Here is a 113,921-nt window from a genome sequence, read left to right as displayed (position 1 = left end):
AAGCCCGACTCCTTGTAGCCGCCGAACGGCGACGTCGGGTCGAACTTGTTGAACGTGTTGGACCAGATCACACCCGCACGGAGCTTGTTCGCGACCGCCAGGATGCGCGAGCCCTTCTCCGTCCAGATGCCCGCCGACAGGCCGTACGGGGTGTTGTTGGCCTTGGCCACGGCCTCGTCCGGGGTGCGGAAGGTGAGGACCGACAGCACCGGGCCGAAGATCTCGTCGCGGGCGATGGTGTGCGCCTGGGTGACGTTCGTGAAGAGCGTCGGGGCGAACCAGTACCCGGAGGAGGGGAGTTCACAGGCCGGGGACCAGCGCTCGGCGCCCTCCGCCTCGCCCTGGTCGGCGAGGGCGGTGATACGGGCCAGCTGCTCGGCGGAGTTGATCGCGCCGATGTCCGTGTTCTTGTCCAGGGGGTCGCCCAGGCGGAGGGTGGCGAGCCTGCGCTTCAGGGAGTCGAGCAGCTCGTCGTGGATCGATTCCTGGACCAGGAGGCGGGAGCCCGCGCAGCAGACCTGACCCTGGTTGAAGAAGATGCCGTTGACGATGCCCTCGACGGCCTGGTCGATCGGGGCGTCGTCGAAGACGATGTTGGCGCCCTTGCCGCCCAGTTCCAGGGTGAGCTTCTTGCGGGTGCCCGCGACCGTGCGCGCGATCTGCTTGCCGACCGCCGTGGAGCCGGTGAAGGCGACCTTGTTCACGTCCGGGTGCGCGGTCAGGGCCGCACCGGCGCGGCCGTCGCCGGTGATGATGTTGACGACGCCCTTGGGGAGACCGGCCTGGCGGCAGATGTCCGCGAAGAACAGGGCCGAGAGGGGGGTCGTCTCGGCGGGCTTCAGGACCACCGTGTTGCCGGTCGCGAGGGCCGGGGCGATCTTCCACGCCAGCATCAGGAGGGGGAAGTTCCAGGGGATGACCTGGCCCGCGACACCCAGGGGGCGGGGGTTGGCGCCGTAGCCGGCGTGGTCGAGCTTGTCGGCCCAGCCCGCGTAGTAGAAGAAGTGCGCCGCCACCAGGGGCAGGTCGGCGTCGCGGGTCTCCTTGATGGGCTTGCCGTTGTCCAGGGTCTCCAGGACGGCCAGCTCGCGGCTGCGTTCCTGGATGATGCGGGCGATGCGGAAGAGGTACTTCGCGCGCTCCGCGCCGGGCAGTGCCGACCACTTCTCGAAGGCCTTGCGGGCGGCCCTCACGGCGCGGTCGACGTCCGCCTCGCCGGCCTCGGCGACCTCGGAGAGGACCTCCTCGGTGGCGGGGGAGACCGTCTTGAAGACCTTGCCGTCGGCCGCCTCGGTGAACTCGCCGTCGATGAACAGGCCGTAGGAGGGGGCGATGTCGACGACCGCGCGGGACTCGGGTGCCGGCGCGTACTCGAACGCGGGTGCGGATGAGGATGAGGATGAGGATGAGGGGGTGGGTGCGGGTGCCATGTCGATCAGTCCACCGTCACGTAGTCGGGGCCGGAGTAACGGCCTGTGGCCAGCTTCTGGCGCTGCATCAGCAGGTCGTTGAGGAGCGAGGAGGCGCCGAAGCGGAACCAGTGGTTGTCCAGCCAGTCCTCGCCCGCCGTCTCGTTGACCAGGACCAGGAACTTGATCGCGTCCTTCGCGGTGCGGATGCCGCCGGCCGGCTTCACACCGACCTGGACACCGGTCTGCGCGCGGAAGTCGCGGACCGCCTCCAGCATGAGGAGCGTGTTGGCGGGCGTCGCGTTGACGGCGACCTTGCCGGTGGACGTCTTGATGAAGTCCGCCCCGGCCAGCATGCCGAGCCAGCTCGCGCGCCGGATGTTGTCGTACGTCGACAGCTCGCCGGTCTCGAAGATGACCTTCAGGCGGGCCGACGTGCCGCACGCCTCGCGCACGGCGGTGATCTCGTCGTACACCTTCATGTAGTGCCCGGCGAGGAAGGCCCCGCGGTCGATGACCATGTCGACCTCGTCCGCGCCCGCCGTCACGGCCTCGCGCACGTCGGCCAGCTTGACGGCCAGCGAGGCGCGGCCGGCCGGGAAGGCGGTGGCCACCGAGGCGACCTTCACGCCGGAACCGGCGACGGCCTCCTTCGCGGTGGGCACCATGTCGGGGTACACGCAGACGGCGGCGGTGGCGGGGGCCGTGCGGTCGGTCGGGTCGGGACGGACCGCCTTCGCGCCGAGCGCCCGGACCTTGCCCGGGGTGTCCGCGCCTTCCAGCGTCGTCAGGTCGACCATCGAGATGGCCAGGTCGAGGGCGTACGCCTTCGCGGTGGTCTTGATGGAACGGGTGCCGAGGGAGGCGGCGCGCGCCTCCAGGCCGACCGTGTCGACGCCGGGCAACCCGTGGAGGAAGCGGCGCAGCGTGCTGTCGGACGCGGTGACGTCGGCGAGTCCGTGTGCGGGGCCGTTCACGGGGCCCTGTGCGGCGGGTGCAGTGGTGGGCATGGTCACCAGGTGAGCATATCTACGCGCGTAGCGGTCTGTACAGCCCCGAGGGCGGGTTCGGTGGAACGGCACCGCATGTGAGCGTCCGCCGGGCTGTCGTGCACAATCGGCTGCATGACGACCCCGGAGCCGCAGTCACCCTCGCCGCAGCCGTCGGCACCCGTGTCCAAGGACCGGGTCTACCGCTCGCCCGCAGGCATCGCCGGAGGCGTGCTGGTGCTCGCCCTCGCGCTGTGGCTCGGCATCGACGCCCTGGTCGCGGGGGAGGGGAACACCCGCTGGAAGGCGCTCGCGGTGCTGGTCTTCCTCGTGCCGCTCGTCGCCGCCTACACCGTGCGGCCCGCCGTCTTCGCCAACGACGACCGGCTGCGGGTGCGCAACCCGTTCCGCGTGATCGTGCTCCCGTGGGGGGAGGTCGGGTCCTTCCGGTCCGCCTACTCCAACGAGGTCTTCGCCGAGGGCGGCGGCAAGTACCAGCTGTGGTCCATTCCCGTCTCGCTGCGCGGGCGCAAGAAGGCCGCGCGGCGGGAGGACCGGCGGGCGGCCGGGGGCGCCGGGGGCGCCGGGGGTGCCGGTGGCGGTCGCGGGCGCGGCATGCTCGGCGGCATGGGGCAGCTGCAGCTCGGTGCGCGGACCGACGGGTCGGGGGCCACGGCCGTCGAGGCGGACGGGCCGGTGCGGGCGCAGGGCGACAAGATCATGGACGAGCTGCGCGAGCTGTGGGAGGCGCGGAAGGACGCCGCGAGCTCCAAGGGCGAGGTGACGGTGCGGTGGGCCTACGAGATCGTCGTGCCGGTGGTGGTCGGGGCGGTCGCGCTGGCGGTGCTGCTCGGGGTGGGGTGACGGTTGCTCCGGCGGGTCGGGGGGTGTCCTGCGGCCGGTCCGGGTGGGAGTCCTCCGACGGGTCGGGTGAGTGTCCTGCGACGAGTCGGGTGGGAGTCCTCCGACGGGCGGGTGAGTGTCCTGCGATGGGTCGGGTGGGAGTTCTGCGGCGGGTCGGGTGAGTGTCCTCCGACGGGCGGGTGGGGCTCCTCCCGCGGGTCGGGTGGGGCTCCTCCGGCGGGTGGGTGAGTGTCCGGCGGTGAGTGTCGTCCGGGGGCCCCTGCGGGCCCCCGGTTTCGTCAGATGCCGGCTGCTGTCGACAGGTCGCGCTTGAGTGCGGTCAGCAGGTCCGTCGCCTTCGACCGGGCCGTCGGGAGGTCGGCGTGCGTGGCGACCGGGACGACCACCTCCAGGTAGCACTTCAGCTTGGGCTCCGTGCCGCTCGGGCGGACGATCACCCGGGCGCCGTCGAGCGTGTAGCGCAGGCCGTCCGTGGGCGGCAGCGTGTCCGTGCCCCGGGTGAGATCCTCGGCCTTGGCGACGGGGAGGCCCGCGAGGGTCGTCGGGGGCTGGTCGCGCAGGCGGTGCATCGCGGCGGCGATCAGGGACAGGTCATCCACGCGGACCGAGAGCTGGTCGGTGGCGTGCAGGCCGTGGTCCACGGCGATGTCGTCGAGGAGGTCCAGGAGGGTGCGGTCCCGGGTCTTGAGGGTCGAGGCCAGTTCCGTGATCAGGAGGGCCGCGGTGATGCCGTCCTTGTCGCGGACGCCCTCCGGGTCGACGCAGTAGCCCAGGGCCTCCTCGTAGCCGTACCTGATGTTCTCCACGCGGGCGATCCACTTGAAGCCGGTCAGCGTCTCGACGTGGGGGACGTTCGCCTTCGCGGCGATGCGGGCGAGGAGGGAGGACGACACGATCGACTCCGCGAACGTGCCGGTCGCTCCGCGGGTGACCAGGTGGGCGGCGAGGAGGGCGCCCACCTCGTCGCCCCGCAGCATGCGCCAGCCCTCGGCGGCCGTGGTGTCGGGTACGGCCACCGCCAGGCGGTCCGCGTCCGGGTCGTTGGCGATGACCAGGTCGGGGGCGGGGCTGGTCGCGCGCGCCGTCGCGAAGGCGAGGTCCATCGCGCCGGGCTCTTCCGGGTTGGGGAAGGCGACGGTGGGGAAGTCCGGGTCGGGGTCGGCCTGCTCGGCGACGAGGGTGGGCCGCGGGAAGCCGGCCCGGTCGAAGGCGGCGAGGAGGGTGTCCCTGCCCACGCCGTGCATCGCGGTGTAGACCGTGCGGGCGGTGCGGGGGGAGTCGGGGGCCAGGACGGCGTCCGTGCGGGTGAGGTAGGCGTCGAGGACGTCGTCGGCGAGGGTCTGCCAGCCGGTGGTGGGGCGGGGGACGTCGTGGAGGGAGCGTACGGCGTCGATCTCCGCGGCGATCTCGGCGTCGGCCGGGGGCACGATCTGGGAGCCGTCGCCGAGGTACACCTTGTAGCCGTTGTCGCGGGGCGGGTTGTGGCTGGCGGTGACCTCCACGCCGGCGACGGCGCCGAGGTGGCGGATCGCGAAGGCGAGGACGGGGGTGGGGAGGGGGCGGGGGAGTACGGCCGCCCTCAGGCCGGCGCCGGTCATGACGGCTGCGGTGTCGCGGGCGAAGTCCGCTGATTTGTGGCGGGCGTCGTAGCCGACGACGACCAGGCCGTTGGGGTGACCCTGCTTCTTCAGGTACGCGGCGAGGCCGGCGGCGGCGCGGATGACGACCGAGCGGTTCATGCGCATCGGGCCGGCGCCGAGTTCGCCGCGGAGGCCCGCGGTGCCGAACTGGAGGGTGCCGGAGAAGCGTGCGGTGAGTTCGGCGTGGTCCTCGGCGTCGATGAGGCGGGCGAGTTCCGCGCGGGTGTCCGCGTCGGGGTCCTCGGCCAGCCATGCCTTGGCTCGTGCGAGGAGGTCGTCGTCGTTCGCGTCTTGCACGTCGGTCAGCCTCTCGGGTGTGGGTGGGTGGTGGTGCGGGATGCCTGCGGTGCCGGTGCGGGTGCGGGATGCCTGCGGCGCCTGTGCGGGGTTCGGTGGGGGTGCGGGGTGCCTGCGGCGCCGGTGCGGGTGGGGTGGGGGTGCGCGTTGCGCCTCGGGTTCGGTGGGTGGGTCGGGGGCGTGCCGGGGGGTGTCCGTCCTCGGAACGGCGCGGAATCGGTCGGCCACAGAAGTGAACCCTGTTGACGCGCCAACCGCTGCGGGCGGACACCCCCCGACCCGCCCCCTCCTCGCCGTACGCGCCTGCGGGCCGCCCCACGCCACTGCCCCATACGCGCCGTACGCGGCTCCCCGCCCTCTAGCTGCGGGGCAGTCCGCAACACCGTCCCCGCCATCGCTGCCGGCAGTCGCCCCGCCGCCCCAGCTGCGGGCAGCCGCCACGCCCCCTCACTGCGGGCAGTCGTGCCGCTGGGGCGGCACGGGTGGGCGCAGCGGCACCCCGCAACGCCGGGCCGCGCACCCCGCCTGCGCCCGCACCCGCGCCGGGTGACCGGGTAGCCCCGGGCCGGTGGGCCCACCCGCACCCGCGCCGGGAGGGGGCAGCGGGCCCCTACAGGCGGCCCAAGACCTGGGTCAGCAGCGTTCCCATGCGGGCGGCGGAGTCGCGGCCCGCCTGGAGGACCTCCTCGTGGTTGAGGGGCTCGCCCGTCATGCCCGCGGCGAGATTGGTGACCAGGGAGATCCCCAGCACCTCCGCACCGGCCTCGCGGGCCGCGATCGCCTCGAGGACCGTGGACATGCCGACCAGGTCGGCCCCGATGACGCGGGCCATGCGGATCTCGGCCGGGGTCTCGTAGTGCGGGCCGGGGAACTGGGCGTAGACGCCCTCCTCCAGCGTGGCGTCGACCTCCTTGCACAGCGCACGCAGGCGCGGGGAGTAGAGGTCGGTGAGGTCGACGAAGTTGGCGCCGACGATGGGGGAGGTGGCGGTGAGGTTGATGTGGTCGCTGATCAGGACCGGCTGGCCGGGGCGCATGCCCTCGCGCAGGCCGCCGCAGCCGTTGGTCAGGATGATCGTCTTGGCGCCGGCGGCGACGGCGGTGCGGACGCCGTGGGAGACGGCGGCCACGCCGTGGCCCTCGTAGTAGTGGGTGCGGCCCAGGAAGACCAGCGCGCGCTTGTCACCGATGGAGTACGAGCGGATCTTGCCGCCGTGCCCCTCCACCGCGGGCTTGGGGAAGCCCGGCAGGTCGGTGACCTTGAGCTCGGCCTCGGGGGCGCCCAGTGCGTCCACGGCCGGTGCCCAGCCGGAGCCCATCACGAGGGCGACGTCGTGGGTCTCGGCGCCGGTGAGTTCGCGCAGGCGGGCCGCGGCGGCGTCGGCGGCGGTGTAGGGGTCGCCCTGGATGTCGTCCGGAAGAAGAGATGCGTTCACGCCGAAGAGGGTAGCCGGTTTGTGGCTACGCGCGTAGATGGCGGAGGTCACGGGATGGTGGTTTTTGGGTTGGAGGTTTTGACAGGGGGCGCTCTCAGCAGGGGCGTTTGCGGAGTTCCATGACGTAGTCGTGGGGAGCGCCGGCCGATTCGGCGGCGTCCGCGATCTCGCCCAGGTAGCGGGCCGAGGGCAGGCCGCCCTCGTAGGCGTTCAGGACGTAGGTCCAGGCCCCCTCCTCGCCGTCCAGGGTGTGGACGCGTACGCGGGTGCGGCGGTAGATGTCCAGGCCCACGCCCTCCCAGCGGTCGAGGGAGTCCTCGTCCATCGGGGCGATGTCGTAGAGGGCGACGAAGACCTGGGAGATCGGGTCCTCCACGAGGGTCGCGAGTGCGCCCTCCCAGCCCATGTGCTCGCCCCCGAAGGTCAGCCGCCACCCGTTCAGCCAGCCGGTGGCGCGCAGCGGCGAGTGCGGGGCGCGGCGGGTCATCAGCCGCGCGTCGAGGTTGCCGGCGTAGGCGGCGTAGAGCGACATGGGGGGAAGGGTACGCGCCGTTCTGGTAACGGTGGTGGCCCCGGGCGGCCGGTCGTTGAAGGGTGCGGGACAATGGAGTACGTGACTCGGATCGTGATCATTGGTGGCGGACCCGGCGGATACGAAGCGGCGCTGGTGGCCGCTCAGCTCGGCGCGGAGGTGACCGTCGTCGACTGCGACGGTCTGGGCGGGGCGTCGGTGCTGACCGACTGCGTGCCGTCCAAGACCCTCATCGCCACTGCTGAGGTGATGACCACCTTCGACTCCTCCTACGAGGAGCTGGGGATCATCGTCGCCGACGACACCCCGCCCATGGAGCAGGCCGCCCGGGTGGTCGGCGTCGACCTGGGCAAGGTCAACCGGCGGGTGAAGCGGCTCGCGCTGGCGCAGTCGCACGACATCACCGCCTCCGTGACCCGTGCGGGTGCGCGGGTCGTGCGCGGGCGCGGGCGGCTGGAGGGCATGCAGGCCCTCGACGGGTCGCGCAAGGTCGTGGTGCGGGCCGCCGACGGGAGCGAGGAGACGCTGACCGCCGACGCGGTGCTCATCGCCACGGGTGGGCATCCGCGGGAGCTGCCGGACGCGCGGCCCGACGGGGAGCGGATCCTGAACTGGACCCAGGTGTACGACCTGGAGGAGCTGCCCGAAGAGCTCATCGTGGTCGGGTCCGGTGTCACCGGTGCCGAGTTCGCCGGGGCCTATCAGGCGCTCGGGTCGCGGGTCACCCTCGTGTCGTCGCGGGACCGGGTGCTGCCGGGCGAGGACCCGGACGCGGCGGCCGTCCTGGAAGACGTGTTCCGGCGGCGCGGGATGAACGTCATGTCGCGGTCGCGGGCCCAGTCCGTCAAGCGGGTCGGGGACCGGGTCGAGGTGACGCTGTCGGACGGGCGGGTCATCGGCGGATCGCACTGCCTGATGGCCGTCGGCGCCATTCCCAACACGGAGGGGATGGGGCTGGAGGAGGCGGGAGTCCGGCTCAAGGACTCCGGGCACATCAAGACCGACCGGGTCTCGCGGACCTCGGCTCCCGGTGTGTACGCCGCCGGTGACGTCACCGGCGTCTTCGCGCTGGCCTCGGTGGCGGCCATGCAGGGGCGGATCGCCATGTACCACTTCCTCGGCGACGCCGTCACTCCGCTGAACCTGAAGACCGTGTCCGCCAACGTCTTCACCGACCCCGAGATCGCCACCGTCGGGTACTCGCAGGCCGACGTGGACGCCGGCAAGATCGACGCCCGGGTGGTGAAGCTGCCGCTGCTGCGCAACCCGCGCGCCAAGATGCAGGGCATCCGGGACGGCTTCGTCAAGATCTTCTGCCGGCCCGGGACCGAGATCGTGGTGGGTGGTGTCGTTGTGGCGCCGCGTGCTTCGGAGCTCATTCATCCCATCTCGATCGCCGTCGACAACAACCTGACGGTCGAGCAGATCGCCAACGCCTTCACCGTGTATCCCTCGCTTTCGGGGTCGATCGCGGAGGTGGCACGGCAGTTGCACACCCGGAAGGCCGGCGGGGAGCAGTAGTCCGGCGGGCGCGGCCGGAATCGACTCCCCGCCGGTCACGGGGAGTCGCGGCGCTTGCGGGCGGCATAGGCGGCCGGGGTAGGCGCGTATACCACTTCCGGTGGTGGCATGCGAACAACTTCTGTTATTCGGCGCATACTGCTGAAAGCAGACGGTCGTTGGGGTTACTGTCAGTTTCGTGTTCGCTGCAGAACGTCGCCAATTGATCCTCGAAATGGTGCGAGCGAACGGGGCCGTGTCGCTCCGTGAGCTCGCCCGCGTCGTCCAGACCTCCGAAGTGACCGTACGGCGGGACGTGCGCGCACTGGAGGCAGAAGGACTCCTCGACCGCCGGCACGGCGGTGCGGTACTGCCGGGCGGGTTCACGCGAGAGTCCGGCTTTCCGCAGAAATCCCATCTCGCGACCGCCGAGAAGACGGCCATCGCCGATCTCGCCGCGGGCCTCGTCGAAGAGGGCGAAGCCATCGTGGTGGGCGCGGGTACTACGACGCAGGAGCTGGCACGTCGGCTCGCGCGGGTGCCCGGGCTGACCGTCGTCACCAATTCCTTGTTGGTGGCCCAGGCCCTTGCCCATGCCAACCGGGTCGAAGTGGTGATGACCGGAGGCACGCTCAGGGGGTCCAACTACGCCCTGGTGGGGTCGGGGGCCGAGCAGTCCCTGCAGGGGCTGCGGGTCTCCAAGGCCTTCCTGTCCGGGAGCGGGCTGACCGCCGAGCGGGGGCTGTCCACGTCCAACATGCTGTCGGCGTCCGTCGACCGGGCGCTGGTCCAGGCCGCGGCCGAGGTCGTCGTCCTCGCCGACCACTCCAAGCTGGGTACGGACACGATGTTCCAGACCGTGCCCACCGACGTCATCACCCGTCTGGTCACCGACGAGTCGCCGGCCCACGACGACCGCGCCGCCACCGAGCTCCAGGCCCTGGCCGACCAGGGTGTGCAGATCGCCGTGGCCGGGTCCTCGGGGGGTGGTGCGGTGAACGGCAGCGGGACACCGGGGGCCTCGGGAGGTGAATCCGTGGCACGTCAGCAGCGCCGGGACGTGCCGCTTCCGGGGCCACGCCGACAGGTTCCGGGTGCGGCGGCGGGGCTGCGGTCGGCCACCGCCCTCGGCGAGCAGAACGGCGGGGCGGAACGGGCGCGCGTCGCCGACCTGCGGCGCCGGTAGGACGGGCTCCGAAGCCTCCTGCGTTCCCTGTCCGCCGGGCAGTGACAGGGGCGCCCGGCGGACCGCGTGAGGTGGTCCGCCGGGCGCCCCTGCGTGGTGCGGGTGCCGCTCAGTCCTTGATCTCGCAGATCGGGGCGCCGGAGGTGATCGAGGCGCCGACCTCGGCGCCCAGGCCCTTGACCGTGCCCGACTTGTGGGCGTTGATCGGCTGTTCCATCTTCATCGCTTCGAGGACGACGATCAGGTCGCCCTCCGCGACTTCCTGACCCTCCTCGACGGCGAGTTTGACGATGGTGCCCTGCATCGGGGAGGCGAGGGTGTCGCCGGAGGCCGCCGGGCCGGACTTCTTCGCCGCCCGGCGCTTGGGGCGGGCGCCGGCCGCCAGACCGGTGCGGGCCAGGGACATACCCAGGCTGGAGGGGAGGGAGACCTCCAGACGCTTGCCGCCGACCTCGACGACGACGGTCTCCCGGCCGCTCTCCTCGTCCGCCTCGGTGTCCGCGGGCGCGGTGAAGGGCTTGATCTCGTTGACGAACTCCGTCTCGATCCACCGGGTGTGGACCGTGAACGGGTCGGTGGAGCCGGTCAGCTCGGGGGCGAAGGCCGCGTCGCGGACGACGGTGCGGTGGAAGGGGATGGCGGTGGCCATGCCCTCGACCGTGAACTCGTCCAGGGCGCGGGCCGCCCGCTGGAGGGCTTCCTTGCGGGTGCGGCCGGTGACGATCAGCTTCGCCAGCAGGGAGTCCCAGGCCGGGCCGATGACCGATCCGGACTCGACGCCGGCGTCCAGGCGCACGCCCGGGCCGGTGGGCGCGTCGAAGCGGGTGACGGTGCCGGGGGCGGGCAGGAAGCCGCGGCCGGGGTCCTCGCCGTTGATGCGGAACTCGAAGGAGTGGCCGCGCAGAACCGGGTCGTCGTAGCCCAGCTCCTCGCCGTCGGCGATGCGGAACATCTCCCGGACCAGGTCGATGCCGGCGACCTCCTCGGTGACCGGGTGCTCCACCTGCAGGCGGGTGTTGACCTCCAGGAAGGAGATCGTGCCGTCCATGCCGACCAGGAACTCCACCGTGCCGGCGCCGACGTAGCCGGCCTCCTTCAGGATCGCCTTCGACGACGCGTACAGCTCCGCCAGCTGGTCCTCGGACAGGAAGGGGGCCGGGGCCTCCTCGACCAGCTTCTGGTGACGGCGCTGCAGGGAGCAGTCACGGGTGGAGACGACGACCACGTTGCCATGCTGGTCGGCCAGGCACTGGGTCTCCACGTGGCGGGGCTTGTCCAGGTAGCGCTCGACGAAGCACTCCCCGCGGCCGAAGGCCGCCACGGCCTCGCGGACCGCGGAGTCGTACAGCTCCGGGACCTCTTCCAGGGTGCGGGCGACCTTCAGGCCGCGGCCGCCGCCGCCGAACGCCGCCTTGATCGCGATCGGCAGGCCGTGCTCCTTCGCGAAGGCCACGACCTCGTCCGCGCCCGAGACCGGGTCGGGGGTGCCGGCGACCAGGGGGGCGCCGGCCCGCTGGGCGATGTGCCTCGCCGCCACCTTGTCGCCCAGGTCGCGGATGGCGTGCGGGGGCGGGCCGATCCAGATCAGACCCGCGTCCAGGACCGCCTGCGCGAACTCCGCGCTCTCGGAGAGGAATCCGTAGCCGGGGTGGATGGCGTCCGCGCCCGACTCGCGCGCGGCCTTCAGGACCTTGGCGATGTCCAGATAGCTGGTCGCGGGGGTGTCACCACCCAGGGCGAACGCCTCATCAGCGGCGCGGACATGCAATGCGTCCCGGTCCGGGTCCGCGTAGACGGCCACGCTCGCGATCCCGGCGTCCCGGCAGGCCCGGGCCACGCGGACAGCGATTTCGCCACGGTTGGCGATGAGCACCTTGCGCACGATTGAGGCTCCCTCCTTGAAACAAGCCGAGTTTAGGGACTGCCGACACGGCACTTCGACCCGTCCCCAATGGTGAGCTTGCCCACACGGAGCGTGATTCGAGGCTCGCTCGAGCCGCGAAAGCCCTTGTAGTACCGCCCTGCGCAGGACTCCTGGGGGAAACCCTAGCCCTCCTGTGTGGTCAAGGTCTCTGTAAGAGCGTGCTGCGGGCCACTCGGTTTCTTTGTGGAGTCCCTACTAATGGCCCAATGATTCTTTGCTCGTGCCGGAACCCTTGTGGTGCGCATTACTCGTTAGTAGCGTTCCTGGAGTCTCGAACGTACTTGGGGTAACAGCTGTCCTGTGCGGCAGCGGTCGGAAGTGGGTGGGGACCGGTGACAGTGCGCAGGCCGGTGGCGTGGGTCGTGGCGGTCGTGCTCTTCGTGGAGGCGGTCGGCGTCGCGGCGCTCAACTGGTTCCTGGCGATCGTCGTCGACCGGCAGGACATGTCCCTCGCCGGTCTCGACCCGGACATGATGTCCGTCTCCTCGAAGATCGGCGGGGTCGTCTTCGGGCTGTACTTCGCGCTGTGCGGCCTGGTCGCGCTGCTCGTGGCGGTGCGCGACCGCGCTCCCGCGGGGCTCGGCCGGGTTCTGCTGATCAGCGCCGCCGTGGTGCACGGACTGCTCGGCGCCTTCACCTGGGGGCTGGTGGGGCCCGGCGCCTTCGTCTTCATGATCGTCGTACTGGGGCTCATCGTGCTGCTCCTGATGACGTACGACGCGCGCGAGGAGCCCGCCGCGTCCGGGCCGCGGCCCGAGGACGGCGGCAAGGGCGACGACGGCTCCCCGGTCAGCTCTCCGCCGGCGCCCACAACTCCGTGATGCCGGTCCCGAGCTCGGCGAGGAGCCGCCGCAGCAGGGGCAGGCTGAGGCCGATCACGTTGCCGTGGTCGCCGTCGATGCCGTCGATGAACGGCGCCGAGCGGCCGTCCAGGGTGAATGCCCCCGCGACGTACAGGGGCTCCCCGGAGGCCACGTAGGCGGCGATCTCGTCGTCGGTCGGCTCGCCGAAGCGGACGACGGTGGAGGCGATCGCCGAGACGTGGCGGCCGGAGGCGGTGTCCCAGACGCAGTGGCCGGTCTGCAGCGTGCCCGCCCGGCCGCGCATCGCCTTCCAGCGGGCGGTGGCCTCCTCGGCGTCGGCGGGCTTGCCGAGCGCCTGGCCGTCCAGGTCGAGCACCGAGTCGCAGCCGATCACCAGGGCGCCGTGCACCTCGGGCTTCGCGGCCACCACGGACGCCTTGGCCTCGGCCAGCGCGAGGGCCAGCTCGGCGGGGGTGGGGGCGGTGACGGCCTCCTCGTCGACGCCGCTCACCAGTACCTCGGGGGCGAGCCCGGCCTGGCGCAGCAGGCCGAGCCGGGCCGGGGACTGGGAGGCGAGGACGAGTCGGCGGCGGGGCCGGGCAGCAGTCATGGGGTCACATTAGCCACCGGGGCCGGGGCGGCTCACCCCAGGCCGAGGACGATCATCGCGAGGACCATGGCCAACGCCAGGAAGAGGCTCAGCCGCCGCAGCATGGCCTGCGTGTCGCGCAGTTCCTTGGGCGGCTCGTTCTCGGGGTCGGACCACAGCATGTCACTAGCGTGGGGCTTGGCCGGGGGGCGGGGCTTGAGTACGGGTACCTAATTTGGGGCGCGGGGTTGCAGCTGGAGTGCGCGGTTCCCCGCGCCCCTGGGATGACCAGCCTCAGGTCGGCCAGTAGGTGCGGCCCCATGCCGTCGGGCCGGGGTGGGGCAGCCGGTGGGTTGCGATGCGGGACGGGTCCGACCAGGCGTCGTGCGGGCGGTCGGTGGTGGACGGCTCGGCGGCCGCCGTCGCCGCGCGGGCCCGGACCACCGTCAGGGCGGCGGCGAGTTCTTCCGGGGTGGGGTTGCCCCGTACGACCTTGATGGTCACAGCGGCTCCTTACAGGGGGATGTTGCCGTGCTTCTTCGGGGGCAGGTTCTCCCGCTTGGTGCGCAGCTGGCGCAGGCCGCGGACGATGTGGCGGCGGGTGTCGGACGGCATGATCACCGCGTCGACGTAACCGCGCTCGGCCGCCGTGTAGGGGTTGAGGAGGGCGTCCTCGTACTCCTGGATCAGGCGGGCCCGGGTGGCCTCGGTGTCGTCACCGGCCTCGGCGATGGTGCGGCGGTGCAGGATGTTGACCGCGCCCTGGGCGCCCATGACGGCGATCTGGGCGGTGGGCCAGGCCAGGTTGAGGTCGGCGCCCAGGTGCTTGGAGCCCATGACGTCGTAGGCGCCGCCGAAGGCCTTGCGGGTGATGACCGTGATCAGCGGGACCGTGGCCTCGGCGTACGCGAAGATCAGCTTGGCGCCGCGGCGGATGATGCCGTCGTGCTCCTGGTCCACGCCCGGCAGGAAGCCGGGGACGTCCACGAAGGTGAGGACGGGCACGTTGAAGGCGTCGCAGGTGCGCACGAAGCGGGCCGCCTTCTCGGAGGCGGTGATGTCCAGGCACCCGGCGAACTGCATCGGCTGGTTGGCGACAATGCCCACCGGGCGGCCCTCGACCCGGCCGAAGCCGGTGAGGATGTTCGGCGCGAAGAGGGGCTGGGTCTCGAAGAACTCGGCGTCGTCCAGGACGTGCTCGATGACGGTGTGCATGTCGTACGGCTGGTTCGCCGAGTCCGGGACGATCGTGTCCAGCTCCGCGTCCTCGTCCGTGACCGCGAGGTCCGCCTCCTCCGGGAAGGCGGGGGGTTCGGAGAGGTTGTTGGACGGCAGGTAAGACAGGAGCTGCTTGACGTACTCGACGGCGTCCTTCTCGTCGCCCGCCATGTGGTGGGCCACGCCCGACGTGGAGTTGTGGGTGCGGGCGCCGCCCAGCTCCTCGAAGCCGACGTCCTCGCCGGTGACGGTCTTGATGACGTCGGGCCCGGTGATGAACATGTGGCTGGTCTGGTCGACCATCACCGTGAAGTCGGTGATCGCGGGGGAGTACACCGCGCCGCCCGCGCAGGGGCCGACGACCAGGCTGATCTGCGGGATCACGCCGGAGGCGTGGGTGTTGCGGCGGAAGATCTCGCCGTAGGCGCCGAGGGAGGCCACGCCCTCCTGGATTCGGGCGCCGCCCGAGTCGTTGATGCCGACGACCGGGCAGCCGGTCTTCAGCGCGAAGTCCATCACCTTGACGATCTTCTGGCCGTAGACCTCGCCCAGCGCGCCGCCGAAGACGGTGAAGTCCTGGGAGAAGACCGCGACGGGACGGCCGTCGACGGTGCCGTAGCCGGTGACGACGCCGTCGCCGTAGGGGCGGTTGGCGTCCAGGCCGAAGTTGGTGGAGCGGTGCCGGGCGAACTCGTCCAGCTCGACGAAGGAACCCTCGTCGAGGAGGAGTCCGATGCGTTCACGAGCCGTCAGCTTGCCCTTGGCGTGCTGCTTTTCGACGGCGCGTGCGGAGCCGGCGTGTGTCGCCTCCTCGATACGGCGCCTGAGATCCGCGAGCTTGCCCGCGGTCGTGTGGATGTCGGGCTGCTGCTCTTCCGGCTCGGACATCGGGATGCGGCTCCCTGCCTGCTCAAAAGGGGGGACGGTTACTCGTTCGTAGAGTAGTAGGGGCCCTTCCGATCGGCAGTGCGGTGTTTCCCACACCTAGGGTGGGTTGCATGACGCCCCGAGATTCCTCCGACTCCCCGAACGACGCCTCGAACGACGCCTCGAACGGCCGGTGGTCCGACCTGGACCGGCCGCCCCTCAGCAGCGTGTCCCTGCGCCGGGGCCTGGTGCGGGAGGGAGGCCTGTGGCGGCAGGTGGATGTCGTGCAGCGCACCGGGTCCACCAACTCCGACCTCGTGGCCCGGGCCGCCGAGGGCGACCTGGCGGAGGGTGTCGTCCTCGTCGCCGAGGAGCAGAGCGCCGCACGAGGGCGCCTGGACCGGCAGTGGACGGCGCCGCCGCGCTCCGGGCTCTTCTTCTCCGTACTGCTGCGGCCCGCCGAGATCCCCGTGGACCGCTGGGGCTGGCTGCCGCTGCTCACCGGCGTCGCCGTGGCGACCGGCCTGTCCCGCGTGGCCGGCGTCGACACGGCTCTGAAGTGGCCCAACGACCTGCTGGTGACCGTCGGCGACGAGGAGCGCAAGGCCGGCGGCATCCTGGCCGAGCGGGCCGGCCCCGACGGCGTCGTCATCGGCGTCGGCATCAACGTCTCGCTCCGCGCCGGGGAGCTGCCGGTCGCGCGGGCCGGGTCGCTGGCGCTGGCCGGGGCCGCCAACACCGACCGGGACCCGCTGCTGCGCGGGGTGCTGCGGTCGCTGGAGGACTGGTACGGGCGCTGGCGCGAGGCCGGCGGCGACCCGGCGGCCAGCGGGCTCCAGGAGACGTACGCGGCGGGGTGCGCGACCCTCGGGCGCATGGTGCGGGCCGAGCTGCCCGGCGATCGGTCGCTCGTGGGGGAGGCGGTGGCCGTGGACGGCGACGGGCGGCTGGTGCTGGCGACGGAGGCGGGGGTGCAGGAGCCGGTGGGGGCGGGCGACATCGTGCACCTGCGGTTGGCGTGAGCCCCGATGCGGGGGAGGGTCGGGGGCAGGGGCCGCGCGAGGACCGCGGCCCCGGGGCCCGTGCGGAGCTGGACGCACGGGAGTGAGCTGGGGCACACCTGACGTAAAGTTGGGGCCGGTCGAACCTGACCGCGGAAGATCGGAAGGGCAACAGGCGTGACCGTCGACGACACCGGCTCCGGCGCGGACGGGGACGGCCGGGTGGACCCCGAGCCCGCCCCGGACTCCGCCGACCCCGGCGAGGACCCCCTCGCGCTACGCCTGGAGGGGCTCATCCTGGGCGCCGAGCGCCGGTACACGCCCTTCCAGGCCGCCCGCAGCGCGGGCGTCTCCATGGAGCTGGCCTCGCGGTTCTGGCGGGCCATGGGGTTCGCCGACATCGGTCAGGCCAAGGCGCTCACCGAGGCCGACGTCCTCGCCCTCAGGCGACTGGCCGGTCTGGTGGAGGCGGGGCTGCTCAGCGAGGCGATGGCCGTCCAGGTCGCCCGGTCCACGGGGCAGACCACCGCCCGGTTGGCCGAGTGGCAGATCGACTCCTTCCTGGAGGGCCTGACCGAGCCCCCCGAGCCCGGGATGACGCGCACCGAGGTGACGTATCCCATCGTCGAACTGCTCCTGCCCGAGCTGCAGGAGTTCCTGGTCTACGTCTGGCGGCGCCAGCTCGCCGCGTCGGCCGGCCGGGTCATCCAGGCCGGGGACGACGAGGAGATGGTGGACCGGCGGCTCGCGGTCGGCTTCGCGGACCTGGTCGGCTTCACGCGGCTGACCCGGCGGATGGAGGAGGAGGAGCTCGGCGAGCTGGTCGAGGCCTTCGAGACCACCTCCGCCGACCTGGTGGCCGCGCGCGGCGGACGGCTGGTCAAGACCCTCGGCGACGAGGTGCTCTACGCCGCCGACGACGCCGGTACGGCCGCCGAGATCGCGCTGCTCCTCGTCGAGACGATGGCCCACGACGAGACCATGCCGGAGCTGCGCGTCGGCATCGCCTTCGGCACGGTCACCACCCGGATGGGTGATGTCTTCGGCACCACCGTCAACCTGGCCTCACGGCTCACCTCGATAGCGCCCAAGGACGCCGTGCTCGTCGACTCCGCCTTCGCGGAGGAGCTGATCCGCACCGGGGACGCCCCCGCCTCGGAGGCCGCGGCCGCCGAGGAAGCGGCCGCCGCGGAGAAGGAGGGCGAGGAGCCGCCGGTGTACCGCTTCGCGCTCCAGCCGATGTGGCAGCGTCCGGTGCGCGGTCTGGGCGTGGTCGAGCCGTGGCTGCTCACGCGCCGGGGCGACGGCGGCGGGGAAGCGTAGAACGCCGGGCGCGGAGGCGGGGTGTTCAGCCGCCGAGCAGGTCGACGCAGAGGCCGATGACCGGCACGCACAGGCCCGGGTCGTCGGGTTCCGGCGCCGGTGCGGGGGCCGACGGCGTGCTGTGGCCCGGTGGCGGGGCCGGCGGTGTGGAGTGCGGCGCGGGCCGGTCGGAACGCGACGGCTGCGGGCTGCCCGGGGCGCGATCCCGCTCTCCCTCGCCTTCCCGCTCCTGTTCCCGCCCTTCCCCCGGCCGCCCGCCCTCGGAGGCGTCCGGGGCGCCCTGAGCGCCCGGCCCGGTCGTCGAGGCGGGGAGCGGGGCCGGTGGGCCGCTCGCGGCGGGGTCCGGTACGAGATCGGGTATGAGGCCCGGTTCGGGGGAGCCGCTCAGGCCGCCCATGGCAGACGTCGCCGAAGGGCTCGCCCCGGGCGTCCCGCCGTCGGCGCCCGTGGCGGTGGACGCCGTCGCCCGGTCGTCCGGGGCCGTGTCCCGGCCGCCGTCCACACGCGGTGCCGCCTCGGCGCCGTAGCCGACGCCTCCGTCACCGCCCGGCTCGGGCAGCAGGCGTACGACGCTCAGGGCGGCGGCCGCCAGGGCGAGGCCGCCCGCGACCAGCAGTACCTTGCGGGGGCGGGGTCTGCGGTGCCGGCCGCGGCGCCACCACGCGGACCGGGGCTCGGTCCGTACGTCGGTGGCCGTGCCGGTGGCCGGACCGCCGGTCGTCGGTGTGCTGGTCGTCGTCATGGTCCCTCCCCGGTGCGCACGCGCCCCCGCTGCGCCGTGGCGGAGCGAGGCTACGGTCTGCCGTCGGCCGGGGTGGGCCGGTCGGCCGTATGTCACTCGAACGGGTGGGCGGGGGTCGGTGCGGGGAGTGGCGCGTCCGGGCTTCCCCCGCGCGGGCCCGCCTGCGATGATCGGGCGGTCGACTTGTTAACACGCGTTAACCGGAGGGTGTCATGAGCGAGGAGCGGTTCGGAGAGTTCGTCCTGGTGCGGCGGCACGGGGACGGGCATGTCGCGGAGCTCGCGCTCGACCGGCCGAAGGCCATGAACGCCGTCTCGACCGCCATGGCCCGGTCCCTGAGCGCGGCCTGCGCGGCGCTGGGCGAGGACCGCGACGTCCGGGTGGTGGTGCTGACCTCGACCCACGAGCGGGCGTTCTGCGTCGGGGCGGACCTGAAGGAGCGCAACACCTTCTCCGACGCCGATCTGCTGCGCCAGCGGCCGGTGACGCGGGGGGCGTACACGGCGGTGCTCGAACTGCCGCAGCCGACGGTCGCGGCCGTGCACGGGTTCGCGCTGGGCGGCGGGTTCGAGCTGGCGCTGTCCTGCGACGTGATCGTGGCCGACCCCACGGCCGTGGTGGGGCTGCCGGAGGTGTCGGTGGGCGTGATCCCCGGCGGCGGTGGTACGCAGCTGCTGCCGCGCCGGGTGGGGGCGGCACGCGCGGCCGAGCTGGTGTTCACGGCGCGGCGGGTGGCGGCCGGGGAGGCGCGCGAGCTGGGGCTCGTGGACCAGTTGGCGGAGGAGGGCCGGGACCGGGAGGACGCCCTGGAGCTGGCCTCCCGGATGGCCGCGAACTCACCCGTGGGCCTGCGCGCCGCCAAGCGCGCGCTGCGCCTCGGGCACGGCCTCGACCTGCGGGCGGGCCTCGAGGTCGAGGACGCGGCGTGGCGGTCGGTGGCGTTCTCGGGGGACCGCGCGGAGGGCGTGGCGGCGTTCAACGAGAAGCGCACGCCCCGCTGGCCGGGCGAGTAGGCCCGACCGCCCGGGTGCGGCCCTCGTCCTCCGGCGCCAGCGGTCTCCGTCGCGCGGCGCGGCCCGGGCGCGCCGTCGGCCGCCCGCCCGGTGACGCGGGCTGCGGGCAGGCGCGGCTCGCCACCCTTCCTGGGGCCGCCTGCTGCGGCCCGGCCCGGCACCCGTCGGCCGCCGTCCTGTGCGGGCAGCCTGCGGGCGCGACTGGCGGCGCCGTCTGTCGTGAGTGGCGGTTGCCCGCTGTGGCCGGTGTGACCCGTCGTCGTGCGGCTTGGGCTGCCGCGCGCGTGGTCTGCGCGACCTGCGCGGTGGGCCGCCACCCGTGGCCACTGCCGTCCGGTCCCGTCGGGGCGTGAACGGGTGCGCGGCCGGCCGCCCGTCCGGCGTTGCGTGCTGCGGCCGGACGGGCCCGGCACCCGTCGGCCGCCGTCCTGTGCGGGCGGTCTGCGGGCGCGACTCACGGCGCCGTCCGGCGCCGTCTGTCGTGGCCGCTCGGCGGTCCGTCGTGGGCCGTGTGGTCCGCCGTCGTGCGGGTGGGCCGTCGCTGGCGTGCTCTGTGGACCGGTCCTCGGCAGGGCGTCCACCTCGGTCGACAATCGCCCGGTTCGCCCCGTTTGAGTAACGTTTCTTCGTTAATTTCCCTAGCCTGGAGTGATGGGTGACGACAGGCGGCTCGCGGCCGTGGTGGCGCTTGCGCAGGGGATGGCGGCCGCGCACAGCGCGCGGGAGGCGTGGCGGGCGGCGGCCGTCGGCGGGTGTCTGGCGCTGGGCGGGAGCTTCGCCGCGCTGTCGGTGTGGGAGCGGGAGCTGGGCCGGCTGCGGGTGCTCGTGAACGTCGGGCGGCGCGCCGAGGACGAGGAGGAGTTCCCCGAGGACGAGTCCTACCCCGTGCACCAGTTCGCGGAGATCACCGAGTTCCTGCACGAGCGCTGGGCGGGAGGCGGCGAGCCCGACGCCTGGGTCGAGACGGCCGAGGGGCCCGCCGCCGGGCGCCCCGGCTACGTCCACCAGCGCGTCGCCGCCCTGCGCCGCCGGGGCCGCGGCTGCTGCGTGGTCGCGCCGATCGTGCTGCACGGGCGGGCCTGGGGCGAGCTGTACGTGGCCCGGCCGGTGGGGGAGCGGGTCTTCGAGCGGGCCGACGCCGACTTCGCCACCGTACTGGCCTCCGTCGTCGCCGCCGGGATCGCGCAGACCGAGCGTCTGGAGGAGGTCCGGCGCCTCGCGTACACCGACGCGCTCACCGGGCTGGCCAACCGCCGCGCCGTCGACTCCGCGCTGGACGAGGCCGTCGAGCGGCACCGTGCGGAGGGCGTCGTCGTCAGCCTCGTCGTGTGCGACCTGAACGGCCTCAAGCGGGTCAACGACACGCACGGCCACGCCGTCGGGGACCGGCTCCTGGAGCGGTTCGGGTCGGTGCTGTCGCTGTGCGGGGCGATGCTGCCGGGGGCGCTCGCGGCGCGGCTCGGCGGGGACGAGTTCTGTCTGCTCGCGGTCGGGCCGCCCGCCGACGCGGTGGTCAAGGCGGCCGAGGAGCTGTGCCGCCGGGCGGCCGAACTGGAGCTGGGCGACGGCGTGGCCTGCGGGGTCGCGTCCACGGAGGACCCGGTCGGGCCGGTGCGTTCCGCCCGCCGGCTGTTCCGGCTCGCGGACGCCGCCCAGTACCGCGCCAAGGCGGAGCGGGCGGCCGGGCCGGTCGTCGCGGGACGCGAGGGGCCCGACGACCCCGTCGTACGGCTCGCGGACGAGCCCTCCCGGGAGGAGGACGGGGAGCGCAGGCGGTTCCGGGGGCGGCACTCGCCGTGACGCCGAGCCGGTAAGGGGCGCAGCCCGCACGCATCCGTGACGTATCCCCTCGTGACATCATCGAATTCACTGCGTACGCTCCTGAATATGGATATGCACACTGTGGTGGTGGGGACGGCCGGTGTCACCGCGTCCGACGTCCTCGCCGTGGCGCGCGGCGGCGCCCGGATCGAACTCTCCGACGACGCGGTCGCCGCCCTGGCCGCGGCCCGCGGCATCGTGGACGCGCTGGCCGCCAAGCCGGACCCCGTGTACGGCGTCAGCACCGGCTTCGGAGCCCTGGCGACCCGGCACATCAGCCCCGACCTGAGGGCGCAGCTCCAGCGCAACATCGTCCGCTCGCACGCAGCCGGGATGGGCCCGCGCGTCGAACGCGAAGTGGTCCGCGCGCTGATGTTCCTGCGGCTGAAGACCGTCTGCTCCGGACACACCGGAGTCCGCCCCGAGGTCGCGCAGACCATGGCCGACGTGCTCAACGCCGGGATCACCCCGGTCGTGCACGAGTACGGCTCCCTCGGCTGCTCCGGCGACCTCGCCCCGCTGTCGCACTGCGCGCTCACCCTCATGGGCGAGGGCGACGCCGAGGGCCCCGACGGCAGCGTACGGCCGGCCGGTGAGCTGCTCGCCGAGCACGGGATCGCCCCGGTCGAGCTGCGCGAGAAGGAGGGCCTCGCCCTCCTCAACGGCACCGACGGCATGCTCGGCATGCTGGTCATGGCCCTCGCCGACCTCGACACCCTCTACAAGTCCGCCGACATCACCGCCGCGCTGACCATGGAGGCCCTGCTCGGCACCGACAAGGTGCTCGCCCCCGAGCTGCACGCCATCCGCCCGCACCCGGGGCAGGCGGCCAGCGCCGCCAACATGGCCGCCGTGCTCAAGGGCTCGGGCCTGACCGGCCACCACCAGGACGACGCCCCCCGCGTCCAGGACGCCTACTCGGTGCGCTGTGCCCCGCAGGTCGCGGGCGCCGGACGCGACACCATGGCGCACGCCGGTCTCGTCGCCGAGCGGGAGCTGGCCGCCGCCGTGGACAACCCCGTGGTCCTGCCCGACGGGCGGGTGGAGTCCAACGGCAACTTCCACGGCGCCCCGGTCGCCTACGTCCTGGACTTCCTCGCCGTCGCCGTCGCCGACCTCGGCTCCATCGCCGAGCGCCGCACCGACCGGCTCCTCGACAAGAACCGCAGCCACGGCCTGCCGCCGTTCCTCGCCGACGACGCGGGCGTCGACTCCGGCCTGATGATCGCCCAGTACACGCAGGCCGCCCTGGTCAGCGAGCTGAAGCGGCTCGCCGTACCGGCCTCGGCGGACTCCATCCCGTCCTCCGCCATGCAGGAGGACCACGTGTCGATGGGCTGGTCGGCGGCGCGCAAGCTGCGTACGGCCGTGGACAACCTCACCCGTGTGATCGCCGTCGAGCTGTACGCCGCCACCCGCGCGATCCAGCTCCGCGAGGGCCTGACCCCGGCCCCGGCCTCCCGCGCCGTCATCGAGGCCGTACGGGCGGCCGGTGTCGAGGGCCCCGGCCCGGACCGCTACCTGGCGCCCGACCTCGCCGCGGCGGACGCGTTCGTGCGCGCCGGGCACCTGGTCGCGGCCGCGGAGACGGTCACGGGGCCGCTGCGCTAGCGGGCGGCGGGGACATGACCGAGGGGGCCCGGCGCGACGCCGGGCCCCCTCGGGCCGTCTCCGGACGCTCTGGAGGGAACGTCAAGTCTTGTTAAAGGCCGAGGCGTTCCCGGCGGACCGAGTAGCCCACGAAGCCGGCGCCGAGGCCGAGGCAGAGGGCGCCGCCGACGACGTACGGCGTGCTGTCGAAACTGCCGGTGTCGGCCAGCCGGGTCGTGCCCTCGCCGGTCGCCGCCGTGTCCGTGGAGGTGTCCGTGGACGCCGCTCTCGCCTGGGCCGTGACCTGGGGAGACGGCGTCGCGGCCGCGGACTCGAGGACCGGTGTCTCGGGTGTCGCGTTGGCCGACGGGACGAACCACAGGGCACACAGCAGACCGCCCGCGGCGGTGGCGGTCAGCAAGGAACGGCGAGCGGATGACACGGAATATCGATCCCCTTGTGGCGCTGGCGAATTGGCCGTGTGGGCAGATGTTAGTGAAAGGCGCGGGTCACAGGAAAGTCACGGGAGGGATCGGTCTTACGCTCCGGGCATGAGCACTCCAGAGACATCACGGTTTGTACGGATTCGCGTCGAGCTGGTTCTCGAGATCGACGACGAGGAGGCCGTCACCGGGGCCGCGCTGCAGGCCCTCGCCGACGACACCGACATGTCCGACGCGGAACGGACCGACTCCGAGCGGGCTGTGACGGAGGACACCGCCGAGGCCATGGCGCACCTCGTGGACCCGTTCGACCTGGTGGGCGCGGTGCCCGGGGTCGAGCTCCGCCAGGCCTCCTGGAGCAGTGAGCAGATCGACTACGACCCCGACTCGCCCGAGTGGGACCTCGACGAGGATGATGACGACGAGAACGACCCGGAAGACGATGAAATGACGGTCGGCTGACGCGGTGTGGGGAAATTCCTGACCCCGGACGGCAACCGCCGGCCGGGGTTTCGTCGTCTCACGGTGCGCACAGACCGACACCTCCCCGCACCGCCCCCGCCCTCGGCGGCGAAACGTGGCATGCCCCACACCCGTGAGCGATGTGGAACGGGACGAACCGGTCGTAGCGTTGAAAGTTATTGACGGGGTATCTCGGGGTTTCGGGAATCGGCAACGATGGAGAAGCGTGTGATGACGGACGGTAAGCGGCGCAAGGGCCTGGCGGCCGCGTCCGCACTGCTCGGCGGTGTGCTGGTGCTCTCGGCATGTTCCAGTAGCGACGCCGACACCTCCGGGGGTGGGGACGGCAAGACCTCGCAGGCCGAGGTCGACGAAGCGGCGGCCAAGAAGACGTCCGAGGCCCAGATCAAGATCACGCCCAAGGGCGGCTCGGACAACGCCTCCATCAACAACTCCGCCGGTGTCACCGTGAGCAAGGGCACGCTCACCGAGGTGAAGATGACCGCCTCGGACGGCACCGTGGTCAAGGGCGAGATATCCGCCGACAAGACCAGCTGGAAGCCCAGCGGGCAGCTGGAGCGCGCCACCAAGTACTCGATCTCGGCGACCGCGCAGGACTCCGAGGGCCGCGCCGCCCACGAGAACACCTCGTTCACCACGGTCTCGCCCCAGAACAGCTTCATCGGGACCTTCACCCCGGACGACGGCAAGACCGTCGGCGTCGGGATGCCCGTGTCGATCAACTTCGACAAGGAGATCACCGACAAGGCCGCCGTCCAGAAGGGCATCACGGTCAACAGCAGCAGCGGCCAGGAGGTCGCCTGCCACTGGTTCTCCACCCAGCGCATGGACTGCCGCCCCAAGGACTACTGGCAGGAGGGCTCGACCGTCACCCTCAAGCTGGCGCTCGACGGGGTCGAGGGCGCCGACGGCGTCTACGGCGTCCAGCAGAAGTCGGTCACCTTCAAGATCGGCCGCAACCAGGTCTCCTACGTCGACGCGAAGACCAAGCAGATGAAGGTCACGCAGGACGGCAAGACCATCAAGACCATCCCGATCTCCGCGGGCTCCCCGGAGAACAAGACCTACGAAGGCCAGATGGTGATCTCCGAGAAGTTCAAGGAGACCCGGATGGACGGCTCGACCGTCGGCTTCACCGACGACGACGGCAAGGGCGAGTACGACATCAAGGACGTGCCGCACGCCATGCGCCTGAGCACCTCCGGCACCTTCATCCACGGCAACTACTGGGGCAAGGGCATCTTCGGCAGCGTCAACACCAGCCACGGCTGCGTCGGCCTGCAGGACGCCAAGGGTGCCAACGACCCGAACACGCCGGGCGCCTGGTTCTACAACAACTCGATCATCGGTGACGTGGTCGTCGTCCAGAACACCGGCGACAAGACCATCGCCCCGGACAACGGCCTCAACGGCTGGAACATGGACTGGGCCCAGTGGAAGGCGGGTTCGGCGGTCTGACGCCGAACTCTCCGAGAGCCGCCGGTACTTCGCACGGGCGCCCGCCACCCCTCGACGGGGCGGCGGGCGTTCGTCGTTGTCCGGGCTTCTCATCCTCCTCTTACGCGACCCTTATCCCGGCATCACGGGCCGTGCCTAGCTTGCGCCCATGTTCTTCACCTACCTGAGGCGCGAGCTGCGCCGCCGCAGAAAGGCGGCCCTCGTCGTCGCCTCCGGACTGGCCCTGGGTATCGCGCTGGTCATCGTCGTCGACTCGGTCTCCTCCGGTATGGGCAGGGCCCAGGACAAGGTCCTGCAGTCCCTGTACGGGCTCGGCACGGACATGACGGTCACCAAGGCCGCCGAGGCGTCCTCCGGAAGCACCGCCGAACGGCCGCGCTTCCGCTTCGACGCGCAGGACGACGGCTCCGAGGAGGAGCAGAGCACCGACCGCGTCATGGTGCAGGGCTTCCAGACGCTGGCGAGTTCCACCGTCGGCAAGGTCGCCGGGCAGAGCGGTGTCGCCGACGCGGTGGGCGGTCTGAGCCTCCAGGTCGTCAAGGTCAGCGGCGAGTTCTCGCGCGGCCAGTTCAAGCAGGACGCCTCCGGGGGCGGCGCGGGCGGCACGGGCCAGGGCGGCGGCCCGGGCGGCGGCCAGTCCCCGCAGGGCCGCGTCCAGGGCGGCGGCGCCGACTTCGACGTCAACAGCTACTCCGTCTACGGCACCGACGTCACCGAGCCCGCCCTAGGCCCGCTGACCACGTCCACCATCACCAGCGGACGCACCTTCAAGGCGTCGGAGACCGACGCCAAGGTCGCCGTCGCCGACTCGGCGTACGCCAAGGAGAAGAAGCTCAAGACCGGCAGCACGGTCACCGTCAAGGACACGAAGTTCGAGATCGTCGGCATCGCCACGGCCGACAGCGGTGACGCGGCGGCCAACCTCTACGTGCCGCTGAAGCAGGCCCAGACGCTGGGGGACGCGAAGGACGAGGTCACCACGATCTACGTCAAGGCGACCGACTCGCAGCGGATCGACGGCGTCAAGTCCGCGATCCAGCAGAACATCCCGGGTACGACGGTCACCACCTCCGCCGACCTCGCCGACACCGTCTCCGGCTCCCTGTCCACCGCCTCCTCGCTCGCGACCGGCGTCGGCAAGTGGCTGTCGGTCGTCGTCCTGGCGGCGGCCTTCCTGGTCGCCGGTCTGCTCACCTCCTCCGCCGTCTCCCGCCGGGTGCGCGAGTTCGGCACGCTCAAGGCGCTCGGCTGGCGCTCGGGCCGGGTCACCCGGCAGGTGATCGGCGAGGCCGTCGTCAACGGCCTGGTCGGCGGCGCCCTCGGCATCGCGCTGGGCCTCGCGGGCGCCTACGCCGTCACCGCCGTCAGCCCGACCCTGCAGGCCCAACTGGGCGGCGGTGCGGGCGGCGGCGGTGGCGCGGGCGGGCCCGGCGGCCTCGGCGGGGGCGGGGGCGGCATGGGCGGGCCCGGCCGGCAGGCCGCCGCCAAGACCCTGGACATCGCGCTGACCGCACCCGTCAGCCTCACCACCATCGCCCTCGCGGTGGCCCTCGCCGTGGCCGGCGGACTCGTCGCCGGGGGCTTCGGCGGCTGGCGCGCCTCGCGCCTGCGCCCGGCGGACGCCCTGCGCCGCGTCGAGTAGCGCCCCCCTTCCCCGTACTCCAGGAGTTGCACCATGTACGAACTCAGCGGCGTCACCAAGCACTACACCCGCGGCAAGGCCACCGTGCACGCCCTCGACGGCGTCGACCTGACCATCGCCGACGGCGACCGGCTCGTCATCCAGGGCCCCACGGGCGGCGGCAAGTCCACCCTGCTCCAGATGCTCGGCGCCCTCGACCGGCCCAGCTCGGGCCGGATCGTCCTCGACGGCACCGACCTCGCCACGCTCCCGGAGGCCAGGCTGACCCGGGTGCGCAGCGAGAGCATCGGCTTCGTCTTCCAGTCCTTCAATCTGATCCCGACCCTGACCGCCCAGGAGAACGTAGAGACCGCCCTGGTCCCGCTCTGCGTCAAGGCGAAGGAGCGGCGCGAGAAGGCCGCCGAGGCCCTGGCCTCAGTCGGCCTCGGTGAACGCCTCGGCCACCTCCCCGGTGAGATGTCCGGCGGTCAGCAGCAGCGCGTCGCGATCGCCCGCGCCCTGGTGAAGCAGCCCAAGGTGCTCCTCGCCGACGAACCCACCGGAAACCTCGACGAGTCGACCCGCGACGAGATCATGGACGTACTCGACCGCATGTGGAAGGAGCTGGGCCTCACCTTCGTCATGGTCACCCACGACTCGGCGATCGCCAGGAAGGCCCCCCGCGTGGCCACCATCCGCAAGGGCCGCATCACCGTCAAGGAGAACGCCTCGGCGTGACGGCGTGCGGCCGATGACGGGCCGTCAGTCGGTGTAGTTCTTCCCCGGGGGCCGGCCGGGCACCGGCTTGCCGACGAGGGCGACCGGGGTGAACAGGCTGAAGTGGCTCAGGGCCATGGTGAGGTGCCAGATCTCGTCGGTGCCGTAGTGCCGGGACAGCCGGGCGAACAGGTCGTCACTCACCCGGTCCCCGAACGGGTTCGGGGTGAGGACGGCCTCCGCGAGTTCCAGCGCGGCACGCTCGGGAGCGGTGAAGCAGGGGGCGCTCTGCCAGGTTGCCGCTTCTACGGCAAGTCGCACCTGAGCGACATTGAACGCGGGGAGCGCAGGATGCCGTCGGACCTGGCGCGGCACGTGGACCGGGTACTGGGGACGGACGGGTTCTTCGAGCGGCGGTGCGAGGATGTGCGGAAGGCGCGGCGGGGGCCGCATGCCGCGTACTTCGAGAAGGTCCTGGAGACGGAGCGGCACGCCGAGTCCATCGAGGAGTGGTGCCCCAGCACGTTCCCCGGGCTGCTCCAGACGGCCCCTTACGCGCGAGCCCTCGTGCGCGCCGCCCACCCGCAGGCCGTCGAGGAGTGGGTGGAGGAGAAGGTGCAGGCCCGGCTGGCCCGGGCCCGCCTCTTCGAAGACGACCACACCACCCCGGAGTACTGGGCGATCCTGCACGAATCGCTGCTGCTCGATCCGATCGTGCCTCCCGGGGAAATGGCCGAACAACTCGGCCGGGTCGTGGAGCTGTCCGAGCGCCGGCGCATCGTTCCGCAGATCCTCCCGCGGACATGCGGCCCGCACCCCTTCATGGTGGGCACCGCCAAGCTGATGACCTTCCCGGACGCTCCACCGCTCGTCTACACGGAGTCGCTGCACAACGGTGTCACTCTCGACGATCCGGCGCTCGTGGAGGAGTACCGCAAGTCGTACGATCGGCTCAGGGCCGTCGCACTGTCACCGGAGACGTCCCTGGCCCGGATCGAGGCAGCGGCAGGGGACTATCGAAATGGCAAGCAACCGGATCGACTTGAGTGACGCGCTCTGGACGAAGAGCAGCTACAGCAACGGTGACGGCGGGGAGTGCGTCGAGGTGGCGAGCGACTTCCCCGGCGCTGCCCTGTGGCGCAAGTCGACCTACAGCAACGGCGACGGCGGCGACTGCGTCGAGGTCGCCGACGGCATCCCCGGCCTGGTCCCCGTCCGGGACTCCAAGGTCTCCCGCGGCGGCGACGGGGACGGTCCCGTCCTCCTCCTGACCGCCCGCGCCTGGGCACCCTTCGTCACGGCGCTGAGCCGGGGCACCCTCACGGTGTGAGGCCAAGCCCTCCCACACCTGTGCCCCTCGCCCCCGCTCACGGCGGTACCGACCCGTCTGAGTGGCTTCGCCGGGACGGAGCGGCGCGCTGTAGCCGCCCGCCCGGCCGACCCTGTCATCCCTGGGACGTCACTCAGGACGCGGGAAGGCTGGAAACGGTGGTTGGGCGAAGGGGACATCTCAAGGCCGGTGCCGTAGGAGGCGCCGCGCTGCCGACCCGCGGCTACCACGACGGGCACGGCCGCCACGACCACGGCGGGTGAGGACCGCGGCGGGCCCCGGTGAAGCGTGCTCAGTGCAGCAGGAGGTCGACGGCGATCGCCAGGCGTTCGAGGTAGAACTCGCGGGACGCGGCCTGGTGCTTGAGGCCGATCGACGTGCTGATCATCGTCTGGGCGACGGGGAGGGCCCCCTCTCGTCCCGACTCGGCGGAGATCGCCTCCGTGATCAGTTCCTCGAAGCGCCGCGGCGCGGTCTCCACGACCTCTCCGAGGATGCCGGGGTTGTCCTCGATGACCGCGGCGGCGTCGCGTGCCAGCGGGCCGATGTAGCGGCCCGCCCACTGGTCGAACGCCTCGACGAGGCGCTCCGCGAGGGGGCGGCCGCTGTCGGCCAGGACCTGTTCGACCGCGGTGATGTCCCGCTCCAGGGCCTGGCCGACGGCGGCACGGAACAGCGTCTCCTTCGAGGAGAAGAGGAAGTAGAGCCCGGGTCGGGAGATGCGGGCCGCCCGTGCCACCTCCTCCATCGTGGTCTTGCGGTAACCGAATCGCGCGAACGTGGCCATGGCGGACTCCAGTACCGCGGTGCGACGGCCGGTGTCGGCGACGGTCGACGGCGCGTGGCCGGCATCGGGACTGCTCATGGAGCGAGCGTACGAGCAGGATACGGACTATACAAATCAAGTCCAGTGCGTATAGTTGCCGCCCATGAGTGCTCGCCGGCTCGTCACCACGCCCTTCACCTCCTCCAGCACCGCGGACGAGGTGCTGAGAGGCGTCGACCTCACCGGCGTCCGCGCGATCGTGACGGGGGCTTCCTCCGGACTCGGCGTCGAGACGGCTCGTGCGCTGACCGCGGCCGGGGCGGAGGTGACGCTCGCGGTCCGGAACACGGCGGCGGGCGACGCCGTCGCCGAGACGATCGCGAAGACGACCGGAGGGATCCGGCCCCGCGTCGTCCGGCTCGATCTCGCCGACCGGGCCACCGTCACACGGTTCGTCGACGCGTGGGACGGCCCGCTCCACCTGCTCGTCAACAACGCCGGCGTCGTCACCGGTGGCCCCGAGCGGACCCGCGAGGGCTGGGAGCTGCAATTCGCGACGAACCATCTCGGCCACTTCGCGCTGGCCACCGGCCTGCGCCACGCCCTGGCCCGGGGAGCGGCCGACCGCGGTGGAGCGCGGATCGTCTCGGTCAGTTCGACGGCGCACATGCGGTCCGGCGTCGACTTCGACGACCTCCACTTCGAGCGCCGCGGCTACGACCCGCAGATCGCCTACGCCCAGTCGAAGACGGCCAACTCCCTCTTCGCCGTCGAGGCAAGCCGTCTGTGGGCGTCCGACGGGATCGTCGCCAACGCGGTGAACCCCGGCGGTGTCGCGACGGGGCTGCAGCGGAACTTCACGCCGGAACAGAAGGCGTCGCTCGACGCGGCCGAGGCCGCCGGAGTCTTCACGTACAAGACGGTCGAGCAGGGCGCCGCCACCAGCGTCGTCGCGGCCGTCGCCCCCGAGTTCGCCCGTTCCGGCGGCCACTACCTCGACGACGGGCAGGAGGCCTACACGGTGCCGAACGACGCCGACCTCGGGCAGCACCCGCACGGCGTCAAGGAATGGGCGCTCGACCCCGCCGCCGCCGAGCGCCTCTGGACCGTCTCGACCGACCTGCTCCGGCTGCGACCGGCCGGCTGACCCGTGGGAGCCGGCCGCTCACGCCGGCAGTGACGCCGCCGCGTCCGTCCCCCAGCTCGCCAGCAGGCGCAGCGCGTCCGCCGACGGGGAGCCGGGCTCCGCGTGGTACGTGACGAAGGCCTGCTCGTCGTCGTCGACCAGGCGGAACGTCTCGAAGGACAGGGTCAGGTCACCGACCAGCGGGTGCCGCATCCGCTTGACGCCGTAGCTCTTCTCCTTGACGTCGTGCGTGGCCCACAGGCGGCGGAACTCCTCGCTCTTCACCGAGAGTTCGCCGACCAGCGCGGACAGCCGCGGGTCGTCGGGATGGCGGCCCGCGTCCATGCGCAGGAAGCTGACCATGTCGTACGCCTTCTGGTCCCAGTCGACGAACAGCTCGCGGTAGTCCGGGTTCAGGAAGACCAGCCGGGCCCAGTTCCGCTCGGCGGCCGGCAGCTTGCCCCAGTCGCCGAAGAGGGCCGCGGCCATCCGGTTCCAGGCGAGGATCTCGGAGCGGCGGCCCGACACGTACGCGGGCACCGTGTCGATCGACTCCAGCAGCTGCAGCAGCGCCACCCGCACCGGCTGCTTGCCCCGCGCGGCCCCGGCCCGCCGGCGCTGCTGCTTCGGCCGCGCCAGATGCGTCAGGTGCGCCTGCTCGGCGTCGGTCAGCCGCAGCGCCCGGGCGATGGCGTCCAGGACCTCCGCCGACACGTTCTGCCCGTTGCCCTGTTCGAGGCGCGTGTAGTACGCCACCGACACCCCGGCCAGCTGCGCCAGCTCCTCGCGCCGCAGCCCGGGCACCCTGCGCTGCCGTCCGTACGACTCCAGGCCCACGTCCTCCGGCTTGAGCCGGGCCCGCCGGGTGCGCAGGAACTCGCTCAGTTCGGCCCGCCGGTCAAGCTGTCCATCCATACCCCCCAGTATCACCGGACGTATTCCCGGTCGTACGCACACGAGCCTGTCCCCGCCAGTGGTACGCACGCCGGTCGTACGCAAAGCCGTGGTCTGGGTGGATCGGCGGGCGCCGGGCAGGGTGGAGGCATCACCCAGTCACGCGAAGAGAAATCCGGAGAACCCGGCATGACCACTGTCGCCGCGTACGCAGCACCCGCCGCCAAGGCGCCGCTGGAGCGCACCACCATCGAGCGGCGCGAGGTGCGTGAACACGACGTCCTGATCGACATCAAGTTCGCCGGCATCTGCCACTCCGACATCCACCAGGCCCGCGAGGGCTGGGGCGAGGCCATCTTCCCGATGGTCCCCGGCCACGAGATCGCGGGTGTCGTCTCCGAGGTCGGTCCCGGCGTCACCAGGTTCAAGGTCGGCGACCGCGTCGGCGTCGGCTGCATGGTCGACTCCTGCCGCGAGTGCGAGAACTGCAAGGCCGGCCGGGAGCAGTACTGCACCAACGGCAACGTGATGACCTACAACGCCGTCGGCAGGGACGGTGAGGTCACCTACGGCGGCTACTCCGAGAAGGTCGTCGTCGACGAGAACTTCGTCCTCGGCATCCCCGAGGGCATCTCCCTGGACGAGGCCGCGCCCCTGCTGTGCGCAGGCATCACCACGTACTCCCCGCTCAGGCGCTGGAACGCGGGCCCCGGCAAGAAGGTCGCCGTCGTCGGCCTGGGCGGCCTCGGCCACATGGCCGTCAAGCTCGCGCACGCCCTGGGCGCCGAGGTGACCGTGCTGTCGCAGTCCCTGCGCAAGAAGGACGACGGCCTGAAGCTGGGCGCCGACCACTACTACGCCACCAGCGACCCGGCCACCTTCGAGGAGCTGGCGGGCACCTTCGACCTGATCGTCTCCACGGTCTCCGCCCCGCTCGACTTCGGCGCCTACCTGGGACTGCTGAAGACGGAGGGCACGCTGGCCAACGTCGGCGCCCCCGAGGAGCCCGTCTCCCTCAACCTGTTCGCGCTGCTCGGCGGCGGCAAGTCCCTGACCGGCTCCATGATCGGCGGCATCGCCGAGACGCAGGAGATGCTGGACTTCTGCGCGGAGCACGGCATCGGCGCCGAGATCGAGCTGATCGCCGCCTCCGAGATCAACGAGGCCTACGAGCGCGTCCTGTCCAGCGACGTGCGCTACCGCTTCGTGATCGACACCGCGACGATCTGACCCCTCCCGGGAGAGTCCGGAGACGTTCTCATCCCCCGGGGGAGCCTGGAGACGTTCGCATTCCCCCGGGAGAGCCCGGAGAAAACTTTCCCGGATTCCTCCCCGCTCCCTGTCACACAGCCGCCCCGCCCCGGGTCATACCGCCACGACACACACGGCGGACGTCCGGGCGGGGCGGCCGTGCATCGGCACCGGCCCCGCTCCGACGGACGCCACGGACACCGGGAGCAGCCATGACGCACCACGCCTCGACCCCCAGCACGCCCCTCCTGGTCACCGGAGGCACCGGCACCCTCGGCGGACACGTCGTCCCGTTGCTGCGGGAGGCCGGCCGGGACATACGCGTCCTCACCCGCAGCCTCCGCCCCGACGCGGACGGCGTCACGTACGTCACCGGTGACCTGCGCACCGGTGAGGGCGTCGAGGCCGCCGTCGACGGCGTGCACACCGTGCTCCACCTGGCGGGCGGCCCCAAGGGCGACGACGAGGCGACCCGCACCCTGGTCCGCGCCGCCGCCCGCGCGGACGTACGGCACCTCGCGTACATCTCGGTCGTCGGAGCCGACCGCGTCCCCCTCGCCTGGCTGCGCACCAAGCTGGAGTCGGAGCGGGCCATCGCCGACTCGGGCCTCGGCTGGACGGTGCTGCGGGCGGCCCAGTTCCACGAGCTGACCCTGACGATGATCGAGAAGATGACCCGGCTGCCGGTGCTCCCGGTGCCCGGCGGGCTGCGTCTGCAACCGGTCGCCGCCCGCGAGGTCGCCGTACGCCTGGCCGAGCTGACGCTCGCCGAGCCGTCCGGCCGGGTGCCCGACATGACCGGCCCCGAGGTTCTCGATCTGGCCACGCTGGCCCGTTCCTATCTGGACCTGCGCGGCGGGCGCCGGCGCCCGAAGCTGCCGGTGCGCATTCCCGGGAAAGCGGGGCGCGCGTACCGTTCTGGCCGGAATCTCACCCTGGAAGACGCACTGGTCGGCAAGGTGACGTGGGCGGAATTCCTGGCGGAGAGGGTTGCTGTGTGATTGCTGTGTGAGTTCTCCGGACCTTTCTGGCTGAAAGTCGGCGCGGCAGAAGAATATGCGCATGACAACAATTGCAAAGTGGACCAAAACCTTCTCTCCCACCTCCGCAAAGGCTGCGGAAATACCGTTTCTGCAGTGGATTCCGGCGAGATGCTGAATGCGGCACACAGCATGCCCGCCGTATTCCGGCGGGCATTGCTCCGTCGCGTTCGCAAGGAGATGGCAGCGTGGTGCGAAGCAGGGCGAAGGCCGCGGCCGACGCCGCCGACCGGCTTCTGAAGGCAGGTCAGCTGCTGCGGAGGTCCCCGACCACCCTCGATCTGAGGGCCGTGTACCGCACGGACCAGAACGTCAACGACCGTCCTTATCGTGAGCGGTGGGCGCATGACAAAGTCGTGCGCTCCACCCACGGCGTCAACTGCACGGGATCGTGCTCGTGGAAGGTGTACGTCAAGGACGGTCTGATCACCTGGGAGACCCAGCAGACGGATTATCCGAGCGTCGGTCCCGACCGGCCCGAGTACGAGCCGCGCGGCTGCCCGCGCGGCGCTTCCTTTTCCTGGTACACCTACTCGCCCACCCGTGTTCGCCATCCGTTGGCCCGGGGCGTCCTCGTGGAAATGTACCGGGACGCCAAACGCCGGCACGGTGGCGACCCCGTGGCCGCCTGGGCCGAGCTGACCTCCGACCCCGAGAAACGGCGCCGCTACCAGTCGGCCCGCGGTCGCGGCGGCTTCGTCCGCGTCGACTGGGACGAGGCGATGGAGATCGCCGCCGCCGCCCAGGTGCACACCATCGCCGAGTACGGCCCCGACCGGGTCGCCGGGTTCTCCCCGATCCCCGCCATGTCCATGGCCTCGCACGCGGTCGGCGCCCGCTACCACTCCCTCATCGGCGCCCCGATGATCTCCTTCTACGACTGGTACGCCGACCTGCCGATCGCCTCTCCGCAGGTCTTCGGCGACCAGACCGACGTACCGGAGTCGGGCGACTGGTGGGACGCGGCCTACCTGATGCTGTGGGGCTCCAACGTCCCCGTCACCCGCACCCCCGACGCGCACTGGATGGCGGAGGCCCGCTACCGGGGCCAGAAGGTCGTCGTCGTCTCCCCGGACTACGCGGACGCCACCAAGTTCGCCGACGAGTGGCTGCACCCGCACCCCGGCACCGACGGGGCGCTCGCCATGGCCATGGGACACGTCCTGCTCACCGAGTTCTTCGTGCGCCGTCAGGTCCCGTACTTCACCGACTACGTCAAGCGCTTCACCGACCTGCCCTTCCTCGTCGCCCTCGACGAGCACGCGGAGGGCCGCTGGACGCCCGGCAAGTTCGTCACCGCCGCCGACCTCGGGCTCGGCCGGCACGCCGACGCCGCGGCCCGGGCCTGGATGCCGGTGCTGATCGACGCCGACACCGACGACGTGGTCGTCCCGAACGGCACCCTCGGCGACCGGTGGGGCAAGGGCGGCGAGGGGCGCTGGAACCTCGACCTGGGCGGGACCGACCCGCTCCTCACCCTGCACGGGCACACCGGCGGCCGCTCCGACAACGGTGTCGAGGTGGTGCTGCCCCGCTTCGACGAACCCGGCGCCACCGTCGTGCGCGGCGTACCGGCCCGGGAGATCGGCGGCCGGCTCGTCACCACCGTCTACGACCTGCTGCTCGCCCAGTACGCCGTGGCCCGCCCCGGCCTCGCCGGCCACTGGCCCACCGGCTACGACGACGCCGAGCAGCCCTGCACCCCCGCCTGGCAGGAGCGCCTCACCTCCGTCCCGGCCGGGGCGGCGGTCCGCGCGGCCCGGGAGTTCGCCCGCACCGCCGAGCAGACCCGGGGCCGCTGCATGATCGTCATGGGTGCCGGCACCAACCACTGGTTCCACTCCGACACCATCTACCGCTCCTTCCTCTCCCTGCTCATCCTCACCGGCTGCCAGGGCGTCAACGGCGGCGGCTGGGCGCACTACGTCGGCCAGGAGAAGGTCCGCCCGTACACCGGCTGGCAGCAGCTCTCCACGGCCGCCGACTGGTTCCGGCCCTCGCGGCAGATGGCGGGCACCCCGTACTGGTACCTGCACAGCGGCCAGTGGCGGTACGAGTCCCACGCCGCCGACGCCCTCGCCGCACCCACCGCGCCCGGCACCCTCGCCGGGCTGCACACGGCCGACCTGGTCGCCCAGTCGGCCCGGCTGGGCTGGATGCCGTCGTACCCGACCTTCGACGCCAACCCGCTCGACCTGGGCCGCCGCGCCCGCGAGAGCGGACAGGAGCCGGGGGAGTGGATCGCGGAACAACTCGGTGCCGGCACCGTCGACTTCGCCTGCGAGGACCCCGACGCCCCCCGCAACTGGCCCCGTGTGCTCACGGTGTGGCGGGCCAACCTGATCGGTTCCTCCGCCAAGGGCAACGAGTACTTCCTGCGCCACCTGCTCGGCGCCCGTGACGGCGCCACCGCCGACGAGGCGCCGCCCGAGCACCGGCCGCGCTCGGTGGCCTGGCGGGACGACGCCCCGCAGGGCAAGCTCGACCTGCTGCTGAGCCTCGACTTCCGGATGACCTCCACGACGCTCTTCTCCGACCTCGTGCTGCCCGCCGCCACCTGGTACGAGAAGCACGACCTGTCCTCCACGGACATGCACCCCTTCGTGCACGCCTTCAGCCCCGCGATCAACCCGCCGTGGCAGGCCCGCACCGACTTCGAGATCTTCCACTCGCTGGCCCGCCGCCTGAGCGAACTCGCCGCCGGCCGCCTCGACACCGCCCACGACCTGGTCGCCACCGCCCTCCAGCACGACACCCCCGGCGAGGTCGCCCAGCCCGGCGGCCGGGTCACCGACTGGCGCGACGGCCGCACCCCCATCGAGCCGGGCCGCAACGCCCCTCAGGTGACCTTGGTGGAACGGGACTACACGGCCGTCGCCGACCGGCTCGCCGCCTTCGGGCCGCTGGCCGAGGAGCACGGCATGACCGTCAAGGGCGTCACCGTCAACCCGCACGACGAGGCCCGCTGGCTCGCCGCCCGCTGCGGCACCGCCCCCGCCGGACCGGCCCACGGCCGCCCCCTGCTCGACACGGACGTCAAGTTCTGCGAGGCGATCCTCGCCCTGTCCGGCACCACCAACGGCCGCCTGGCCGCCGAGGGCTTCGACCGGCTCGCCGACCGCGTCGGCCCCGGCGCCGGGCTCGCGGAGCTGGCCGCCTCGGTGGCGGAGCGGCGCGTGGTCTTCTCCGACACCCAGGAACGGCCCGTACAGGTGGGCGCGAGCTTCGAGTGGTCCGGCAAGGAGGGACCCGACCGGCGCTACTCGCCGTTCACCGTCAACACGGAGCACAAGAAGCCCTGGCACACCCTCACCGGCCGCCAGCACTTCTACGTCGACCACGACTGGATGGCCGAGCTGGGCGAACAACTCCCCGTCTACCGGCCCCCGCTGAACCTGGCCGAACTGGGCGACGGGCCGACGTCGGCGGGCGACGGCCGGGCGGTGACCGTCCGCTACCTCACGCCGCACGCCAAGTGGTCCATCCACAGCGAGTACCAGGAGAACCTGCTGATGCAGACCCTGGCCCGCGGCGGCCCCGTCATCTGGATGAGCCCCGCCGACGCCGACGCGATCGGCGCCGCCGACAACGACTGGGTCGAGGCCGTCAACGCGCACGGCGTCGTCGTCGCCCGCGCGATCGTCTCCCACCGCATCCCCGACGGCACCGTGCTGATGTACCACGTCCAGGAACGCCTGGTGAACGTGCCCAAGTCGGAGGCGAACGGCCGCCGGGGCGGCGTCCACAACTCCCTCACCAAGCTGCTCGTCAAGCCCACCCACCTCATCGGCGGCTACGGCCAGCTCTCCTTCGCCCCCAACTACTACGGCCCGACCGGCAACCAGCGCGACGCCGTCACCACGATCCGGCGCCGCTCCCAGGAGGTCACCTACTGATGCGCGTCATGGCACAGGTGGCGATGGTCATGAACCTCGACAAGTGCATCGGCTGCCACACCTGCTCGGTCACCTGCAAGCAGACCTGGACCAACCGCACCGGCACCGAGTACGCCTGGTTCAACAACGTCGAGACCCGCCCCGGCCAGGGCTACCCCCGCGGCCACGAGGACCAGGAGAAGTGGAAGGGCGGCTGGCGCCTCAAGGGCGGGCGCCTCGTCCCGCGCAGCGGCGGCCGGGCCCGGCGCCTGGCCCGGCTCTTCGCCAACCCCGAACTCCCCACCCTGGACGACTACTACCAGCCCTGGACCTACGACTACGAGAACCTCACCACCGCCCCCCTCGGCGACGACATCCCCACCGCCCCGCCCCGCTCGGCGATCGACGGCCACCCCACCGCCATCACCTGGGGCCCCAACTGGGACGACGACCTCGGCGGCGGCCCCGACCAGCTCGCCGCGGACCCCCTTCTCGCCCGGATGAGCGAGCGGGTCCGCCTCGACTACGAGCGGGCGTTCATGTTCTATCTGCCCCGCATCTGCGAGCACTGCCTCAACCCGTCCTGCGTGGCCGTCTGCCCCTCCGGCGCCCTCTACAAGCGCGTCGAGGACGGCATCGTCCTCGTCGACCAGGACCGCTGCCGGGGCTGGCGGATGTGCGTCAGCGGCTGCCCGTACAAGAAGGTCTACTTCAACCACGCCACCGGCAAGGCCGAGAAGTGCACCTTCTGCTACCCGCGCATCGAGGCCGGCGACCCGACCGTCTGCTCCGAGACCTGCGTCGGCCGGCTCCGCTACCTCGGCGTCATGCTCTACGACCCCGACAAGGTCGGCGCCGCCGCCTCCGTCACCGACGAGAAGGACCTGTACGAGGCCCAGCTCGGCTGCTTCCTCGACCCCGACGACCCCGAGGTGGCCCGCGCGGCCCAGGCGTCCGGCATCCCGCACGACTGGATCGAGGCCGCGCGCCGCTCCCCGGTGCGCGCGCTGATCACCCGCTACCGCGTCGCGCTCCCGCTGCACCCGGAGTACCGCACCATGCCGATGGTCTGGTACGTCCCGCCGCTCTCCCCGGTCGTCGACGCCCTCACCGGCAGCGGCCACGACGGCGAGGACCCGGCCGCCCTCTTCGGCGCGATCGACACCCTCCGCATCCCCCTCGGCTACCTCGCCGAACTCTTCACCGCGGGCGACCCGGGGCCGGTCGAGGCCGCGCTGTGCCGGCTGGCCGCGATGCGCTCCCACATGCGGCGGGTCAACCTCGGCGAGGAACAGGACCCGCGGATCGCCGGGGCGGTCGGCCTCGACGAGCCCGGCATCCAGGAGCTGTACCGCCTGCTCGCCCTCGCCAAGTACGACGAGCGGTACGTCATCCCGACCACCTACACCGGCTCCGTCCCCGACCCCGACGGGACCGGCGCGGGCTGCAGCCTGGACGGCGAGGGCGGACCGGGCATGATGCCGGACGGTGCCGCCTTCGACCCGGAGGCCTTCCACGCGCCCCCGCCCGCCGGCGCCTCCGGCACGTCCACGTCCCTGCGCGGCCGGGTCAACCTCCTGAACTGGAACGGGAAGGGACGCCCGGACGGCCTCTTCCCGCGCGCCCGCCGCTCCGTGCGGACGGAGCCCGAGCTGTGAGCCGCGGCCGTACCGTGAGCGCCCCCGTCGCCCCGGTCGTCTTCCAGGCGGCGGCCCTGCTGCTGGCCTACCCGGACCGCGACTGGCCCCGCCGGCCGCGCACCGTGCGCGAGACGGTCGCCGCCCTGCCCGGCCCCGAGATCCCCCTCCTCCTCTCCTTCTGCGACCAGGCGGAGCGGGAAGACCTCCTGGCCCTGGCCATCCGCTACGTCGCCACCTTCGACCGCAGCCGGCGCCGCTGCCTCTACCTCACCTACTACACCGACGGCGACACCCGCCGCCGGGGCGCCGCACTCGCCGGCATCAAGTCCGCGTACCGCGCCCACGGCTGGCTGCCGCCGGACGACGAACTGCCCGACTTCCTGCCGCTGATGCTGGAGTTCGCCGCCCGCACCCCCGACGCGGGCACCGCGCTGCTGACGGAGCACCGCGCGGCGATCGAGGTCTTGCGCTACGCCCTGGAAGCGCACCACAGCCCCTACGCCGCCCTCCTCCAGGCCGTCTCCCGGTGCCTGCCGGGCCAGGCACCGGCCAGCCGCGAGGAGGCCCTGCGCCTGGCCCGTACCGGCCCGCCCGCCGAGGCGGTGGGCCTGGACGTGCCGGGCGCCTTCCCCGTCCGGTCCGGGCAGCCGGGGCCGTACGGGCGGTCCGGGCCGCACGACGAAGGAGTCCGCCGATGAGGCACCTGCACACCGCCCTGTGGGGCGTCCTGCCCTACCTGACCCTGGTGGTGCTGGTGGCGGGCACGGCCTGGCGCTACCGCTACGACCGCTTCGGCTTCACCACCCGCTCCAGCCAGCTGCACGAGAGCCGGCTGCTGCGCGTCGCCGGCCCGCTCTTCCACTACGGCCTGCTGTTCGTGATCGCGGGCCACGTGGCCGGTCTCCTGGTCCCCGAGTCGCTGACCGACCGCTTCCACGTCAGCGAGGAGCTGTACCACACCAACGCCCTGCTCGCGGGCGGCACGGCGGGCCTGGCCACCCTGGCGGGCCTCGCCCTCCTCCTGTACCGCCGGCTGCGCACCCCCGCGATCCGGGCCGCGACCAGCCGCGGCGACCGGGTGGTCTACCCCCTGCTGATCACGGTCGTGCTCGCCGGCCTGACGGCCACCGCGTCCGGGGCGACCGCGGCCTCGACGTACGACTACCGGCTCGGCGTCTCGGTCTGGTTCCGCAGCCTGTTCACCCTGGACCCGGACGTGACCGCCATGGCCGGGGCGCCGCTGGTCTACCGCCTGCACGCGCTCCTCGCCATGGCCCTCTTCGCCCTGTGGCCCTTCACCCGCCTGGTGCACGCCTTCACGGCACCGCTGGGCTACCTGGTGCGGCCCTACGTCGTCTACCGCCACCGGGGGCGCGGCGGGGTGGCGGCGGGCCGGCCGGGACGCTGACCGCTCGGCGGGCGCCGCTCAGTGGGCCGCTCAGTGGCCCGCCGGCCGGCGCCGGCGGCGCAGCGCGGGGTCGAGCAGCGCGGGCGTGGCGTCGAACTTCTCGTGCGCCGCCAGGTCCGTACCCGGCGCGACGACGGCGTCGATCGCGTCGAGGACGTCGTCGGAGAGCACGGTGTCGGCGGCGGCGAGCTGGGAGCGCAGGTGGTCCAGGGTGCGGGGCCCGACGAGCGCGCCGGTCACGGCCGGGTGCGCGGTCACGAAGCCGAGCGCGAGCTGGATCAGCGTGAGCCCGGCCTCGTCGGCGACGGCGGCCAGCTTCTCGACGGCGTCGAGCCGGGCCCGGTTGGCGGGCACCGAGGGGTCGAAGCGCTCGGGCATGAACCCGGACCGGTGCGTGGTGACCTCCCGGCCCGCGCGCACCGCGCCCGACAGCCATCCCGAGGCCAGCGGGCTCCACACCAGCACACCGAGTCCGTACTGCTCGGTCACGGGCAGCACGTGGCTCTCGATCCCGCGCTGGAGCATGGAATAGCTGGGCTGCTCGGTGACGTACCGGCTCAGCCGGTGCTCGCGGGCGGCCCACTGCGCCTCGACGATCCGGTACGCGGGGAAGGTGGAGGACCCGAAGTACCGGATCTTCCCGGCGCGCTGCAGATCGGTGAGCGCGGACAGCGTCTCCTCGTCGCTGGTCTTCGGGTCCCACCGGTGGATCTGGTACAGGTCGACGTGGTCCACGCCGAGGCGGCGCAGGCTGTTGTCCAGCTCGGTGACCAGCCAACGGCGCGAGGAGCCCTGGTGGTTGGGGTCGTCGCCCATCGGCATGTTCGCCTTCGTGGCCAGCACGATGTCGTCGCGGCGCCCGGCGATCGCCTTGCCGACCATCTCCTCGGACTCGCCGCTGCCGTACATGTCGGCGGTGTCGATGAGGTTGATCCCGGCCTCCAGGGCGGCGTCGACGATGGCGGTGGCCTCGTCCTGGGTGGTGCGCCCGATGCTGCCGAAGTTCATGGCGCCGAGCGCGAGCGAGCTGACCTGCACACCGGTGCGGCCCAAGGTGCGGTACTGCATGACGTGTTCCTCCACTACGGGTGGCGTGACGTGGCATGACCTGGTGGCGGGCTCGACGCTCTGGCATCATGGAGAGACCAAGCGGAACACCGTCCCGTTTACTCGTCCGACGATACGGAACGGTGTCCCGTTTATCAAGCGGTGAAGGGAACGGCACAGTGAAGGACGGCGAAGCGGCGACGGGGCGGGCGGCCTCGCGGCCCAAGCGCGCGGACGCCCGGCGCAACGAGAAGACCCTGCTCGACGCGGCCGCCGCGGTGTTCGTCAGATCGGGCGTGGAGGCCCCCGTACGCGACGTCGCGGCCGAGGCCGGCGTCGGCACGGCCACGATCTACCGCCACTTCCCGACCCGCGCGGACCTCATCATCGGCGTCTACCGCCACCAGGTGGAGGCCTGCGCCGAGGCCGGCCCCGCCCTGCTGGCGAGCAGCCCGACCCCGTACGCGGCGCTCGCGGCCTGGATCGACCGGTTCGTGGACTTCCTGGCCACCAAGCACGGCCTCGCCGCGGTCCTGCAGTCCGACAACGCCGGCTTCGAGGCCCTCCACGCCTACTTCCTCGACCGTCTCGTCCCCGTCTGCACCGACCTCCTCGCCGCCGCGACCGCCTCCGGCGAGATCCACACCGACGTCGAGGCCTACGCCCTCATGCGCGGCGTCGGCAACCTCTGCATCGGCGCGGAGACCTCCAGCCCGCGGTACGACGCGCGGGAGCTGGTGCGGATCCTGATCGCGGGGCTGCGCGGGGTGGGGTGATCCCGGCGCGGCCGCGAAGGACGGCGAGTGGATGTGCACGGCAGCCATTGCTGGATAAGGTCGACCCGCTACAACTGGTTGTGGGGACAACCGGTGGTGGGGGGAGGGCTGACGAGCCATGAGTCGTCGCACCAGGGGTTGGGCACTGCTGATCGTTGACTGCGCGCGAGAGTGCTCTGCCGCGTTTGGGTGAGCATGGTGGTGATGTTGGAAGGTTCTGTCTCCGAGTGGGAATGCGAGTTCGTCTGTCGAATGCGTGACCTGTGGCGGGTGGTTGTCGTTGGGTGGAGTGGGCGGTTCGTAACGGCTGAGTGGGGGTGCGGGGTGGCTGGTCTTCGGGAGCTCGCGGCGCCGTTCGTCGTGCCGGGCCCGTCCGGGGTGGCGGTGCGTACCCGGCTCAAGCAGCTCACCGGCATGGATGTGGAGGTGCTGCGGCAGGTCGGGGCGCATCTGGGTGCGTTGGCGTCCCGTGATCTGAAGGCGCGTTGTCGTCACGGCTTGGGGCATGATGCACGGGCATGGGCGGTGCGGAAGCGGGAGTTGACGCCGGTGTCGTCGTCCCGGTGGGCGGGTGCGATCACCAAGGCGTCGCACGACCAGTGGGCCCTGGCCCGCCGTGGCGCCCACGCTCACATCCAGTCCCTGGAGGCGGGGGTGCGGACCCTGCGGCACCGGTTGTCGCTGCCCGTCGGTGAGAAGGGGTCGAAGCGCACTCCGGGTGGGTGTCGCAGCCGGCGGGAGTGGCATGCCAAATCGCGGCGCCTGCACGTGCTGGAGGACCGCCTGCGGCAGGCACGCGCGGACTGGGCGGCGGGGCGGGTGCGCGTGGTGCGCGGTGGCAAGCTGCTGGCCCGCGCGCGGCACCACCTCGCGGCCGCCGGGCTCACCGAGGCCGGATGGCGTGAGCGGTGGGAAGCCGAGCGGTGGTTTGTGCAGGCGGACGGGGAGTCCGGGAAACGCTTCGGCAACGAGACCATCCGCGTCACCCCGGACGGCGAGGTGTCTCTCCGGCTGCCCGCCCCGCTCGCTCATCTGGCCAACGCCGGGCACGGCCGGTACGTCCTGACCGGCCGGGTGGCGTTCGCGCACCGGGGGCAGGAGTGGGCCGACCGCGTCGCGGCCAACCGGGCCGTCGCCTACCGCATCCACCACGACACGGTGCGCGGACGCTGGTACGTGACCGCCTCGTGGCAGAACCCGGTCACCCGCACTCTCCCTCTGAACGTGGCGCTGGTGGAAGGGGTGATCGGGGTCGACATGAACGCCGATCACCTCGCCGCCTGGCGCCTCGACCTCCACGGCAACCCCGTCGGAGACCCGCGCCGCTTCCCCTACGACCTCACCGGCCCCGCCACCCACCGCGACGCCCAGGTCCGCCACGCCCTGACCCGGCTCCTGCACTGGGCTACCGCCTCCGGTGTGAAGGCCATCGCCGTCGAGGACCTGGACTTCACCGCCGAGAAGACCCGCGAGAAGCACGGCCGGCAGAAGCGGTTCCGGCAGTTGATCTCCGGTATGCCCACCGCACGTCTCCGCGCCCGACTGACCTCCATGGCCGACGCAACCGGCATCACCATCATCGCTGTCGACCCCGCCTACACCAGCCAGTGGGGCGCACAGCACTGGCAGAAACCACTCACCAGCAGTACGCGTAGGACGACCCGGCACGATGCGGCGAGCATCGCGATCGGGCGACGCGCCCAGGGCTACCCCATCCGGCGTCGGACGGCACCGCTCCGCACCCACCAGAGCGATGGATGCGGGCATCGGACCGCCCAGGCCGGACCGGAGACTCCTGGGCGTGAGGGACCCCGCCCCCGTATCCCCGGACCACGGAAACGATCCGTGCCACCGGACACGGCGCGAACGCGGGAGACCAGGACACCCAACACCGTTCGGGATGTCCGCAGCGACCAGGAGTGGGTCCAGGACTCACTCCTGCTCACTGAATAGGAACGGTACGTCGGAATCTGGGCCGAGGAGCGGCAGCGCAGACAGGAAGCCCGGCAGGTGCGGGTCTACGAGCGGCGCGCCGCCCAGAGCTACCGCGAGTACAAGCAGGCCGAGGCGATCCGTCGCACGGAGGAGCTGGACGCACGGGTGACCGCCCTCCAGGGCCTGCTGGCCTCGGGATGCCGGGCCTCGGCCTTCCTGCCCTCCGTACTCATGTGCGGCAAAGAGCCGCAGTCCCTGGTCGAGGTGATGGACGGCGTCGCACGCCGGGAGCCCGACGCCGTGGTCGATGCCGTCAGCATCGGTCCCGGTCCCTGGCGATCTTCTCCCCGGTGACGGCGTCGAAGAGACCGTGACCGTCGTGCGAGACGACCATGACCAGGTCGTGTCCGGTCTCGGGGTGCGTCGCGAAACCGATGCCGAGCAGCCCGCCGACCGCTGCGAAGGCGACGGACCGCCAGGGCTCGGGCGCGGCCACCACGGGTGCCGCGAGCAGCCGGTCCCGCATGGCTCGCTGATACGCCGAAAGCTGCGGCTCACGCGCCGACGCCTCGACGGCGGGCGACTTCTTGGTACGGGACCGACGGGACATCGGGACTCCTTCGCGTGCGGCGTCGTCGCCTGCTCGTCGCCTGCTCGTCCTCACGGTCGCAGGGCGCTCAGCACCGCGTCCGCGGCGGGGTACGGCTGCTCCCGGGGCAGCAGGGCTCGTGCCGCGTCGAGGTCGTCGTTCCGTACGTGCGCGTGGATCTCGTGGACGAGGGGGGTGACGTCACGGATGGCGACCGTCCACTCGTCGGCGTAGCCGCGTGCGGCCTCGCCGGAGAGGCCCAGTTGCAGGGAGCGGTACGGCAGGGGCCGCAGACGCAGGTCGCGCTCCGGGTCCCACTGGACGCGGGTGGGCGAGCTCTTCAACTCGCGTCGCCAGGTCTCCCGGTCGGGGTGCACACCGGGCACGTAGCTCGACAGGCACGCGTGGCGCAGGGCCCAGTCGAAGCCCTCACGGCTGATCTCGACCGCGAGGACGGTCTCCTGGCCCTCCTTGGTGGCCCACCCGCAGCGGTACATCATCCACAGGAACGACGGCTTGATCCACGTCATCCTGTCCCGCTTCCAGGCCGCCGGAAAGCGTCCCTCGCGGGCGGCGGGGAGACCGATCCCGGGGGAATACGCCTGGTAGACGGTGACGGTGTCCGCCGTATGAACCGCCCGAATCTCGCGCTGCGCTTCTTGCATGCCGTACAGCTTCGGCCGGAGGGCCCGCCCGGGCCACCGGTTTTCGGAGGGGACGGCCGCCCCGTCCGGCGGCGTGGAATCGTTGGGGTTCCCCGAGCGTTGCACGCAACGTGGGCATGCAGGCCGGGTGAGGTACGGGCCGAGTGGCCCGGACGACCGAGCCGAGAGATTTTGGAGGGTGCCGCGATGGCTGCGCAGACGCAGAGGGCCGTGCTGGCGGGCGGATGTTTCTGGGGCATGGAGGAGCTGATCCGCCGGCTCCCGGGCGTGACCGCGACCCGGGTCGGTTACACCGGGGGCGACGTGCCGAACGCGACGTACCGCAATCACGGCACGCACGCGGAGGCCATCGAGATCCTCTTCGACCCCGAGGCGACCGACTACCGCGCACTCCTGGAGTTCTTCTTCCAGATCCACGACCCGAGCACGAAGAACCGCCAGGGCAACGACATCGGCCTCAGCTACCGCTCGGCGATCTACTACGTGGACGACGAGCAGAAGCGGATCGCCGAGGACACCATCGCCGACGTGGACGCCTCCGGGCTGTGGCCCGGCAAGGTCGTCACCGAGGTGGAGCCGGTCGGCCCCTTCTGGGAGGCCGAGCCCGAGCACCAGGACTACCTGCAGCGTTACCCGGACGGGTACACCTGCCACTTCCCGCGCCCGGGATGGCGGCTGCCCGCCCGCACCGAGGGCTGAGGGACTCCCGGAGAGACGGTCCGGCCGGAGCACCGGCCGGACCGTCCGCATGAGCGCGCCCGGCGCTCAGTGCGGCAGCGTGGCCGGACTGCCGCCGTTCGCCTCGTACCCCGCCACCGCCAGCGCGCGATAGACCGCGAACTCCGCCGCCGGGTCGGCCGACAGGGTCCACGGCAGTGCGCCGACGTGCCCGTCTATGACCGTCAGCTGGTTCATCGCCTCGGCCCAGCGCTCGCCGCGGACCAGGAAGAAGACCAGGAGATGGCGGACGTGCGCCTGCATCGGGTCGTCCGGGCGGGCCGAGTGCACCGCGTGCAGCGCGCCGTGGACGGCCTTGGTGACGACCTCGCTCTGGTAGAAGCCGCTGACCAGGTTGACCTCGGGCAGGTGCTCGAAGACCGCGAAGAGCGGCATCGCCGCCAGCAGCGACCCCCGCGGGGCGCGTGCGGCCGCCGCCTCCGCGAAGGAGTACGCCAGCTCGCGCGAGCCGTGCCACTTCTCGCACCAGTACTGCAGGGCGGCCAGGTGCGCGCCCATGTGGTTGGGGGCGCGGTCCAGGATCTTCAGCCAGAGCTGCTCGAACTCCTCGCGCGAGTAGCCGAGACCGCGGGCCACCGACAGCTCGACGAGGTACGGGATCGGGTCCCCGGGCGCGAGAAGGGCCGCCTCGCCGCAGGCGGCCTTCGCCTCCTCCATGATGATCCGGAACTCGTCCGTGCCCGGCGTCGCCGTCCGCCACGCCTGCTGCACCAGGAACTCGGCGTGCACCGCCGCGCCGCCCGCGTCCTTGGGCGCCTCCGCCCGCCACACCCGCAGCCACTGCCCGCCCGGCGTCTCGCCGACACCGCCGGGCCGCTGCCGCAGCTCCAGAGAGGCGGCGCCCGCGAAGGCCTGTACGCGCTGCCAGCGCCGCTCGCCCTCCGCCTCCGTGCCGGCGAGGAGCTGCTGCGCCCCCCGGTAGTCCTGGGTGCGCTGCACCAGGTCGAGGACGTCCAGGAGGTCCTGGTCGGGACCGGGCATGCGGACGTCCAGCTCCTCCTCGCGGGCGAAGCCGTAGTTCGCGGGGTCGGCGGCGTCCGGGTGGCCGGGCTCGACCAGGCCGACCGCGCCGCGACGGCGCCGCGAGAGTTGGAGCAGCACGAAGCCGAGCATGACCAGTGCCATCAGGACCCAGAGAATCTCCATGTCTCAAGCGAACCAGACGCCGCCGACAATTGGCCAACCTGTCCCGCGCCCTGTGGACAACGCGCGAGGCGTTCCGCACGGCTACCCTCGGTGCCCATGAGCGACAGGCACATCAGTCAGCACTTCGAGACGCTCGCGATTCACGCGGGCAACACCGCCGACCCCCTGACGGGCGCGGTCGTCCCGCCCATCTACCAGGTGTCGACCTACAAGCAGGACGGCGTCGGCGGACTGCGCGGCGGCTACGAGTACAGCCGCAGTGCCAACCCGACCCGTACGGCGCTGGAGGAGAACCTCGCCGCCCTGGAGGGCGGCCGTCGCGGTCTCGCGTTCGCGTCCGGACTGGCGGCCGAGGACTGCCTGTTGCGCACGCTGCTGCGTCCCGGCGACCACGTGGTGATCCCGAACGACGCGTACGGCGGCACCTTCCGCCTCTTCGCCAAGGTCGCCACCCGGTGGGGCGTGGAGTGGTCGGTGGCCGACACGAGCGACGCCGCCGCCGTGCGGGCCGCCCTCACCCCGAAGACCAAGGCGGTGTGGGTCGAGACGCCCTCCAACCCGCTGCTCGGCATCACCGACATCGCGCAGATCGCGCAGGTCGCCCGGGACGCCGGCGCCCGGCTCGTCGTCGACAACACCTTCGCCACCCCGTACCTCCAGCAGCCGCTGGCCCTCGGCGCGGACGTCGTCGTGCACTCCCTGACCAAGTACATGGGCGGCCACTCCGACGTGGTCGGCGGCGCGCTGATCGTGAACGACCAGGAGCTGGGCGAGGAGCTGGCCTTCCACCAGAACGCGATGGGCGCGGTCGCCGGGCCCTTCGACTCCTGGCTGGTGCTGCGCGGCACCAAGACCCTCGCCGTGCGCATGGACCGCCACAGCGAAAACGCGACGAAGGTCGCCGAGACGCTCTCGCGGCACGCGCGCGTGACGAGCGTGCTCTACCCGGGGCTGCCCGACCACCCGGGGCACGAGGTCGCCGCCAAGCAGATGAAGGCGTTCGGCGGCATGGTCTCCTTCCGCGTCGAGGGCGGCGAGCAGGCGGCCGTCGAGGTGTGCAACCGCGCGAAGGTCTTCACGCTCGGCGAGTCCCTGGGCGGCGTCGAGTCGCTGATCGAGCACCCGGGCCGGATGACGCACGCCTCCGCCGCGGGCTCGGCCCTGGAGGTGCCCGCCGACCTGGTGCGGCTGTCGGTCGGCATCGAGAACGCCGACGACCTGCTGGCCGACCTCCAGCAGGCGCTCGGCTAGGAAGCGGGGCTCACCAGCCCTCCCAGTCGGTCACTGGTGGGGTCGTCTCCGAGGGCGGCTCCACCCACGGCTGCACGGTCAGCGCCCACACCGCGAACGCCACGGCCGCGGCGCCCAGGAGCAGCCACAGCAGGCGCCGGACGGCCCTCCTGCGGCGCAGTATGCGGCCGCCGCGGCGGACGGCCTCCGCGCAGAGGTCGGGCGGCACCCTCGGCGGCGACTGCTCCATGATCTCTCGCGCGGCGGCCTCGCGCCCGGCGCGGTTCACCGGCACTCCCGCCCGCGCCACACGCGCGTGCCCGTCGTGGCGGGGCCGGTCGTGGCGATGCCCTTCGCGCACGTCGTCGTGGTCGTGCCCGTACGGCGGCCGTCCCTCCCGCCCGTCACGGCGTCGCCGCCTTCGCCTTCGCCGTCACCGGCCGGGGCGGTGCGGGCGGCGGGTGCAGCAGGGTGGCCGTCGCCCGGTCGCAGATCGTGCGGATGCGGTCCACCGGCAGGCCCAGCAGCGCGGACGCCTGTTCCTCGGCGACGCCCTCGTACAGCCTGAGCACCAGGATCAGCCGTTCGTGCGGGTCGAGTACGCCCAGCGTGCCCCCGGGGCGCCGGCGCATCCTGTCGAGCACGCCGTACCGGTGCCAGATCTCGCGGGCGAAACGGGTGGCCAGGTACTGGCGGGCGCGGTCGTACGGGTCCTCCCCGTGCAGCCGGTCCCAGCCCGCGTACGTGTGGGCCAGACTCAGCGCCAGCAGGCGCCGCGCGCGCGGGTTGGCGTCCGGAGCCTCGGCGGTGAGCAGGGTGGCGGCATGCAGCAGCCGCCCTGCCGCGCCCGCGACGAACGCCTCGAACTCGCGGGCCCGACGGGCACTGTGGGACGCATGCCGGTCTCGCACCGCGCCTCCCGCCCAGACGGCGACGACCCCTGAGGTCTCATATCAGGCCAGGGGCGGCCCGCCGGTCAAGGGTTCGGTCGAACCCCGCCGTCGAAAGCTCCCGAAAGCCCTGGGACCCCGTCCCCGAAGGGCCGTTCAGGAGCCCGAGGACGCACCAGGGGCCGCCGCGCCGGAGGGGGCCATACGGGCGGACAGGGCGCCGTTGAAGCGGGACAGGAGCGCGCAGAACGCCTCGCGCTCCTCCGGGGCCCAGTCGCGCGTCAGCTCGGCCATGAGCTGACGCCGGGAGGAGCGGACCTCCTCGAGCCGTGCCACGCCGCGCGGGGACAGCTGGAGGACCACCGCGCGTCCGTCCTCGGGGTGGGAAGTGCGCTTGACGAGTCCGGTGTCGACCAGCGGGGCCACCTGCCGGGTGACCGTCGAGGAGTCGATGCCCATGCTCGCGGCGAGCGCCTTCACACCCATCGGGCCCTCTGTGTCGAGGCGGTTGAGCAGCAGGTAGGCGGCGCGGTCCATGGAGTTGCGCACCTGCCCGACCCCGCCGAGCCGGGTCTGCTCGGCGCGGCGGGCGAAGAGCGCGACCTCGTGCTGGAGCGTCTCGAGAAGACCGGTGTCACCGGCGGTCGTCATGTCCATCGACATTTCAGGCGTTGTGGGCATGGCCGGGGGCTCACTTCGTGGAGGGCTGCTAATTGGGGGACAGGGTACGCGGCCGGACGGCAGGGCGTACCTGCGCCGGACAAAGCGGGTCTCGGAGGTTGGTCACAACGCCGCGCGGCGGCCGGGAACTGCGATGCTGGAGGTTATGAGCTACAGCACAGCGCCCCGCGTCGCTCCGGTCACCCTCGACGACGTGCGCGGAGCCCAGAAGATGCTCTCGGGCGTGGCGCGGGTGACGGCGATGGAGGGCAGCCGGCACCTGTCGCAGCTGGTCGGCTCCCCGGTGCACTTCAAGTGCGAGAACCTCCAGCGGACCGGCTCCTTCAAGCTGCGCGGCGCCTACGTGCGGATCGCCGGGCTGCTGCCCGAGCAGCGTGCCGCGGGCGTGGTCGCGGCGAGCGCGGGCAACCACGCGCAGGGCGTGGCGCTGGCGTCGTCGCTGCTGGGCGTGCGGTCGACGGTGTTCATGCCGAAGGGGGCGCCGCTGCCGAAGATCAGCGCGACCCGCGAGTACGGCGCCGAGGTGCGGCTGCACGGCCAGGTGGTGGACGAGACGCTGGCCGCCGCCCAGGAGTACGCCGAGCGGACCGGCGCGGTGTTCATCCACCCCTTCGACCACCCCGACGTCATCGCGGGCCAGGGCACGGTCGGGCTGGAGATCCTGGAACAGTGTCCCGAGGTGCGGACCGTCGTGGTCGGCATCGGCGGCGGCGGGCTGGCGGCCGGCATCGCGGTCGCGGTCAAGGCGCTGCGGCCCGACGTGCGGATCGTGGGCGTGCAGGCGGAGGGCGCGGCGGCGTACCCGCCCTCGCTGGCGGCGGGGCGCCCGGTGGCCGTCGAGAACCCGGCGACGATGGCGGACGGCATCAAGGTCGGGCGGCCCGGTGACGTGCCGTTCGGGATCGTCGGCGAGCTGGTGGACGAGGTCCGCACCGTCTCCGAGGACGAGCTGTCCACCGCCCTGCTGCTGTGCCTGGAGCGGGCCAAGCTGGTCGTGGAACCGGCCGGGGCGAGCCCGGTGGCGGCGCTGCTGAGCGCGCCGGACGCCTTCGCGGGGCCGGTGGTGGCGGTCCTGTCCGGCGGCAATGTGGACCCGGTGCTGATGCAGGGCGTGCTGCGGCACGGCATGGCCGCACAGGGCCGCTACCTGGCGGTCCGGCTGCGGCTGACGGACCGGCCCGGGGCCCTCGCCACGCTTCTGGGGGTGTTGTCAGTGGTCGACGCTAACGTCCTCGATGTGAGCCACGTCCGAACCCATCCGCGGCTCGGGCTCACGGAGGCGGAGGTCGAACTGCACCTGGAGACGAAGGGACCGGAGCACTGCGCCGAGGTCGGCCGGGCCCTGCGCGAGGCGGGCTACACGGTCATCGACTAGCCGCCTGCGAGCCGGCCCGGGCCTCCGAGCAGGGGCGACAGAAACTTCGTCACTCGTTCGAGCAACTGCATTGTGAGACGCGATACATCGCGTTATGGTGTGTCGTAGCCGCTCGCCAAATCACTCGCTGAGCGCGGCGAAACGCACAAACCTAGGCTTTCCGAAGAATCCCCGACGACGTGGAGACTCATATGCCAGGCGCCATCTATGCCGAAGGCCTGGTGAAGACCTTCGGCGATGTAAGGGCTCTGGACGGCGTCGACCTCGACGTGCCCGAGGGCACGGTCCTCGGCCTGCTCGGGCCGAACGGCGCGGGCAAGACCACCGCCGTCCGCTGCCTCACGACCCTGCTGCGCCCCGACAGCGGCAAGGCGGTCGTCGCGGGCATCGACGTCCTCAGGCAGCCCAACGAGGTACGGCGTTCCATCGGCCTCTCCGGCCAGTTCGCGGCGGTCGACGAATACCTGACCGGCCGGGAGAACCTGCAGATGGTCGGGCAGCTCTACCAGATGAAGAGCAGGGCCGCGAAGGCCCGGGCCGGCGAGCTGCTCGACCAGTTCCACCTGTCCGACGCCGCCGACCGCCCGACGAAGACCTACTCGGGAGGCATGCGCCGCCGGCTCGACCTGGCGGCCGCCCTGGTGGTCTCACCGCCCGTCATGTTCATGGACGAGCCCACCACCGGCCTCGACCCCCGCAACCGGCAGGAGCTGTGGGAGGTCATCAAGCAGCTGGTCGCCGGCGGCACGACCCTGCTGCTGACCACGCAGTATCTGGAGGAGGCCGACCACCTCGCGCACGACATCGCCGTCGTCGACCACGGCCGCGTCATCGCCCGCGGCACCTCCGACCAGCTCAAGGCCCGCACCGGGGGAGAGCGCGTCGAGGTCGTGGTCCACGAGCGCGACCGCATCGGGACGGCCTCCGAAGTGCTCGCCGGATTCGGCAAGGGCGCGACCACCGTCGAGGAGCACACCCGCAAGCTGACCGTCCCCGTCACCGGCGGCGCGAAGCTGCTCGCCGAGGTCATCCGCGAACTCGACACCCGCGGCATCGAGATCGACGACATCGGTCTGCGCCGCCCCACCCTCGACGACGTCTTCCTCTCCCTCACCGGCCATGTGGCCGAGGCCGAGGACGAGACGAACGGTCCGGCGGGCGACGCCGGCCATGAGCAGGAGAAGGAGACCGCCAAGTGAGCGCCGCCACCGACGCGCCGCCGGTCACGGCGCCCGCCAACCCCATCGGCCAGTCCCTGCGGGACTCGCTGGTCATCGCCCGCAGAAACCTGATCCGGATGACCCGGATCCCGGAGATGGTCCTGTTCGGGATCATCCAGCCGGTGATGTTCGTCATCCTGTTCACATACGTCTTCGGCGGTTCCATCAAGGTCGGCAGCACCACCGACTCGGACGTCTACAAGGACTTCCTGATGGCGGGCATCTTCGCGCAGACCGTCACCTTCGCCACCGCCGGATCGGCCGCCGGTATTGCCGACGACATGCAGAAGGGGCTCGTCGACCGCTTCCGGTCCCTGCCGATGGCGCGCGGCGCCGTGCTGACCGGGCGGACCGTCGCGGACCTGGTGCAGACGTCGATCACCCTGCTCGTCCTGGCGATCGTCGCGCTGCTCGTGGGCTGGCGCACCGGGTCCGCGGAGCCGACCAACATCGGGAGGGTGCTCGCGGGCTTCGGGCTGCTGCTGCTCCTGGGATACGCCTTCACGTGGATCGGCGCCCTGATCGGCCTATCCGTCCGGACGCCGGAGGCGGCGACCTCCGGCGGGATCATCTGGCTGTTCCCCGTCACCTTCGTGTCCAACGCCTTCGTCGACCCCACCCAGATGACGCCGTGGCTCCGCCATGTCGCCGAGTGGAACCCGTTCAGCGCGGTCGTCCAGGCGTGCCGCGAGCTGTTCGGGAACCCGGGGGTCGTGGAGTCGGACGCCTGGCCCATGCAGCACCCGGTCTGGGCGACGCTCACCTACTCGATCGTGATCGTCCTGATCTTCCGGACCCTGGCGGTGCGCAAGTACCGCCGGGCGGCCGGCTGACGCCGAGATCGGGAGAGACGACCGGTCGGCAGGGCGGCAGGACGACGACAAGCCCCCGGCGTCACGGGGACACCGGGGGCTCGTTGGCGGTGGGCGGGGGGTCAGCCGTTGTACGGCTCCGCCTTGAGGATCTTCACCGAGGCCATCTTGCCGTTCGGCAGCTCGTACTCGGCGTCGTCGCCGACCTTGTGGCCGATGACGCCCGAGCCCAGCGGGGACTGCGGGGAGTAGGTCTCGATGTCCGAGCTCGCGTACTCGCGCGAGGCGAGCAGGAAGGACAGCGTGTCGTCCTCGTCACCGTCGAAGGCGATCGTGACGACCATGCCGGGCGCCACCTCGCCGCCGGCGGCCGGGGCCTCACCGACCTTGGCGCTCTCGAGCAGCTGGGTCAGCTGGCGCACGCGGAGCTCCTGCTTGCCCTGCTCTTCCTTCGCCGCGTGGTACCCGCCGTTCTCACGCAGGTCCCCCTCCTCGCGAGCCGCGGCGATCTTGGCAGAGATCTCGGTGCGCGCAGGACCAGTAAGGTATTCAAGCTCCTCCTTGAGCTTGTTGTACGCCTCCTGGGTCAGCCAGGTGACGTTCTCGCTGGTCTGGGTCACGGGTGCTCCTCGTTGGTACTGGGAATACAAATCAACGCCCTACCCAGAAGGATGTTCCTTCACGGAAGGGCGAAACCACGAGCCTAACAATTGAGTGGCCAAAGGGGGAGGACATAAGCCACCAGATTCATGTCACCCCAGGTCAGGCGACAGGTATTGGCGCCCGGGACCCCCGCCGGATCACTCCGGGTGGCAGCCGAGCAGCTCGGCCGTCGTCCCCGCGGCCTTGGTCCGCAGGGTGACGACCTTGTCGATGCGGGTCTCGTCCCCGGCGAAGCGGAAGTCGGCCCGGCCCACCTCGTCGCCGTCCTCCGCCTGGGAGCGCACCGTGCAGTAGCCGGTGACACCGGCGTCCTTGCGGACCTCCAGGTGCACCTGCACCGAGTCATCGGCGAGTTCGAACCCGATCAGCTCACCGCTGATCTTGTTCTGGCCGACGTAGTGGTAGCCGAACCAGCCGATCAGGGCGAGCAGGAGCGCGCCGAGCACGGCGCCGACGACCTTGAGCGTGCGGTCGGCCTGCTCGTCCGAGGAGCGGCCGTAGCGGCCCTGGGGCGTCCGCGTGCTCGCCGTGCTCATGATCGTCCTCTCCGCGGGAGCGGGTCCGGGTCCGGGCCCGGAATTATTCCGCTCCCGATTCGGTCACTATAGAAGCCTCCCGCCCGCCACCCGACCGCCGCCCCTCAACGACGCCCCTACGGGGCGGCACCTTCAAATCGCGCCTGCGCACACAGGGCGCCGACTGACCGAGGATTGAGTCTTGACTGACCAGCTGCGACTGATGGCCGTCCACGCACACCCCGACGACGAGTCGAGCAAGGGCGCGGCCACCATGGCGAAGTACGTGTCCGAGGGGGTGGACGTGCTGGTGGTGACCTGCACGGGCGGGGAACGCGGCTCCATCCTCAACCCGAAGCTCCAGGGGGACGCGTACATCGAGGAGAACATCCACGAGGTGCGCAGGAAGGAGATGGACGAGGCCCGCGAGATCCTGGGCGTGGGGCAGGAATGGCTCGGCTTCGTCGACTCCGGCCTGCCCGAGGGCGACCCGCTGCCGCCGCTGCCGGAGGGCTGCTTCGCCCTGGAGGACGTCGACAAGGCGGCCGGTGAGCTGGTGCGGAAGATCCGCTCCTTCCGGCCCCAGGTGATCACCACCTACGACGAGAACGGCGGTTACCCGCACCCCGACCACATCATGACCCACAAGATCACGATGGTGGCCTTCGAGGGCGCGGCCGACACCGAGAAGTACCCGGAGGTCGAGTACGGACCGGCGTACCAGCCGCTGAAGGTCTACTACAACCAGGGCTTCAACCGGCCCCGCACCGAGGCGCTGCACAACGCGCTGCTGGAGCGCGGCCTGGAGTCGCCCTACGAGGACTGGCTCAAGCGCTGGGCGGAGTCCGAGCGCAAGGAGCGCACCCTGACCACGCACGTGCCCTGCGCGGACTTCTTCGAGATCCGCGACAAGGCGCTGATCGCCCACGCCACGCAGATCGACCCCGACGGGGGCTGGTTCCGGGTGCCGATGGAGATCCAGAAGGAGGTCTGGCCCACCGAGGAGTACGAGCTGGCCAAGTCCCTCGTGGAAACCTCCCTCCCCGAGGACGACCTCTTCGCGGGCATCCGCGACAATGCCTGACATGAGTGCAAGCGCAAGCCTGGCAATGACGCACCTCGTCACTCTCGCCGAGCTCGACGAGGACAAGGTCACCCCCGGCGTCCTCGGGTTCATCGTGTTCGCGGTGATGGCTCTGGCGGTGTGGGGACTGATGAAGTCCATGAACCGCCACATGGGCAAGGTGGACTTCAAGGAGCCGGGCGAGCCGGACGCGTCCGGCGGCCCGGAGGCGAAGCCCCAGCGGGGCTGACCCCCGGGAGCCGTCCCGAGGGCGGGCGGGCCCGGTCTCAGGCCGTGACCGCCACGCCCATCACCTCCCTCGCCTGGCGGCCCGGGACCATGCCCAGACGCCAGGCCTGCCAGCCCGCCTCCAGCTGCACGCCGCGCTCCAGGAGGAGCTGGTAGGCGTCCACGTAGTCGTCCAGCTTGGCGTCGCGGGCACTGTGCCGGGCGCGGGCCAGCTGGGCCAGTTCCTCCTGCGCCACCGCCGTACCGACCTCCACCCCGCCGGGGGCGGCGTACGGCAGCAGCGTGCAGCGCAGGAAGCGGGCCCAGTCCTCGCCCCGCCGGTCGCCGTATCCGGCGAAGAGGGCGGCGGCCTCGTCGCACAGGGCCAGGGCCTGCGGCGTACGGGCGTTGCCCGCGTCCACGACGGCCAGCTCCAGGCACGTCCACGCCTCGCCGTGCCCGACGCCGATGCGCTGGAAGTCGGCGCGGGCGTCGACCAGGAGCTGGCGGGCGAAGCCGGAGTTGCGCAGCGAACCGGTCTGGGCGGCCCGCTGGTCCCGGGTGACCCGTGCCGAGTGGTGCCGGGCGCAGGCCAGGCCGTACACGTCCCGCATGCGGGAGAACATCGTGCGGGAGCGTTCCAGCTCGCGCACCGACTGGTCCAGGTCGCCGGTCTCCTCCAGCGCCTGGCCCAGGTAGTAGACCGTCCAGGCCTCGCCGCGGGCGTCCTCGTTCTCGCGGTGCCGGGCCGCCGCGCGCCGCAGCTCGTCCACCGCCTCCAGGGCGTCGCCGCCCACCATGCGGGCCCGCGCCAGCTGGGTCAGCGCCCAGGCCTCGCCGCGCGCGTCCTGAGTGCGGCCGTACAGGTCCAGGGCCGCCCGCAGATCCGACTCCGCGCCCGGCACGTCGCCCATGCGCAGGTGCAGCTGGCCGAGCTGGAAGTGGGCCCACGCCTGGCCGTGCACCGACTCGCCCGCGCGGTGCAGCACCAGTGACTCGGTGAGCAGTTCCAGGGCCTCGGCCAGCCGGGCCCGGTCGCGCTGCACCGCCGCCAGCGCGTGCAGCGTCCACGCCCGGTCCGTGGCCAGCTCCGGCGCGGCCTGCAGGTCCAGCGCCTCCTGGAGCTTGGCCGCCGCGTCGGTCAGATTGCCCTGGTGGTGCAGCGTGATCCCCAGCGAACACAGGGCGCGCGCCGCACCGGCGTCGTGGTGGGCGTCCCGGTACAGGTCGACCACGGAGGCCAGCGTCGTACGCGCCTTGTCCAGCTCGCCGAGCTGCCGGGCCGCGATACCGGTGCGCCACTGCACCGAGCGCACCAGCAGCCCCTGGTCCACGGACTGCGCCAGCTCGCTGATCTCACCGAGCCGGTAGAGGTCGCCGCGCAGCAGGCAGTAGTCGCACAGCGCGCCCAGCAGGTTCAGCACCGCGCCCTGGTCGACGCCCTCCGCGTGCCGGAGCGCCGCCGTGATGAAGCTCGACTCGTCGTCCAGCCAGCGCAGCGCCTCGTCCAGGGACGTGAAGCCGTACTGCCCGAACTGGTTGGAGCGGGTCGACATGTTGCCGTCGACCAGGCGCAGCACGGAGTCGGCCAGCTCGGCGTAGTTCGCGATGAGCCGTTCCTGCGCGGCCGTCCGCTCACCGGGCTCCTCCTCGTCGGCGAGCCGGGCGCGGGCGAAGGCGCGCACCACGTCGTGCAGGCGGTAGCGGCTGCCCCGTACGTGGTCGATCAGGCCCGCCCGCGACAGCGCCGCCAGCTGCCGGGTCGCCTCCGACTCGTCCGTGGCCAGCAGCGCGGCGGCCGCGGCGGCGCCCAGCGAGGTGCGCCCCGCGAGCGCCAGCCGGCGCAGCAGCCGCCGGGCCGGCTCCGACTGGTCGGTGTAGCGCAGCCACAGCGCCCGCTCGACCGGCTCCACGGGACCGTAGGCGCCCAGGTCGGTCGCCAGCGCGCGCGGCGAGCGCGGCCCCAGCGCCGACCCGGCGATCCTGAGCGCCAGCGGCAGCCCGCCGCACAGCTGCCGGATCAGCTCGCTCGACTCGGCGTCGTACGGCCCCGACGCGTCCTCCGCCGCGGCGCCCAGCAGCTCCTCCGCGCCCGCCGCGTCCAGCGCCTCGACGGGCAGGTCGTACACCCGCGCCGGCAGGTCGGGCGGGAGCCGCAGCGCCTCCCGCGCGGTGACCAGCACCAGGCTGTCCGAGCGCTCCGGGACCAGCGCCCGTACCTGCTCGGGGTCCGAGGCGTCGTCGAGGACGACGGTGACCGGGACGCCCGTCAGATGCTGGTGGTACAGCTCGCTGAGCCGCTTGACCTGCTGGTCCGCGGAGGACCGCTCCCGGAACAGCAGCTGCTCGCGCGGCGCCCCGAGCCGGTTCAGCAGGTGCAGCAGGGCGTCCCGGGTGCTGAGCGGCGACCCGCCGCCCGTCCTCGAACCGCCCGCCCCCGACCCGGTCCCGCGCAGGTCGACCAGGCAGGCTCCGCGGAAGTAGTCCCGCAGCTCGTGGACGGCCCGCACGGCCAGCGTCGTACGGCCGCTGCCCGGCGGTCCGTGCAGGACCACCACCGTCGGCTTGGTCTCCGTGCTCGCGCGGGCCGCCTGCACCCACTGCCGCAGCCGCGCCATCTCCTGTCGCCGGCCGGCGAACGGACCGTCCGCCACGGGAAGCTGCGCGAACGACTGCTCCAGCGCGCTGCGCCCCCGCGCGGCCGCGCTCTTGTCGGCGCCCCGCAGCTTCGGCCCGGTCTTGGCCGGCCCGGTGGACGCGGCGAGCATCCGCTGCTGGTCCAGGAACGGACGGATGCCGCGCACCTCCAGCGCGGTCAGCCACTGCAGCCGCAGCTGCTCGGGCCCGCCGGGCTGGCTGACCGCCCCGGCGCGGTGATGGGCGGCCGGCACATGGGTCCCGACCACCTTCAGCACGGTCGCCGCCGCGCCGACGGCCCCGACCGTCACTCCCGCGCCCACCGCGGTTCCGGTGCCCGTGCCGAGCGCCACGTCGGCGATCACCGCGGCGACGGCCGCCACGCCGGCCACCAGCAGGGGCGTGCCGGCGCCCTCACGGGCGTAGCGCTCGCGGAAGGTGAGCTGTCCGGCGGCGGCCTCGTCGAGGGCGTGGGTGTAGGCCGCGTACTCCTCGCCGGCCGTCCCGGCCATCGCGTCCAGCGCCGCGCGGGCCCGGGAGAGCAGTACGTTCCCGTCCGTGCGTCCGCCCGAGCGCCGTACCTCCTCCTCCACGGCCCGCCTGAGCAGCCCTTCGGCCTCCGCCCGATGACTGTCCCGCATGTCGCGCCCCCTCCGGCGGCATCGGTGTCCTGCCGGTCCGCCCCGGGCGCCCCGGTGGCCCCGGGCGTCCCAGGGCCCTCCCGGCCCGTTCCCGGGTCCTTCCCCGGTTGCACGTCGCTCAAGTGTCCTGCGGCGAGGAGACCCTGGGGAGACGTCTTCGGCACCGGTTTCCCGCCCGCGCCTCTCCGGGCGGGAAATTCAACGAATTCCTCTCTTGACCCCGGTGACCGAAGCCACTAATTTGCCAGGGAAGCAGACCCATGACTACCGACAGGAGGCGATCGGCGGATGTACACCAACTCCGATCTGAGTCGCCTCGCCCGCCGCACCGTGTGGGTTTCGGGCCGGGTCGCGCACGGCTGCTGACACGCCGTTCCCCCGTGCCCTGACAGGGCACGTTCCGGGTTTCCCCTTCACTCGTGCACCTCTGCACGTCTTCTGTACCTCTTCACGGCATGCCCTGTCGCGTGCCGACGCGCGCTCGCTTTTCTTGCGCGGCGCGTCCGAACAGAGAAAGCTGCCTGAAATTGGCGAACATGATGAATCGACGTGTCCCGAGTCGAAATGAAGGTCGGTCATGACAGCGGCACGGATCACCGTCAACGGAAAAGAAGCGCCGATCGCACCGGCCGCGCCCCACACCACGGTCCTCGACTTCCTGCGTGAGCGCGGCCTGACCGGCACCAAGGAGGGCTGTGCCGAGGGCGAGTGCGGCGCCTGCTCGATCCTGGTGGCCCGCCCCGGGGTGAACAAGCCCACCGACTGGGTGCCGGTCAACGCCTGCCTGGTCCCGGTCGCGGCGCTCGACGGCCAGGAGGTCGTCACCTCCGAGGGCCTCGCCACCGTCGAGGCGCCGGGCACGCCGCCCGTCCTGCACCCGGTGCAGGAGGAGATGGCGGTCCGCGGCGGCTCCCAGTGCGGCTACTGCACGCCGGGCTTCATCTGCAGCATGGCGGGCGAGTACTACCGCCCCGACCGCTGCGCGCACGCGGAGCAGGGTCCGGACGCGGCCGAGGGCGCCGACGGCACCGACGCCGAGCACGGCCCGAACGGCTTCGACCTGCACGCGCTCAGCGGCAACCTGTGCCGCTGCACCGGCTACCGGCCCATCCGCGACGCCGCGTTCGCCGTCGGCGCGCCCACCGACGACGACCCGCTGGCCCGGCGCCGCGACCAGGCCCCGCCCGCGCCCGTCGCCACCGAGTACCGCCAGGACGACAGCGCCTTCGTCCGCAAGGGCACCCTGGCCGAGACGCTGCGGCTGCTGCGCGAGCGGCCCGACGCGGTGGTGGTCGCCGGAAGCACCGACTGGGGCGTCGAGGTCAACATCCGCTCCCGCCGCGCGGACTGCGTGGTCGCCGTCGACCGGCTGCCCGAACTGCGGGAACTGCGCGTCGAGTCCGACCACGTCGAGATCGGCGCGGCGCTCACGCTCACCGAGATCGAACGACGCCTGGACGGCACCGTCCCGCTGCTGGCGCAGCTGTTCCCGCAGTTCGCGTCCCGGCTCATCCGCAACGGCGCCACCCTCGGCGGCAACCTGGGCACCGGCTCGCCCATCGGCGACAGCCCGCCGGTGCTGCTCGCGCTGGAGGCGTCACTCGTGCTCGCCGACGCCGACGGTGAGCGCGAGGTGCCGCTGGCCGAGTACTTCACCGGGTACCGGCAGAGCGTGCGCCGTCCCGGCGAGCTGATCCGCGCGGTGCGTCTCCCGCTGCCGCAGGCGCCGGTCACCGCCTTCCACAAGATCGCCAAGCGGCGCTTCGACGACATCTCCAGCGTCGCCGTCGCCTTCGCGCTCGACGTCGAGGGCGGCACCGTCCGCAAGGCCCGCATCGGGCTCGGCGGCGTGGCCGCCACCCCGGTCCGCGCCCTGGCCACCGAGGCCGCCCTGGAGGGCCGGCCGTGGACCACCGAGACCGCCGAGGCCGCGGCCGAGGTGCTGCGGGGCGAGGGTACGCCGATGAGCGACCACCGCGCCAGCGCCGGCTACCGCGCCGCGATGCTCGGCCAGAGCCTGCTGAAGCTGTACGCCCAGACCACCGAGGCGGTGCCGTCATGAGCCACCTGTCCGAGCGTCCCGAGAAGCCCGTCGTCGGCGTCTCCATGCCGCACGAGAGCGCCGTCCAGCACGTCACCGGCACCGCGCTCTACACCGACGACCTGGTCCAGCGCACCAAGGACGTCCTGCACGCCCACCCCGTCCAGGTCATGAAGGCCCGCGGCCGGGTCACGGCCGTCCGCACCGAGGCCGCCCTCGCGGTGCCCGGCGTGGTGCGCGTGCTGACCGGCGCCGACGTGCCCGGCGTCAACGACGCCGGCATGAAGCACGACGAGCCGCTCTTCCCCGACGAGGTCATGTTCCACGGCCACGCGGTCGCCTGGGTGCTCGGCGAGACGCTGGAGGCGGCCAGGATCGGCGCGGCGGCCGTCGAGGTGGACCTCGAAGAACTGCCCTCCGTGATCACGCTCCAGGACGCCATCGCGGCGGACAGCTACCACGGCGCCCGTCCGGTCATGACGCACGGCGACGTCGACGCGGGCTTCGCCGACTCCGCCCACGTGTTCACCGGCGAGTTCCAGTTCTCCGGGCAGGAGCACTTCTACCTGGAGACGCACGCGGCGCTCGCCCAGGTCGACGAGAACGGGCAGGTGTTCATCCAGAGCAGCACCCAGCACCCGTCCGAGACCCAGGAGATCGTCTCGCACGTGCTCGGGGTGCCCGCCCACGAGGTGACCGTGCAGTGCCTGCGGATGGGCGGCGGCTTCGGCGGCAAGGAGATGCAGCCGCACGGCTTCGCGGCCGTCGCCGCGCTCGGCGCCAAGCTGACCGGCCGTCCGGTGCGGTTCCGGCTCAACCGGACCCAGGACCTGACCATGTCCGGCAAGCGGCACGGCTTCCACGCCACCTGGAAGATCGGCTTCGACGCCGATGGCCGTATCCAGGCCCTCGACGCCACCCTGGTCGCCGACGGCGGCTGGAGCCTGGACCTGTCCGAGCCGGTCCTCGCCCGGGCGCTGTGCCACATCGACAACACGTACTGGATCCCCAACGCCCGCGTCGCCGGCCGCATCGCCAAGACCAACACGGTCTCCAACACCGCCTTCCGCGGCTTCGGCGGACCGCAGGGCATGCTGGTGATCGAGGACATCCTGGGCCGCTGCGCGCCGCGCCTCGGTCTCGACCCCCGGGAGCTGCGGGAACGCAACTTCTACCGGCCGGGCCAGGGCCAGACCACGCCGTACGGGCAGCCGGTCACGCAGCCCGAGCGGATCACCGCCGCCTGGCAGCAGGTGCTGGAGAAGGCGGGCTTCGCCGACCGCGAGCGCGAGATCGCCGCCTTCAACGCCGCGCACCCGCACACCAAGCGGGCCCTCGCGATCACCGGCGTGAAGTTCGGCATCTCGTTCAACCTCACCGCCTTCAACCAGGGCGGCGCGCTGGTGCTGATCTACAAGGACGGCTCCGTCCTGATCAACCACGGCGGCACCGAGATGGGCCAGGGCCTGCACACCAAGATGCTGCAGGTGGCCGCGACCACGCTGGGCATCCCGCTGCACAAGGTGCGCCTCGCCCCGACCCGCACCGACAAGGTGCCCAACACCTCCGCCACCGCGGCCAGTTCCGGTGCCGACCTCAACGGCGGGGCGGTCAAGAACGCCTGCGAGCAGCTGCGCGAACGGCTCCTGCGGGTGGCCGCCTCGCAGCTCGGCGCGAACGCCTCGGACGTGCGCATCGTCGAGGGCGTCGCGCGCACCCTGGGCAGCGACCAGGAGCTGGCCTGGGACGACCTCGTACGCACCGCGTACTTCCAGCGGGTCCAGCTCTCCGCGGCCGGCTACTACCGGACCGAGGGGCTGCACTGGGACGCCGCGACGTTCCAGGGGTCGCCGTTCAAGTACTTCGCCATCGGCGCCGCCGCGACCGAGGTGGAGGTGGACGGCTTCACCGGCGCCTACCGCATCCGGCGCGTCGACATCGTGCACGACGTCGGCGACAGCCTCTCCCCGCTGATCGACATCGGTCAGATCGAGGGCGGCTTCGTCCAGGGCGCGGGCTGGCTGACGCTGGAGGACCTGCGCTGGGACACCGGCGACGGCCCGAACCGGGGCCGGCTCCTCACCCAGGCGGCGAGCACGTACAAGCTGCCGAGCTTCTCGGAGATGCCCGAGGAGTTCAACGTCACCCTCCTGGAGAACGCCACCGAGGAGGGAGCCGTGTTCGGCTCCAAGGCGGTCGGCGAGCCCCCGCTGATGCTGGCGTTCTCGGTGCGCGAGGCGCTGCGGCAGGCCGCCGCCGCGTTCGGGCCGAAGGGGACCGGCGTCGAGCTGGCCTCGCCCGCCACGCCGGAGGCGGTGTACTGGGCCATCGAGTCGGCCCGGCAGGCCGGGAACGCCGACGCCCGCGAAGAAGCGGCCGTCGGCGGCGCGGCCCGCACCGGCGTGGAAGCGCTGAGCGGTGCCTGACATGACGTGGGTCGCCGCGGTCGCGCGGTTGCGGGCACGCCGGGAGTCCGGCGTGCTCGTGACCGTGGCGACCGTGCGCGGCCACGCCCCGCGCGACGCCGGGGCCAAGCTCGTCGTGGGACACACCGAGACGTGGGGCTCGATCGGCGGCGGCAACGTCGAGGCCGTGGCGATCGACCGGGCCCGGGAGATGATCACCACGTCCAGGGTCGAACCGGAGCTGCTCGACTTCGCCCTGAACGACAAGGTGACCAACCAGCACGGCGTGCAGTGCTGCGGCGGCGCCGTCTCGGTGCTGCTCGAACCGCTGCCCGTGGTCCGGGCGGTGGCGATCTTCGGCGTCGGCCACGTCGGCCTGGAGCTGGCGCGCATCCTGGCCCGCCAGGACCTCGACCTCCACCTGGTCGACAACCGCTCCGACATGCTCACCGAGGAGCGCCTCGGCGTGCTGGCGGACGCGGTGGCGCAGGTGCACACGCACCACACGCCGCTGCTGCCCGAGGAAGTGCTGGCGCAGCTGCCGCGCGGCACCCACGTGCTGATCATGACCCACGACCACGCCGAGGACGCCGCCCTGTGCGACGCGGCCCTGCGCACGGACCACCTCGGGTCCATAGGACTCATCGGATCGGCGGCCAAGTGGGCCCGCTTCCGCAAGCGCCTCGCCACCGAGGGCGGCCACGACGACGCCGTCATCGACCGGATCAAGACGCCGATCGGACTGGCCGACATCACCGGCAAGGAGCCCGCGACCATAGCCGTGAGCGTCGCGGCCGACCTGCTGCGCACCTTCGAGGCCGGCGGGGAGTGACCCCCTGCGGGGCCGGTCGCCGGCGCCTGTAGGAATCTACGAACCGCCGGTCGCAGCCCGTCCGTAGTTCATGTTTTCGGCCCCTGGCCGGGTCTCGCCGCCGAGTTGTGTACTGCTCCTACGCCTCCTCCCCGTGAAGCGCCCCGGCCCGCACGCCGTACTCCCGCACGCCGCATGCCCAAGAAGGAGCACGCATGACCACCGACACCCTCGAGACCGGCATCCGCGAGTTCGAGCGCGCCTGGATGGACAAGGCCATCGACCTGGCCACCACCAGCGTCCGCAACGGCGGCGGCCCCTTCGGCGCCCTCATCGCCCGGGGCGAAGAGATCATCGCCCTGGGCAACAACCAGGTCACCGCCGGCCTCGACCCCACCGCCCACGCCGAGGTCAGCGCCATCCGCGCCGCCTGCAAGGCGCTCGACACCTTCAGCCTGCAGGGCTGCACCCTCGTCACGTCCTGCGAGCCCTGCCCGATGTGCCTCTCCTCGGCCCTGTGGGCCCGCGTCGACCGCCTCGTCTTCTCCGCCGACCGCCACGACGCCGCCGTGGCCGGCTTCGACGACCGCAAGTTCTACGACCTGTTCGAGAAGCGGCCGCAGGCGAACTGGCCGATGACCGTGGAACACCTCGACCTGCCCCACCGCACCCAGCCGTTCGACGCCTGGATCGCCAAGACCGACCGCGTCGACTACTGAGCCGGCCCCCGCGAAGAGCCTCTCCCGGGGCTCCCGCTGCCCCGTCCGTGCGCCACTCCCACCGTGGCGTTTGGCCGGGGCAGCGGCGTGTGCGCAAGGATGGAGCCATGCCCAACCGACTTGCGCAGGCGACGTCCCCCTACCTCCTCCAGCACGCGGAGAACCCGGTCGACTGGTGGCCGTGGGAGGCCGAGGCGTTCGAGGAGGCCCGGCGGCGCGACGTCCCCGTGCTGCTGAGCGTCGGCTACAGCGCCTGTCACTGGTGCCACGTCATGGCGCACGAGTCGTTCGAGGACGGGCCCACCGCCGAGTACCTCAACTCGCACTTCGTGAGCGTCAAGGTCGACCGCGAGGAGCGTCCCGACGTCGACGCCGTCTACATGGAGGCCGTGCAGGCGGCCACCGGGCAGGGCGGTTGGCCCATGACCGTCTTCCTCACCCCGGACGCCGAGCCCTTCTACTTCGGCACCTACTTCCCGCCCGAGCCCCGCCACGGCATGCCCTCCTTCCGCCAGGTGCTCCAGGGCGTCCAGCAGGCCTGGGCGGAGCGGCGCGACGAGGTGAGCGAGGTCGCCGGGAAGATCGTGCGGGACCTCGCCGGGCGGGAGATCTCCTACGGCGACGCCCAGGCGCCCGGCGAGGAGCAGCTCGGGCAGGCGCTGCTCGGCCTCACCCGGGAGTACGACGCCGAGCGCGGCGGGTTCGGCGGGGCGCCGAAGTTCCCGCCGTCCATGGCGATCGAGTTCCTGCTGCGCCACCACGCCCGCACCGGCGCCGAGGGCGCGCTCCAGATGGCGGCCGACACCTGCGAGCGGATGGCCCGCGGCGGCCTCTACGACCAGCTCGGCGGCGGCTTCGCCCGCTACTCCGTGGACCGCGAGTGGGTCGTGCCCCACTTCGAGAAGATGCTGTACGACAACGCCCTGCTGTGCCGGGTCTACGCCCACCTGTGGCGGGCCACCGGGTCGGACCTCGCCCGCCGGGTCGCGCTGGAGACCGCCGACTTCATGGTGCGGGAACTGCGCACCGCCGAGGGCGGGTTCGCCTCCGCGCTGGATGCCGACAGCGACGACGGCACGGGCCGGCACGTCGAGGGCGCGTACTACGTGTGGACGCCCGCGCAGCTCACCGAGGTCCTCGGCGCCGAGGACGCGGAACTGGCCGCGCAGTACTTCGGCGTGACCGAGGAGGGCACCTTCGAGCACGGCGCCTCCGTACTGCAACTGCCGCAGCAGGAGGGCGTCTTCGACGCCGCGCGGATCGCGTCGGTCCGGCAGCGGCTGCTGGCCGCGCGGGACGGGCGCCCCGCCCCGGGCCGGGACGACAAGGTGGTCGCCGCCTGGAACGGCCTGGCGATCGCCGCACTCGCCGAGACCGGCGCCTACTTCGAGCGCCCCGACCTGGTCGAGGCCGCCGTCGCCGCCGCCGACCTGCTGGTGCGGCTGCACCTCGACGAGCAGGTCCGGCTCACCCGCACCAGCAAGGACGGCCGGCCCGGTGCCAACGCCGGGGTGCTGGAGGACTACGCCGACGTGGCCGAGGGCTTCCTCGCACTGGCGTCGGTCACCGGGGAGGGCGTCTGGCTGGACTTCGCCGGCTTCCTGCTCGACCACGTCCTGACCCGGTTCCGCGACGAGTCCGGCTCCCTCTACGACACCGCCGCCGACGCCGAGCAGCTGATCCGCCGCCCGCAGGACCCCACCGACAACGCCACGCCGTCCGGCTGGAGCGCCGCCGCGGGCGCCCTGCTGACGTACGCCGCGCACACCGGCTCCGAGCCGCACCGCACGGCCGCCGAGCACGCCCTCGGCGTGGTGAAGGCGCTCGGCCCGCGCGTCCCGCGCTTCATCGGCTGGGGCCTGGCCGCCGCCGAGGCGCTGCTCGACGGCCCCCGGGAGGTCGCCGTCGTCGGACCGGCGCCCGCCGACCCCGCCGCACGCGGCCTGCACCGCACGGCGCTGCTGGGGACGGCGCCCGGGGCGGTCGTCGCCTTCGGCACCGAGGGCAGCGACGAGTTCCCGCTGCTCGCCGACCGGCCCCTGGTGGGCGGTGGGGCGGCCGCCTACGTCTGCCGGAACTTCACCTGCGACGCGCCGACCACCGACCCGGAGCGGCTGCGCGCCGCACTGGGCGACTGAGGCGGCCGGCGAGCACGTCAGGCCCCGGCGAGGATCAGCGCGCCCAGCGTCAGCTGCGCGCCCCACTGCAGGAGGACGGCCGCGCACCTGGCGGGGACCCACCGGGCGCGCGGCCAGGCCAGGGCCAGGACGCCCAGGGCGGCCGAGGCCCAGAAGCAGGCCCACAGGGCGTCGCCGGGCACGCGCGAGCACTGCTCGCCGTACGTCAGGCAGCGGCTGCCGCGCTCGGAGGCGAGTACGGCGATCCAGGCGAGGACGACGGTCGGCAGGAGCAGGACGAGCCCGGCCACCGAGCCGATGGTCAGGGCGCGGGCGTTGAGCTGTGCGTGGGTGAGCTGCGCGGCCGGGAGGCGGGACGAGGCGGTCATGCCGTCCATCCCACCGCGCCGGCCGGCCCCCGGTGATCGGCGCAACCGCTCAACCGCCCTGAGTACTCCTGCTCACGGCGCGCTCCACGATCGCCTCCAGTTGCTCGTGGTGCGCGCCCCGCCAGTAGGCCCGCCCGCACGCCGCGCACTGGGCGAAGACGTCGTAGGAGCGCTGCGTGCCGCCCTTGAGCTGCTCCGCCACCTCTTCCTTGGTGGCCGGCCGGAGCAGTCCGTTGCAGGCGGTGCACCGCGTCCACGGGCGCAGGTCGGGCCGGAAGCGGTCCAGGACCTCCTGGAGCTGTTCGTCGGGGCGGGTGCTGTAGACGTAGGCGCCGGACCACAGCTCGCGGCGGCGCAGCAGGCCGCGGTCGCGGCTGAGCATGACCCGCTTCTCCGCCGCCGACAGTGCGGCCAGCGCCGGGTCGCCGAGGTCCGTCGACTCGTACGCCGTGTCCACCCCGAGCAGCCGCAGCCGCCGGGCCAGTGTGCCCAGGTGCACGTCGAGCAGGAACCGCAGGGGAGCGCCGGGGACGTGCTGGGGGTGCCGCACGGGCCGTACGCGCACCGACTCGCCGCCCGCCGGGATGTGCCCGGGCGGCACCTCGCGGCCGTCGACGAGCAGGGTGCCGACCTCGGTGAGCGGGACGCCGAGGGACTCGACGAGGTGGCCGAGGGTGGAGACCCCGTCGGTGGCCGCGCGGACGGCGCCGGCGGCGCGGGCACGCGGGACGAACAGGTGCAGCTCGGGGGCGAACTCGACGTGGATCTCGGGACCGTTCACCCGGCCAGGATGCCACGGGGGCCGCGCCCGGCCCCGGCCTTTTCGTGCCGGTGCGCGCCTAGTAGGCGACCAGCGAGATCCCCACGTAGTGCGCGATGAAGGCGGCCAGGGTGAAGGAGTGGAAGACCTCGTGGAAGCCGAACCAGCGCGGTGACGGGTTGGGACGCTTGAGGCCGTAGATCACGCCGCCCGCGCTGTAGAGCACACCGCCCACGATCACCAGGACCAGGACGGCGATGCCGCCGGCCCGCATGAACTCGGGCAGGTAGAAGACGGCCGCCCAGCCCATGGCGAGGTAGCAGGGGGTGTAGAGCCAGCGCGGGGCGCCCACCCAGAAGACGCGGAAGACGATGCCGGCCGCGGCGGCCGCCCAGATGCCCCACAGCAGCCACTCGCCCTTGGCGCCGGGCAGCAGCAACAGCGTGAGCGGGGTGTAGGTGCCCGCGATGATCAGGAAGATGTTGGCGTGGTCGAGACGGCGCAGGACGCCGTCCATGCGCGGACTCCAGTTCCCCCGGTGGTAGAGGGCGCTGACGCCGAACAGGAGGCAGGCCGTCAGCACGTAGACGCCGCAGGCTATGCGGGCCTCGGGCGACTCGGCGAGGGCGGTGAGCACCAGACCGGCGATCAGGACCGCCGGGAACATGCCGAGGTGCAGCCAGCCGCGCAGCTTCGGCTTGACCGGGTGCGGGAGGGAGAGCGCTACAGGGCCGCGGCCGCCGGCCGGGGCGTCCTGGGGCGCGTCGGGGACGGACGCAGTCATGGGCGCATCGTACCTACGGTTCCGTAAGTTACGTATCAGTACGGGCGACTGCCGTGCGGTGAGTGGCCATCGTCTCACGGGGAACCCGGCGGTGCACTCCCGGTCCGGGCACGTGGCGCTCCTCACGCCGCTCAGGTGTGACGCCCTCTGGACAGATGGGCGCTCGCGTCGGATGATCAAATGAGTGCGGTCGACACCGGATGAGCGCCCACGAGGCAAACGTCACGCATCCGGGTCGCAGCCCCCACGGGGCCTCCCAACAAAAAACCCCTCATTTAGGAGCAATCGTGGCGCGCGACATCGCGGCTCCCCCCGTCCCCACCCACCACCAGGAACTGATCTCGTGGGTCAACGAGATCGCCGAACTGACCCAGCCGGACTCCGTGGTCTGGTGCGACGGATCCGAGGCCGAGTACGAGCGCCTGTGCGGGGAGCTCGTCGAGAAGGGCACCTTCCGCAAACTCGACCCGATCAAGCGCCCCAACTCCTACTACGCGGCCTCCGACCCCTCCGACGTCGCGCGCGTCGAGGACCGGACCTTCATCTGCTCCGCCAAGGAGGAGGACGCCGGCCCGACCAACCACTGGAAGGACCCCGCCGAGATGCGGGCCATCTTCACCGGTGAGCAGGGTCTGTTCCGGGGCGCGATGCGCGGCCGGACCATGTACGTCGTGCCCTTCTGCATGGGCCCCCTCGGCTCCCCGCTCTCCGCGCTCGGCGTCGAGATCACCGACTCCGCCTACGTCGCCGCCTCCATGCGCACCATGACCCGCATGGGACAGCCGGTCCTGGACGAGCTGGGCGAGACGGGCTTCTTCGTCAAGGCCGTGCACTCCGTCGGCGCCCCGCTCGCCGAGGGCGAGGCGGACGTCCCCTGGCCCTGCAACAGCACCAAGTACATCTCGCACTTCCCCGAGGACCGCGAGATCTGGTCCTACGGCTCCGGCTACGGCGGCAACGCCCTGCTCGGCAAGAAGTGCTACGCCCTGCGCATCGCCTCCGTCATGGCCCGCGACGAGGGCTGGCTCGCCGAGCACATGCTGGTGCTGAAGCTGACGCCGCCCACCGGCGAGCCCAAGTACGTCGCCGCCGCCTTCCCGTCGGCCTGCGGCAAGACCAACCTCGCCATGCTGGAGCCCACGATCTCCGGCTGGACCGTGGAGACCATCGGCGACGACATCGCCTGGATGCGCTTCGGCGAGGACGGCCGCCTGTACGCCATCAACCCCGAGGCCGGCTTCTTCGGCGTCGCGCCCGGCACCGGTGAGCACACCAACGCCAACGCGATGAAGACCCTGTGGGGCAACTCGGTCTTCACCAACGTCGCCCTCACCGACGACGGCGACGTGTGGTGGGAGGGCATGACCGAGGAGACCCCGGCCCACCTGACCGACTGGAAGGGCAACGACTGGACGCCCGAGTCCGGTACGCCCGCCGCGCACCCCAACGCCCGCTTCACCACGCCCGCCGCGCAGTGCCCGATCATCGCGCCGGAGTGGGAGGACCCCAAGGGCGTGCCGATCTCGGCGATCCTCTTCGGCGGGCGCCGCGCCACCGCCGTCCCGCTGGTCACCGAGTCCTTCGACTGGAACCACGGCGTCTTCCTCGGCGCCAACGTGGCCTCCGAGAAGACGGCCGCCGCCGAGGGCAAGGTCGGCGAGCTGCGCCGCGACCCCTTCGCCATGCTGCCGTTCTGCGGCTACAACATGGGCGACTACATGGGGCACTGGGTCGATGTGGCCAAGGACAAGGACCAGTCCAAGCTGCCGAAGATCTACTACGTCAACTGGTTCCGCAAGGACGACGAAGGCCGGTTCGTGTGGCCCGGCTTCGGCGAGAACGGGCGCGTCCTGAAGTGGATCGTGGAGCGCCTGGAGGGCAAGGCGGACGGCGTCGAGACCCCGATCGGCGTGCTGCCGACCAAGGAGTCGCTCGACACCGACGGCCTCGACCTCGCCGACGCCGACCTGGAGTTCCTGCTCAGCGTCGACAAGGAGGTCTGGCGCGAGGAGGCCGCACTGGTCCCCGAGCACCTGAACACCTTCGGCGACCACACGCCCGCCGAGCTGTGGGACCAGTACCGGGCCCTGGTGCAGCGCCTGGGCTGACCGTCCTCACCACCAAGCTCCGTGGCCGGTCCGACTAGCCCTGACCCGCGAAGTCGTCACGAAGGCCGGCCACGAGGGGGTCTCCCCGCGCTCCAGTAGCTCAGCAGTACCCGGGGCGCGGGAAGGTCCCGCTCGGGCCGGGTCACCGCACAACGGCGTGCGGAGGACCCGGCCCTTCGGCATGTCCGGCGCCGTGCCCCGCCGCACCGTCGGCGCGCGGCCGGGCGCCGGTGCTCGCCGGGCCGGTGAGCGATGAGTTCGGGGGACGGATCGGGTCAGTCCTCGTATGACGCGAATCATCACTGACCTCCCGGGCTCTCCGGACCGAGCCGCGACCCGTCCACGGCGTCCGGCGGTGATCCGATGAGCACGGTCGAGGCCAACGGAATCACCTTCGGCATCGAGTCGTTCGGCGCCGACGACGCGCCGCTCGTCCTGCTCGTGGGCGGGCCGACGATGCTCTCCTGGCCCGACGCGCTGTGCGAGCGGCTCGCCGCCGGAGGGTGCCGTGCGGTGCGCTACGACCTGCGCGACAGCGGGGAGTCGACGACGCGGGATCCGCAGGCGCCCGCGTACACCCTGCGCGATCTCGCCGCGGACGCGGCGGCCCTCACCGACGCCCTCGGGGGCCGGCCCGCGCACCTCGCGGGGATCGGCGTCGGCGGGATGGTCGCCCAGGTGGCGGCGCTCGACCATCCGGCCGCGTTCTCGGCGCTCACCCTGGCCCGTACGCGCCCGGTCGCTCCCGGCCCGCCCGACGACGACCTCCCCGACCACGACCGGGCGGCGATGAGCCGGCTGTTCGCGCGGGCGAAACCCGACTGGGCCGACCGCGAGGAGGTGGCGGAGTTCGCCGCCGGCGGCGCGGAGATCCTCGGCGACGACCCGGCCGCCGCACGCGCGGTCGCCGCGCGCATCTGGGACCGTACGCCCGGCACGTCGGAGGCGGTCCAGACGGCCAACCAGCTGGGCCTGGTGTTCGCCAAGCTGGACTGCGCCCCCCGATGGCGCGAGCGCCTGCCCGGGATCGACATCCCCACCCTCGTCGTCCACGGCCGCCGCGACCGCTTCTTCCCCGTCGGCAACGGCGAGGCGATCGCACGCGAGATCCCCGGGGCACGCCTGCTCGTCCTCGAGGAGGCCGCCACCGCGTTTCCCGATACGACGGTCGACGAGATCGCCGGGGAGATGCTCGCGCTCGCACCGAGGAAGCGGTAGGCCGGCCGCGGCGGCCGATCGTCCTCGCGGTGTTCGTGCCGCGCGTGGTCCGCACGGCGACGCCGATGCGTACCGCCGCGCGGTACCACGCGGTGAGTGGCACCCGGCCCGCGCGTCGCTGCGGGTGCGCGCGGACCGGGGCCGTACGGGGGCCCGTGAGGGCTCAGCGGGACGCGAGTTCGCGTGGCTCCAGGGCCGCGGCGTGCGCGTCCATGCGCTCGGCGGTCAGGATCGCGACCGCCGTGTCGGCGCGGGAGGCCGCGACCACCAGGGCGCGGGCCGCCAGCGTGTGCGCCCGCCGGTGCAGGGTCGCCGGACACGGCGCCGGATCGGTGGCGGCCACCTGCAGCCGGACCGGCGGCCGGCCGCCCCGCAGCCGGGCCACCTGCTCGGCGAGCCGGTCGGCGGCGGTGTCCAGGCCGGGGTCGGGCTCCAGCGCGCGCAGCTCGTCCGTGACGGCGAGCAGCGCCGCGAGATGGCCCGCGAGCTGGATGTCCAGCTCCTCGCCCCGGGACCGGTGCGGAAAGTCCGGGGTGCCGTCGGCCATCGTGCTGTGGACCGACTTGTTGCGGATCGGCTCGTACATGGGATGGCCTCCTGAGTGCTTCAGGAAACCATCCTACATTAGATCCAATCTAAAGTTGACGCCGTTCGTGACACAGCTCCGGGCCGGGGCTCAGTGCTGGCCGTACCCGTCCAGGAAGTTCCCGATCCGGCCCACCGCCTCGCGCAGGTCCGCGGCCGTCGGCAGGGTGACCACCCGGAAGTGGTCGGGCTCGGGCCAGTTGAAGCCCGTGCCCTGCACGACCATGATCTTCTCCTGGCGCAGCAGGTCCAGGACCATCCGCCGGTCGTCCTTGATCTTGAAGACCTTGGGATCGAGTCGCGGGAAGAGATACAGCGCGCCCTTCGGCTTCACACAGGTCACGCCCGGGATGCCGGTCAGCGCCTCGTGGGCGGCGTCCCGCTGCTCGCGCAGCCGCCCGCCGGGCAGCACCAGCTCGTTGATGGTCTGCCGTCCGCTGAGCGCCGCGACCACGCCGTGCTGGCCCGGCATGTTGGCGCACAGCCGCATGTTCGCCAGGATCGTCAGACCCTCGATGTAGGACTCGGCGTGCGCGCGCGGACCCGAGATCGACATCCAGCCGACCCGGTAGCCGGCCACCCGGTACGCCTTCGACATGCCGTTGAAGGTGAGGGTCAGCAGGTCGGGGGCGATCGCGGCGGTCGGGGTGTGCGTGGCGTCGTCGTAGAGGATCTTGTCGTAGATCTCGTCGGAGCAGACCAGCAGGTTGTGGCGGCGGGCGATGTCCGTCAGCCCGCGCAGCATCGCGTCGTCGTAGACCGCGCCCGTCGGGTTGTTCGGGTTGATGATCACCAGCGCCTTGGTGCGGTCGGTGATCTTCCGCTCGACGTCCGCGAGGTCGGGCATCCAGTCGGACTGCTCGTCGCAGCGGTAGTGCACCGCCGTGCCGCCGGAGAGCGAGACGGCGGCCGTCCACAGCGGGTAGTCCGGTGCCGGGACGAGCACCTCGTCGCCGTCGTCGAGCAGGCCCTGCATCGCCATCACGATCAGCTCGGAGACGCCGTTGCCGATGAAGACGTGCTCGACGTCCGTCTCGATGCCGAGGGTCTGGTTGTGCATGACGACCGCCCGGCGCGCCGCCAGCAGGCCCTTCGCGTCGCCGTAGCCGTGGGCCGTGGAGACGTTGCGGAGGATGTCCTCCAGGATCTCCGGAGGGCACTCGAAGCCGAAGGCGGCCGGGTTGCCGGTGTTCAGTTTCAGGATGCGGTGCCCGGCTGCTTCCAGCCGCATCGCCTCCTCGAGCACCGGGCCCCGGATCTCGTAACAGACGTTGGCGAGCTTGGTCGACTGGATCACCTGCATGTCCGTGAGCTTACGACCCGGTTACGGTCCATGGGTCGTGTTATCCGCCACTTGAGACGTGCGGTATGGGCGGATTTCGTCACTCGCCCGCCGCTCACCCGCCGCTCACCCGCCGCTCACCCGCCGCTCACCCGTCACTCACCGGGGGCTCCGTCGCACCGAGCGGCCCGCCAGTACGTCCGTGCGCCGTCCGTCCTCCATCACGAACCGCCCGTCGACCAGCACGTACGGGATGCCCGTCGGCAGCACCCGCGGCTCCTCGAAGGTGCTGCCCGCCGCGACCGTGGCCGGGTCGAAGAGGACCAGGTCGGCCCGGTACCCCTCGCGCACCAGACCCCGGTCCGGCAGCCGCAGCCGGGCCGCCGGGCGGGAGGTGAGGTGGGCGACGCACTCCTCCAGCGAGAGCACGCCCAGCTCGCGGACGTAGTGGCCCAGGTAGTGCGGGAAGGTGCCGTAGGCGCGCGGGTGCGGCTTGGCGCCCTGGAGGATGCCGTCCGAGCCGCCGGTGTGGACCCGGTGCCGCATGATCGCGCGGACGTTCTCCTCGTGGCCGACGTGCTGGAGGATGGTCGGCGCCAGCCGGTCGGCCAGCAGCAGGTGCCGGGCGACCTGCCACGGGCTCTCGCCGCGCAGCCGCGCCGACTCCAGGACCGTCCGGCCGACGTACTCCGCGAGCGCCGGGTCGCCCGTGCCGGAGATCTCGATCGTCTCCCACTCCATGGGCACGCCGTGGGAGCCGTCGGAGCCGATCTGCTCCATGTGGTGCCGGATCCGCTCGGCGGTGTCGTCGTCCGCCAGCCGCTCCAGGATCCGCTCCGGGCCGCCCTCGCTCGCCCAGCTCGGCAGCAGCGCCACGAGGGTGGTGCAGCCGGGGGTGTACGGGTAGGTGTCGAGGGTGATGTCGGCGCCGCCCGCGAGTGCCTCGTCGAGCAGGGTCAGCAGCTCGGGCGCCCTGCCCTTGTTCACGCCGAAGTTCATGGTCGCGTGGGCGAGGTGGAGGGGGCAGCCCGCCTCCCGGGTCAGCTCCACCATCTCCTCGTACGCCTTCAGGGCCCCCGCCCCGTACGAGCGGTGGTGCGGGCAGTAGTAGCCGCCGTACTGGGCGACCACCCGGCACAGCTCGGTCAGCTCGGCGTCCTTGGCGTACATGCCGGGTGTGTACGTCAGCCCGGACGACATGCCGACCGCGCCCTGCTCCAGGCCCTCGGCGACCAGGCGCCGCATCCGCTCCAGCTCGGCGGGCGTCGCCTCCCGGTCGTCCCAGCCGACGGCGAGGGCGCGCACCGTGCCCTGCGGGATCAGGTAGGCGGCGTTCACGGCGATGCCGCCATCGAGCCGGTCCAGGTACTCGCCGACCGACCGCCAGTCGAAGTCGACGTCGTCCCCGTGGCCGTTCCATCCGGCGATCGCCCGGCGCACCTCGCCGAGGGTGCGGTCGTCTACCGGCGCGTACGACAGCCCGTCCTGGCCGATGACCTCCAGGGTGACGCCCTGGGCGGCCTTGGCGCTGTGGTCGGGGTCCCGCAGCAGCGCCAGGTCGCTGTGGGCGTGCATGTCGACGAAGCCGGGGGAGAGGACCAGGCCCTCGGCGTCCAGCTCGCGGCGTGCCTTGGGGCGCTGGCACCCGGCGGCCGCCGCCTCCTTGACGATCGAGACGATCCGGCCGCGGTCGACCACCACGTCGGCCCGGTAGGAGTCGGCGCCTGAGCCGTCCACGACGTCGGCGTCCCGGATGACCAGCTCTTCCATGCTTCTTCTCCCTCTTCTCCCTCAGACCCCGGATGGCTCAGAAGAACGTGCGGATGTAGTCGACGACCGTCCCGTCCGCCTCGGCGACCGGGATGAGCTGCCACTTGTCGAAGGACGTGCAGGGGTGGGACAGACCCAGGCCCACCCAGTCGCCCACCTCCAGCTCCGCCCCGGGGCCGGTGCGCAGCCAGGCGTGCTGGTCGGACAGGCCGCTCACGGCGATGCCGGCCGCGGGGCGCTCGGGGCCGCCGTCGGCCGGGCGGACCACCTGGGCGAAGGGCAGGTCGAGGTCGTACGCCGCGTCCCGCTTGCCCGCGTTGGCGAAGGCCTGCTCGGCGGAGGGGCGGGAGACCACCTGCGTCCACAGCCGGAACGCGGGCTCCAGGGCGCCCTCGGCGGGGACGCGGTTGAAGGGGGTCACCTCCCGGTAGTGCCCGTCGTCGTGGGAGACGTACGCGCCGGAGCGCAGCAGCTTGAGTACGGGCCGGGAGAGGCCGGGCACCTCGGCGAACACGTCGGCCACCGCGTCGAACCAGGCGCTGCCGCCCGCGCTCAGCACGATCTCGTCCAGGCCCTCGAACCGGCCGGCCCTGTCGAAGTCGGCCGCCAGCGCGACCAGCCGCCGCAGCCACGCGTGCACACGCTCCGGGTCGGCGTCCGGCACCTCGCCCTCGTACCCGGCGACCCCCGCCAGCCGCAGCGTCCGCGTCCCGGCCACCGCGTCGGCGACCGCCGCGCAGTCCGCCTCCGTACGGGCCCCGGTCCGCGCGCCCGCACCGGCGCCCAGCTCGACCACGACGTCCACCGGGCGGGCGGCCCCCGCCGCGGTCAGGGCCGCGTCCATCAGCTCGACGCCGCGCACGGAGTCGACGTAGCAGACGAAGCGGAACTCCGGGTCGGCGTCCAGTTCGGCCGCGAGGCGGCGCAGCGCGGCGGCGTCGACCAGTTCGTTGGCCAGGAAGATCCGCCCGATGCCGAAGGCCCGTGCCACCCACACCTGGTGCGGCACCGCGAGGGTGATGCCCCAGGCGCCGTGCTCGATCTGGCGGTGGAAGAGCTGCGGGGCCATGGAGGTCTTGCCGTGCGGCGCGAACGCGAGGCCGTGCCGGGCGGCGTACGTCTCCATGAGCTTCAGGTTGTGCTCCAGGCGCTCGGCGGAGAGCGCGAGCACGGGGGTGGCGAAGCCGTCGGTGAAGAGGTTGCGGCGCCGTCCGGCCAGTTCGGCCAGGGTCAGGCCGTACGCGTCCGGCGGGAGGCCCTTGAAACGGTGGTCGACGCGCTCCCCGGCCAGCTCGGCGAGGGCTTCGCGGCCATGGACGGGGCCGTTGTCGAGGGCCATGGAGCCTCCCTGATCTGATCTGTTGCAAAGCTTGCAACAGTCGTTGCGTATATCGCTTACTGCTGTCTAACATCTCGGCGAACGCGGGGTCAACGGAGCCGCCGCCCGCGAGACGCAGAGGAGCCAGGACCATCGTGACCGTCGACGGACCCCGCAGCACCGCCCCCGACGTCGTGGACGTCGTCGCGCTCGGCGAGTCCATGGTCACCTTCCTCCCCTCCGTACCCGGCCGCCTCGCCGACGTCCCCTCCTTCGACCGGGCCATCGGCGGCGCCGAGTCCAACGTGGCCTGCGTGCTCGCCGCCGCCGGACACTCCGTCCGCTGGGCCGGCCGGGTCGGCGCCGACGGCTTCGGCGACCACCTCGTCGAGGCGATCGGCGCCTACGGCGTCGACGTCGGCGCCGTCCGCCGCGATCCCGCCCGCCCGACCGGCGTCTACTTCCGCACGGCGGGCGACCGGGCCACCGACGCCCACGAGGTCGCCTACTACCGGGCGGGCTCGGCCGCCTCCGCGATGTCCGTCGACACCATGGACCTCGACGCCGTCCGCTCCGGCCGCGTCCTGCACCTGTCCGGCATCACGCCCGCGCTGTCCGCCGGCTGCCTCGGCCTGACGCGCGAGCTGACCGCCCGCCGCCCCGGCCGCCCCCTCGTCTCCTTCGACGTCAACCACCGCCCCGGCCTGTGGCGCGACGCCGGCGACGGCCACGGTCCCGAGGTGCTCCTGGAGCTGGCCCGCGGCGCCGACCTGGTCTTCGTCGGCGACGACGAGGCGCGGGACGCCTGGGGCCTCGACGGACCCGAGGCCGTACGCGCGGCGCTGCCCGAGCCGGCGGTGCTCGTCGTCAAACAGGGCGCGACCGGCGCCACCGCGTACCACGGGGACCAGGTCACCTCCGTGCCCGCCCTGCACGTCGACGTCGTCGCCGCCGTCGGCGCGGGCGACGCCTTCGCCGCCGGGTTCCTCTCCGCCACCCTGCGCGAGCGGCCCGTACGCGAGCGCCTGCGCCACGGCCACCTCTGGGCCGCCGCCGCCCTCACCGTCCCCGGCGACCTCGCCGCGCCCCCCGCCCGCGACCACGCCGACCGCCTGGCCGCACTGGACGACACCGCGTGGGGGAGACTGCGACTCGGCCCCGGCTGGACACAGCACGGCGAAAGGCCCGGCGACAGGGCGGGCGAAGGGGCCGACGAGGAGGTACGCACACCATGAGTCAGACCGTCGACCGCGCGCTCAGCATCCTGCCGCTGCTCGCCGAGGGCCCCGCCGACCTGGGCCGGGTCGCCGACCGCCTCGGCGTGCACAAGTCCACGGCCCTGCGCCTGCTGCGCACCCTCCACGACCACGGCTTCGTCTACCGCCAGGCCGACCAGCGCTACCGCCTCGGCGCCCGGCTCATCTCCCTCGCCCAGGAGGCGATGGAGAACCTGGACGTCCGCGAGATCGCCCACCCCCACCTCGTACGCCTCAACGAACAGGTCGGCCACACCGTCCACCTCGCCGTCCACGAGGAGGACGAGGTCCTCTACATCGACAAGGTCGAGAGCCGCTACCCGGTCCGCATGTACTCCCGGATCGGCAAGCCCGTCGCCATCACGGTGGCGGCCGTGGCCAAACTCCTGCTCGCCGACCTCCCCGAGAACGAACGCCGCGCCGTGGTCGAGAAGCTCGACTACCCCATGTACACGGCCCGGTCGACACCGAATGCCGAAGGGTTCCTCAAGGAACTGGCCAAGGTGCGCGAACAGGGCTGGGCCACCGACCTCGGTGGCCACGAGGAGTCCATCAACTGCGTCGCCGCGCCCATCCGGGGCGCCGACGGCCGGGTGGTCGCCGCCATGTCGGTCTCCGCGCCGAACGTGGTCGTCACCGCCGACGAACTCCTCACCCTGCTCCCGCTGGTGCGCCGTACGGCGGACGCCATCAGCGGCGAGTACTCCGGCAGGACCCCAGTCAAGGAAGTCACCGCATGACCGACAAGATCGCTCTCGTCCCCGCGACCCACACCGTCCCCCCGGCGAAGTTCAGCCACGGCGTGAAGAAGGGCAACATCCTCCAGGTCGCCGGCCAGGTCGGCTTCCTCCCCCACGAGGAGGGCAAGGCCCCCACCCCGGCCGGTCCGACCCTGCGCGAGCAGACCCTCCAGACCCTCGCCAACGTCAAGGCGATCCTGGAGGAGGGCGGCGCCTCCTGGGACGACGTGATGATGCTCCGCGTCTACCTCACGGACGTCGGCCACTTCGCCGAGATGAACGAGATCTACAACGCCTACTTCGAGGAGCAGGGCCTCACCCAGCCGCCCGCCGCGCGCACGACCGTCTACGTCGGTCTGCCCGCCGGCCTCCTCATCGAGATCGACGCGCTCGCCGTCCTCGGCTGACCGCCCCTCCCTCTCCGCCTGTCTGACTGTCTGTGAACGGCACGGCGTCCCCCACCCCTTGGGGCGCCGTGCCGCGCTCCTCCCTGCCCGAAAGCTCCATGTACTTATCCAGAGGACCCCCGTATGTCCTACTCGTCCCTCCCTCTTGCCGCCGCCTCCGAGGCCCCACCCCACACCGGCGGTCTGCTCACCCTGATCGACGGCACCGCCGGACTGCTGACCGTCGCCGCCATCGGCATCGCGCTGCTGCTCTTCCTCATCATCAAGGTGCGGCTGCAGCCCTTCGTCGCGCTGCTCGCCGTCTCCATAGCCGTCGGCCTGCTCGCCGGCCTGTCGGTCACCGAACTCTTCGGCACCGTCCAGAAGTCCGACGCCGTCTCGACCATCGAGTCCGGCATGGGCGGCATCCTCGGCCACGTCGCCATCATCATCGGCCTGGGCACCATGCTCGGCGCGATCCTCGAAGTCAGCGGCGGCGCCCAGGTGCTGGCCTCCCGCCTGCTCGGCCTCTTTGGGGAGAAGCGCGCCCCGCTCGCCATGGGCCTCACCGGCCTGATCTTCGGCATCCCGGTCTTCTTCGACGTGGGCATCTTCGTCCTCGCGCCCATCGTCTACGCCGCCGCCAAGCGCTCCGGCAAGTCGATCCTGCTCTACTGCCTGCCGCTGCTGGCCGGCCTCTCCATGACCCATGCCTTCCTGCCGCCGCACCCCGGCCCGGTGGCCGCCGCCGGACTGCTGAACGTCAAGCTCGGCTGGATCATCCTCATGGGCATCGTCTGCGGCATCCCCGCCGTCCTCGCCGCCTGGGTGTTCTCCGCGTGGATCGGCCGCCGCATCTTCGTGCCCGTGCCGCAGGACATGGTCGAGGCGTCCGAGGAGGCCAAGCAGGCCGTCGTCGAGGAGCAGCGCAAGGCCGGCGTCGCGCCGCACGAGACCCCGGTCGCGCTCGGCACCGTCATCGGCATCATCGGCACCCCGCTGATCCTGATCCTCGCCGCGACCTTCTCCTCCATCGCCCTGGACCCGTCCACCCTCCGCTCGGTGATCGAGTTCTTCGGCAACCCGTTCGTCGCCCTGACCATCGCCCTGCTCCTCGCCTACTACCTCCTCGGCATCCGGCGCGGCTGGTCCCGCAAGTCCCTGGAGACCGTCTCGACGGCCTCGCTGAAGCCGGTCGGCAACATCCTGCTGGTGGTCGGCGCCGGCGGTGTCTTCGGCGCCGTCCTCAAGGCCAGCGGCGTCGCCCAGGCCCTCTCCGACACCTTCAACGACGTCGGCCTGCCGGTGATCGTCCTCGCCTACCTGATCTCCGTGGTGCTGCGGGTCGCCCAGGGCTCGGCGACGGTGGCCATCGTGACGACGGCGGGCATCGTGGCGCCGCTGCTCGCCGAGGGCGACCACTCGCAGGCGTTCGTCGCCCTGGTCATCATGGCCATCTCCGCGGGCTCCATCTTCGCCTCGCACGTCAACGACGGCGGGTTCTGGATGGTCGCCAAGTACTTCGGCATCAGCGAGCGGGACACGCTCAAGACGTGGACCGTGCTGGAGAGCGTGCTGTCGGTCGCCGGGTTCGTGGTGGCGGCGGTGGTGAGCCTGTTCGTGTAGGCGGCTCGTGTAGGTGGCTCGTGTAGGCGTCTGATAACGAAGTTGGGGCTGGCTGTGCCCGACACAGGATCGTCGACCATACTGCCCGCGTGGAGCAGCGCAGAGGATCGACGAGCCAGCCCCTGGAAGGCGCCGGATTCGACCCGGCATTCATCCCCGGGCTCACCGCACCCGTGTCCGGTGAGCCGGAGGACGCGAGACGCGACGAGGCGGAGAAGGACGCCGGCGCGGAGTCCGAGCAGCCCTCGGAGCCCTCGTCGGAGCCCTCGCCCGTCGGCGAACCGCTCGCCGAGGACGCCGCGGAACCGGAGGACGAGGCCCCCGTGGACGGCCCGGTCTTCGAGGCCTCCGACCGCCGCGCCAGGATCGTCGCCGACCACAAGGGCGTACGTCTCTCCCTCGACGACCAGAGCTGTGAGTTCCGCTGGGACGAGGTCGGGGCCGTCGAGACGGAGACGGGACGCTTCGGCAAGCGGTTCACGGTGACGGTGCACACGCCGGACCGCCGCTGGTACCCGATCGAGATCGAGGCCGCGTCCCGAAGCCGCTTCCCGGAGTGGGAGTCGGCCCTGGACGAGGTCCTCGACGCGTACTTCGAGGACGGCGAGGCGGAGACCGGGCCCGAAGCGGGCGGGGCCGCCGAAGCCGAAACCGAAGCCGCCTCCAAGGAAGCGAAGGACGCGGAGGACACAGAGGACACGAAGGACGCGAACGACGCGAAGGACGCCGAGGAGGCCACCGCCCGCGCCGAGTAGGCGCATCGGGTGAAGATCCGTGCACGCCCTCTTGTCGCACCGGCGACCATGGGCTTTCTTGACCTCCATGGCGGACACCACGGGCAACACCTCAGACGCAGGCGTGATGGGCGGTGCCGACTCGGCCCCCCGTAAGTCCAGTTGGCGCTACATCGGTCCCGGCATCGTCGTCGCCGCCACCGGCGTCGGCGCCGGCGACCTCGTGGCCACCCTCATCGCGGGCAGCAACTTCGGCTACACCCTGCTGTGGGCGGCGGTCATCGGCTGCCTCGTGAAGATCTCCCTCGCCGAGGCGTGCGGCCGCTGGCACCTTGCCACCGGCCGCACACTCTTCGACGGCTGGGCCAGCATCGGCCCCTGGACCACGTGGTTCTTCGCGATCTACGCCGTGATCTGGGGCTTCGTCTACGGCGCCGCGGCGATGTCGTCCAGCGCCCTGCCCCTCCAGGCCCTCTTCCCGGACGTGATGGGCCTGGAATGGTGGGGCATCGCCTGCGGCCTGGTGGGCCTGGTCTTCGTCTGGTTCAACAAGTACAACGTCTTCGAGAAGGTCATGACCGTCCTGGTGGGCGTCATGTTCGTCGTCACGGTGTACCTGGCGATCCGCGTCACGCCCAACCTGGGCGACGCCTTCGCCGGACTCCTCCCGGTCCTCCCGGACGAGAAGGACTCGGTTCTCAACACGCTGGGCCTGATCGGCGGCGTGGGCGGCACCATCACGCTGGCCGCGTACGGCTACTGGGTCAACGCCAAGGGCTGGACCAACACCGGCTGGATGAAGGTCATGCGCCTGGACAACCGGGTCGCCTACGTCACGACCGGCATCTTCGTCGTCGCGATGCTCTTCGTCGGCGCCGAACTGCTCCACTCGGCAGGCATCGCGATCGCGAGCGGCGACAAGGGCCTGATCCAGCTCGGCGACATCCTGGAGGCGCAGTACGGCACGGCGACCGGCAAGCTCTTCCTCATCGGCTTCTTCGCCACCTCCTTCACCTCGCTGATCGGCGTCTGGCACGGCGTGAGCCTGATGTTCGCCGACTTCCTGGCCCGCCGGCGCGGCGAACGGGAGGCACGGGGCGACGAGTTGGCCTCGGGCCGCCGCGAACGCTCCTGGGCCTTCCGCGCCTACCTGCTCTGGCTCACCTTCCCGCCCATCATCCTGCTCTTCCAGGACGAGCCCTTCCGCCTGATCATCATCTACGGCGTCCTGGGCGCCGCCTTCATGCCCTTCCTGGCCCTCACCCTGATGTGGCTCCTCAACTCCTCCCGCACCCCGCGCGAGTGGCGCAACGGCAGCCTCAGCAACGGCATGCTGGTCGTCGCAGGGCTGCTGTTCCTGGTGCTGTGTGTGAAGCAGATCTGGGACCAGCCGTGGTCGGAGTTCTTCTGACGACCGGTCCCGGCCGGTCCGGGGCGTCGCCTCAGAAGCCCATCGACTGCATCTGCACGTCCATGGTCGCTTCGTGTGCCCGTTCGCTGAGCTTCTCCAGGGAGTGCCCCTGGTGTTCCCTGACCGCCCGTACAACCTGGGGGTGCTGCTGCTCGAACCGCTTGACCTGCTGGCTGAGTTCGGCCAGGTTATTGCCGAGCGAGACCATTCCGGCAGCCGTGGAGACCACCTGACCGCCGGGAATGAACGCGCCCGCGAGTCGGCCCAGCATCGTACCGACGCCCAGAGAACTGGCTGTCTTGGCGGCGGCGTTCGTGCCGAACGCCCGTTTCATTTCATGCCAGTTCTGAGTGAGCCTTTCACCTTCCCCCGGGCTTTGCGCCGCGATCCTCTGCACGATGCCGTCCGCCTTTTCGACATCCGCCTCGGAGGCGAGGTACGCGGCCCAGCGGACGCCGTCCCTGATCTCGTCCCACTTGGACACGTTGCCGGAAAGTGCGTCGAGGCGTCCGGTGAGCGCCCCAGTCGCCCCCTGCATCGCCGCCTCCGCCGCCGTAGTACGCGGCGTGGCATCGGCCATTGCGTCCGCGGCCCTGCCTGCCACGGAGTCCATGAGGCCCCTCCGGCCGGATCCGGCGCCGGTCGTGCTGCCGGATCCGGCGGCGGTCGGCCTGCGCGAGAAGGGGGAGGCCGGATTGCGGAGCGGCGCCTGGCCCACGGGGGCGCCGGCCGTTTCCCCGGTGGGCGGGCCGATCCGGTCGCAGATGTCGGCGGCCAGCCTCTTCGCGCCGCCTTCGTTGTCGTCGTAGACGCGAGAATCACTGTCGCGCAGCATTTCGTCGATCGTGTCGTCGAGCCGATAGTGCACGCTTGCCGCGAGCGCCTCGCTCACCCGGTAGCGCTTGGCGTACTCGGCGCGTACCGTCACCCCGTTCCGGGAGAGGAACTCCTTCACGTCCCCGGCGCTGCTCATGCCCTGTGGGGTCGCCGACTGCGGGCCCCGCACGCTGATCCGCCGCTGCACCGCGGGCGTACCGAGGCCGCCCGAGGGCGCCGGGGCCCGGTGTCCGCAGCCGGGTCCGTGCGGGTGCCGTTCCTGTGCCCAGGGGTGTCCGGCCATGCGCAGCATCTGGACGACTCCGGCATTGCCCAGCGAGGCCTGGGCCCCGGGGAGCCCGCGCGGCGCGGTCCTGTCGCGTGCCGGGCGCTGACGATGCGGCTGCCGACCGGCGCCGCCTCCGGTGGTCTTGTCGACGGCCTGATCGCGCAACGGAGTACCTCTTCCCTGACTGTGCGGTGGTGTCCGGACGAGGACGGGACTCTCCTGGATACCTCCGCACCGTGTGCGCAGCCAGGTGCGCGCGGGCAGAGTGGGTGGTCGAACGCGCAGACTTCGGGCCGGCGGGCGGGCGTACGGAAGACGTCGGCCGAGGCAGGAGCAGCCGGTCGCCCCGGGCCGTACCCGCCTCCTACCGCAGCTTGTCCCACTCCTCACTGAGCGCGATCTCCCGCAGCTGGTCCATGGTCAGCGCGGGAGCCTCGCGGGTGGGCCGGCCGTGGGCGGAACCGTTGTTGAACTCGCTGATCACCACACGGAAGCCGTCGTCACCGGGCCGCATGGTGTCGACCGTCCACATCAGAACGCCCGGAACCCGGTCGTCGCCGACCCCCTGGTGCGTGGCGACACGCGTGCCGTCGGAAAGGGTCTCACCGGAGGCGTAGAGCTGGCCGGCGACATCGTCCATGCCGTGCTGCACATTGACCTGGACGAGACTCGCGCCACGCCCGTCGTCGACGACGACGTAGGAGTACTCGGTGTCCTGACCACCCTTCTTGACCACGTCCAGCCCGGCGGGAAGCAGCCCGACGAGCGTTTCGGTGATGTCCTTGCCCGACACGGCGGGCGGCCGCTCCTTCTCGGGGGCACCGGCGGCGGTCGGCGTCGGCCGGAGCGGCGTGGCCGCCACCACGTCGCGCCACACGTCGGCCGTGACCAGCTTCTTCAACGCCTCGGTCGACAACGGCGGGTCCTCCCGCGTGACGGGCGCGCCCTTCTGGGCGGAGGAGTTCCACTCGCTCACGCTGACGTGCTGCCCCTCGGCCGTGACGAGGTCCGCGGACCAGAGCTTGGTGTCGACCCGCCGGTCGGGATACTCGTAGCCCTGCAGCAGCCTGAGCGTCGAGCCGTCGTCCAGCCGGCTGGAGTCGCAGGAGTCGTACGGGACGAAGGTCTCGTCCGGGCACTGGGTGAGCTGCCCCACCTCCGCACCCTTGGGCTCGACCCGCCCGAAGCCCAGACTGATCGCGGCCGCGCCCTCACCGTCGTCGAACACGACCTGCGCGTACGGCCCCGGCTTCTCACCGGAGCCCCGCGCGTCCTCCCCGCTGAACTTCCCCGCCGGAAACAGCTCCTTCAACGACTTGAGGATCGCGTCGCCGGAAACGGGCTCCGCGGCGGCCGAGGCGGACGCGCCGGCGGTGGCCTGGGACGCCACGGAGGACTGCTCGCGGTCGTCGGTGCCCCCCGACGGCAGCAGCATCGCCCCGCCCACCCCGATCAGGGCGACCCCGGCCACCCCGCCGAGCACGCCGGTACGGCGCCGCGTCAGCGCCCGGCGCCCGCGGTTGCGCCCCGAGTCGACCAGGGCCGTACGGTCGGCGGCCCGGAACGCATCGCCGGTGTCGCGCAGCGCGGCGGCGAGCCGCTCCTCGAAAGGATCCTGGTGCTGCTCTTCGGGCATGGCGAACCACCCTTTCCGCGTGGGTGAAGAGAGATGAGAGAAGACGACGAAACGGAAGGCGAACGGACGTCAGGGCCTGGCGTACTCCGCGAGATCCTCGCCCAGCAGCGCCCGCAGCCGGCCGAGCGCCCGCGAGCACCGCGTCCGCACCGCCGCCGAACTGACGCCGAGCACGTCGGCGGTCTGCTCGACCGAGCGGTCGTCCCAGTACCGCAGGACCACGACCGCCCGGTCCTTGGCGGGCAGCCGCGCGAGCGCGTCCAGCAACGTCAGCCGCAGCGTGGCGTCCCCGTCACCGGCGCCCGGCAGCTCCGGGAACGCGTCGGTGGCCCGCTCCCCGCTGCTGCGCCGCCGCTGATGGGCGAGGAAGGCACGGGTGAGCACGGTCTGCGCGTAGGCGGCCGGGTTCTCCACCCGCGACACGCGTCCCCACCGCACGTACAGCCGCCCGAAGGTCTCCTGCACGAGATCCTCGGCCAGATGCGTGTCCCCGGCGGTGAGCAGACAGGCGGACCGGAACAGATGCCCGGCCCGCGCCGCCGCGAACTCGGCGTACTCGTCCGACCGTCTCTGCCGTGCCATACCCAGCGCCCCCGATGTCTGCTGCCTTCACCTCACCAATGCGGTGGCCCCCGCAAAATGTTTCATACGAACTTCACAGCAGGCGGCCGGCCTTCCGGCGAAAGGCCCCCGCCCGCGTGTCAGCGGGCAGGGGCCAGGGTGTCGGGGTCGGTCGGAGCTACGGCATCGCGTCGACGTGGGCGCCCACCGAGCTCGACCACGCGTTGCCCGCGGTCGCGTCCCAGTTGGTGGACCAGGTCATCGCGCCGCGCAGGTCGGGGTACGTCTTCGAGGGCTTGAAGGAGCCGCAGTTGGTCGCCTTGGTTAGGCAGTCCAGGGCGGCGTTGACCACCGACGGGGAGACGTAGCCGCCGCCCGCCGCGCGGGTGGAGGCCGGCAGGCCGAGGCCCACCTGGGACGGGGCGAGGCCGCCCTCGAGCTGGATGCAGGCCAGGGCGGTGAGGAAGTCGACCGTGCCCTGGGCGTAGACCTTGCCGTCGCAGCCCAGCATCGTGCCGCTGTTGTAGTACTGCATGTTGACGACCGTGAGGATGTCCTTCACGTTCAGCGCGGTCTGGAAGTAGCCGCCCTGCGTCGACTGCATGTCGATGGTCTGCGGGGCCATCGTCAGGATCATGTCCGGGCCGGCCTTCGCCGACAGGGCGCGCAGGGCCTGGGTCATGTAGGTCGGGTTGAGACCGTTCTCCAGGTCGATGTCGACGCCGTCGAAGCCGTACTCCTGCATGAGCGAGTAGACCGAGTTGGCGAAGTTCGTCGCGGAGGAGGCGCTGTTCACCGAGACGGTGCCCTTCTCGCCGCCCACCGAGATGATGACCTTCTTGCCCGCGGCCTGCTTGGCCCGCACATCCGCCTTGAACTGGTCGACCGTGTAGCCGCCGAGCCCGGCCGAGTCGAGGTTGAAGGTGACGGCGCCCGGCGTCGTGGTCGCGTCGGCGAAGGCCACCGCGATGATGTCGTACGCCGACGGCACGTCGGAGATCTTCTGGACCGTCGCCCCGTTGTTGAAGTTCTGCCAGTAACCGGTCACCGCGTGCTTGGGCAGGTCGCCGCCGTTGCCGCCGCCGTCGTCCGGCGCCGTGGTGCGGGCCGTCACCGCCGCCGACTTCGCCGACTCACCGGCCGCGTTCGTCGCCGTGACCTGGAAGGAGTACGAGGTGGAGGCCGCGAGGCCGGTCACCGTCGCCGACGTGCCGGTCACCGCGGTGACCTTCGTGCCGTCGCGGTAGATGTTGTAGCCGGTGGCGCCCGAGACCGTGTTCCAGGTGAGGGAGGCCGAGTTCGGGGTCGTACCGGAGACGCTCAGGCCCGCCGGGGCCGCGGGGACCGTGGGGTCGGGGTTCCCGTCGTCGCCGCCACCGCCCCCGTCCGGGCCGAAGACGGACAGGTCGTCGACGTAGTACGCCGACTGCCCGTACCAGCCGTGCGTGTAGACCGTCACGGAGGTCGTCGAGGAGCCGGTGCTGAAGGTGGTCTTCAGCTGCTTCCAGGAGGTCGAGTCCGGCGTCCAGGTCGACACGTCCGTGGTGCCGGTGCCCGTCACGCCCAGGTAGGTGTAGCCGCCCTGCACCCACGCGCTCAGCGTGTACGTCGAGTTGGGCTTCACCGCGACGCTCTGCGAACAGCGCGCGTTGTCCTGCCCGGCCGGGGTGGCCTTCAGCGCGGCGGAGCCCGAGTGCGCGGGGGAGGAGACGGTGGTGCCGCTCCCCGCCGAGCACGTCCAGTTGCTCAGACCGGACTCGAAACCGGCGTTCTTGGCGTTGTTGACGTCGGCGGCCGATGCCGGGCCTACGGCCGTGAACGCGAGGGCCAGCGCGGCGGTGACGGCGCCCGTCAAGGAGCCGAGACGTCTTCCGCGCCGTCTGCGTACGGGGTCCACTGCTGCCTCCGGTGTGGGGTGGGGCGGGATGGGGACGGTGGCCACCGCTGAAGTACAAGGTGGTCCAGACCAATTGAGGTGTCAAGAGGTAGGTACGGACCAAGTTCGCGGCCGGGCCGGGACGGTCGGCGCGGGCTCGAAAATGCTCAACCTGCCCCGTTTTGGCGCACCTTGTGCAACACAAGTTGTTCCACAGCTGCAGAAACGCTGTTCTCCGGTCACAGACGCGTGGATACAGTGCTCAGGTAGTCACGCAGTGAAGTCATCCGGGTGTGCCGGAGTAACGCCGGCGGACCGACGGGAATGGGAGACGGGGAGCCGCGCGTGCCAACTGCCATTGCCGTGACCAGTGCCGACCTGGCACTGCCGCCGCAGGACGAACGGACGCTGCCCGCGGCCGTGCTCCAGGACATCGACCGGCGTCCCTTGGATCAGGTGCTGGCCGAGCTGCAGACGCTGGTCGACCAGTGCGGGCACGTGATCGTGGTGTGCTCCCAGGCCGCCCCGGCAGGCGTGGAACGCCGTCTCCACACGGTCCGCGGCCTCCTGGAGACCGACCGCATCGCCCTGTTCCGGCCGCCCCTCCCGCCGCTCGGCATCGCCGTACTGGCCCGCCAGTTGCGTCAGCTGGCCTCCTGCGACCTCGGTGCCGGCGTCCTCGCCTCCGCCGGCCGCCTGCTCACCCACTACATCCACGCCGGCGCCCTGCTCGGCTCCGTCGCCCGGCTCGACCGCGTCCCGGTGGACCTCAAGGCGCACGCCAGGTCCTGGGTGCCCGGCAGTCAGTTCGGCGTCGTGGCCCACCCCGAGCCGCAACTCGTGCGGATCGGCCCCGAAGCCGCCCTGTCCGGACCCGAGTTCGGCACCTCGCTGCTGGTCGCCAAGGGCCAGCTCCCCTCCGACTGGGTCACCGGCACCCTCGCCCCCTCCTGGCGCGTACAGGGACTGCGCGAGACGGCGCTGCCCGCGGAGTCCGCCGACTGGTGGGGGACGGGGCGGCTGACCGAGTTCTGCGCCTACCTCCCCGACCTCTCGGTCCTCTACCAACTGGTCACGTCCGTACGGCAGAGCGCCTGCCACTGGTGCGGCATCGACGTCATCGGCGACCGCTGCGTGTTCTGCTCCGCGACACCACCGGTCTACGACGACGGGGGCGGCGGCGCGAGCGGCCGGGACCGTGCGCTGGGCCACCGCCGTGACCCCGCCCTCGGCCGCGGTCGTGAGAGACGCGCCCTGACTGGGTAGGTCGGTACCGCCCCACCCGTCCGTCCCCGCCCGTCCCTCCGCCGGGACACCCGACCACCCCCCAATGAGGTAGCACCGGCCCATGAACTCCCGTCAGCGCCGCGGCATCATCCTGCTGATCCTGTCGGTCCTCTGCGCCCTCGGCGCCTTCGCCGGCGTGCTGTCCGTCATCAACGACGTGAAGTCGAAGGTCGGCCCCGAGGTGACCGCGTACCGGCTGAAGTCCGACATCGAGCCCTACACCGAGCTCGGCGCGGCGCAGTTCGAGAAGATCGAGATGCCCGAGCGCTGGCTGTCCGAGAACGCCGTGACCGACCTGTCCCAGGTCCGCGGAAAGATAGCCGTGACCAAGCTGAAGGCGGGCTCGCTGCTCCAGACCGACATGATCGTCGACACCCCCGCCCTGCGGCCCGGGCAGCAGGAGGTCGCCATCATGATCGACGCGGCGACCGGCGTCGCCGGCAAGATCACCCCGGGTGCCACCGTCAACGTGTACGCCACCTTCGAGGGACAGCGCGAGGGCGACCCCGACCAGTCCAAGATCATCGTGACCAACGCCAAGGTCATCGACGTCGGCGAACTCACCTCGCTGGAGCCCGACGAGGACAGCCGCGAGCGCGAACCCACCGACGCCGTCCCCATCACCTTCGCCCTGTCCACCATCGACGCCCAGCGCATCACCTACGCCGAGTCGTTCGCGCGGCGCGTCCGGCTCGCTCTGGTGGCCCCCGGCGGCGACACCACGGTCCCCGACAAGGACCGGACGTACGAACTCGCGAAGGACAAGTGAGAGCCGTATGGCCACGAGGATCCTCCCGGCAGTCGGCGACCCGGACGCCGTACGGTCCCTCACGTCGCTGCTCAGCCGGCTCCCGGACGCCGAACCGGTCGCCCCGGTCTCCGACTCCACCCAGCTCGTCGACACCCTCGCCCGACTCGCCGCCGAGTCGGTGGACGAACTGCCCGAGGTCGTGATCGTCCACGAGCGCATCGGCCCGGTCCCGGCCCTGGAGCTGATCCGCGAGGTCGCCCTGCGCTTCCCGGCCGTCGGCGTCATCCTCGTCACCTCCGACCCCGGCCCCGGCCTCTTCCAGGCCGCCATGGACCACGGCGCCCGCGGCCTGGTCGCCCTCCCGCTCGGCTACGAGGAACTCGCCAGCCGCGTCCAGGCGGTGGCCCAGTGGTCGGTGGGCGTACGCCGGCACCTCGGCAGCGCCGTCGACGTGTTCACCGGAACCGGCGGCACCGTCGTCACCGTCAGCGGCGCCAAGGGCGGGGTGGGCACCACGCTCACCGCCATCCAACTGGCCCTGGCCGCCCAGGCGTCGGGCCGCTCCACCGCCCTGCTCGACATGGACCTCCAGACCGGCGACGTCGCCTCCTACCTGGACGTCCAGTTCCGCCGCTCCGTGGCCGACCTCGCCGCCATCACCGACCTGTCCCCACGCGTCCTGGCCGACGCCGTCTTCCGCCACGACAGCGGGCTCGCCCTGCTGCTCGCCCCCGGCGACGGCGAACGCGGCGAGGAGGTCACCGACCGCGCCGCCCGCCAGATCGTCGGCGCCCTGCGCTCCCGGTACGAGGTCGTCGTCATCGACTGCGGCGCCCAGCTCGGCGGTGCCGGCGCGGCCGCCGTGGAGACGGCCGACACCGCGCTGCTGGTCACCACCCCGGACGTGGTCGCCGTACGGGGCGCCAAGCGGGCGGTGCGGATGTGGGACCGGCTGCAGATCCGCAAGGCGGAGGAGACGACCGTGGTCGTCAACCGGCACACGCGGGGTACGGAGATCCAGCCCCCGCTGATCCAGCGGATCACCGGCACGGCGATCGCCGCCACGACCGTCCCCGCCCACTTCAAGGAGCTCCAGGGAGCCGTGGACGCGGGCCGCGTGCACGAACTGGACGGCAGGAGCACCGTGAAGCAGGCCCTGTGGGCGCTCGCGGGCGAACTGGGCCTGGCCGGCGTACCCGAGGGGGGCCGCAAGGGCCACGGGCGCCTGCGCGGCGACCGGGGCGCGACCGGCTTCCGTCGGCGGAAGGACGGTGCGGGGTGAACGCGTTACGCGGCCGGAAACCGACCCGGGACGGGGACAGCGGCCAGGTCACCATCGAGTTCCTCGGCATGACCCCGGTGATCGTCGCGACGCTGGTGGTGCTGTGGCAGCTCGTACTCGTGGGATACACGTACACGCTGGCGGGGAATGCTGCGGACGAGGCGGTACGGGCGGCGACGGCGGCCGAGCGCGGGGCACGGGACGGCGCGTGCCGGGAGGCGGGCCTGGACAAGCTGCCGGGCTCCTGGGAGGGAGGCGCCGAGGTGACCTGCGGCACCGCGGGCGGCTACGTCACCGCCGACGTGCGCATCGAGGTCCCCCTCCTCTTTCCGGGCACCCTCAGCGTCCCGTTCACCGTGCACGGACACGCGGGGGCCGTGGAAGAGGAGGACGACTGAGATGCCGTACTCCCGCAGGGAACGGGCGAGGGACCGGGCGAAGGACCGGGGCCAGGTGGCCATCGAGTACCTCGGCTTCCTGCCGATCCTTGTCCTCGTCGGCATGGCCGTCGTACAGCTGGGCCTGATCGCGTACACCGCCCAGCAGGCCGGTACGGCGGCCCGTGCGGGGGCGCGCAGCGCCTCACTGGGGGAGAGCGCGGGCGCGGCGTGCGCGGCGGCCGTGAGCAGTTGGCTGGCGGACCGTACCGACTGCCCTCCGGCGGGGGGCGGGGACGAGGTGACGGTCACCGCCACCGTCCACATTCCCTCGATCGTCCCCGGCTGGGACTTCGGGGACGCCACCCGGACCGCCACCATGCCGCTGGACCACTGACCGAGGAGCCGAGGACGCATGAGCCTGCGCGCACGCATCCACTCCCCCGAGGAGCACGGCAGCCGGGGCGAGGACGGACACCTGGTCGCCTCCTACCGGGCCAAGCTCCTGGAGGAGATCGACCTCGCCGAGATGAGTTCGCTGGCGATGGCCGAGCGCCGGGCCCGCCTGGAGCGGGTCCTGGGGCACATCATCAGCCGCGAGGGCCCGGTCCTGTCGACGGTCGAACGCTCCCAGCTGATCCGCCGGGTCGTCGACGAGGCCCTCGGCCTGGGCATCCTGGAACCGCTCCTCGAAGACGCCTCGATCACGGAGATCATGGTCAACGGCCCCGACGCGATCTTCGTCGAACGCGCCGGCCGGGTCGAGCAACTGCCGCTCCGCTTCGCCTCCCACGACCAGCTGATGCAGACCATCGAGCGGATCGTCTCGACGGTCAACCGCCGCGTGGACGAGTCCAACCCGATGGTCGACGCCCGCCTGCCCTCGGGCGAGCGCGTGAACGTCATCATCCCGCCGCTCTCCCTCACCGGCGCGACCCTCACCATCCGCCGCTTCCCGCGCTCCTTCACCCTGCACGAGCTGATCGGCCTCGGCTCGCTCGACGAGAACATGCTCTACCTGCTGGCGGGCCTGGTGCAGGCCCGCTTCAACATCATCGTCTCGGGCGCGACGGGCACCGGGAAGACCACCCTCCTCAACGCCCTCTCCGGCCTGATCCCCGAGTCCGACCGCATCATCACCATCGAGGACTCGGCCGAACTCCAGCTCCAGCAGGCGCACGTCATCCGCCTGGAGTCCCGTCCGCCCAACGTCGAGGGCCAGGGCCGGGTGACGATCCGCGACCTGGTCCGCAACTCGCTGCGCATGCGCCCCGACCGCATCGTCGTCGGCGAGGTGCGCGGCGGCGAGTCCCTGGACATGCTCCAGGCCATGTCCACCGGCCACGACGGCTCGCTGGCCACCGTCCACGCCAACAGCGCCGAGGACGCCCTGATGCGCCTGCAGACGCTGGCCTCGATGTCGGACGTGGAGATCCCCTTCGTCGCCCTGCACGACCAGATCAACAGCTCCGTCGACGTCATCATCCAGCTCACCCGCTTCGCCGACGGCGCCCGCCGCATCACCGAGATCGCCCTGCTGGCCAGCCACGGCGGGGAGCCGTACCGCCTGGCCACGGTCGCCCGCTTCAACGCCCGCCCGATGACCGCCGACGGCCGCGTCGTCGGCGCGTACGAGTACCACCCGCTCCCGCACCGCACCGCCGAGCGCCTCTACATGGCGGGCCAGCCCATCCCGCAGGCCTTCGGCGTGGCCCACACACCGGACCAGCTCACCACCCGAGAAGCCAGGTAGGACCGCCCGATGGAACTCGACACGCTCGTCACGCTCACCACCGGCATCACGCTGCTGACCTGCGTCCTGGCGGTCGTCGGCCTGCGCTCCTACGCCGTCGGAAAGGCCCAGCGCGCGGCCCTGGTCGACCGCCTGACCGCGACCGGCCAGGCACCGGCGGCCGGGCGCCGACGCCGCTTCCCGGGCCTGGACCGCCGCCTGCGCCGCACCAAGCTGGGCCGGAACCTGGAACGCCGCCTGTCGGCGACGGGCCTGGACGTGACCCCCGGCGAGTTCTTCGCCTACATGCTGGCGACCGTCGCGGGCCTGTGGCTGATCGGCCAGGCGGCCCTGGCGCCGTTCTTCGGCCCCCTGGCCGGCCTGCTCGGGGTCGGAGTGGCGATCCAGTTCCTCAACTGGCAACGCCAGAAACGCATCGAGAAGTTCATCAACCAACTCCCCGAACTCGCCCGCATCCTCGCCAACGCCACCCAGGCCGGCCTCGCCCTGCGCACCGCCATCGGCATGGCGGCGGAGGAACTGGAGGCCCCGGCCGGCGAGGAACTCGGCAAGGTCGCCGACCAGCTCGCCATCGGCGCCTCCATGGACGACGCCCTCGGCGAACTCGCCGGCCGCCTCCCCTCCCGCGAACTGGTCGTCCTGGTCACCACCCTCGTCCTGTCCAACCGCGCGGGCGGCCAGGTCGTCAGCGCGCTGCGCAACCTCACGGAGACCCTGGAGGAACGCAAGGAGACCCGGCGCGAGGTCCGCACCCAGCTCTCCCAGGTCACGATGACGTCGTACGCCGTCCCCGTCCTGGGCCTCGGCTCGTTGCTCCTCATGAACGGGGTGAAGGACGGCGCCCTGGAACGCATGACGGGCTCCCCGGCCGGCCAGGTCGCGGTGATCACCGCCTTCGCGCTGTACGCCGTCGGCTTCGTCCTCATCCGCCGCCTGTCCCGCATCGACGTCTGAGAGGAGGGAGGAACAGGACATGGGCCTCGCACTCCCCGGCACACTCCTCGCCCTCCTCATGGCCCTGGGCGTCTGGGGCGTCTTCGCCGGTATCCGCATGTACCGGGCGGAGGCCAGGCTCCCCGACGACCTCGCCCTCGCCCTGGAGGTCGGCGCCACCCGCACCGGCGCGGCGCACTCCCTCATCGACCGCATGGGCATGCGGTACGCCCCCGCCGTACTGCGGCTGATGGGCCCCGCCCTGGTCGCCCGGTACCGCCGCAGGATCGACCTGGCCGGCAACCCCGGCGGCCTCACCATCGACCGCTACGCCGCCCGCCGCGCGGTCTACGGCTTCCTGGGCGCCCTGGGCTTCCTGGTCTTCCTCCTGCGCGGCCAGTACCTGGTGGCCCTGCTCCTCCTGGCCTTCGGCGCGTTCTGGACGGAGGTGGGCATCTGGTCGGCGATCCGCATCCGCAGGGACGTCATCGAGCGCACGCTCCCCGACTTCCTGGACGTCCTGGCGGTGGTGGTCAGCGCGGGCCTCGGCTTCCGCCAGGCCCTGGACCGGGTGTCGACGCGCTACGAGGGCCCGTGGGCCGACGAACTGCGCATCACGCTGCGCCAGATGGACCTCGGCATGAGCCGCCGGGAGGCCTTCACGGAGCTGCGCCGGCGCAACGACTCGGAACAGGTGGCGATGTTCGTGACGGCACTCCAGCAGGGCGAGGAACTGGGCGCCCCCATCGTCGAGACCCTGGTCTCCCTGGCCAAGGACATGCGCCGCACCGACGCCCAGAACGCCCGCCGCAAGGCCGCCCGCGCGGTCCCCAAGGCCACGCTGATGATCACGACGTTCATGGTCCCGGCCACGATGATCCTCCTCGGCGCGGGTCTGATCCTGGGCTCGGGGACGGACTTCGGCACGATCACGGGCGAGTAGGGGAGTGCGATTGCACATGACCAGAAAACGTCAACTACCGGTCTCCAGAGACTCAGTCACCCCATTTCGCCGTAACGCCTTTCGCACTTGCAATCAACTGTGGGACAGTCGTTGCCTGGTACTCCCGACAGGTCGAGGTCCCAACCGAGCACAAGGGAGGTGGAGATCGTGGACGCCATGACGTCCGGCACGACCGGCCAGCCGATCACCGCCGCCCACCCACACGTTCCGCCCGCGGAACGCGACTTCGCCCACCCTGGAGGGGAACACCATGACCAACTGGCTCCACACCGCCGCCGCATACCTGCACACCCTCACCGCCAACCGCAAGGACAAGGGCCAGACGGCGGTGGAGTACCTGGGAATCATCGCGGTGGTGGTGGCGATCGTGCTGGCCATCACGGGGACGGATATCGGGCAGACGATCTACAACGCGATCACGGACAAGATCACCGAGGTCACCGGTATCTGATGCGCCTCCCTGTGAACGGGGATGCCGGGCAGGCATTCCCCATCTACATCACCGTGGTGGGGGGCCTGCTCTTTCTCGCGCTCGCGTACTTTGCCGTCGGCCAGGCCACGGCGACTCGCAGCGAGGCACAGACGGCGGCGGACGCTGCGGCACTCGCAGCGGCCCTGGAGACCAGAGACCAGCTTGCGGACCAGTGGATCAGTCACGTACTGGAGCCGGAAGCATGGCAGGGCATTTTCGAGGGCAAGGCTCCGGTCTCCAGCGGATGCTGGCGCGCCCACGAATTGGCAGCGCTGAATGACGCGAGCGTGGAGTGTAAACCGAAGGGGCGTTTGGCCTACTCAGTCGTCGCCGAGACGAATGACACGGTCGGGGACACCATCGTGCCGGGCACGGAGGATCGAAAGGCGACGCAGGCCGCGACCGCCGTCATCGTAGCCCGCTGCTGGTTCGAGCCTCTTCAGGAGGACGCGGGCGACGAAGAACTGCCGAGTCTTTCCTGCAAGGGAGGCGAGAAGTGGGACCTGAAGGCGGACGACCTCCCAGATCTGCCCAAACCCGAGGACTTGTTCGACGTTCATCTGGCCGACAGCTGACAAGCGAACGAAGAGGACGAAGGAAGCGGAGCCATGAGCATGCCGTTCACAACAAGGGCGCCCGGCAGATTGGCGGCATGGCCCATCGCCGTCGTGCTGGCCTTCGGCCTGGCTGGATGCGGTGGTGGAGGTGGCGACGACAAACCGGAAGCGTCCACGACTTCCTCCAGGAGCAGCGAGTCCAAGCCGGATGCTCAGGAGAAGGATTCGGGGAACACCCTGGCGGAGCTGAGGGGACCCAACGGTCTGTTCCTCAAGGTCACCGAGGCGCAGCGGGATGCGGGCGGCTTCGTCACGGTGAGCGGGGACCTCAAGAACGACGGTGACGACACGGTCAACATTCCTGCGCAATTGAGCGGCAATGAGACGGAAATCATCCGGAACGGCAAATCGCTCGGTGGCGCCACGTTGGTGGACTCGAAGGGCAAGAAGCGCTACTACGTACTGCGCGACACAGAGGGACGCCCGCTCACGACAACGAAATTCCCGCCCCTCAAAGCAGGCGAATCCCTCCCGGTCTTCATGCAGTTCCCCGCACCCCCCGCCGACACGTCCGAGGTGACCCTCCAGCTGCCGATGTTCACGACCGGCACGATCGAGATCTCCGGGTGAGGCCGGCCATGACCTCGCCCCCGCGCCTGCTGGCCGCAGCCACCCTCCTGCTCGCCACCACCCTCTACGGCATCCCCACGGCCCAGGCCGACGACGACCCCAACGACCCCCCCGGCACGGAACCGTCCGCCTCCGCCCCCGTGAAGGTCGACCCCAACGACCCCGACCTGAAACTCCCGGACGGCGCCACGCTCGCGCAGGCGAAGGTGCTGGACATCAAGTCGGTGGTCGAGGAACAGAGCGGCGACGAACGCCGGGAGGACACCAACACGAGCGTGACCCTCGCGCTCCAGGCCGAAGTGCTGTTCGGCAAGGACAGCTCGAAACTCGGCGCCGAGGCGAAGGCCCGCATCAGGGGCATCGCCGACGAGATCAGGACCCAGAACGCCACGAGGGTCCGCGTCTTCGGCTTCACCGACAACCTCGGCTCCTCCGCCCACGGCGACGTACTCTCCAAGCGCCGCGCCAACGCCGTACACGACGTCCTGTCCCAGTCCCTCAACGACGCCGGCATCACCTACGAGGTCCGCGGCTACGGCGAGCAGTACCCCATCGCGGACAACGCGACCGAGGCCGGCCGCAAGAAGAACCGCAGGGTGGAGGTCTCCTTCCCCCGCACGGAGCCCTGACCGCCCATGAGCGAGCGCACGCGAGCCCGCGCCGCACTGACGACCCTGGCGACCCTGGCGGCACTGACGGCGTTCACCACGACCGCATGCGACAGCAGCACACACGAACCCGACGAGGCGCCTCCCACACCCCGAACCGGGCCCACGGCCTCCAACCACCCGACCCCCGAGCCGCCCCCACCGTCCGCGGCAGACGGCACCGACCCCGACGCCTGCACCGACGGCGACTGCGAGATCACGGTGACCGAGCCCGTGACCCTCCACTTCCCGGCACCGGGCGGCAGCGGCCGGGCAACGTTGTCGGTGACCGAGGTCGGCCCGAACAAGATCGAGTACGAGGTGAAGTCGCGCAGCAACAGCTCCCGGGGCGCCGCGACCGGCCCGGGCCAGGGCTGTCTGACGTACCTCCGCGAACACGGCAGCGGCAACTCCTGCGGCACCCTGGACCACACCCGCCCGAGCCCGCGGCCCGACACCGTGGTAATCCAGGCGACGACGCGCACGGACGGCACGACGCTCCTGCACATCGTCTCGCCCTGAGGGATGGCCACGGGCGACCACGCCGTGGACGTCACGGACGAACGACACCGCCGGTCGCCTCTGCCGGGCCCTCCACGATCTCCACCCGCGTCCCCACCCGCACCCCCCACTCACCCATCGCCCCGGCCGCCGCCTCCAGGACGTGGCGCGCCCGCAGCCTGGGCAGCCCCAGCCTCCCCGGCCGCATGGTGCGCACGGCGACGACGGTGAGCCGCCGGTCGAGGTAGGCCACGTCGATGGCCATCCGCATCCGGAAGGTGTGCACGCTGTTGGCAGGGCTCAGCAGCATGGCCCCGTCGACCGAACCGCGCCCCAACAGCCCCCTGGTACGGGCGCGGTAGGAGCCCGCGATCTCCAGGGGAACACGAACACGGTCACCGTCCTCCCCCACCACGGCCAAAACCCCCGCCCCGTCCCGCCAACGCCGCCGCCTCACACCATCCCCCTCACCTCAGCCCGTCGGCCCCCGCCTTGCGCCTTCCCGCCGAAGGTATCCGACACGGACGGGGGGAACCTCGCGGTGGCACGACCCCTGTACCGCTCACCCACGCCGGTAAGGTCTACGGCTCGTGACTGCTTCAGACTCCCACGTCAACGCCTTCGCCGAGATCTTCGGCGACCCGCCTGCCGACTACGCCGTACCCGTCGACTGGGCGGCAGTCGAGTCCTGGCTGGGGACGAGCCTGCCCGCCGACTACAAGGCCATCACCGCCGCGTACGGCCCACTCGACATCGGCGCCTGGCTCTGGCTCCACATGCCGTGCGTGAACCGCGGCTGGTTCGACTACGGGGCCTGGGTCCAGCAGACACGGCGTGACGCTCCCGGTGTCCTCGCCTTCGGCGCCACCCGCACCGCCGACACCCTCTACTGGGACACCACGGCGTCCGACGACCCCGACCAGTGGCCGGTCGTCATGCACTGTCAGGACGACGAGAACGCGGGCCGCGACCCCTGGCGGCGCTTCGGGTCCCCGCTCGTGCCGACGCTGGCCCGGCTCGTGGCCGACGGCATGCGCCCCGTGGCCGTCCGGAGCCGGATGCAGACCGACCTGGAGCACGTCCCGTGGACGCCACCACCTCGGCGACCCGAGCCGACCCCACAGCAGCGGGCGGCACTCACCACGGGCAGCGGGCTGAAGACGCTGACCGAGCTCGTTCCCCCGCCGGAGACACCCGCGCTCGGCAAGCACACCTGGGACTGGCTGTACGACCGACTGGGCACACGTCTGCCCGGAGAGTACGTACGACTGATGGAGCGGTACGGCGCCGGCTCCTGGTGCGGCTGGCTGCGCTTCAACACGCCCTTGGACGACGACCAGTACGCGCTCGCACCGTGGGCCGAGTGGTACGCGGACACCTATCAGGAGCAGCGGGCCGAGTTCCCCGAGTACCATCCCCTGGCCGTCCATCCCGAGCCCGGAGGATTCCTGCCCTTCGCGGACTCCATCGACGGCGACCAACTGTGCTGGCTGACCGAGGGTGCCACGCCGGACGACTGGCCGCTGATCGTCGTACCGCGCCACGCGGACCAGGGCCCACCGCTCGACACCGACCTCACCACGACCCTGCTGGAGTGGCTGCGCGGCCGCTTCGCGACCGAGGGCCTGCCCACACTCGGACGCCGCGACGAGAACCCCCTCGACTACATAGATTTCGAGCCCTACGACGCGGAGCCAACCCCTGACGACCAATGACCCGTCAACAAGGGCCCACACACACGTGGACATGTGGGTCGAGGGTGGCGGAGGCAGCGGATCGTCGAGATCGTTCGTTTCGAGGGCCCACTGAGAGCGGCCTCGTAATGGTGTTGAACCGGAGCCTCGGCCGAAGGTAGGAAGGCAGCATGACTGGACTCGGTGCCGTGCTCCGTCCTCAGTTGGCCCCCGAGCGGCTGCGTGCCGTGGTGGGGGTGGCCGACGAGGTGGGGCTCGAGGAGTTGTGGCTGTGGGAGGACTGCTTCCGCGAAGGCGGGATCTCCACGGCCGCCGCTGCCCTCGCGTGGACCGAGCGGGTGCGGGTCGGTGTCGGGCTGTTGCCCGTGCCGTTGCGGAACGTGGCCCTCACCGCGATGGAGGCCGCCACGCTGCACCGGATGTTCCCCGGACGCGCCGTCCTCGGCGTGGGGCACGGGGTGCAGGACTGGATGGGGCAGGTCGGGGCGCGGGTCGAGTCGCCCCTCGCCCTGCTGCGGGAGCATCTTCTCGCGCTGCGCTCCCTATTGAGGGGAGACAGGGTGACCGTGAAGGGGCGCTACGTGCAGCTCGACGACGTCGCGCTCGACTGGCCGCCGCAGCAGGCCGTCGAGGTGTTCGCCGGTGCCACCGGGCCCCGTTCGCTGCGGCTGACCGGTGAGGCCGCCGACGGGACCGTGCTCACCGCGAACACTCCGCCCGACGGGGTGCGCCGCGCCCGGCGGCTCATCGACGAAGGGCGGGCGGCGGCCGGACGCGGCGACGCCGCGCACAAGGTCGTCGTGTATCTCCTCGCCGCCACCGGGGCCGGCGCAGGGGAACGGCTTCGGGGTGAACTCGTCGCCGAAGGCGTCGCGGACGTGCCCGGCCTCGGCGTCGCGGGGGACGCGCAGGCCGTTGCCGACGCCGTGCGGCGGTTGGCCGAGGCCGGGGCCGACACCGTCATCCTGCAGCCGACCGGGGACGAGCCCGACCCGGAGGGGTTCGTGCGGTTCGCCGCAGAGCAGGTCCGGCCCCTGGTGGTGGTCTAGCCGTGGCCGACGCGCGTTCCTTCGACGAACTCGTGGCCGAAGGCGCCTCCGTCCCCACCGAGGGGTGGGACTTCTCCTGGTTCGAGGGGCGGGCCACCGAGGCGCGGCCGTCGTGGGGTTACGCGCGGTCCGTGGCGGAGCGGCTGGCCGGCGCCACCGCCGTACTGGATGTGCAGACCGGGGGCGGGGAGGTGCTGGACTTCGCCCTCGAGGCCGCCGGGCCAAGCCGGGCCCCGCTCGTCGTCGCCACCGAGGGCTGGGCGCCCAACGTCGCCGAAGCCACCCGGCTGCTGCGCCCGCGCGGTGTCCCGGTGGTCGCCTCGGCCGACGACGCGCCGCTGCCGTTCGCGGACGGCGCCTTCGACCTGGTCGTGAGCCGGCATCCCGTCGAGCCGCACTGGGACGAGGTCGCCCGTGTACTCGCGCCCGGTGGTACCTACTTCGCCCAGCACGTCGGGCCCGCCAGCGTCTTCGAGCTCATCGAGTTCTTTCTCGGGCCGTTGCCGGAGGAGACGCGCCGGCACCGTCGTCCCGAGCGGGAGCGTGCCGACGCCGAGGCGGCCGGGCTCGAGGTCGTGGAGCTGCGGGCGGAGCGGCTGCGGATGGAGTTCTTCGACATCGGTGCCGTCGTCCACTTCCTGCGCAAGGTGGTGTGGATGGTCCCCGGGTTCACCGTCGAGGCGTACCGCGACCGGCTGCGCGACCTGCACGAGCGCATCCAGGCCGACGGACCCTTCGTCGCCCACAGCTCCCGCCACCTCTTCGACGTGCGCAAACCGTAGGTCGACGGTCGTACGCCCGCCAGCCCGTCCGTTCGCCAGCCCGCCCGTTCGCCAGCCCGTGCGGGCGAAGATGGCCGGGAACTGCCGTTCGACGTGCCCGGTACTCGCCACCCGCCAAACGACCCCCGGCTTCCTTGGCGTGAGAGCGGGTCAGGGAAGAGGCCGGGCATCGTGGATGTTCCGGGCGTAAGCCTCGCACCTTCGCAAATATCGGATCCATGGCCGCCGGGTGCCAAAACAGTCGCCGATCCTCACAGGGTTTCCACATCGTTATTCACCGGTGTCCTCCTCGGGTCGAATCCGAGCCGTTCGGTCACGTAGGTTCGGACCAGGTAATTCGCGTGAGCAAAGCTACGCGCGTGGCACCGCGCAGTGGAGGGGGCTGCGCGGTGCCGGGTCAAGTCCGGGTGTGCCGGTGGCGTCGCCCGGACGGGGGACGCGGGCCCCGTTCCGCGGTGTCCCGCCGTCGGCGGGTTCGGAGGGCCGGCTCGCATCGTTCGTCACTTCACTCACTCGACTCACGCGTGAATCGGTCGCCCGGTCGGTGGTTCACCGCGATTTGGCCACGATTCGCGCCGGAATAGGGACTTCCGCGGCATCCGGGCGTCGCCGGGTGACTCCGGAGAGTAGTTGTGGCACGCCGATGCACGCAGCATCACTTACGAAGGGTTATGGTGGAAACCCCCCCTCGGGCCGGTCCGTATCCCCCCCCCACGGACCGGCCCGTTTTTCTGTCCTCGTTTTCTGTCCTCGGTCCGCGGTGCAGCCGTAACGAGGAGTTCACCGGTGCGCCGTCCTGTGTCGTGGCATGGCGGCGCTTGTTCGAGGGCATAACCCAAGCAGGTCGACGCCCGACCCACGGGTGTCGGATCTCAGCGGGCGGCACGGAGCCGTCCGCCCGGGAGGCCCTTTGCACCAGCCCCACCGTGCGGTCACGGCACGGAAGACGCGGCGGAGGGCCGGTCCACGGTCCGCGCCAGTGCAGGGCGGCCCCAAGGGTCTGCACGACAGGCCCCGGACCGGTCGGCTCGGCCGGACCGGTCGGCTCGTTCCAGCCCTCCCGGCCCGGCTCCACTCCGTCGCTCCCCGACCTCTTCCGAGGGGGTACGTCCTTCCGTGGTGACCAGCACAAAGCGCCACAAGCCCGACCGGCGCACCTACGTTCTCGACACCAGCGTCCTGCTGGCCGACCCGAACGCCCTGAACCGCTTCGACGAGCACGAGGTCGTGCTCCCCATCGTCGTGGTGACGGAGTTGGAGGCCAAACGGCACCATCCCGAACTCGGCTACTTCGCCCGGCAGGCCCTGCGCCTGCTCGACGAGTTCCGGGTACGGCACGGTCGCCTCGACGCCCCCATCCCGATCGGGGACCTCGGCGGCACCGTCCGCGTCGAGCTCAACCACTCGGACCCCAGCGTGCTGCCCACCGGCTACCGCCTGGGGGACAACGACTCCCGCATCCTCGCGGTCGCCCGCAATCTGCAGGCGGAGGGGTTCGACGTCACCGTCGTCTCGAAGGACCTCCCGCTCAGGATCAAGGCGTCCTCCGTGGGTCTCCTCGCCGAGGAGTACCGCGCGGAGCTGGCCATCACGGACGCCTCCGGCTGGACCGGAATGTCCGAACTCACCCTGCCGGGCGAGCAGGTGGACGTGCTCTTCGAGGAGGGCCGGGTCTACGTCCCCGAGGTCGCCGAGCTGCCCGTGCACACCGGGCTGACCATCCAGTCCGAGCGCGGCAAGGCCCTCGGGCGGGTCACGCCCGACGGCAGCGTCCGGCTGGTGCGCGGCGACCGGGAGGCGTTCGGCATCAAGGGCCGCAGCGCCGAGCAGCGGATCGCGCTCGATCTGCTCCTCGACCCGGACGTCGGGATCGTGTCGATGGGCGGCCGGGCCGGCACCGGCAAGTCGGCGCTCGCGCTGTGCGCGGGGCTGGAGGCGGTCCTGGAGCGCCGGCAGCACCAGAAGGTGATGGTCTTCCGTCCCCTGTACGCGGTGGGCGGACAGGAGCTCGGTTACCTGCCCGGCTCCGAGGCCGAGAAGATGAGCCCCTGGGCGCAGGCGGTCTTCGACACGCTGTCGGCCGTCACCAGCCGGGAGGTCATCGAGGAGGTGACCGCGCGCGGGATGCTGGAGGTGCTGCCGCTCACCCACATCCGGGGGCGTTCGCTGCACGACGCCTTCGTGATCGTCGACGAGGCGCAGTCCCTCGAGCGCAACGTCCTGCTGACCGTGCTGTCCCGGATCGGGGCCAACTCGCGGGTCGTACTCACCCATGACGTGGCGCAACGGGACAATCTGCGGGTCGGCCGGTACGACGGGGTCGTCGCCGTCGTCGAGAAGCTGAAGGGGCATCCGCTCTTCGCGCACGTCACCCTGACGCGCTCCGAGCGGTCCCAGATCGCGGCGCTCGTGACCGAAATGCTGGAGGACGGTCACATCTGACCCGACTCCCGCCCATCCGGGAACTCCGACCCGACACGGGCCGGTTACCCACCGGTTCGGCGCCGTCCGGAAAGGCCCAGAGCCTAGCCGGGCGGCGCCTCGGCGTGTGCGGATTTCCGTGAATCCCCTGGGCCAAACGGGATGTGAGCTTTCACACGCAACACAGAATTGCCTCACCCCGCCGGGTTACGGCAGAGTCTCACTCCTGTCAGGCCCCGCATACGACTCAGTCGTACCCCCAGCGGTACGGCGCCCCAGAAGCACCAGATCCAACTCCATAGCAGCGTCGTATGCCGCCCGAGCACCACGCGGCGCTCCCCGCAGGGGAGTTGTCCACCGGGCCCGTGCCTCCCGTGACCCGTAGTTGGGGAGGCCAGTGTCAGGGGCACGATTGCGTCCGCGAGGGTCACCGAAGCGGGCGATGCTGGAAGGAAACCGTGTGAGCCGGATCTCGGTCCGGGGATTCGCAGTGGCCTCGGCCACGGCGGTCACCGCCGTCGGAAGCGTCGTCGGAGTTGCCTCGGGCAGCGTCGCGCAGAACAACGACGACGCGGAGGCGACGGCAGCAGGCACGACGCTGCTTGCCGACATCCCCATGGGTGAGCAGGCGCAGGTGCAGACCGCGTCCCTGACGCATCAGGCCGATGTGCAGGCCATCGCCGCGGACGCGAGCGCCAAGAAGGACGCCGAGGAGGCGGCCCGCAAGGCAGCCGCCAAGACCGCCGTGGCCAAGCAGGAGAAGGCCAGGCAGGCGGCCGAGGAGGCCAAGGAGCGCGAGGCGGAGAAGGAAGCGGCCAGCCGCGACGCCAAGCGCGACGCCACCAGCTTCGCCGTCCAGAGCTCCTACAGCACCAGCCAGATCCAGGCGATGGCCCGTCAGATGGTGCCCAGCGGCCAGTTCCAGTGCTTCAGCAACATCGTGGACCACGAGTCCAGCTGGAACTACCAGGCCGTCAACGCCTCCTCCGGCGCCTACGGCCTCTTCCAGGCGCTGCCGGCCGGCAAGTACGCCTCGGCGGGCGCCGACTGGCGCACCAACCCGGCCACCCAGATCAAGTGGGGCCTCAGCTACATGGACAACCGCTACGGCAGCCCGTGCGAGGCCTGGGCCTTCTGGCAGGCCAACCACTGGTACTGAGCCCCGGCGACCGGGCCTCTCGGTCCGCGCTCAACCTCGCGAAGCCCCTCACCGTCCTATGGTGAGGGGCTTTCGCGCTCCCGCCATGTACGGTCGGACCGGAACGACTCCAGGGGGGAGTGGTGGGGAAGGACGGGGGAAGAGGACGGATCATGTCACGAGTGCCAGGGTGGCTCGGTCGGCTCGGCGCCGGACTGACGCAGATGAGCGAGCGGTTGGAGCAGCGCCGGGAAGAGGCGCGTCGGCACGACGCCGACGACGGACCGGGTCCGGCCTCCGACCACGTGCCGCACACCGCGGAGCACCCGTCCGAGGACGCGGCCGCCGAACACCTCGCCGCGCACCGTACGGTCGCCGTCGCCGACCGCCCCGACCCGGCACAGGCCGTGCCCTGGGGAGTACGGGTGGCCGCGGAGGCCGGGTGGCGGCTCCTGGTGCTCGCGGGCACGCTGTGGGTGCTGATGCGCATCATCAGCGCCGTGCAGCTGGTGGTGCTGGCGTTCGTCGCCGCGCTGCTGATCACCGCACTGTTGCAGCCGGCCGTGGCGTGGCTGCGCCGGCACGGGGTTCCCCGGGGACCGGCCACCGCCCTGACGGCGGTGCTGGGCTTCGTGGTGATGGGACTGATCGGCTGGTTCGTCACCTGGCAGGTCATGGAGAACATCGACAACCTCTCCGACCAGGTCCAGGACGGCATCGACGAGCTGCGCAACTGGCTGCTGAACAGCCCCTTCCACGTCACCGACAAGCAGATCAACGAGATCGCCAAGAACCTGCGGGAAGCGGTCGGCGCCAACACCGACCAGATAACGTCGGCGGGACTCGAGGGTGTCACGGTCGTCGTCGAGGCGCTCACCGGCATCCTGTTGGCCGCCTTCTCGACGCTCTTCCTGCTCTACGACGGCAAGCGCATCTGGCAGTGGTCGCTGAAGCTGGTGCCCGCGGCCGCCCGGCCGGGCGTGGCCGGGGCCGGTCCGCGCGCCTGGCGGACGCTGACCGCCTACGTGCGCGGCACGGTGATCGTCGCGCTGATCGACGCCATCTTCATCGGCCTCGGCATCTACTTCCTGGACGTGCCGATGGCCGTCCCGCTGGCCGTGTTCATCTTCCTGTTCGCCTTCATCCCGCTCGTCGGCGCCGTGGTGTCGGGCGCGCTCGCGGTCGTCGTGGCGCTGGTGACCCAGGGCGTGTTCGCGGCGGTCATGACGCTCGTCGTGGTGCTGGCGGTGCAGCAGATCGAGGGGCACATCCTGCAGCCGTTCATCCTCGGGCGCGCGGTGCGGGTCCATCCGCTGGCGGTGGTCCTGTCGGTGGCCGCCGGCGGCATGGTGGCCGGCATCGGCGGCGCCGTGGTCGCCGTACCCCTGGTGGCGGTGACCAACACGGTCGTGGGCTATCTGCGGGCGTACTCCCGTGAGGCCGCCCTGCGGCAGCAACCGAGGCCGCACGGTGCCACGTCGAGCGACGCCGCCCCGGCGATCGGCCGGGCGCAGGAAGCGGCGGAACCCGAGGGGCCGCAGGGGTCTCAGGGCTCCCAGGAGCCCCCGGAGAGCGGTCCGCCGGCGGGCACCTCCCCGGTGTAGCGCGGCGAAGCCCTCGGGCGGCAACGGCACGCGAACGGGCCCCGCCCACCTCTCGGTGAGCGGGGCCCGTGCCGTGCGGGTCGCGCGGGGCGACTACTGGGCGGCCAGGACCGCCTCGGCGTCCAGCGTGGCGCCGACGGCCTCGACCACGGCGGCGATCTTGAACGCCTCCTGGATCGTCTCGCGGTCCACACCGGCCTTGCGGAGCACCTGCTCGTGCGAGTCCAGGCACATGCCGCAGCCGTTGATGGCGGACACCGCGAAGGACCACAGCTCGAAGTCGACCTTGTCGACGCCCGGGTTGCCGATGACGTTCATCCGCAGACCGGCGCGCAGGGTGCCGTACTCGTGGTCCGACAGCAGGTGCCGGGTGCGGTAGAAGACGTTGTTCATCGCCATGATGGCGGCGGCCGACTTGGCGGCCGAGTACGCCTCGGGCGTGAGGTTGGCCTTCGCCTCCGGCTCCAGCTCGCGCAGGACGATGGGGGAGCGCGAGGCGATGGCGGTCGCCAGCACGGTGCCCCACAGCTGCTGCGCCGGGAGGTCGGAGTTGCCGATGACCGAACCCAGGTTGAGCTTCAGGTCCTTGGCGTAGTCCGGTATGGCGGACTTCAGGGAGTCGAGGGACATGTCAGCTCACTCCCCCGACAGCAGCGCGACCGGGTCCAGGGTCTCGTCGCCCTTGCTCCAGTTGCACGGGCAGAGCTCGTCGGTCTGCAGGGCGTCGAGGACCCGCAGGACCTCCTTGGGGTTACGGCCGACGGAGCCGGCGGTGACCATCGTGAACTGGATCTCGTTGTTCTGGTCCACGATGAAGACGGCGCGCTGGGCGAAGCCGTCCTCGCCCTCGATGCCGAGGTCGCGCATGAGCTCGTGCTTCGAGTCGGCCATCATCGGGAACGGCAGGTCGGTCAGGTCCGGGTGGTCCTTGCGCCAGGCGTGGTGCACGAACTCGGAGTCGCCGGAGAAGCCGAGGATCTGGGCGTCACGGTCGGCGAACTCGTCGTTCAGCTTGCCGAAGGCGGCGATCTCGGTCGGGCACACGAAGGTGAAGTCCTTGGGCCACGCGAAGACGACCTTCCACTGACCCTCGTAGGTCTTGTGGTTGATCTGCTGGAACTCCTTGCCCTTCTCCAGCGAGACGCAGGCGGTCAGATCGAACTCGGGGAACTTGTCACCGACAGTGAGCACGCGCTCTCCAATAGTGCAGCGAAGAAACACCCATTTTGCGAGTGTTTCCCATGGGTTGGACGGTGTTGATGTTGGCACAGGGTGCATTGATTAGGGAAATAGCTACACTCGGTCGGGTTGATCGGAGGTAGCTATTAGTGTCAGGTAAGAAGAGGCAGCCCAGCCTCGCCCAGCTGCGGGCTTTCGACGCGGTCGCCGAACACCTGCATTTCCGCGACGCCGCCGCCGCGATCGGCATGAGCCAGCCGGCGCTCTCCGGAGCCGTCTCCGCCCTGGAGGAGGCACTGGGTGTCACTCTGCTGGAGCGTACGACGCGCAAGGTGCTGCTCTCGCCCGCGGGTGAACGGCTCGCGGTGCGGACCAAGGCGGTACTGGCGGAGGTCGGCGCGCTCCTGGAGGAGGCGGAGGCGGTACGGGCGCCCTTCACCGGCGCGCTGCGGCTCGGCGTCATCCCGACCGTGGCGCCGTATCTGCTGCCCACGGTGCTGCGCCTGGTCCACGAGCGCTACCCCGACCTCGACCTCCAGGTCCACGAGGAGCAGACGGCGAGCCTCCTGGAGGGCCTGACGACCGGGCGGCTCGACCTGCTGCTGCTCGCGGTGCCGCTCGGCGTCCCCGGCGTCACCGAACTCCCGCTGTTCGACGAGGACTTCGTCCTGGTCACGCCGCTCGACCACCGGCTCGGCGGCCGGGAGGGCCTCGACCGTTCGGTGCTGCGCGAGTTGAAGCTGCTGCTGCTCGACGAGGGGCACTGTCTGCGCGACCAGGCGCTCGACATCTGCCGGGAGGCAGGCCGCGCGGGCGTCCCGGCCACGACCACGGCCGCCGGTCTGTCGACGCTGGTGCAACTGGTGGCGGGCGGCCTCGGGGTGACGCTGCTGCCGCGCACCGCCGTCCGCGTGGAGACCTCCCGCTCCAGCCAGCTCCTCACCGCCTCCTTCACCGACCCCGCCCCCACCCGCCGCGTCGCCCTCGCCATGCGCACGGGCGCGGCCCGCTCGGCGGAGTACGAGGAACTGGCGGCGGCCTTGCGGGAGGCGATGGCCGACCTGCCGGTGCGGACGGTGCACGACTGAGCGGCGGGACTGTGATGCGCGACTGAGCGACCGCCCGGCGCGGGCGGTCGCTCAGTCGCTCGGTCCGTCGCGCGCCGGCGCGGCTACTCCGTGCGCAGCCCCTCCGGCCGCATCAGCCGCAGCAGCGGCGGCAGGCTGCACAGCGTCACCACCAGGACGACCGCCGCGCCGATGCCGGTCATGGACAGGACGCCGGTCCAGTCGACGCGGACCGGGGTGCCCGTCATCTTCAGCAGCACCGTCCCCAGCGTCAGGCCCACGATCATGGAGAGCAGCAGGCCGAGCACGATGGGAATCGCCGTCTGCCACAGCACCGAGAGGCTGAGCGTGCGCCGCCGGGTGCCGAAGGCGACCAGGGCCGACAGCAGCTTCTTCCGCTCGCGCAACTGCTCCAGCTGCGAGACCAGCAGACTGGCGCCGATCAGCGCCAGCACACACGCCGCCCCCACGAACAGGCCGGTGCGGATGGCGTCGAACCGGTCGGTCCGCTCCGTCGCCGTCCAGGTCACGGCGTTCGCCAGCGGGTCGATGGCCGCCGTGGTGTTCCGTACCAGGTCGTGCACGTCCGGCACCGACCGGTCCAGCTGGAGGTAGGCGTGCCCGTCCAGCGCCGGCCGGAGCGCGTCCGGCAGCGCCTTCGGCGTGATCAGGACGCCGCCCCGGTCGGTCCCGGCCAGCAGACCGGTCCGCGGCTTCGCTGCCTTGACGCCCTCCGGCACCGTCCAGGGGATCTCGTGGCTCTTCGGGCCGCCCTCGTAGGACGGGTCCAGGTAGAGCTTGCGGCCCGGTGTCGCCAGCTTCGCGATGTCCTCCCCGGCGTCCCACTCGGCGCCGTGCACGGCGAACACGTCCCCGTCGGCGCACGAGGGCAGTCCGGCGATCTCCCGCAGCGAGGCGCAGTCGCCCACGGTCACCGTCGTACCGTGGTCCGGGTCCTGGCGGCGGTCGCCCAGCCAGCCCTCGGAGTAGTCGAAGACCGCTTTCACGCCCTTCGTGTCGCGGAACTTCTCGGCCGCCCGGTCCATGGAGACCCCGCTCGGGAGGATCGCCTCCATCTGCGCCCGCGACACGTCCTTCCCGGTCGACTTGGTGTAGTCGTCGTCCACGCCCGCGAACAGCATCTGCAGCGCGATCGCCCCGGCCACGGCCACCGCGATGCCGTTGACCATCCGGGCCGCCGTGCCGCTGCTCAGCTGCAGCCTGCGCACGGCCAGTTGCCAGGCGACGCCGCCGGAGCCGAGCCGGGCGACGACGCTCTCGACGATCCACGGCAGCAGCGCGGTCACGCCCACCAGGAGCAGGACGACACCGCCGGTCACCAGGTACTGGTTGAAGTCGCCGTTGTCCCGGCCGTTGCCGATCATCGGGTAGAGCATCGCCAGTCCGGCCAGCGGCAGCAGCAGCCGCCACCACAGCCGGCGCCGGGCCGGGCGCCCGGCCCGCACCACGCCGAGCGGCTCGATGACCACCCCGCGCAGCGCGAACAGCGTCACCAGCACCGCCGCGGCCGGCACCGCCACCGCGACCAGCAGGGCCAGCAGCGGCGAGGGGTTGAGATAGCTGGGGAACACGCTGATGCGGAACACCTCGGCGCTGCCCGCGAGTTGCCGTCCGACCATGAAGAACCCGGCGCCGAAGAGCAGCCCGAGGAACGCGCCGGCCATGGCCTCGCCGGCGGCGATGCGCCGGGTCATGCGGCTGTCGGAGCCCACCAGGCGCAGCGCCGCGAGCCGCCGGTCCCGCCGCTCGCCGCCGAACCGCACGGCGGCGGCGATGAACACCGCGACCGGCATCAGCAGCACCACGAAGACGACGAGGACCAGCAGGAGCAGCACCGGGTCCGACTGCTCCTCCCCGGGCTCCGGGTCGCCGAACCGGTCGAGGCGCTCGATCCGGCCCGGGGTGATCTGCTCGGCGAGCCCTTCCGCGCCCCGGTAGTAGGCGAGTTCGGCCGAGCCGATCAGCCCCTCCTCGGCGATCGTGCCGACGATCCGGTCCGGCAGTCGCTCGCGCAGCAGCGCGCCGGAGTCCGACTCAAGCAGCTCCTTGAGGGCGGGGGAGACCACCATCTCGCCCACCGCCGGGAACTTCTCCACCCCGGGCGGCAGCGGCGCCCGCGGGCCCTCGGGCTCCAGGGCGCGGCCCCGGACGTCGTCGTCGCGGAAGGAGTCGTCGAGGCTGGCGAGCACGAGCGTGTCGTCCGCCTTCGGCATCGGGTCGGTGGCGAAGGTGATGTCGGAACGCGCCGCCTCCCGTTCGTGCCGGACCGTGAGCGCGTTCGGGATCGCCGTCGTCAGCAGCAGCAGCGCCACGCCGAGCCCGACGCCGACCGCCGTCAGCACGGCCCGCGTCCAGCCCTCCCGGCCCCCGGTGAAGGCGAAGCGGACGCCCAGCATCAGGTCCGCGGCCCACTGGCGCACGCTCATACGACCCGCTCCATGTCCCGGGACTTGCCGTCGCGTACGACGATCTCGCGGTCGGAGTAGGCGGCCACCCGGGCCTCGTGCGTGACCAGCACGACCGCGGCGTTGGTGGAGCGGGCGGCGTCCGTGAGCAGTTCCATCACGCGCTCCCCGTTCAGGGAGTCCAGCGCGCCGGTCGGCTCGTCGGCGAAGAGCACCCGCGGGTTGGTGACCAGCGAGCGCGCCACCGCGACCCGCTGCCCCTGGCCGCCGGAGACCTCGCCGGGCCGCTTCTTCTTGAGGTCGTCGACCTCCAGCCGCTCCATCCAGGTCAGCGCGGCCCGCTCGGCCTCCTTGCGGGAGGTGCCGTTCAGGCGCAGCGGCAGCGCGACGTTCTCGACGCAGGTCAGCTCCGGCACCAGCTGGCCGAACTGGAACACGAACCCGAAGTCCGAGCGGCGCAGCGCACTGCGCTGGGCGTCGGACATCGCGGACAGCTCGCGCCCGTTGTACGTGATCGTCCCCGAGTCGGGCGTCACGATGCCGGCGAGGCAGTGCAGCAGCGTCGACTTGCCGGACCCGGAGGGGCCCATGACGGCGACGACCTCGCCGGGGTGGATGGAGAACTCGGCGCCGTCGAGCGCGAGGGTGGGGCCGTAGGCCTTGCGGAGCTGGTCCGCCGAGAGCAGGGAACCTGCGGGGGGAGTCATCGGGCTACCGCCTCACGGAGCTTGTCGAGGCGCGCGGCGGTCAGTTCCAGCCAGCGCAGGTCGGCCTCGAGGTGGAAGAGGGCGTGGTCGCAGATGAGCTGGTCCGCGAGGTCGCCCTTGCGCTTGCGGTCCGTCAGGATGCGCATGCTGCGCAGGTGCTCCGAACGCTGGGTGTCGAGGACGTCGGCGGCGTCGCGGTGGGTGAGCAGCGCGAGGACGACCTTGGTGTACAGCGTCGACTGGAGATACGGCTCGGGCTTCTCCGGCGTGGCGAGCCACCGCTGTACGTCGGTGATCCCCTCGTCGGTGATCGCGTACCGCTTGCGCTCGGGACCGCCGCCCGCCTCGATGCCGTCGACGACGACGAGGCCGTTCTTCAGCAGGCGGGACATGGTCGAGTAGACCTGGCCGTAGTG

105 protein-coding genes and 2 pseudogenes (2 of these 107 cut by a window edge) are annotated in these 113,921 nt (G+C 71.9%); 65 read left to right on the top strand and 42 right to left on the bottom strand.

What is annotated here, in order from left to right:
• Both D1J63_RS13645 and deoC read right to left on the bottom strand, forming a co-directional pair.
• Positions 1–1,430: the 5' portion of an aldehyde dehydrogenase family protein gene (locus tag D1J63_RS13645; protein WP_125629089.1), read on the bottom strand. 49 nt of this gene lie to the left of the window's left edge; 1,430 of the gene's 1,479 nt are visible here — the first part of the coding sequence; the start codon lies at positions 1,428–1,430; its stop codon lies off the left edge, out of view.
• A 5-nt stretch (positions 1,431–1,435) separates the two neighbouring features.
• The gene (gene deoC / locus D1J63_RS13640; RefSeq protein ID WP_007444219.1) at positions 1,436–2,419 is read right to left on the bottom strand and encodes a deoxyribose-phosphate aldolase; all 984 of its coding nucleotides are present in this window, start codon (positions 2,417–2,419) and stop codon (positions 1,436–1,438) included.
• Positions 2,420–2,533: 114 nt separating this feature from the next.
• Between deoC and D1J63_RS13635 the strand changes: the two genes are divergently transcribed.
• Complete coding sequence (locus tag D1J63_RS13635; RefSeq protein ID WP_125629088.1) at positions 2,534–3,262, top strand: PH domain-containing protein; 729 nt, start codon at positions 2,534–2,536, stop codon at positions 3,260–3,262.
• A 278-nt stretch (positions 3,263–3,540) separates the two neighbouring features.
• Here D1J63_RS13635 and D1J63_RS13630 read toward each other — a convergent pair whose 3' ends face one another.
• The 3 genes from D1J63_RS13630 to D1J63_RS13615 all read right to left on the bottom strand — a co-directional run bounded on the left by D1J63_RS13630 (position 3,541) and on the right by D1J63_RS13615 (position 7,166).
• Positions 3,541–5,199: a phospho-sugar mutase gene (locus D1J63_RS13630; RefSeq protein WP_125629087.1), complete on the bottom strand. Its 1,659-nt coding sequence runs from the start codon at positions 5,197–5,199 to the stop codon at positions 3,541–3,543.
• Positions 5,200–5,809: 610 nt separating this feature from the next.
• On the bottom strand, positions 5,810–6,634 hold the full coding sequence (locus D1J63_RS13620) for a purine-nucleoside phosphorylase (protein WP_125629086.1): 825 nt from the start codon (positions 6,632–6,634) through the stop codon (positions 5,810–5,812).
• Between the two features lie 94 nt (positions 6,635–6,728).
• Positions 6,729–7,166: a gamma-glutamylcyclotransferase gene (locus D1J63_RS13615; protein ID WP_102927708.1), complete on the bottom strand. Its 438-nt coding sequence runs from the start codon at positions 7,164–7,166 to the stop codon at positions 6,729–6,731.
• 72 nt (positions 7,167–7,238) lie between these two features.
• Here D1J63_RS13615 and D1J63_RS13610 point away from each other — a divergent pair, with 72 nt between their 5' ends.
• Together D1J63_RS13610 and D1J63_RS13605 are read left to right on the top strand one after the other, a co-directional pair.
• Entirely contained in the window at positions 7,239–8,687 is a 1,449-nt protein-coding gene (locus D1J63_RS13610; RefSeq protein ID WP_164420534.1) for an NAD(P)H-quinone dehydrogenase, read from the top strand.
• A 178-nt stretch (positions 8,688–8,865) separates the two neighbouring features.
• A complete protein-coding gene (locus tag D1J63_RS13605) occupies positions 8,866–9,852 on the top strand; it encodes a DeoR/GlpR family DNA-binding transcription regulator (protein ID WP_102927709.1) in 987 nt (328 codons plus the stop codon).
• Between the two features lie 109 nt (positions 9,853–9,961).
• Here the strand turns inward: D1J63_RS13605 and D1J63_RS13600 are convergent, their stop codons facing one another.
• Positions 9,962–11,734, bottom strand: a complete 1,773-nt coding sequence (locus D1J63_RS13600; protein ID WP_125629085.1) for a biotin carboxylase N-terminal domain-containing protein — start codon at positions 11,732–11,734, stop codon at positions 9,962–9,964.
• A 374-nt stretch (positions 11,735–12,108) separates the two neighbouring features.
• Between D1J63_RS13600 and D1J63_RS13595 the strand changes: the two genes are divergently transcribed.
• Positions 12,109–12,597: a hypothetical protein gene (locus D1J63_RS13595; RefSeq protein ID WP_125629084.1), complete on the top strand. Its 489-nt coding sequence runs from the start codon at positions 12,109–12,111 to the stop codon at positions 12,595–12,597.
• Here the strand turns inward: D1J63_RS13595 and D1J63_RS13590 are convergent.
• From D1J63_RS13590 to D1J63_RS13575, 4 genes are all read right to left on the bottom strand, one after another.
• On the bottom strand, positions 12,566–13,189 hold the full coding sequence (locus tag D1J63_RS13590; RefSeq protein WP_125629083.1) for a nucleoside triphosphate pyrophosphatase: 624 nt from the start codon (positions 13,187–13,189) through the stop codon (positions 12,566–12,568). The genes D1J63_RS13595 and D1J63_RS13590 overlap by 32 nt on opposite strands.
• Positions 13,190–13,221: 32 nt before the next feature.
• Positions 13,222–13,350, bottom strand: a complete 129-nt coding sequence (locus tag D1J63_RS37550; protein ID WP_061442840.1) for a hypothetical protein — start codon at positions 13,348–13,350, stop codon at positions 13,222–13,224.
• Positions 13,351–13,462: 112 nt separating this feature from the next.
• Positions 13,463–13,672 (bottom strand): acyl-CoA carboxylase subunit epsilon, encoded by a 210-nt coding sequence (locus tag D1J63_RS13580; protein WP_125629082.1) that lies wholly within the window; start codon positions 13,670–13,672, stop codon positions 13,463–13,465.
• 9 nt (positions 13,673–13,681) lie between these two features.
• Positions 13,682–15,274, bottom strand: coding sequence for an acyl-CoA carboxylase subunit beta (locus tag D1J63_RS13575; RefSeq protein ID WP_125629081.1), 1,593 nt, complete (start codon positions 15,272–15,274; stop codon positions 13,682–13,684).
• Between the two features lie 110 nt (positions 15,275–15,384).
• Here D1J63_RS13575 and D1J63_RS13570 point away from each other — a divergent pair, with 110 nt between their 5' ends.
• Both D1J63_RS13570 and D1J63_RS13565 read left to right on the top strand, forming a co-directional pair.
• Complete coding sequence (locus D1J63_RS13570) at positions 15,385–16,275, top strand: biotin--[acetyl-CoA-carboxylase] ligase (protein ID WP_125629080.1); 891 nt, start codon at positions 15,385–15,387, stop codon at positions 16,273–16,275.
• 156 nt (positions 16,276–16,431) lie between these two features.
• A complete protein-coding gene (locus D1J63_RS13565) occupies positions 16,432–17,577 on the top strand; it encodes an adenylate/guanylate cyclase domain-containing protein (protein WP_102927716.1) in 1,146 nt (381 codons plus the stop codon).
• 25 nt (positions 17,578–17,602) lie between these two features.
• On the opposite strand, the gene D1J63_RS13560 is transcribed toward D1J63_RS13565, so the two are convergent.
• Positions 17,603–18,319, bottom strand: a complete 717-nt coding sequence (locus tag D1J63_RS13560; protein ID WP_240798723.1) for a hypothetical protein — start codon at positions 18,317–18,319, stop codon at positions 17,603–17,605.
• Positions 18,320–18,531: 212 nt separating this feature from the next.
• Here D1J63_RS13560 and D1J63_RS13555 point away from each other — a divergent pair, with 212 nt between their 5' ends.
• From D1J63_RS13555 to hutH, 3 genes are all read left to right on the top strand, one after another.
• Positions 18,532–19,332: an enoyl-CoA hydratase-related protein gene (locus tag D1J63_RS13555; RefSeq protein WP_125629079.1), complete on the top strand. Its 801-nt coding sequence runs from the start codon at positions 18,532–18,534 to the stop codon at positions 19,330–19,332.
• Between the two features lie 651 nt (positions 19,333–19,983).
• The gene (locus D1J63_RS13550) at positions 19,984–21,132 is read left to right on the top strand and encodes a diguanylate cyclase (RefSeq protein WP_164415079.1); all 1,149 of its coding nucleotides are present in this window, start codon (positions 19,984–19,986) and stop codon (positions 21,130–21,132) included.
• Between the two features lie 93 nt (positions 21,133–21,225).
• A complete protein-coding gene (hutH, locus tag D1J63_RS13545) occupies positions 21,226–22,764 on the top strand; it encodes a histidine ammonia-lyase (protein WP_125635442.1) in 1,539 nt (512 codons plus the stop codon).
• Positions 22,765–22,855: 91 nt separating this feature from the next.
• Here the strand turns inward: hutH and D1J63_RS36720 are convergent, their stop codons facing one another.
• Positions 22,856–23,185, bottom strand: coding sequence for a hypothetical protein (locus D1J63_RS36720; RefSeq protein ID WP_176154031.1), 330 nt, complete (start codon positions 23,183–23,185; stop codon positions 22,856–22,858).
• Positions 23,186–23,294: 109 nt separating this feature from the next.
• Here D1J63_RS36720 and D1J63_RS36715 point away from each other — a divergent pair, with 109 nt between their 5' ends.
• From D1J63_RS36715 to D1J63_RS13525, 4 genes are all read left to right on the top strand, one after another.
• Positions 23,295–23,648 (top strand): hypothetical protein, encoded by a 354-nt coding sequence (locus tag D1J63_RS36715; protein WP_164712833.1) that lies wholly within the window; start codon positions 23,295–23,297, stop codon positions 23,646–23,648.
• 231 nt (positions 23,649–23,879) lie between these two features.
• The gene (locus D1J63_RS13535; RefSeq protein WP_061446920.1) at positions 23,880–25,127 is read left to right on the top strand and encodes an Ig-like domain-containing protein; all 1,248 of its coding nucleotides are present in this window, start codon (positions 23,880–23,882) and stop codon (positions 25,125–25,127) included.
• 148 nt (positions 25,128–25,275) lie between these two features.
• Positions 25,276–26,769 carry an ABC transporter permease gene (locus D1J63_RS13530; RefSeq protein WP_125629077.1) on the top strand — a complete coding sequence of 498 codons (1,494 nt, stop codon included), beginning with the start codon at positions 25,276–25,278 and terminating at the stop codon, positions 26,767–26,769.
• A 33-nt stretch (positions 26,770–26,802) separates the two neighbouring features.
• Entirely contained in the window at positions 26,803–27,486 is a 684-nt protein-coding gene (locus D1J63_RS13525; protein WP_125629076.1) for an ABC transporter ATP-binding protein, read from the top strand.
• Between the two features lie 24 nt (positions 27,487–27,510).
• On the opposite strand, the gene D1J63_RS13520 is transcribed toward D1J63_RS13525, so the two are convergent.
• The gene (locus tag D1J63_RS13520; RefSeq protein ID WP_232249620.1) at positions 27,511–27,786 is read right to left on the bottom strand and encodes a hypothetical protein; all 276 of its coding nucleotides are present in this window, start codon (positions 27,784–27,786) and stop codon (positions 27,511–27,513) included.
• Here D1J63_RS13520 and D1J63_RS13515 point away from each other — a divergent pair.
• Positions 27,769–28,515: pseudogene (locus D1J63_RS13515) on the top strand (DUF5753 domain-containing protein); the annotation flags it as partial. The gene D1J63_RS13520 and the pseudogene D1J63_RS13515 sit on opposite strands and share 18 nt — an antisense overlap.
• The gene (locus D1J63_RS13510; protein ID WP_125629075.1) at positions 28,487–28,795 is read left to right on the top strand and encodes a DUF397 domain-containing protein; all 309 of its coding nucleotides are present in this window, start codon (positions 28,487–28,489) and stop codon (positions 28,793–28,795) included. The pseudogene D1J63_RS13515 and the gene D1J63_RS13510, both read left to right, overlap by 29 nt.
• A gap of 292 nt (positions 28,796–29,087) precedes the next feature.
• On the opposite strand, the gene D1J63_RS13505 is transcribed toward D1J63_RS13510, so the two are convergent.
• On the bottom strand, positions 29,088–29,582 hold the full coding sequence (locus tag D1J63_RS13505) for a TetR/AcrR family transcriptional regulator (RefSeq protein WP_197924015.1): 495 nt from the start codon (positions 29,580–29,582) through the stop codon (positions 29,088–29,090).
• 142 nt (positions 29,583–29,724) lie between these two features.
• Here D1J63_RS13505 and D1J63_RS13500 point away from each other — a divergent pair, with 142 nt between their 5' ends.
• Positions 29,725–30,708 carry an SDR family NAD(P)-dependent oxidoreductase gene (locus D1J63_RS13500; RefSeq protein ID WP_125629073.1) on the top strand — a complete coding sequence of 328 codons (984 nt, stop codon included), beginning with the start codon at positions 29,725–29,727 and terminating at the stop codon, positions 30,706–30,708.
• A gap of 18 nt (positions 30,709–30,726) precedes the next feature.
• Here D1J63_RS13500 and D1J63_RS13495 read toward each other — a convergent pair whose 3' ends face one another.
• Complete coding sequence (locus D1J63_RS13495; protein WP_102931908.1) at positions 30,727–31,602, bottom strand: helix-turn-helix transcriptional regulator; 876 nt, start codon at positions 31,600–31,602, stop codon at positions 30,727–30,729.
• A 168-nt stretch (positions 31,603–31,770) separates the two neighbouring features.
• Here D1J63_RS13495 and D1J63_RS13490 point away from each other — a divergent pair, with 168 nt between their 5' ends.
• The 6 genes from D1J63_RS13490 (at position 31,771) to narI (ending at position 40,795) form a co-directional block, all read left to right on the top strand.
• Entirely contained in the window at positions 31,771–32,811 is a 1,041-nt protein-coding gene (locus D1J63_RS13490) for an NAD(P)-dependent alcohol dehydrogenase (RefSeq protein WP_125629072.1), read from the top strand.
• Between the two features lie 233 nt (positions 32,812–33,044).
• Complete coding sequence (locus D1J63_RS13485) at positions 33,045–33,833, top strand: NAD(P)H-binding protein (RefSeq protein WP_125629071.1); 789 nt, start codon at positions 33,045–33,047, stop codon at positions 33,831–33,833.
• A 227-nt stretch (positions 33,834–34,060) separates the two neighbouring features.
• Entirely contained in the window at positions 34,061–37,768 is a 3,708-nt protein-coding gene (locus tag D1J63_RS13480) for a nitrate reductase subunit alpha (protein ID WP_164712832.1), read from the top strand.
• Positions 37,768–39,405, top strand: coding sequence for a nitrate reductase subunit beta (gene narH / locus D1J63_RS13475; RefSeq protein WP_164712831.1), 1,638 nt, complete (start codon positions 37,768–37,770; stop codon positions 39,403–39,405). Before D1J63_RS13480 ends, narH begins: the two co-directional genes overlap by 1 nt.
• Positions 39,402–40,085, top strand: a complete 684-nt coding sequence (gene narJ, locus D1J63_RS13470; protein ID WP_125629070.1) for a nitrate reductase molybdenum cofactor assembly chaperone — start codon at positions 39,402–39,404, stop codon at positions 40,083–40,085. The genes narH and narJ overlap by 4 nt, the downstream gene beginning before the upstream one ends.
• A complete protein-coding gene (gene narI / locus D1J63_RS13465; RefSeq protein WP_125629069.1) occupies positions 40,082–40,795 on the top strand; it encodes a respiratory nitrate reductase subunit gamma in 714 nt (237 codons plus the stop codon). Before narJ ends, narI begins: the two co-directional genes overlap by 4 nt.
• Before the next feature lie 30 nt (positions 40,796–40,825).
• On the opposite strand, the gene D1J63_RS13460 is transcribed toward narI, so the two are convergent.
• Entirely contained in the window at positions 40,826–41,863 is a 1,038-nt protein-coding gene (locus tag D1J63_RS13460; RefSeq protein ID WP_125629068.1) for an aldo/keto reductase, read from the bottom strand.
• A 158-nt stretch (positions 41,864–42,021) separates the two neighbouring features.
• Between D1J63_RS13460 and D1J63_RS13455 the strand changes: the two genes are divergently transcribed.
• The 3 genes from D1J63_RS13455 to D1J63_RS37655 all read left to right on the top strand — a co-directional run bounded on the left by D1J63_RS13455 (position 42,022) and on the right by D1J63_RS37655 (position 44,907).
• Complete coding sequence (locus D1J63_RS13455) at positions 42,022–42,618, top strand: TetR/AcrR family transcriptional regulator (protein ID WP_125629067.1); 597 nt, start codon at positions 42,022–42,024, stop codon at positions 42,616–42,618.
• A gap of 324 nt (positions 42,619–42,942) precedes the next feature.
• Positions 42,943–44,571, top strand: a complete 1,629-nt coding sequence (locus D1J63_RS13450) for an IS200/IS605 family element transposase accessory protein TnpB (protein ID WP_125629066.1) — start codon at positions 42,943–42,945, stop codon at positions 44,569–44,571.
• A 57-nt stretch (positions 44,572–44,628) separates the two neighbouring features.
• Positions 44,629–44,907 carry a hypothetical protein gene (locus D1J63_RS37655; RefSeq protein WP_315978891.1) on the top strand — a complete coding sequence of 93 codons (279 nt, stop codon included), beginning with the start codon at positions 44,629–44,631 and terminating at the stop codon, positions 44,905–44,907.
• Here the strand turns inward: D1J63_RS37655 and D1J63_RS13440 are convergent.
• A pseudogene (locus tag D1J63_RS13440) lies at positions 44,876–45,079 on the bottom strand (hypothetical protein); the annotation flags it as partial. The gene D1J63_RS37655 and the pseudogene D1J63_RS13440 overlap by 32 nt on opposite strands.
• 134 nt (positions 45,080–45,213) lie before the next feature.
• Positions 45,214–45,807 (bottom strand): DUF4291 domain-containing protein, encoded by a 594-nt coding sequence (locus tag D1J63_RS13435; protein WP_125629065.1) that lies wholly within the window; start codon positions 45,805–45,807, stop codon positions 45,214–45,216.
• Between the two features lie 186 nt (positions 45,808–45,993).
• Between D1J63_RS13435 and msrA the strand changes: the two genes are divergently transcribed.
• Complete coding sequence (gene msrA, locus D1J63_RS13430; protein ID WP_102931613.1) at positions 45,994–46,506, top strand: peptide-methionine (S)-S-oxide reductase MsrA; 513 nt, start codon at positions 45,994–45,996, stop codon at positions 46,504–46,506.
• 66 nt (positions 46,507–46,572) lie between these two features.
• On the opposite strand, the gene D1J63_RS13425 is transcribed toward msrA, so the two are convergent.
• On the bottom strand, positions 46,573–47,691 hold the full coding sequence (locus D1J63_RS13425; RefSeq protein WP_125629064.1) for a hypothetical protein: 1,119 nt from the start codon (positions 47,689–47,691) through the stop codon (positions 46,573–46,575).
• Between the two features lie 96 nt (positions 47,692–47,787).
• On the opposite strand from D1J63_RS13425, the gene D1J63_RS13420 reads away from it, so the two are divergent.
• Complete coding sequence (locus D1J63_RS13420) at positions 47,788–48,942, top strand: cystathionine gamma-synthase (RefSeq protein ID WP_125629063.1); 1,155 nt, start codon at positions 47,788–47,790, stop codon at positions 48,940–48,942.
• A gap of 10 nt (positions 48,943–48,952) precedes the next feature.
• Here the strand turns inward: D1J63_RS13420 and D1J63_RS13415 are convergent, their stop codons facing one another.
• The 3 genes from D1J63_RS13415 to D1J63_RS13405 all read right to left on the bottom strand — a co-directional run bounded on the left by D1J63_RS13415 (position 48,953) and on the right by D1J63_RS13405 (position 50,474).
• The gene (locus tag D1J63_RS13415) at positions 48,953–49,210 is read right to left on the bottom strand and encodes a hypothetical protein (RefSeq protein ID WP_125629062.1); all 258 of its coding nucleotides are present in this window, start codon (positions 49,208–49,210) and stop codon (positions 48,953–48,955) included.
• Positions 49,211–49,325: 115 nt separating this feature from the next.
• The gene (locus tag D1J63_RS13410) at positions 49,326–49,832 is read right to left on the bottom strand and encodes a sigma factor-like helix-turn-helix DNA-binding protein (RefSeq protein ID WP_102927804.1); all 507 of its coding nucleotides are present in this window, start codon (positions 49,830–49,832) and stop codon (positions 49,326–49,328) included.
• Between the two features lie 135 nt (positions 49,833–49,967).
• Positions 49,968–50,474 carry a MarR family transcriptional regulator gene (locus tag D1J63_RS13405; protein ID WP_164712830.1) on the bottom strand — a complete coding sequence of 169 codons (507 nt, stop codon included), beginning with the start codon at positions 50,472–50,474 and terminating at the stop codon, positions 49,968–49,970.
• Between the two features lie 163 nt (positions 50,475–50,637).
• On the opposite strand from D1J63_RS13405, the gene ilvA reads away from it, so the two are divergent.
• The 3 genes from ilvA (at position 50,638) to D1J63_RS13390 (ending at position 53,920) form a co-directional block, all read left to right on the top strand.
• Entirely contained in the window at positions 50,638–51,867 is a 1,230-nt protein-coding gene (gene ilvA, locus D1J63_RS13400; RefSeq protein WP_125629061.1) for a threonine ammonia-lyase, read from the top strand.
• A 191-nt stretch (positions 51,868–52,058) separates the two neighbouring features.
• A complete protein-coding gene (locus D1J63_RS13395) occupies positions 52,059–53,066 on the top strand; it encodes an ATP-binding cassette domain-containing protein (RefSeq protein WP_125629060.1) in 1,008 nt (335 codons plus the stop codon).
• A complete protein-coding gene (locus tag D1J63_RS13390; protein WP_125629059.1) occupies positions 53,063–53,920 on the top strand; it encodes an ABC transporter permease in 858 nt (285 codons plus the stop codon). Before D1J63_RS13395 ends, D1J63_RS13390 begins: the two co-directional genes overlap by 4 nt.
• A gap of 101 nt (positions 53,921–54,021) precedes the next feature.
• Here the strand turns inward: D1J63_RS13390 and greA are convergent, their stop codons facing one another.
• Entirely contained in the window at positions 54,022–54,519 is a 498-nt protein-coding gene (gene greA, locus D1J63_RS13385; protein WP_125629058.1) for a transcription elongation factor GreA, read from the bottom strand.
• 180 nt (positions 54,520–54,699) lie between these two features.
• Entirely contained in the window at positions 54,700–55,098 is a 399-nt protein-coding gene (locus D1J63_RS13380; RefSeq protein WP_125629057.1) for a DUF4307 domain-containing protein, read from the bottom strand.
• Between the two features lie 202 nt (positions 55,099–55,300).
• Between D1J63_RS13380 and mca the strand changes: the two genes are divergently transcribed.
• Together mca and D1J63_RS13370 are read left to right on the top strand one after the other, a co-directional pair.
• Positions 55,301–56,161, top strand: coding sequence for a mycothiol conjugate amidase Mca (gene mca, locus D1J63_RS13375; RefSeq protein WP_164713176.1), 861 nt, complete (start codon positions 55,301–55,303; stop codon positions 56,159–56,161).
• Positions 56,154–56,390, top strand: coding sequence for a hypothetical protein (locus tag D1J63_RS13370; RefSeq protein ID WP_164712829.1), 237 nt, complete (start codon positions 56,154–56,156; stop codon positions 56,388–56,390). The genes mca and D1J63_RS13370 overlap by 8 nt, the downstream gene beginning before the upstream one ends.
• Before the next feature lie 37 nt (positions 56,391–56,427).
• On the opposite strand, the gene D1J63_RS13365 is transcribed toward D1J63_RS13370, so the two are convergent.
• On the bottom strand, positions 56,428–59,646 hold the full coding sequence (locus D1J63_RS13365) for a tetratricopeptide repeat protein (protein ID WP_125629054.1): 3,219 nt from the start codon (positions 59,644–59,646) through the stop codon (positions 56,428–56,430).
• Between the two features lie 577 nt (positions 59,647–60,223).
• Between D1J63_RS13365 and D1J63_RS13355 the strand changes: the two genes are divergently transcribed.
• The 5 genes from D1J63_RS13355 to D1J63_RS13335 all read left to right on the top strand — a co-directional run bounded on the left by D1J63_RS13355 (position 60,224) and on the right by D1J63_RS13335 (position 67,760).
• Positions 60,224–61,708: an FAD binding domain-containing protein gene (locus D1J63_RS13355; RefSeq protein WP_125629053.1), complete on the top strand. Its 1,485-nt coding sequence runs from the start codon at positions 60,224–60,226 to the stop codon at positions 61,706–61,708.
• On the top strand, positions 61,705–64,113 hold the full coding sequence (xdhB, locus tag D1J63_RS13350) for a xanthine dehydrogenase molybdopterin binding subunit (protein WP_125629052.1): 2,409 nt from the start codon (positions 61,705–61,707) through the stop codon (positions 64,111–64,113). Before D1J63_RS13355 ends, xdhB begins: the two co-directional genes overlap by 4 nt.
• Position 64,114: 1 nt before the next feature.
• Entirely contained in the window at positions 64,115–64,924 is an 810-nt protein-coding gene (xdhC, locus tag D1J63_RS13345) for a xanthine dehydrogenase accessory protein XdhC (RefSeq protein ID WP_125629051.1), read from the top strand.
• Positions 64,925–65,118: 194 nt separating this feature from the next.
• Positions 65,119–65,622 carry a nucleoside deaminase gene (locus tag D1J63_RS13340; RefSeq protein ID WP_102932100.1) on the top strand — a complete coding sequence of 168 codons (504 nt, stop codon included), beginning with the start codon at positions 65,119–65,121 and terminating at the stop codon, positions 65,620–65,622.
• A gap of 107 nt (positions 65,623–65,729) precedes the next feature.
• Complete coding sequence (locus D1J63_RS13335) at positions 65,730–67,760, top strand: thioredoxin domain-containing protein (protein WP_164712827.1); 2,031 nt, start codon at positions 65,730–65,732, stop codon at positions 67,758–67,760.
• 17 nt (positions 67,761–67,777) lie between these two features.
• Here the strand turns inward: D1J63_RS13335 and D1J63_RS13330 are convergent, their stop codons facing one another.
• Genes D1J63_RS13330 through D1J63_RS13320 form a run of 3 tightly spaced genes read right to left on the bottom strand, consistent with a single transcriptional unit; the run spans position 67,778 to position 69,672 of the window.
• Positions 67,778–68,128: a hypothetical protein gene (locus D1J63_RS13330; protein WP_125629049.1), complete on the bottom strand. Its 351-nt coding sequence runs from the start codon at positions 68,126–68,128 to the stop codon at positions 67,778–67,780.
• Between the two features lie 49 nt (positions 68,129–68,177).
• Positions 68,178–68,909, bottom strand: a complete 732-nt coding sequence (locus D1J63_RS13325) for a Mut7-C RNAse domain-containing protein (RefSeq protein WP_125629048.1) — start codon at positions 68,907–68,909, stop codon at positions 68,178–68,180.
• 58 nt (positions 68,910–68,967) lie between these two features.
• Positions 68,968–69,672 (bottom strand): hemolysin III family protein, encoded by a 705-nt coding sequence (locus D1J63_RS13320; protein ID WP_125629047.1) that lies wholly within the window; start codon positions 69,670–69,672, stop codon positions 68,968–68,970.
• Between the two features lie 287 nt (positions 69,673–69,959).
• Between D1J63_RS13320 and D1J63_RS13315 the strand changes: the two genes are divergently transcribed.
• Together D1J63_RS13315 and D1J63_RS13310 are read left to right on the top strand one after the other, a co-directional pair.
• The gene (locus D1J63_RS13315) at positions 69,960–71,780 is read left to right on the top strand and encodes a phosphoenolpyruvate carboxykinase (GTP) (RefSeq protein WP_125629046.1); all 1,821 of its coding nucleotides are present in this window, start codon (positions 69,960–69,962) and stop codon (positions 71,778–71,780) included.
• Between the two features lie 363 nt (positions 71,781–72,143).
• Positions 72,144–72,998 carry an alpha/beta hydrolase gene (locus D1J63_RS13310; RefSeq protein WP_125629045.1) on the top strand — a complete coding sequence of 285 codons (855 nt, stop codon included), beginning with the start codon at positions 72,144–72,146 and terminating at the stop codon, positions 72,996–72,998.
• 163 nt (positions 72,999–73,161) lie between these two features.
• Here the strand turns inward: D1J63_RS13310 and D1J63_RS13305 are convergent, their stop codons facing one another.
• The 4 genes from D1J63_RS13305 to D1J63_RS13290 form a co-directional block, all read right to left on the bottom strand.
• Positions 73,162–73,584 carry a hypothetical protein gene (locus tag D1J63_RS13305; protein ID WP_125629044.1) on the bottom strand — a complete coding sequence of 141 codons (423 nt, stop codon included), beginning with the start codon at positions 73,582–73,584 and terminating at the stop codon, positions 73,162–73,164.
• 90 nt (positions 73,585–73,674) lie between these two features.
• Positions 73,675–74,886 (bottom strand): pyridoxal phosphate-dependent aminotransferase, encoded by a 1,212-nt coding sequence (locus D1J63_RS13300; protein WP_125629043.1) that lies wholly within the window; start codon positions 74,884–74,886, stop codon positions 73,675–73,677.
• Between the two features lie 138 nt (positions 74,887–75,024).
• Positions 75,025–76,635 (bottom strand): D-aminoacylase, encoded by a 1,611-nt coding sequence (locus D1J63_RS13295; protein WP_125629042.1) that lies wholly within the window; start codon positions 76,633–76,635, stop codon positions 75,025–75,027.
• A gap of 37 nt (positions 76,636–76,672) precedes the next feature.
• A complete protein-coding gene (locus D1J63_RS13290; RefSeq protein ID WP_125629041.1) occupies positions 76,673–77,974 on the bottom strand; it encodes an alanine racemase in 1,302 nt (433 codons plus the stop codon).
• 134 nt (positions 77,975–78,108) lie between these two features.
• Here D1J63_RS13290 and D1J63_RS13285 point away from each other — a divergent pair, with 134 nt between their 5' ends.
• The 6 genes from D1J63_RS13285 (at position 78,109) to D1J63_RS13260 (ending at position 84,106) form a co-directional block, all read left to right on the top strand.
• Complete coding sequence (locus D1J63_RS13285; RefSeq protein ID WP_125629040.1) at positions 78,109–79,188, top strand: sugar kinase; 1,080 nt, start codon at positions 78,109–78,111, stop codon at positions 79,186–79,188.
• Positions 79,185–79,949, top strand: coding sequence for an IclR family transcriptional regulator (locus tag D1J63_RS13280; RefSeq protein ID WP_125629039.1), 765 nt, complete (start codon positions 79,185–79,187; stop codon positions 79,947–79,949). The genes D1J63_RS13285 and D1J63_RS13280 overlap by 4 nt, the downstream gene beginning before the upstream one ends.
• Positions 79,946–80,356, top strand: a complete 411-nt coding sequence (locus D1J63_RS13275) for a RidA family protein (protein ID WP_102928255.1) — start codon at positions 79,946–79,948, stop codon at positions 80,354–80,356. Before D1J63_RS13280 ends, D1J63_RS13275 begins: the two co-directional genes overlap by 4 nt.
• 123 nt (positions 80,357–80,479) lie before the next feature.
• Entirely contained in the window at positions 80,480–81,961 is a 1,482-nt protein-coding gene (locus tag D1J63_RS13270) for a gluconate:H+ symporter (protein ID WP_102928256.1), read from the top strand.
• An 89-nt stretch (positions 81,962–82,050) separates the two neighbouring features.
• Positions 82,051–82,716, top strand: coding sequence for a hypothetical protein (locus D1J63_RS13265; RefSeq protein ID WP_125629038.1), 666 nt, complete (start codon positions 82,051–82,053; stop codon positions 82,714–82,716).
• A 67-nt stretch (positions 82,717–82,783) separates the two neighbouring features.
• Positions 82,784–84,106: an Nramp family divalent metal transporter gene (locus D1J63_RS13260; RefSeq protein ID WP_164712826.1), complete on the top strand. Its 1,323-nt coding sequence runs from the start codon at positions 82,784–82,786 to the stop codon at positions 84,104–84,106.
• 31 nt (positions 84,107–84,137) lie between these two features.
• Here D1J63_RS13260 and D1J63_RS36900 read toward each other — a convergent pair whose 3' ends face one another.
• The 4 genes from D1J63_RS36900 to D1J63_RS13240 form a co-directional block, all read right to left on the bottom strand.
• The gene (locus tag D1J63_RS36900; RefSeq protein ID WP_206436768.1) at positions 84,138–85,376 is read right to left on the bottom strand and encodes a hypothetical protein; all 1,239 of its coding nucleotides are present in this window, start codon (positions 85,374–85,376) and stop codon (positions 84,138–84,140) included.
• Between the two features lie 199 nt (positions 85,377–85,575).
• Entirely contained in the window at positions 85,576–86,847 is a 1,272-nt protein-coding gene (locus D1J63_RS13250) for a hypothetical protein (RefSeq protein ID WP_125629036.1), read from the bottom strand.
• Positions 86,848–86,916: 69 nt separating this feature from the next.
• Positions 86,917–87,429 (bottom strand): SigE family RNA polymerase sigma factor, encoded by a 513-nt coding sequence (locus D1J63_RS13245; RefSeq protein WP_125629035.1) that lies wholly within the window; start codon positions 87,427–87,429, stop codon positions 86,917–86,919.
• 157 nt (positions 87,430–87,586) lie between these two features.
• Positions 87,587–89,305 carry a glycoside hydrolase family 18 protein gene (locus D1J63_RS13240; protein WP_125629034.1) on the bottom strand — a complete coding sequence of 573 codons (1,719 nt, stop codon included), beginning with the start codon at positions 89,303–89,305 and terminating at the stop codon, positions 87,587–87,589.
• A gap of 303 nt (positions 89,306–89,608) precedes the next feature.
• Between D1J63_RS13240 and D1J63_RS13230 the strand changes: the two genes are divergently transcribed.
• The 13 genes from D1J63_RS13230 (at position 89,609) to D1J63_RS13170 (ending at position 99,459) form a co-directional block, all read left to right on the top strand.
• Positions 89,609–90,550, top strand: a complete 942-nt coding sequence (locus D1J63_RS13230) for a hypothetical protein (RefSeq protein ID WP_102927121.1) — start codon at positions 89,609–89,611, stop codon at positions 90,548–90,550.
• Between the two features lie 82 nt (positions 90,551–90,632).
• Positions 90,633–91,340, top strand: coding sequence for a Flp pilus assembly protein CpaB (gene cpaB, locus D1J63_RS13225; RefSeq protein ID WP_125629033.1), 708 nt, complete (start codon positions 90,633–90,635; stop codon positions 91,338–91,340).
• 7 nt (positions 91,341–91,347) lie between these two features.
• Positions 91,348–92,604 carry an AAA family ATPase gene (locus tag D1J63_RS13220; RefSeq protein WP_125629032.1) on the top strand — a complete coding sequence of 419 codons (1,257 nt, stop codon included), beginning with the start codon at positions 91,348–91,350 and terminating at the stop codon, positions 92,602–92,604.
• Positions 92,601–93,002 (top strand): TadE/TadG family type IV pilus assembly protein, encoded by a 402-nt coding sequence (locus tag D1J63_RS13215; RefSeq protein WP_102927118.1) that lies wholly within the window; start codon positions 92,601–92,603, stop codon positions 93,000–93,002. Before D1J63_RS13220 ends, D1J63_RS13215 begins: the two co-directional genes overlap by 4 nt.
• Position 93,003: 1 nt before the next feature.
• Positions 93,004–93,378 (top strand): TadE/TadG family type IV pilus assembly protein, encoded by a 375-nt coding sequence (locus D1J63_RS13210; RefSeq protein WP_125629031.1) that lies wholly within the window; start codon positions 93,004–93,006, stop codon positions 93,376–93,378.
• A gap of 18 nt (positions 93,379–93,396) precedes the next feature.
• A complete protein-coding gene (locus D1J63_RS13205; protein ID WP_102927116.1) occupies positions 93,397–94,734 on the top strand; it encodes a CpaF family protein in 1,338 nt (445 codons plus the stop codon).
• Positions 94,735–94,743: 9 nt separating this feature from the next.
• Positions 94,744–95,688, top strand: a complete 945-nt coding sequence (locus tag D1J63_RS13200; protein WP_125629030.1) for a type II secretion system F family protein — start codon at positions 94,744–94,746, stop codon at positions 95,686–95,688.
• Positions 95,689–95,707: 19 nt separating this feature from the next.
• Entirely contained in the window at positions 95,708–96,610 is a 903-nt protein-coding gene (locus D1J63_RS13195) for a DUF5936 domain-containing protein (protein WP_125629029.1), read from the top strand.
• A gap of 271 nt (positions 96,611–96,881) precedes the next feature.
• Positions 96,882–97,082 carry a hypothetical protein gene (locus D1J63_RS13190; protein WP_125629028.1) on the top strand — a complete coding sequence of 67 codons (201 nt, stop codon included), beginning with the start codon at positions 96,882–96,884 and terminating at the stop codon, positions 97,080–97,082.
• Positions 97,082–97,678, top strand: a complete 597-nt coding sequence (locus tag D1J63_RS13185) for a pilus assembly protein TadG-related protein (protein ID WP_125629027.1) — start codon at positions 97,082–97,084, stop codon at positions 97,676–97,678. The genes D1J63_RS13190 and D1J63_RS13185 overlap by 1 nt, the downstream gene beginning before the upstream one ends.
• Positions 97,679–97,711: 33 nt before the next feature.
• Positions 97,712–98,290, top strand: coding sequence for a hypothetical protein (locus D1J63_RS13180; RefSeq protein ID WP_125629026.1), 579 nt, complete (start codon positions 97,712–97,714; stop codon positions 98,288–98,290).
• Between the two features lie 8 nt (positions 98,291–98,298).
• Positions 98,299–98,919 (top strand): OmpA family protein, encoded by a 621-nt coding sequence (locus tag D1J63_RS13175; RefSeq protein ID WP_125629025.1) that lies wholly within the window; start codon positions 98,299–98,301, stop codon positions 98,917–98,919.
• A 6-nt stretch (positions 98,920–98,925) separates the two neighbouring features.
• Entirely contained in the window at positions 98,926–99,459 is a 534-nt protein-coding gene (locus D1J63_RS13170; protein WP_125629024.1) for a hypothetical protein, read from the top strand.
• A 31-nt stretch (positions 99,460–99,490) separates the two neighbouring features.
• Here the strand turns inward: D1J63_RS13170 and D1J63_RS13165 are convergent, their stop codons facing one another.
• Entirely contained in the window at positions 99,491–99,853 is a 363-nt protein-coding gene (locus tag D1J63_RS13165; RefSeq protein WP_241235555.1) for a DUF192 domain-containing protein, read from the bottom strand.
• A 175-nt stretch (positions 99,854–100,028) separates the two neighbouring features.
• On the opposite strand from D1J63_RS13165, the gene D1J63_RS13160 reads away from it, so the two are divergent.
• From D1J63_RS13160 to D1J63_RS13130, 6 genes are all read left to right on the top strand, one after another.
• Positions 100,029–101,153 (top strand): SMI1/KNR4 family protein, encoded by a 1,125-nt coding sequence (locus D1J63_RS13160; protein ID WP_125629022.1) that lies wholly within the window; start codon positions 100,029–100,031, stop codon positions 101,151–101,153.
• Between the two features lie 149 nt (positions 101,154–101,302).
• Positions 101,303–102,181, top strand: coding sequence for an LLM class flavin-dependent oxidoreductase (locus D1J63_RS13155; RefSeq protein WP_125629021.1), 879 nt, complete (start codon positions 101,303–101,305; stop codon positions 102,179–102,181).
• Positions 102,182–102,183: 2 nt separating this feature from the next.
• Positions 102,184–102,963, top strand: a complete 780-nt coding sequence (locus tag D1J63_RS13150) for a class I SAM-dependent methyltransferase (protein WP_125629020.1) — start codon at positions 102,184–102,186, stop codon at positions 102,961–102,963.
• A gap of 1,116 nt (positions 102,964–104,079) precedes the next feature.
• Positions 104,080–105,405 (top strand): PhoH family protein, encoded by a 1,326-nt coding sequence (locus tag D1J63_RS13140; protein WP_125629018.1) that lies wholly within the window; start codon positions 104,080–104,082, stop codon positions 105,403–105,405.
• Between the two features lie 439 nt (positions 105,406–105,844).
• Complete coding sequence (locus D1J63_RS13135; protein WP_176153972.1) at positions 105,845–106,543, top strand: transglycosylase SLT domain-containing protein; 699 nt, start codon at positions 105,845–105,847, stop codon at positions 106,541–106,543.
• Positions 106,544–106,695: 152 nt separating this feature from the next.
• A complete protein-coding gene (locus D1J63_RS13130; RefSeq protein ID WP_125629016.1) occupies positions 106,696–108,126 on the top strand; it encodes an AI-2E family transporter in 1,431 nt (476 codons plus the stop codon).
• Positions 108,127–108,219: 93 nt separating this feature from the next.
• Here D1J63_RS13130 and D1J63_RS13125 read toward each other — a convergent pair whose 3' ends face one another.
• Both D1J63_RS13125 and D1J63_RS13120 read right to left on the bottom strand, forming a co-directional pair.
• Positions 108,220–108,756 carry an alkyl hydroperoxide reductase gene (locus D1J63_RS13125; protein WP_019329192.1) on the bottom strand — a complete coding sequence of 179 codons (537 nt, stop codon included), beginning with the start codon at positions 108,754–108,756 and terminating at the stop codon, positions 108,220–108,222.
• Positions 108,757–108,762: 6 nt separating this feature from the next.
• Positions 108,763–109,317 carry a peroxiredoxin gene (locus D1J63_RS13120; protein ID WP_030145756.1) on the bottom strand — a complete coding sequence of 185 codons (555 nt, stop codon included), beginning with the start codon at positions 109,315–109,317 and terminating at the stop codon, positions 108,763–108,765.
• Positions 109,318–109,454: 137 nt separating this feature from the next.
• Between D1J63_RS13120 and D1J63_RS13115 the strand changes: the two genes are divergently transcribed.
• Positions 109,455–110,393: a LysR substrate-binding domain-containing protein gene (locus D1J63_RS13115; RefSeq protein WP_125629015.1), complete on the top strand. Its 939-nt coding sequence runs from the start codon at positions 109,455–109,457 to the stop codon at positions 110,391–110,393.
• Between the two features lie 83 nt (positions 110,394–110,476).
• Here D1J63_RS13115 and D1J63_RS13110 read toward each other — a convergent pair whose 3' ends face one another.
• The 3 genes in view from D1J63_RS13110 to D1J63_RS13100 are tightly spaced (each overlapping or abutting the next) and all read right to left on the bottom strand, a layout consistent with a single transcriptional unit that may run on beyond the window.
• Positions 110,477–112,819, bottom strand: coding sequence for an ABC transporter permease (locus D1J63_RS13110; protein WP_164712825.1), 2,343 nt, complete (start codon positions 112,817–112,819; stop codon positions 110,477–110,479).
• On the bottom strand, positions 112,816–113,505 hold the full coding sequence (locus tag D1J63_RS13105) for an ABC transporter ATP-binding protein (protein ID WP_102927099.1): 690 nt from the start codon (positions 113,503–113,505) through the stop codon (positions 112,816–112,818). The genes D1J63_RS13110 and D1J63_RS13105 overlap by 4 nt, the downstream gene beginning before the upstream one ends.
• Positions 113,502–113,921, bottom strand: partial view of a PadR family transcriptional regulator gene (locus D1J63_RS13100; protein WP_007444371.1) — the 3' portion only. It continues 105 nt past the right edge of the window; 420 of the gene's 525 nt are visible here — the last part of the coding sequence; its start codon lies off the right edge, out of view; the stop codon is at positions 113,502–113,504. Before D1J63_RS13100 ends, D1J63_RS13105 begins: the two co-directional genes overlap by 4 nt.

Source organism: Streptomyces sp. KPB2, from assembly GCF_003950055.1.
Taxonomy (GTDB): Bacteria; Actinomycetota; Actinomycetes; order Streptomycetales; family Streptomycetaceae; genus Streptomyces; species Streptomyces salinarius.
The sequence above is the reverse complement of the archived record's forward strand: the minus strand, read 5'-3'. Positions and strand labels throughout refer to the sequence as shown.

Coding starts and splice junctions, on each gene's coding strand:
- D1J63_RS13330 (WP_125629049.1), bottom strand. CDS start 68,128: ATGACCGCCTCGTCCCGCCTCCCGGCCGCGCAGCTCACCCACGCACAG.
- D1J63_RS13280 (WP_125629039.1), top strand. CDS start 79,185: ATGAGTCAGACCGTCGACCGCGCGCTCAGCATCCTGCCGCTGCTCGCC.
- D1J63_RS13220 (WP_125629032.1), top strand. CDS start 91,348: ATGGCCACGAGGATCCTCCCGGCAGTCGGCGACCCGGACGCCGTACGG.
- D1J63_RS13170 (WP_125629024.1), top strand. CDS start 98,926: ATGAGCGAGCGCACGCGAGCCCGCGCCGCACTGACGACCCTGGCGACC.
- ilvA (WP_125629061.1), top strand. CDS start 50,638: ATGAGCTACAGCACAGCGCCCCGCGTCGCTCCGGTCACCCTCGACGAC.
- D1J63_RS13505 (WP_197924015.1), bottom strand. CDS start 29,582: ATGGCCACGTTCGCGCGATTCGGTTACCGCAAGACCACGATGGAGGAG.
- deoC (WP_007444219.1), bottom strand. CDS start 2,419: ATGCCCACCACTGCACCCGCCGCACAGGGCCCCGTGAACGGCCCCGCA.
- D1J63_RS13485 (WP_125629071.1), top strand. CDS start 33,045: ATGACGCACCACGCCTCGACCCCCAGCACGCCCCTCCTGGTCACCGGA.
- D1J63_RS13435 (WP_125629065.1), bottom strand. CDS start 45,807: ATGCAAGAAGCGCAGCGCGAGATTCGGGCGGTTCATACGGCGGACACC.
- D1J63_RS13185 (WP_125629027.1), top strand. CDS start 97,082: ATGCGCCTCCCTGTGAACGGGGATGCCGGGCAGGCATTCCCCATCTAC.
- D1J63_RS13500 (WP_125629073.1), top strand. CDS start 29,725: ATGAGTGCTCGCCGGCTCGTCACCACGCCCTTCACCTCCTCCAGCACC.
- D1J63_RS13155 (WP_125629021.1), top strand. CDS start 101,303: ATGACTGGACTCGGTGCCGTGCTCCGTCCTCAGTTGGCCCCCGAGCGG.
- D1J63_RS13105 (WP_102927099.1), bottom strand. CDS start 113,505: ATGACTCCCCCCGCAGGTTCCCTGCTCTCGGCGGACCAGCTCCGCAAG.
- D1J63_RS13635 (WP_125629088.1), top strand. CDS start 2,534: ATGACGACCCCGGAGCCGCAGTCACCCTCGCCGCAGCCGTCGGCACCC.
- D1J63_RS13380 (WP_125629057.1), bottom strand. CDS start 55,098: ATGAGCACGGCGAGCACGCGGACGCCCCAGGGCCGCTACGGCCGCTCC.
- D1J63_RS13530 (WP_125629077.1), top strand. CDS start 25,276: ATGTTCTTCACCTACCTGAGGCGCGAGCTGCGCCGCCGCAGAAAGGCG.
- D1J63_RS13575 (WP_125629081.1), bottom strand. CDS start 15,274: ATGTCCGAGCCGGAAGAGCAGCAGCCCGACATCCACACGACCGCGGGC.
- hutH (WP_125635442.1), top strand. CDS start 21,226: ATGCACACTGTGGTGGTGGGGACGGCCGGTGTCACCGCGTCCGACGTC.
- mca (WP_164713176.1), top strand. CDS start 55,301: ATGGCCGTCCACGCACACCCCGACGACGAGTCGAGCAAGGGCGCGGCC.
- D1J63_RS13175 (WP_125629025.1), top strand. CDS start 98,299: ATGACCTCGCCCCCGCGCCTGCTGGCCGCAGCCACCCTCCTGCTCGCC.
- D1J63_RS13495 (WP_102931908.1), bottom strand. CDS start 31,602: ATGGATGGACAGCTTGACCGGCGGGCCGAACTGAGCGAGTTCCTGCGC.
- D1J63_RS13340 (WP_102932100.1), top strand. CDS start 65,119: ATGACCACCGACACCCTCGAGACCGGCATCCGCGAGTTCGAGCGCGCC.
- D1J63_RS13260 (WP_164712826.1), top strand. CDS start 82,784: ATGGCGGACACCACGGGCAACACCTCAGACGCAGGCGTGATGGGCGGT.
- D1J63_RS13555 (WP_125629079.1), top strand. CDS start 18,532: ATGAGCGAGGAGCGGTTCGGAGAGTTCGTCCTGGTGCGGCGGCACGGG.
- D1J63_RS13200 (WP_125629030.1), top strand. CDS start 94,744: ATGGAACTCGACACGCTCGTCACGCTCACCACCGGCATCACGCTGCTG.
- msrA (WP_102931613.1), top strand. CDS start 45,994: ATGGCTGCGCAGACGCAGAGGGCCGTGCTGGCGGGCGGATGTTTCTGG.
- D1J63_RS13245 (WP_125629035.1), bottom strand. CDS start 87,429: ATGGCACGGCAGAGACGGTCGGACGAGTACGCCGAGTTCGCGGCGGCG.
- D1J63_RS13275 (WP_102928255.1), top strand. CDS start 79,946: ATGACCGACAAGATCGCTCTCGTCCCCGCGACCCACACCGTCCCCCCG.
- D1J63_RS13250 (WP_125629036.1), bottom strand. CDS start 86,847: ATGCCCGAAGAGCAGCACCAGGATCCTTTCGAGGAGCGGCTCGCCGCC.
- D1J63_RS13425 (WP_125629064.1), bottom strand. CDS start 47,691: ATGGAGATTCTCTGGGTCCTGATGGCACTGGTCATGCTCGGCTTCGTG.
- D1J63_RS37550 (WP_061442840.1), bottom strand. CDS start 13,350: ATGCTGTGGTCCGACCCCGAGAACGAGCCGCCCAAGGAACTGCGCGAC.
- D1J63_RS13335 (WP_164712827.1), top strand. CDS start 65,730: ATGCCCAACCGACTTGCGCAGGCGACGTCCCCCTACCTCCTCCAGCAC.
- narH (WP_164712831.1), top strand. CDS start 37,768: ATGCGCGTCATGGCACAGGTGGCGATGGTCATGAACCTCGACAAGTGC.
- D1J63_RS13405 (WP_164712830.1), bottom strand. CDS start 50,474: ATGTCGATGGACATGACGACCGCCGGTGACACCGGTCTTCTCGAGACG.
- D1J63_RS13270 (WP_102928256.1), top strand. CDS start 80,480: ATGTCCTACTCGTCCCTCCCTCTTGCCGCCGCCTCCGAGGCCCCACCC.
- D1J63_RS13365 (WP_125629054.1), bottom strand. CDS start 59,646: ATGCGGGACAGTCATCGGGCGGAGGCCGAAGGGCTGCTCAGGCGGGCC.
- D1J63_RS13190 (WP_125629028.1), top strand. CDS start 96,882: ATGACCAACTGGCTCCACACCGCCGCCGCATACCTGCACACCCTCACC.
- D1J63_RS13420 (WP_125629063.1), top strand. CDS start 47,788: ATGAGCGACAGGCACATCAGTCAGCACTTCGAGACGCTCGCGATTCAC.
- xdhB (WP_125629052.1), top strand. CDS start 61,705: ATGAGCCACCTGTCCGAGCGTCCCGAGAAGCCCGTCGTCGGCGTCTCC.
- D1J63_RS13560 (WP_240798723.1), bottom strand. CDS start 18,319: ATGACGACGACCAGCACACCGACGACCGGCGGTCCGGCCACCGGCACG.
- D1J63_RS13195 (WP_125629029.1), top strand. CDS start 95,708: ATGGGCCTCGCACTCCCCGGCACACTCCTCGCCCTCCTCATGGCCCTG.
- D1J63_RS13295 (WP_125629042.1), bottom strand. CDS start 76,635: ATGGAAGAGCTGGTCATCCGGGACGCCGACGTCGTGGACGGCTCAGGC.
- cpaB (WP_125629033.1), top strand. CDS start 90,633: ATGAACTCCCGTCAGCGCCGCGGCATCATCCTGCTGATCCTGTCGGTC.
- D1J63_RS13590 (WP_125629083.1), bottom strand. CDS start 13,189: ATGACTGCTGCCCGGCCCCGCCGCCGACTCGTCCTCGCCTCCCAGTCC.
- D1J63_RS13205 (WP_102927116.1), top strand. CDS start 93,397: ATGAGCCTGCGCGCACGCATCCACTCCCCCGAGGAGCACGGCAGCCGG.
- D1J63_RS13510 (WP_125629075.1), top strand. CDS start 28,487: ATGGCAAGCAACCGGATCGACTTGAGTGACGCGCTCTGGACGAAGAGC.
- D1J63_RS13300 (WP_125629043.1), bottom strand. CDS start 74,886: ATGCAGGTGATCCAGTCGACCAAGCTCGCCAACGTCTGTTACGAGATC.
- D1J63_RS13230 (WP_102927121.1), top strand. CDS start 89,609: ATGGGAGACGGGGAGCCGCGCGTGCCAACTGCCATTGCCGTGACCAGT.
- narI (WP_125629069.1), top strand. CDS start 40,082: ATGAGGCACCTGCACACCGCCCTGTGGGGCGTCCTGCCCTACCTGACC.
- D1J63_RS13210 (WP_125629031.1), top strand. CDS start 93,004: ATGCCGTACTCCCGCAGGGAACGGGCGAGGGACCGGGCGAAGGACCGG.
- D1J63_RS36715 (WP_164712833.1), top strand. CDS start 23,295: ATGAGCACTCCAGAGACATCACGGTTTGTACGGATTCGCGTCGAGCTG.
- D1J63_RS13305 (WP_125629044.1), bottom strand. CDS start 73,584: ATGTACGAGCCGATCCGCAACAAGTCGGTCCACAGCACGATGGCCGAC.
- D1J63_RS13310 (WP_125629045.1), top strand. CDS start 72,144: ATGAGCACGGTCGAGGCCAACGGAATCACCTTCGGCATCGAGTCGTTC.
- xdhC (WP_125629051.1), top strand. CDS start 64,115: ATGACGTGGGTCGCCGCGGTCGCGCGGTTGCGGGCACGCCGGGAGTCC.
- D1J63_RS13550 (WP_164415079.1), top strand. CDS start 19,984: ATGGGTGACGACAGGCGGCTCGCGGCCGTGGTGGCGCTTGCGCAGGGG.
- D1J63_RS13395 (WP_125629060.1), top strand. CDS start 52,059: ATGCCAGGCGCCATCTATGCCGAAGGCCTGGTGAAGACCTTCGGCGAT.
- D1J63_RS13490 (WP_125629072.1), top strand. CDS start 31,771: ATGACCACTGTCGCCGCGTACGCAGCACCCGCCGCCAAGGCGCCGCTG.
- D1J63_RS13570 (WP_125629080.1), top strand. CDS start 15,385: ATGACGCCCCGAGATTCCTCCGACTCCCCGAACGACGCCTCGAACGAC.
- D1J63_RS13535 (WP_061446920.1), top strand. CDS start 23,880: ATGACGGACGGTAAGCGGCGCAAGGGCCTGGCGGCCGCGTCCGCACTG.
- D1J63_RS13320 (WP_125629047.1), bottom strand. CDS start 69,672: ATGACTGCGTCCGTCCCCGACGCGCCCCAGGACGCCCCGGCCGGCGGC.
- D1J63_RS13460 (WP_125629068.1), bottom strand. CDS start 41,863: ATGCAGTACCGCACCTTGGGCCGCACCGGTGTGCAGGTCAGCTCGCTC.
- D1J63_RS13370 (WP_164712829.1), top strand. CDS start 56,154: ATGCCTGACATGAGTGCAAGCGCAAGCCTGGCAATGACGCACCTCGTC.
- D1J63_RS13180 (WP_125629026.1), top strand. CDS start 97,712: ATGAGCATGCCGTTCACAACAAGGGCGCCCGGCAGATTGGCGGCATGG.
- D1J63_RS13355 (WP_125629053.1), top strand. CDS start 60,224: ATGACAGCGGCACGGATCACCGTCAACGGAAAAGAAGCGCCGATCGCA.
- D1J63_RS13610 (WP_164420534.1), top strand. CDS start 7,239: ATGGAGTACGTGACTCGGATCGTGATCATTGGTGGCGGACCCGGCGGA.
- D1J63_RS13525 (WP_125629076.1), top strand. CDS start 26,803: ATGTACGAACTCAGCGGCGTCACCAAGCACTACACCCGCGGCAAGGCC.
- D1J63_RS13110 (WP_164712825.1), bottom strand. CDS start 112,819: ATGAGCGTGCGCCAGTGGGCCGCGGACCTGATGCTGGGCGTCCGCTTC.
- D1J63_RS13290 (WP_125629041.1), bottom strand. CDS start 77,974: ATGGCCCTCGACAACGGCCCCGTCCATGGCCGCGAAGCCCTCGCCGAG.
- D1J63_RS13125 (WP_019329192.1), bottom strand. CDS start 108,756: ATGTCCCTCGACTCCCTGAAGTCCGCCATACCGGACTACGCCAAGGAC.
- D1J63_RS13615 (WP_102927708.1), bottom strand. CDS start 7,166: ATGTCGCTCTACGCCGCCTACGCCGGCAACCTCGACGCGCGGCTGATG.
- D1J63_RS13130 (WP_125629016.1), top strand. CDS start 106,696: ATGTCACGAGTGCCAGGGTGGCTCGGTCGGCTCGGCGCCGGACTGACG.